Source organism: Bradyrhizobium sp. WSM4874, from assembly GCF_055811835.1.
In genome coordinates, this window is record NZ_JBVVPR010000002.1 from 206,474 (window position 1) to 316,467 (window position 109,994).

The window sequence follows — 109,994 nt, forward strand, 5'->3', positions numbered from 1 at the left end:
TGCGTGCCCACCACACAACAGTTATTTCCCCGCCCTCCCCCCCCCCCCCCCCCCCCCCCCCCCCCCCCCCCCCCGGGCCCCCCCCCCCCCCCCCCCCCCCCCCCCCCCGCCCCCCCCCCCCCGCGACAAGGCGACCGGCGAGCGCAAGGAAAAGACCGAGTGGCACCGCGTCGTGATCTTCAATGAAGGGCTCTGCAAGGTCGCCGAACAATATCTGAAGAAGGGCGCCAAGATTTACGTCGAAGGTGCGCTCCAGACCCGCAAATGGACCGACCAGAGCGGTGTCGAAAAGTACTCGACCGAAGTCGTGCTGCAGGGCTTCAACTCCACCCTGACGATGCTGGACGGCCGTAGCGGCGGTGGCGGAGGCGGCAGCTTCGGCGACGAGCCGGGCGGCGATTTCGGCTCCTCCGGTCCCGTCAGCAGCGCACCGCGGCGCCCTGTTGCGGCCGGCGGCGGTGGCCGCAACAGCGACATGGACGACGATATCCCGTTCTGAGCGATCAGGTTCTGAGAACGCGGCGTCTCGATGCGGATGCGCCGGCCGGATGGGTCGGCGCTTCTCATCTCGTGTCAGAAAATCCCACTAATCGGCAGGACGGGCTCGGGATTTCCGGGCCCGCTTCATGTTTGGGTTGAGCTCGGATTGCGGCTTGGTAAACGCGCTGATGGGGCAAGCTCGGCGCGCGGTTTTCCACGCGTGACCGGCAATTTTGCAAGGTCGATGCGGGGGCTGTCCAAGACACCGCTCGCAAGGGCTTAAGTTATTGGAAAAATAGGCGGAAAAAGCGCTTCCCAGAACGCCGCGAGGGTGGTTATCAGAGGCTCGATGCGCTATATGATTCCCAGATAAAACCTCACCGGATTTCCCCTTGGCTGACGACGACGACAAGCCCGGCGACCAGCCGGCGCAACCCTCGGATATTCGCCCCGTCTCCATCTTCGAGGAGATGAAGAAGTCCTATCTCGACTACGCCATGAGCGTGATCGTGGCGCGGGCGCTGCCTGACGCCCGCGACGGTCTGAAGCCGGTGCACCGCCGCATCCTGTACTCGATGAACGAGCAGGGGCACACGCCGGACAAGAAGTACGTCAAGTCCGCCCGCGTGGTCGGTGACGTCATCGGTAAATATCATCCGCATGGTGACCAGTCGATCTACGACGCCATGGTCCGGATGGCGCAGGACTTCTCCATGCGCGTGCCGCTGATCGACGGCCAGGGCAATTTCGGCTCGGTCGACGGCGATCCCCCGGCTGCCTATCGTTATACCGAAGCCCGATTGACCAAGGCGGCGCTGGCTCTGCTGGCCGACATCGACAAGGACACGGTCGATTTCCAGCCGAACTATGACAACAACGAGACCGAACCGTCGGTCTTGCCGGCCAAGTTCCCGAATCTCCTCGTCAACGGCGCCGGCGGCATCGCGGTCGGCATGGCGACCAACATCCCGCCGCACAATCTCGGCGAGGTTATCGACGCCTGCGTCGCGCTGATCGACAACCCCGCGCTCACCATCGACGAGCTCATCAACATCGTGCCGGGACCGGATTTCCCGACCGGCGGCGTCATCCTCGGACGGCAGGGCATCCGCGCCGCCTATCACCTCGGCCGCGGCTCGGTCATGATGCGCGGCAAGGTCGCGATCGAGACCATCCGCAAGGAGCGCGAGGCGATCATCATCACCGAGATTCCCTACCAGGTGAACAAGGCGACGATGGTCGAGCGCATCGCCGAGCTGGTCAAGGAAAAGAAGATCGAAGGCATCGGCGACCTGCGCGATGAATCGGATCGCGACGGCTACCGCGTCGTCATCGAACTGAAGCGCGACGCCGTGCCGGATGTGGTGCTGAATCAGCTCTATAGGTTCACGCCGCTGCAGACGAGCTTCGGCGTCAACATGGTGGCGCTCGACAGCGGCCGTCCGCGGATCATGCATCTGAAGGACCTGCTGGCGATCTTCGTCGACTTCCGCGAGCGCGTCGTCACGCGGCGCACCAAGTTCCTGCTCGCCAAGGCTCGTGATCGCGCCCATATCCTGGTCGGTCTCGCCATCGCGGTCGCCAATATCGACGAGATGATCCGCGTCATCCGGACCTCGCCCGATCCGACCACCGCGCGCGACACCCTGATGTCGCGCGACTGGCCGGCCCGCGACGTCGAGGACATGCTGACGCTGATCGACGATCCGCGCCACCGCATCAGCGAGAACGGCACGATCCGGCTGTCGATGGAGCAGGCAAGGGCCATTCTCGATTTGCGCCTGCAACGCCTCACCGCACTCGGCCGCGACGAAATCCGCGAGGAGCTCGACAAGCTCGCCGGCGAGATCGCCGACTATCTCGCCATCCTGCGCTCGCGCGACCGCGTGCTTGAAATCATCAAGTTCGAGCTTGCCGAAGTGAAGGCCGAGTTCGCGACCCCGCGCCGCACCGTCATCATCGAGCAGGAAGGCGAGGTCGAGGACGAGGACCTGATCCAGCGCGAGGACATGGTGGTCACCGTCTCCCACGCCGGCTACGTCAAGCGCGTGCCGCTGTCGGCCTACCGGGCCCAGCGCCGTGGCGGCAAGGGCCGCGCCGGCATGCAGACCCGCGACGAGGATTTTGTCAGCCGGCTGTTCGTGGCGTCCACGCATACGCCGATGCTGTTCTTCTCCTCGCGCGGCCAGGTCTACAAGATCAAGGTCTGGCGCCTTCCGATGGCCGCGCCGAATGCGCGCGGCAAGGCGCTGATCAACATCCTGCCGCTGGAGCAGGGCGAGCGCATCACCACCATCATGCCGCTGCCGGAGGACGAGTCCACCTGGGGCAATCTCGACGTGATGTTCGCCACGACAGGCGGCAACGTCCGGCGCAACAAGCTGTCCGACTTCGTCGATGTCCGCCGCTCCGGCATCATCGCGATGAAGCTCGACGACAACGAAGCTATCGTCGACGTGCAGATCTGCACCGAGCACGACGACGTGCTTTTGACCGGCGCCGGCGGCCAGTGCATCCGTTTTCCCGTCACCGACGTGCGCGTGTTCACCGGGCGCACCTCGATGGGCGTGCGCGGCATTGCGCTTGCCGAGGGCGACAAGGTGATCTCGCTGGCGATCCTGCGCCACGTCGAGACGACGTCCGACGAGCGCTCGGCGTACCTGAAGATGCGCCGCGCGGTCGCCGGCGAAGCTGCGGCCGAGGAGCCGGCGGCGGACGCCGAAGCCGAGGAGACCTCCGGCAGTTTCCAGCTCCCCCAGGAGCGCTATATCGAGATGTCGGCGGCCGAGCAGGTCGTGCTGACCGTCTCCGTCAACGGCTACGGCAAGCGGACCTCGTCCTACGAGTACCGCACCACCGGCCGCGGCGGCAAAGGCATCGTCGCCATGAGCGTCAACAACCGCAACGGCAACCTGGTGGCGTCGTTCCCGGTGGAAGACGCCGATCAAATCATGCTGGTCACCGACAAGGGCCAGCTGATCCGCTGCCCGGTCGAAGGCATCCGCGTCGCCGGCCGCTCGACCCAGGGCGTGATCGTGTTCGACACCGCCGAGGACGAACACGTCGTCTCGGTCGAGCACATCACGGAAGAGGCTGAGAGCGGGAACGGGACGAATGGAGACTCAAACGGGGAGTGATGCGTCACCCCCCGTAGCCCGGATGGAGCGCGAGCGAAATCCGGGTTCTTCATTCGAACGGTTGTCTCGGATTGCGCTTCCGCCTTCGCTCTCCGAGCGACGGCGGACAAGTCGCTCCATCCGGGCTAGTGCACTGACCAGCTAAATCTCCAACTCTGTCCCGAACTCCACCACCTGCTTGGTCGGCACGCCGAAGAACGCGGCGGAGCGTTCGGCGTTGCGTTGCAGAAAGGCGAACACGGTTTCGCGCCAGACCCACATGCCCGGCACGTCCTCGCGCGGGATGATGGTCTCGCGGCCGACGTAATAGGTGATGTCGGAGAGGTCGACGCCGGGCAGCTTGCCGTGGCGGCATGCCAGGGTCAGCCCGTCGTAGATCGTCGGGTTCTGCATGAAGCCGTAATGCAGGATGACGCGGGTAATGCCGGGAATGATCTCGATCACCTCGATGCGGTCTTCGTCGGCGATGTGAGGAAGCTCCTCGATCAACACGGTGACCAGGACGATGCGCTCGTGCAGCACATGGTTGTGCTTGACGAACTGGGTCAACGCCAGCGGCACCCCGCGCGCCGCCGACGCCAGGAACACTGCGGTGCCGGGGAGTCTCGCGGTGCACTTGTTGACCGCGGTCTCGATCAGATCCTCCTCGGGCTGGCGCAGCTTCGCGCGTGCCGCTTCGACGAGCTTCACGCCGCTGCGCCAGGTCAGCATCAGGAAGGCGACGAAGCCCGCGAGCATCAGTGGAAACCAGCCGCCCTCGAACAGCTTGATCGAATTGGCCGAGAAGAAGATCACGTCGATCAGGAAGAAGAAGCCGTTCACGGTCACCACGAGCCACGGCGAATAGCCCCACTGGATCGCGACCAGGGCAGCGAGCAGCGTCGTGATCGCCATCAACAGCGACACCGCGATGCCGTAGGCGCCGGCCAACGCCTCCGAACTGCCGAAGCTCAGTACGGCGCCGAGGGTTGCGGCGGCGAGCAGCCAGTTCACCAGCGGCACGTAGATCTGGCCGATCGCGTCGCTCGTGGTGCGACGGATCTGCATGCGCGGCAGGAAGCCGAGCTGAATCGACTGCTGGGTCAGCGAGAACACGCCGGAAATGATCGCCTGCGAGGCGATCACGGTCGCGACCGCAGAGAAGGCGACCAGCGGATAATGCAGGGCGTCAGGGCAGAGCTGGAAGAACGGATTTTCGATCATGGTGGGGTCGGTGATCAGCAGTGCGGCCTGGCCGAAATAGTTTAGCACCAGCGCGGGGAGGCAGATCGCGAACCAGGCCAGCCGGATCGGCAGGCGGCCGAAATGCCCCATGTCGGCATACATGGCCTCCCCGCCGGTCACGGCGAGGAAGGCGGCACCCAGGATCGCGAAGGAGACATGAAAATCCTGGTGGATCAGGAAGTCGAACGCATAGAGCGGGCTCAGCGCCGCCAGCACCGCCGGCGCCTTGACGATGCCGTGGATGCCGAGCGCTGCCAGCACGAAGAACCAGGCGAGCATCACCGGTCCGAAGATGCGGCCGATGAAGCCGGTGCCCTGCTTCTGCATCATGAACAGTCCGATCAGGATGACGATGGTCACGGGCACGACCGCCGGCGCGAGCGAGGGGGCGTCGACCTTCAGACCTTCGATGGCGCTGAGCACGGAAATGGCCGGCGTGATCGCGCCGTCGCCGTACAGTAGCGCGGCGCCGACGAGGCCGACGACCAGCAGATGCGCGCGCCAGGTGCCGGGTTGGGCGTTGCGGGCATGCAGCAAGGCCAGCAGGGCGACGATGCCGCCTTCGCCGCGGTTGTCCGCACGCAGAATCAACAGCGCATATTTCAGCGAGATGATCAGCAGCAATGCCCAGAGGATCAAGGAGGCAACGCCCAGAACGGCATCGTTCGTCAATGTGCCGCCGTGGACGGCGGCCTTGGCGGCTTCCTTCAGGGCGTAGAGGGGGCTGGTGCCGATATCGCCATAGACCACCCCGATGGCGCCCATGGTCATCGCAAGTGGCAGTGGATCAGGTTGATGGCCGGAGGCAACCGCGGGCGTACTGGACAATGGCGACCCCCCGATGGGATCGCGCCCGACGGGTCATTCCGACGGGCGCGAGCATCAGGCAGTCTGCGACGGGACGTCGCAAATATCCATGGGGTTTATTTTGGGGGTTATCGTTGGGACTTACCGGAAAGTTTCCTGACGAGAAACTGACAGATCTCGCTACGGAGTGCGGTTGGCAGTCACGAGGCGAGCCTCGCGGATATTGGCTTTGGTGCCGGCCTGGCGAAGGCAGGACGCCTCGAAGTTCGGCCAGGCCTGCTGCGAGCAGTCCTTGCCGACCGTGCGGATATCGAGCCGGTCGCTCTTGGCGAGCGGCTGCGGCACGCTCGCCTCGACGGTCGGGGCGAAGCCGGGCAGGAGGGTGAGGGCGGCAGCAACACACGCAGAGATGGCGATCGCCGAAAGAGCCTTGATCATGACAGTCCCCTGTGATGCGGCCGCTACGCCCAGTGTGCGGCCCGTCGTTCGTTGGCCGGATTAGTAACCATGGCCAGTTTCCGGACGTCTTCGCGAACGCGGGAAATGGTTTCGTTCGCGCTCCGTTTTGTTTCGTGGCCGCCCTCAGGACGAAACAATTGGGCGCATTCCGACGCGGTTCTTGCGGAAAAACCGCCAGGGAACCGGACCGGCTTGCCGGGCCGGGCAGGGCGCGGTAGGACGTGGCCATGCCCCGCATTGCCTTCTATCCAGGTTCCTTCGACCCCATCACCAACGGCCATCTGGACGTGGTCCGCCACAGCGTGTCGCTGTGCGACAGGCTCGTTGTCGCGATCGGGGTGCACCCCGGCAAGAAGCCTCTGTTCTCGACTGAGGAGCGGCTGAAGATGCTCCATGACGTCTGTGGGCCGGTGGCGGCCCAGGCCGGCTGCGTGCTCGAAGCCGCGACATTTGACGATCTGTCGGTGACATCGGCGCGTAAGCACGGTGCGACGATCATGATTCGGGGCCTGCGCGACGGCACCGACCTCGACTACGAGATGCAGCTCGCCGGCATGAACGAGGCCATGGCGCCCGAGGTGCATACGGTCTTCCTGCCGGCTTCTCCCATGGTCCGCCCGATCACCGCCACTTTGGTGCGCCAGATCGCTGCCATGGGCGGGGACGTCTCGGCCTTCGTCCCGCCGCTGGTTGCGGCGCTGCTCAAGGCAAAATTCGCCTGATAACGGCGCGTTTCCTGTCTCATCTCTGATCCGGAGTTATCATGATCCGAATTCTCGCATTTGTTGCCGCGGTTCTGTTCGCGGTGCCGGCCTTCGCGCAAGCCTTGCCGGCCGGCCTCGACAAGGCCAACGCCATCGTCATCGACTCCACCAAGGGCCGCATCGTCATCAAGCTGAGGCCGGACCTTGCGCCCCAGCACGCCGAGCGCATCAAGCAGCTCGCGCGCGAGGGTTATTACAACAACGTGCCGTTCCACCGCGTCATGGATGGCTTCATGGCGCAGACCGGCGACGGTCAGAACTTCAACGGCACCGGCGGCTCGAAATATCCGAACCTGAAGCAGGAATTCTCCAAGGTGCATTTTGCGCGCGGCATCGTCGGCATGGCCCGGCGCGGCGACAGCGTCGACACCGCCAATTCGCAGTTCTTCATCATGTTCGCCGACGGCGGCAGCCTCGACAACCAGTACACCGTGATCGGCGAGGTCGTGCAGGGCATGGACGTCGTCGACAAGCTGAAGAAGGCACCTCCCGGATCAAGCGGCGGCACCGTCACCGATCCCGACAAGATGGTGAAGGTGCAGGTCGCTTCCGACATCAAGTAGGAGAGGCGATGGCGCGCAGCGGTGGCAAGCTCCTGCTGATTGCCGCGGTGCTGCTGCTCGGCGTCCCCGGCGCGGTCGCCGAGGACGCACAGGTCAACACCATCCAGGACATCTTCCGGCATCTGCGCACCTGCTGGAAGCCGCCGCCCGCGGCCAGGGCCCGCCCGATCGACATCACCGTCGTCGTGAGCTTTAACCGGGCTGGAAACATTCTGGGCCATCCGAGGATTACCTATGAATCCGCGGAGGCCTCCGACGAGGACCGGCTGCAATACCGGGTAGCGGTGATGGAGGCATTGCAACGCTGCACGCCGATGCCATTTACCGATGCGATGGCCGGCGCCGCTGCGGGGCGTCCATTCGCGATCCAGTTTCGCAACCGCAAAACTTCACCTGACAGGACTTCACCCCCAACCCAAGAGAGACGAGCATGAGCGCCACCGAAAACACTTTGATCCTCGAGACCACGCAGGGCCCCGTCACCATCGAGATGCGGCCTGATCTGGCCCCCGGCCACGTCGCGCGCATCAAGGAACTCGTGCGTGAAGGCTTCTACGACGGCATCGTGTTCCATCGCGTGATCGACGGCTTCATGGCGCAGACCGGCTGCCCGCAGGGCACCGGCACCGGCGGCTCCGGCAAGAAGCTGAAGGCCGAGTTCAACAAGGAGCCGCATGTGCGCGGCACCACCTCGATGGCGCGCGCCGCCAGCCCGGATTCCGGCGACAGCCAGTTCTTTATCGTGTTCGACGACGCCCGCTTCCTCGACAACCAGTACACGGTGTGGGGCAAGGTCACCGAGGGCATGGAGAACGTCGACAAGATCAAGCGCGGCGAGCCTGTGCAGAACCCCGACAAAATCGTCAAGGCGCGGATGGCGGCTGACGCGGAGTAGGCGTTCAACCCTCATGGTGAGGAGGCGCGTAGCGCCGTCTCGAACTCATGAAGGCCGAGCTGCAGCAGCGGAGCCTTCATCCTTCGAGACGCGCGTTCTGCGCTCCTCAGGATGAGGAGTGACTGTACGGCCGTGAGCACGCGATGCGCACCGACCTCTTCGATTTCGATCTGCCCGCCGAGCGCATCGCCTTGCGCCCGGCGAGGCCGCGCGACTCCGCGAAGATGCTGGTTGTCGATCACGGCACGCTGCGCGACCAGATCGTCGCCGACCTGCCGCAATGGCTGAAGCCGGGCGACCAGCTCGTCGTCAACGACACCAAGGTGATCGCGGCGCAATTGAGAGGCCGTCGCATCGGCCGCGAGACCGAGCCGAAGATCGAGGCGACCCTGATCAAACGCCTCGACGGCTCGCGCTGGCAGGCGCTGGTGAAGCCCGCCAAGAAACTCATGGCCGGCGACCGCATCCGCTTTGGCAATGAGGGCAAGGTCTGCCTGCTCGGCCATCTGGACGCCGAAGTCGAGGCCAAGGGCGCAGAAGGCGAGGTGACGCTGTCATTTTCGTTCCACGGCCCGACATTGGATCAGGCCATCGCAGATCTCGGCAGCCCGCCGCTGCCGCCCTACATCGCCTCGAAACGCACGCCTGACGATCAGGATCTTGCCGACTACCAGACCATGTTCGCCGCGAATGAAGGCGCCGTTGCCGCGCCGACAGCCGGCCTGCATTTCACCCCGGCGCTGGAGCAGGCGCTGCACGCGCGCGGCGTCGGCATCAATCGCGTCACGCTGCATGTCGGGGCAGGGACCTTTCTGCCGGTGAAGGTGGACGACACCGAAGGCCACAAGATGCACGCCGAGTGGGGCACGCTCTCGGCCGAGACGGCGGAGCGGCTCAACACCGCGCGCAAGAACGGCGGCCGCATCATCGCGGTCGGCACGACGTCGTTGCGCCTGCTCGAAAGCGTAGCCGGCGAAGACGGCACCATTGAGCCGTTCGCCGCCGAGACGTCGATCTTCATCACCCCCGGCTATCGCTTTCGCGCCGTCGATGTCTTGCTGACTAATTTCCATTTGCCGAAGTCGACACTGTTCATGCTGGTGTCGGCGTTCTCTGGGCTCGAGACGATGCAACAGGCCTATGCACACGCGATCGCGCATGGTTATCGGTTCTATTCCTATGGCGATGCGTGTTTGTTGTTTCGGGCACCGTAGGGTGGGTTAGCCGTAAGGCGTAACCCACCGCTTCTGTTTACGCGGTAGAGACAGTGGTGGGTTACGCTGTCGCTAACCCACCCTACGCACCTCCCGTTACGCCATCACCTGCTGCGGCAGGAGCTCCGCGATCTGCACTGCGTTGAGCGCTGCGCCCTTGAGCAGCTGGTCCGCCGCCACGAACATCGAGATCGAATGCCCGGAGGGGTCGCTGAGGTCCTTGCGGATGCGGCCGACCAGGACGTCGTCCTGCCCCGAGGCGTCGATCGGCATCGGGAAGTAGTTCCTGGCGCGGTCGTCGACGATCCTGACGCCGGGCGCTCGTGCCATGATGGCGCGGACCTGATCCTCGTTGATCGGCTTCTCGCATTCGAAAGTGATGGCCTCGCAATGAGCCCGCAGTACCGGCACGCGCACGCAGGTGACGCCGATCGCGATGTTGTTGTCCTCGAAGATCTTGCGGGTTTCGTTGATGACCTTGGTCTCTTCGTCGTTGTAGCCGGTGTCGGGGTCGATCGCCGTGTTGTGGTTGAAGAGATTGAACGCGTAAGGATGCGGCATCACCTTCGGCGTATAAACCTGCCCGTTGAGGTTGGCGCGGGTGGACTCGACCAGCTCCTCCATCGCGGCAGCGCCGGCGCCGGAGGCAGCCTGGTAGGTCGAGATGATCACGCGCTTGATGCGGTTGGTCTGGTGGATCGGCCATAGCGGCACCAGCGCGGTGATGGCGGCGCAGTTCGGGTTGGCGATGATACCCTTGTGGTCGCGGATGCGGTTCGCGTTGATCTCGGGGATCACCAGCGGCACGTTCGGGTCCATGCGGAAGGCGGAGGAGTTGTCGACGACGACGGCGCCGGCCTTGACCGCGATTGGCGCGAACTTCTTGGAGATGCTGCCGCCGGCGGAGAACAGGGCGATGTCGACGCCTTCGAAGGCGCGTTCGGTCAGCTCCTCGATGACGACGTCTTGCCCACGGAACGACACCGTCTTGCCGGCCGAGCGGGCGCTGGCCAGCGCCTTGAGCTTGCCGACGCGAAAGCCGCGCTTGTCCATGGTGGCGATGAATTCGGCGCCCACTGCACCGGTGACGCCGACAATCGCGACGACGGGATCGTTACTCACTTTGTCCTCCATTGATTTGAGAATTCAGACAACAAAAAAGCCCCGGACCAACGAGGGCGGGGCTTCGGTAGAGTGGATTGCGTTCTAGTCGACGACTACACGCGCACGCCTCCCCGGGCCCCGAAGGCCGTGGTGGTTTTGGTCGTGCGTTTGGTGGTCGTGAACATGGCGGGAGCTTATGCGGGAGAGTTTTGCGCCCGTCAATGGCTTTTCGGCGGGATTGGCCGCCGCTATTTTGTCCGGGCGCCCGGCGGTTCGAGGATGACCTCCTTGAGGTTGTCGCCACTGATGACGACGATCGCGAAATTCAGCCGGCCGCGTTCGCGCACCAGCCCGCCGCTGATCGCCTTGCCGGAGGCCGCGCGTTCGGCCACGTGCACGGCATCCGCAAGTCGGTGCTTGATGGCACCGAGCGCTGCGAGGTTGCTGCGGTCGTCGAGGTCGAGCTCGGCGAGAGGGAGGGCGGCTTCGCCGCCGACGAGCTCGCCGGTCGCGGCATTGATGGTGTGGCGCCAGATCCGGTCGTTGTGCAGGGTCTTCACCCGGTAGACCGGCACGCCGGAGGCCCCGTCGAAACTCACATCCGCCGTGGTGGCACCGGCGTGGCGGGCTTCTGCAATCGCCATGGCCTGGTTGATCGAGATCGACGAGCTGCGGAAGCGCTCGATCTCGCGACTGACCGCTTGGCGGTCGATCTCGGCGTCACCATCTGTGTCGCTGTGAAGGGCGGTCGGTGTGCCCGTGCTCACGATCGCTCGCGCCGGCGCTGCGAGGAGGAGTGCGGACAGGGCGATCGCGAGCAATCCCGAGATCCGTCGTTTGGCTGTCGTCATGCTCGAAACCTCGGCCAGCGAGTGTGCCGGATGATCGTAAAGAACTTGCGGCCGACCTTGGGCATCGGTCGGCCGCTGAGCGTCGTGACGGGCTGTACCGCCGCGGCGATCGAGGCGGTGCGGACCTCTTTGGGGCTGGTGAAAAAGCGATCCGCATCGCCCTATAATTAAACCATACCGTATCGTTTTGTTTTGGTCAACGGCGCGGGCGCGCGATCCTCTGGCAAGATCGCAACTTCACGGAATTGTCAGCGGGATGGGCGCCGCCGCCGCGTGGTCTTGGTGGCGTCCTGGAGGCGGTCCGGGGGGCCAAGCGCACCGGCCAGGAACAGCTTGATGGCAATCCGCATGCGCTTTTCGGCGTCTTTCAGCTCGAGCGTCGTTCCGAACGTCGCCATGCGGTGGGTATGCCCCACGACGACGTCGAGAAACACCTCGGCTGCGATCGTGGTGTCTTCCATATCGAGCGCGCGTTGCTCCACCAGATGATCGAAAAAGCGTGCCGTGGTGGCGACGGCCTTGAGCCAGCCTTCTTCCTTGCCGAGCTTGGCGATATCGGGGAAGTTGATGGCCTGTGACGTCATCATGCGGCTGAAGGCGACGGCATCGGGACCGCAGGTGAAGCTCAGCATCTCGCGCCCGATCTCGACGAGCCGCTGTTCGACCGAGATGTCCGAGGCGCTGCCGAGCTGCGTCTCGGCGGCCGCGGATAGCGGTGCAAGCCATCGCGCGATCTCGCGCCGCAGCACGGCGGCGAACAATCCGCGCTTGTCTCCGTAACGGGCATAGACGGTGGGCTTGCTCACGCGCGCGGCTTCCGCGACTGCATCGAGCGACGTGGCGTCGAAGCCGCGATCCAGGAACAGGCGGGTGGCGACCTCGATCAGCCGCTGATCGCGCTCGATAGCGGCGCTTTTCGTCGGGCGGCCGCCGCGCGATTTCGGCACCTCGCGCCGCTGAGCTGCCGGTCTTGTCTTGGTCGCAGTCAATCCCATGCCCAATGATTCCTGCGCGGTCGTGACATCAGTGATTGCTCTATAACGCGCAGTAGCGGGTGCGTCATGGCTAATCTGGCCGGATGGGCCGCATCGTCAACCGTCTCGGCACCGCCCCGTTCCTCAGCGAGCGCTTACGGAAGCGTCGAAGTCCAGGCTTGGCCTGAAGCGGCCTTCTCATATCCGTACTGATACAGCGCCCGCATATAGGCGGTGTCGAACCCTTCCGAGGGGGCGGCCGGATAGTCGCGCGCGATATAGGAGAGATGGAAGCCCAGGCGGTTGCGCCTCGCGAAATCATAGGTCGAGAAGATGATCGAGCGGGTCTGCGACTGGGTGATCGACGACAGGCTGCGTGAGGCGACGTCGATGGTGCTGTTGGAGACGAGCTCGAAATTGCGTTCGATCTTCTTGTTGACGAGGATGTAGATGTCCAGCTTCGCAGGGCCGGGAAGGCGACTGCCCTGGAAAAGCAGGGCTTCCGGCAGTGTCAGCACCGGGGCTGTCACGCCGCCGTCGACATGCATCTCCTGAAACCTGCGGCCCTCGCCTTCGGCGTCGATCATGATCGGCGGAAACACCAGGGGGATGCTGGCGGAGGCCGCCATCACGTCGCGAAACAGCTTGAGCGCCTCAGGCGTGCCGACCGCCGCGATCCTGCCCATGTCCCAGATCGCGGTCCGCTGGGTGTCGAGATCGGTCGTCACCACCAGCAGCCTTCGGCCCTTGGCGTTTTCACTGGCGACCTGCGCCATGATCTCCGGTCCGACATAGCGGGCGACGAGCTCGCGCAGACGCGTGTTGCCGAACAGGCCGGATCCGAACAGCACGCGCATGATGCTGGGATCGCTCAACAGGCTCTCGGCGACGCCGCTGGTGTAAACCTCCTTCAGCGTGTCGTCATATCGCGAGCCGAGAAACGCAAAGGGTGCAATCAGACCGCCGGTGCTCACGCCCGAGACGACTGAGAAAGTGGGACGGGTTCTGGCCGCGGTCCAGCCGTTGAGCACGCCGACGCCGTAGGCGCCATCGGCACCCCCGCCTGACAGCGCCAGATAGGACTTGGTCGCGGTGCTGGTGTCCTTCTCGAAGCTGAATTTCGTGATGGGTTCGTCGGCGTAGCGCCGGAGGCCATCGATATCGAGCACGCGCGACGTGCTGGCTTCGGTGGCCGTATAGGGTGTGCGGGGCAGGGAGGTGCAGGCGCCGAGCGCCAGGCTGCACGTCAGGACCAGCAATCCGAACAGGCGGGCGCCGGTCTGCCTTGTCCAGCCATGCGAACAGGCGGACGTGTCAGTCGAACTTGAAGGAAAGGGCATTGTCGGTGGCTGGCGATCACGCATCTACCGCCGCCGGCAACATCGCCGCGGCATCTCGTCCAACCCCCAAGGTAAAACTACACTGTATCGTTTTGTTTAACAAGCGCCGCCGGTGCACGATGCCGTGTCCCCAGTGGTGTCCGTTGTCCCAGTCTGATGCATAGGCCGGCCGAGGCATCGCCTGAGCGGGTTGATCGGCCTGCTCCGACACGCAATAAGCACCGTCATGAATCGTCCTGACACCGGTCTGCCCAATCATTTCGAACTGCTCGCCACCGATGGCGCCGCGCGCACCGGGCGCCTGACCACGCCGCACGGCGTGGTGCGCACGCCTGCCTTCATGCCGGTCGGTACCGCCGGCGCGATGAAGGGCATGCACTGGCGCGAGGTCCGTGAGGCCGGTGCCGACATCGTGCTCGGCAACACCTATCATCTGATGCTGCGTCCCGGCGCCGAGCGGATCGCAGCACTTGGCGGCTTGCAGACATTCACCGGCTGGAACGGGCCGATGCTGACGGATTCCGGCGGCTTCCAAGTGATGTCGCTGGCGGATTTACGCAAGGTCAGCGAGCAGGCCGTGACGTTTCGTTCGCATATCGACGGCGCCAAGGTCGAGCTGTCGCCGGAGCGATCGATCGAAGTGCAGCGTTTCCTTGGCTCCGATATCGCCATGCAGATGGACGAATGCGTGCGACTGCCCGCCGAGCGCGCCGACATCGATCGCGCGATGCAATTGTCGCTGCGCTGGGCCGAGCGAAGCAAGCGCGCCTTCGAGAGCGCGCCCGAAGGCTACATGCTGTTCGGCATCGTGCAGGGCGGCGACATCCCCCAGCTTCGCCATGCCAGCGCGCAAGGCCTCATCGAGATCGGTTTCCATGGTTATGCCATTGGTGGCCTCGCCGTTGGTGAGCCGCAGGCCGTGATGCTGGCGATGATCGACGAGACAGCGCCGCTGCTGCCGAGAGAGCGGCCGCGCTACCTGATGGGCGTCGGCACGCCCGACGACATCCTCGAGGCAGTCAAGCGCGGCATCGACATGTTCGATTGCGTGATGCCGACGCGCAATGGCCGACATGGCGTTGCCTTCACACGCTTCGGCCAGGTGAATCTGCGCAACGCGCGCCACGCCGACGATCCCCGTCCGCTCGACGAAGAGAGCTCCTGGCCGTCGGCGCGCACCTATGCGCGCGCCTATTTGCATCATCTCGTCAAGGCGGGCGAGACGCTGGGTGCGATGTTGCTGTCCGAGATCAATATCGCTTACTACCAGTTCCTGATGCAGGGCATCAGGGACGCGATCGCACAAGGCACGTTCGAGGAGTTCTATCGGCGTACGCGTGAGGACTGGGCGAGGGGCGACATCGCCCCGCGCTAGGTCAGTTGCATAAGGTCACTTGCAGAGGAAGCGTCAGTTGCAGACGATCTGCTGCTTGACGGCGTGCTTGGTCACGAAGCCGTAGCCGCAATTATCGCAGGTCCAGAGATAGCTGATCACGTGTTCCGATAGATACGCAGAACCTTCGGCGGCGACCATGGAGTCGGCGCAGACGGGGCAGGTGGGTAACTCACTGCAACGCGGAGCGCGGTTCGGTGCGACGGTCGACAACACTTCAGCGACTGCTGACATCGTGGTGACCTTCCTGCTTTGAGACCTAAGTCTAACATAAGCAGAATCAGTTGACGAGGTCGCAACACAAATGCGTTGGTTTTCTGATAATTGCAGCTCACGCGATTTTGCGATGCAGCGTATTTAACATGTACCGCAATGCCGCTTGCGTGTCGCCGCAGGCTGTCTGTAACTGCGCAAGAGCTGCAACAGAAGCGCAAATCGTCGCCACAGGGAGTTGATCATGGACGCATCGTCCACCACGGGTGCAGCGCACCAGCCCGGCCGCGGCCGGATCTATGACTCGATCGTCGATGCTTTTGGCGACACGCCGATCGTGCGCTTGCGCCGGCTGCCGGGCATGCACGGCGTGAACGCGACCATTTTGGCCAAGCTTGAATATTTCAATCCCGCCGCAAGCGTGAAGGATCGCATCGGCGCGGCCATGATCATCGCCATGGAGAAGGCCGGCATCGTCAAGCCCGACACCGTGCTGATCGAACCGACCTCCGGCAATACCGGCATCGCGCTGGCCTTCGTCGCGGCCTCGCGCGGCTATCGGCTCAAGCTGGTCATGCCGGAGTCGATGTCGATCGAACGCCGCAAGATGCTGGCCTTTTTGGGCGCGGAGTTGGTGCTGACACCGGCCGCGCAAGGCATGAAGGGCGCGATCGCGACGGCCGAAGAGCTGTTGAAGACGACGCCAAATTCGGTGATGCCGCAGCAGTTCAAGAATCTGGCCAATCCCGAGGTGCACCGCCGCACCACTGCAGAGGAGATCTGGAACGACACCGGCGGCAACATTGACTTCTTCGTCGCCGGCGTCGGCACCGGCGGCACCATCACCGGCGTCGGCCAGGTGCTGAAGCCGCGCAAGCCCTCGCTGCGCGTGGTCGCGGTCGAGCCCGAGGAAAGTCCGGTGCTGTCGGGCGGCCAGCACACGCCGCACAAGATCCAGGGCATCGGTGCGGGCTTCGTCCCTGAGATCCTCGACCGCTCGGTGATCGACGAGATCGCGAAGATCAGCTCGACGACGGCGATCGAGACCTCGCGGGCCTTGGCGCGGCATGAGGGCATTCCGGGCGGCATCTCCTCGGGTGCCGCGATCGCCGCGGCCCTCGAGATCGGCAAGCGGCCGGAGGCTGCGGGAAAGACCATCCTGGCTATAGTGCCGTCCTTCTCCGAGCGGTATCTTTCGACGGCTCTGTTTGAGGGAATCTAGGACATGGCGGATCAACCACCGAGGCGGCCGCGGACGTTGGGCGACGCCAGGACGGAGGCCGAGGCGGCGTTCAAGAAGGTGACGGCCAAGGTCGCCGCGGCGCCGCCAAAGCAGAACGTCAGGCCGGGGATCAAGGAGCAGGTCACGCTGCGGATCGACCAGGACGTGCTGGAGCATTTCCAGGCCGGCGGCCCCGGTTGGCAGGACCGCATCAACGAGGCGCTGCGCAAGGCCGCGGGGAAGTAGGCGCCGAAGGTTGGGCGACTCGCAACGAAAAAGCCCGGCGCGAGCCGGGCTTTTGTATTTGCGATTGGCCTCGCCTCAGCGGCGGAACATACCGCCCATCATGCCGCCGACGACACCGCCGACGAAGGCTGCTCCGGCAGGATCGCCACCGCTGCTGCGATGGGGAGCCGGTGCGGGCGCGCTGCTGGCCGCGGGAGCGGCGGCGCGGCGGGCTGCCTTCTGGCTGTTGTCGCTCGCGGTCGGCGGGCCGGCCACGACCTCCGAAAGCAGAGCCTTGTGCTGGAGCCTGTTCAGGTAACCTGATGCGGGATAGCCGCGCGCCGCCTGCCAGCGCTTGAGCACCGACCGGGTCTCGTCGCCGAACACGCCCGTTTGTTTGTTGTCGAAGCCGAGCCCGCCGAGGCGACGCTGAACGTCGCGGCGCTGGTTCTTGTCGAGGCCGATCTGGTCCTCGGTAAGCTGGCTGGCCTCATCGGTGAAGGTCGCGGGATCGACGCCAGCGGTGAGGGTACGCGTCGCGGTCGAGGGGCCGCTCTTGATGGCCGCGAGGCGTGCCAGCGCCAGCGCCTTGAACTGGCCGTTCGGATAGGCGGAGAGATAGGCGTTGAGCTCTTCCGACTTGTTGCTCTCCTTGACCGAGCGCCAGTATTCGAGCTCGACACCGTCCGAATTGCCGCCCGTCGCCATTGGCACGCTGCCAGCAGCCGTCGGTGCTGCATTGGCGACCTGGGTCGTCGGAGCCTGGTTGAGATAGACCGCGCCGATCAAATTGGTATGGCCCCAGGGCAGCTGACCCTTGTGGGTCTCCTCATTGACCTGGGCGCGTACCGACGTCATCGCCTGCTGGATCTCGATGCCAGGCTTGGTGATGTTGTCGATGAGCGCACGGGTGAACGGGCTGTTGTTGCCCTCCTGACCGTCGAGCGCGGTCTGGCCCGGGCCGGTGGCGAACGCGATCAGCGTGCCTTCGCCGGATTTCATCTCGGCAAGACCGCTCTGCACGTTGACGCTGCGGGTCGCGGAATTCGACTTGATCTTGGCGGCGAACGGATTGTCGCGGCAGGCGTCAAGGAAGACCAGCTTGACCTTGGCGTCGCCCATGGTCTGCTCGAGCGTCAGATCGATGTTGATGGCGGCACCGAGCTTGACGTCCATCTCCGACTTGATGTCGGCGTCGACAGGCAGAAGATAGTTGGAGCCGCCGACCGCGATGCCGTGACCGGCATAATAGAACACTGCGACATCGGAGCCCTGTGCCTTGCGGCCGAAGTCCAGCAGCTTCTCAGTCATCTGGTCGCGCGAGAGGTTCGAACCTTCGATCACCTCGAAGCCGACATTGCGCAGCGTTGCCGCCATCGCCTTGGCGTCGATCGGCGGGTTCGGCAATTGTGCGACGTTCTTGTAGGTGCCGTTGCCGACGACGAAAGCAACACGGCGGTCGGCCTTCGCGGCACTGATCGACAGTGCCATGCACATCAGCGACGCAAGGAGGGTGAGAGTGCGCATCTGGAATCCCCAACAGAATCGAATTGCAGGCAGCAACAAATTGGCAACGAACTTACACGAAGTGCCCGACTTGGCGCCACCAAAACGGCAGTTCGTCGCGTTCAACCCGCTGCTGTGTGGCAGAATGTGCACGATGGAATGCCGCTCCAACGTGATCCAAATCACACGGCCACTTGGTTTTGTCGCGCGAGGCGGCGCGAGGTTCAGCGTGCGGGAGCAGGAACCGGCGGAGCTGGCTTTAGATTCAGGAGATTGCCGAACAGGATCAGCGCGGCGCCGACCACCGTCCATGTGTCAAGCCGCTCCGAATACAGCAGCCAGCCAGCGGTCGCGGTCAATGGAACCCGCAGGAAGTCCATGGGAACAACGATGGTCGCATCCGCATAGCGCATCGCACTGGCGAGGCAGTAGTGCGAAAACGTGCCGCAGACGCCGATCACGCCGACCCATGCCCAGACATAGGCGGAGGGCCACGTCCAGACGAACAGCGTCGGAATGAAGCCTGAGACCGATTGCACCACCAGCATCCAGAACAGGATCGATAGCGCGCTTTCGGTGCGGGTCAGCGATTTGACGAGCACCATGGACACGCCAAAGCCCATCGCGGCGCCGAGCGCAATGAGTTGACCGGGATTGATTTCGCCGGTGGCGGGTCGGACGATGACGATCACACCGATAAGGCCAAGCGCGATGGCGGCGATCTTCCACGGCGTCATGCGCTCGGAGAGGAGGCTCGCTGCGAGCAGCGCCGTCCAGATTGGCATGGTGAACTCGATTGCCACCACCTGGCCGATCGGGATCAGCGTCAGTGCGAAGAACCAGCCGAGCTGCGCAACATAGTGCACCAAATTGCGCCCGATGTGCTGCGGCAGGCGCGATGTCCTGAGCACCTTGAAGCCGCCGGCCCGATAGATGATCGGCGACAGCAACAGGAAGCCGATCAGTGAACGCACTTCCATGATCTGAAATACATTCAGCTCGCGCGTGGTCTCGCGCCCGGCGACCGCCATGACCAGCATCAGCGACAGCCAGCCCGCCATCCACAGGGCAGCCATCGTTTTGGACGGTGTCGTGTTCATGGGCGGAGGTTTGGGAGGCGAGGGTCCTGAGGGAGGGCCGGTATCGGCGACATCGTCGCCGTTTGCAACGGCCAAATCTGCCGGTGCAGCGATGCATGGCGGCGTGCTAAGGCATCACTGAACAACGAGAAAAATCGGGAGATCTTCGCTCATGCATATCTTGCAGCCGGCCGAGTGGAAAAAACCGCGCGGCTTTTCCCATGGTGTCGTGGTCGAGGGGCCGGGTCGCTGGGTGGTGCTGGCCGGCCAGACCGGCGGCGACGAGACCGGCAATTACGCGCCTGACATGGCCGCGCAGGTCGGAACCACGCTGAAGCGGATCATCACGCTCCTGGGCGAGGCCGGCGCCGGCCCCGAGCATATCGTCCGCTTGATCTGGTACCTGACCAGCCGCAGCGAATATGAAACTGCCGGGGCCGGAATTGGCGCGGCCTGGAAGGAAACGCTGGGGCGTAATTTCCCGCCCTCGACCTTGCTCTACGTCGGCGGTCTCGTGGACGACCGGGCCAAGGTCGAGATCGAGGTCACGGCGTTCGTGCCGGGCACATAAAAAATCGACCCGGCGAGATCGCCGGGTCGATTGCATGTCTACTCGTATCGGCTTAGCGCGACAGCGAGATGTTGGCGCCGCGGAACTGGCTGTCGGCGCGCATCGTGACGTTCTGCTTGTTGCCGGACGTCTTCAGCGAGATGTTGGCGTTGAAGCCGGCGGTGGAGGCGAGCAGCTCATAGTTTCCACCGGCGCCACGGCCCGAAAGGGAGCCGCTGATATTGCGGCTGGCCTCGGACCAGCTCCCCGCGATGGCGCTGCCTTCAGCCTTGACGTTGGCGCCGAGGTTGAACTTGTAGGCGTCGCTGGCGCAGGTCAGAGACAACTCCATGGTCGGTCCGATCGGAGCGTATTTGGCCCGGCAGCGGATCCGCTCGGTCGAACCGTCATCCAGGGTGACCGTGCCTGAGCCGCTCCAGCTGCCCGCCAGCGGGGCGAACGGGCCCGACTGGGCCTTGCTCTCGGAGTTGGCAATTCCGGCCGCGAACATAACGGCGGCCGCGATCAGCAGCCGCCGGCTTAGTCCACTCGTCACGATTTTTCTATTGGCGCGATGCTTCCCACCGCCCGCTGCACGGTATGCCTGCAGATGCTCCATTCCACTTCCCCGATCCGGCGTTGCCGCTGAGTTGACCGTTGGCATATGCACCATTGATCGAAACTTTCACAAGACCCTCCCGGCCGATGGTGCCGGAAACGTTAGCGCCGGGAGCAGTGATCTTGCCGTCGGCAACCGTCAGCAAGGAGCTTGCGGTCGGCTCGCAAGAACCGCTCTTGGTGACGATGGTGACCTGCCAGTTGCCGTCATAAGGAGTCTGGGCGAAAGCGGGAGCGGCGAGGGTGATAACTGAAGCGGCACAGAACGCCGCAATGCGAGCAAAACGCATAAAATCCGTCCTTGAATCTGTCTGATATGCTGACGCTTATTCGGACAAAATGTGACGGAAATTTGGTGCGGCGCCAAATTGAAAATTGTTCCTGTAGGAACAATGGTTTATTTGGGTTTCCGGCTGCAATTTTCGAAGCAGAATCAACGCCCCTTCACGTTAAGGGTAAACGTCAGGAAATCGACTCAGGAAAGGGGCTCAGGAAAGAGGTCTCAGGAAAGACTTGGCGCTGAGGTCGCGAACTGCTCGTCCTGGGTCTTGGACGGTAGCGCCTTGTGGACCTTGGCGTAATCGATCACGTCAGCCAGCAATTTGAGCCCGAGCGGGGCCAGCGCGCGCTCCCACAGCTCCCGGGCCGTCTCGCCCTTCTTGACGAAGCACCACTCCTGGGCGGCGATGGCGCCGGCGTCCATGCGGTCGGCGAGGTGATAGATCGTGCCGCCGGCGATCGGGTCGCCTTCCTTGATGGTCCATTCCACGGCCGCCTTGCCGCGGTGACGCGGCAGCAGCGAAGGATGATAGCCGATCCCGCCCAGCTTCGCCGCCTCGAGCGCGTCCTTGCCGATCCGGGCGTGGCTGTGCGCGGTGACGATCAGATCGGTATCGGGGGCGATCTCGGAGGCCACCACCAGCTTGGGATTGGCCTGAACGACGACCTCGATGCCCGCCGCCTTGGCTGTCGCGGCGAGACGATCCTCGGCGTCGGCCACCACGACCCGCACGATCGAGACACCGTGCTCCCGGAGCATGTTCAGGGTGGTCACGCCGAAATGGCGGGAGCCGACGAGGGTAATGCGCATGAGTGTCCGATCCGTCTCGCAACTGCGTCATCTCCCGATAACACGTCCGGACGTCCTGTCACCACCCGCGCCGGGTTTGCGCCGGTTATCAACAATGCACCGGGCGAGGGGTGCGCGATGAATTCCGCGATTTGCGGCGTCGGCCGGTCCGGTGCTTCCATGCGCGCATGGCATCGGCTCGGAGCGAACGCATGCGGAGCGCCTGGTTTGTCCTTCTCGCGGCCCTGGTCGCAACCCTTCCGGCGCGCGCCGGCGGACCACCTTATCCCGCGGTTCCGCCCGAAGTTGGGGTGGCACCCTTCATCGGCCCGACCTGGGACACCTATCGCTGCGCGGAAGGGCCGGTCATCAATTTCTATCACGGCGCCTATTACGGCGAGGAGCCGCCGGCACTCTATCGCGGCTACGCGTACCGGCCACATTACCGCTACAGCGCCTACCGCAGGCTGCCGCGCAAATATTTCTGCGTTTCTGACTAGCCGGGCCGCGCCACCACGGTCGGGCGGCAAGTGGAGATAGGCCGGTTCCTGTGTTTCGTTCTTAACAGAGAGATCCAGGATTTGCCGTTAGAAGTTGGACCCACCGGGGCTGGCGACATTTCAACCCGCATCCGTTTTCGAGCCCGGATTTGGCCGCTGGCGGGATCGCCAGCGGCTTTTTCATACACGGCCATCACGAAATCATCCGATGGTAACATGATCTCAACCAGCTTGGCGTATCGACGAATCCGTCGCGGATTTGTATTGCGTACCGCGACACCGAGATCGTCCCGCCGGCGTGGGTGCGCCGTGCGGGCTTTTTCGCCGGGACCTATTTCATGCCGAGCGCGATTGAGCAGATCGTCGACGTCTATGTCCGGCTGAAGAACCGGCGCGGCCTCGACGAGCTGATGATGCACAGACAGCGGCTCGCGGTCGATCTGAAGAGCAGGTCCGGCTACGACTTCAGCCTGCCGATCGGCCAGATCGACGAGGAGATCGCGATCATCGAAGCCGGCCTCAGCCGGCTCAAGTCGGGCGATGTCGCCGCGACGGACGACGGCCGGCCAGTTTGAGGCTCAGTCGCGCCGGCCGCCGTCGATGACGGTGAACAACGGCCGTGCCTGGGTCGGCTCGACCAGCAATTCCTCCACCAGCGCGGTCGCCGCATCGACATATTTGCGCGTCGGCTTGTCGAGGGGACGCGTGGCCTCGTCGTCGAGCGCGACCTTTGCGGCCTCGACCAGCTTGCGCATTCGCGCCGCATGGTCATCGCCCGCCGTCAGCGTCGCGCGGGCCAGCGAGCGCAGCACGAACAGCTCGCCCTCGAGGCGGAGCAGACGGTCGTTGAGCCTGGTGAGGACGGCGTTGAGGTCGGCCATGGCGCGCGTTCGTTGCGGAAGATCCATCCTGCTCTAGCGGCGATCGGTGAACGGAGTCCAAACGGCTTCGGCGCAATTGGGGCGATCTCCCCTCAAGTCTCGGTCCGCGCCAGATAGTCGCGTGCGAAGGCGAGGTACCAGTCGAGGCAGGCGGGATTGGCCATCGCCTCCCGGTTGATGACCTTCTCGACCGGCTGGCCGAGCAGCAGCTTCTTGATCGGCAGCTCCTGCTTCTTGCCCGAGAGCGTGCGCGGAATTTCGGCGACCGCAAAAATCTCGTTGGGCAGGAAACGGCGGGAGAGGCCGGCCTCGACCGCCTTGTTGATTTTCGCCTGCATCGCGCCATCGAAAGCGACGCCGTCGCGCAGCACCACGAACAGCGGCATGTAGCTGTCACGGCCGAGATATTCGAGATCGACGACGAGGGAATCCAGCACCTCCGGCAAGGCCTCGATCGCGGAGTAGAGTTCGCTGGTGCCCATGCGCAGGCCGTGGCGGTTGATGGTGGCATCGCTGCGGCCATAGATGATGCAGGAGCCGTCCGGGTCGACTTTGAGCCAGTCGCCGTGCCGCCACACCGGCCCGCGGCCGCTGCCGTCGAAATTGTCCGGATAGGTCTCGAAATAGCTCGCGCGATAGCGCGCATCGCCCTCGTCGTTCCAGAAATAGAGCGGCATCGACGGCATCGGCTCGGTGCAAACGAGCTCGCCGACCTCGCCGATGACGGCGCGGCCCCGTTCGTCGAAGGCTTCCACGGCGGCACCCAGCAGACGGCACTGCATCGCGCCGGGCGTCTGCGGCAGTTCGCGATTGCCGCCAATGAAGGCGCCGGCGAAATCGGTGCCGCCGGAGATGTTGGCCCACCAGATATCGGTCTGCGCCTTGCTGCCGTTGGTCTTCGACAAGCCAGCGAAGCGGTTGTTGAACCAGGCTTGCGTGTCGGCGCTCAGCGGAGAGCCGGTGGAGCCGAGACAACGAAGCTGTGAGAGCTCGCCGGCGGCTGCGAGATTGATCTCGGCCTTGGCGCAGTTGGCGAAGAACGCCGCGCCCGCACCGAAGAAGGTCGCTTTCGATTGCGCGACGAAGCGCCACAGTGTGGTCCAATCCGGCTTGTCCCTGGTGCCGCCGGGGCTGCCATCGAAAATGCAGCAGGTGGTGCCGCTGAGCAGGCCGCCGATCTGGCTGTTCCACATGATCCAGCCGGTCGAAGAGTACCAGTGATAGCGCTCGCCGAACGAATTCTCGTGGTAGGAGCAGCCGAGATCATTGTGCAATCCCAGCAGAGCCAGCACCACCATGACGATGCCGCCATGGCCGTGCACGATCGGCTTTGGCAGGCCGGTGGTGCCGCTGGAATAGACGATCCAGAGCGGATGATCGAACGGCAGCCACGCGGGCTCGAACGCGTCGATCGCGGCGCCCGTTGCTGCGACGATGTCGGAGAGCAGGGCGTCCGCCGCTGCCTCGCCGTGCAGGATGACGTGTTCGACCGTCGGCAGCGATCGCCGCAGCTCGGCGAGGACGTCCTTGCGATCGTGCCGGCGGCCGGCATAGGTGACGGCGTCGCAGGCGATCAGCACTTTCGGTTCGATCTGCTTGAAGCGATCGATCACGGCGGGCGCGGCCATGTCGGGCGCGCACACGCTCCAGATCGCGCCGATGCTCGCGCTCGCCAGGAATGCGATGATGGTCTCGGGGATGTTGGGCAGATAGGCGGCGATGCGGTCGCCGGGCTTGATGCCTTTTTCTTTCAGATGCAGTGCGAGGGCAGCGGCCTTGCGCCGCAGCTCCGGCCAGCTCGTCTCGCAAAGCCTGCCGTCCTCGCCACAGCTGACGATTGCGGGCAGGCCGGCGGCGTCGGCCGCGTCTACATGGCGGAACACCTGCCGGGCATAGTTGACCTGAGCGCCGGGAAACCAGACCGCGCCGGGCATCTTGCGCTCGGTGATCACGGCCGCGAACGGCGTTGGCGATTGCAGATCGTAATAGTCCCAGATGCTACGCCAGAAGCCGTCGAGATCGCGCACCGACCACTGCCGCATGTCCTCGTAGCTGGCGAAGGTAAGGCCGCGCTGTTCGGCGAGCCAGGTGCGGTAAAGGGCAATCTGGGGAACGAAAGCTGCGGTCATTGCGTATCGACTTAAGTTGCGGGGCGGGGAGTGTAACCGGTGCCGCAAAGTAGCAGAAGCCGCAGTTCGGGCAGGCAGCGTTGACGGGAGTAGCGGGTCTGGGTCCGCCGGAAGCAGCCTACCAGCCCGCGCCGGCCCAGCGCCTTCCGAACACGGGTGGCTTGGTCTTCACCGCTTCCCAACCGAAGAAATGGTGCTTGCCGGACCAGGTGTGCACCACACCGCTGCAGATGCTGCACTTGAAGCTGCCGGAATGCGCTTCGGCGTGCTCCTCCCTTGTCGCGGTGTAGTTCATGCCGCAACCCGCGCAGGTGAATTCTTCGATCGTCCAGATGGTATTGGCCATTGCACCGAAAGTGGTTTGGGGGACCTCGATGGAAGCGTAGGTGCACGCCTTTGCAACGGCGTAAACCGGTCGGCCGAAATCCGGTTAATCGTCGTTAGCCAAGCCGGCCTTCGGTTGCGGGCCTTGCCGGCGCTCAACGCGCGGCGCCGCCGCATCGCCGGGCCGGATGCTCCGCATGTCCCGGTCGATGCGCATCTGTACGCGCCTGATGGCGAGCAAGGGCAGCCTGCCTTGCACGCGCCCGGAGCGGGCCCTGTCGCCGACGGCATAGGCGTAGCGCCAATAGCCCGGTGCGGCGTTTGGCTTCAGCGAAAAGTGGATGCCGCGGTGAATTCCCGCATGTGCGCCAGGCTCTCTGGGACGGCGTGCCATCGTCTCGGAATGCAGAATGGCCCGATGCGTTCCTAATCGCCGGGCTCGGGCCGGCCCCGTCGTCTTGACGCCGGGTGCGCAGCTGGCAATAACGCTGGGCCGCGCAAGTGCCGGAACCCGCGTCGATGCCGCAAGGAAAGCCGTGCCCGTGAAAAGTCTGCGTCAGCTCCTGACCGGCGAGGACATCATCCAGCTCGTGATCCGCGTCGGCCTGCTCGGCCTGCTGATCATCTGGACTTTCCTGATCATCCGCCCCTTCGTGCCGATCCTTGCCTGGAGCGGCGTGCTCGCTGTCGCGTTCTACCCGGCCTTCAGCTGGGTCGCCAAGATCCTCGGCGGCCGGCCCAAGACCGCGGCGGCGATCCTGACCCTGATCACGCTCGGCATCGTCATCGGTCCTGCGACCTGGCTCGGCATCAGCGCAGTGGACGGCGTGCGCGAACTGGCGCACCAGCTCGGCACCGGCGACCTCGCGCTTCAGTCGGCGCCGGAGCAGCTCAAGTCGTGGCCGCTCGTTGGCCCATGGCTATTCGACCTCTGGGAGCAGGCCTACAACAACATCCGCGCGGTGCTGCGCGAGGTCGCGCCGTATCTCCAGCCGCTGGCGGGACCGTTGCTTGGGCTCGCGGGAGACGCCGGCGTCGGCACGCTCCAGTTCCTGGTCTCGGTGTTCGTGGCCGGCTTCCTGTTTCCGCACGGGCCGAGGCTGGTCGCGGCCGGCCGCGGCTTCCTGTTTCGCATCGTGCCCGAACAAACCGAGCATTTCCTGGGGCTCGCGGGCGCGACCATCCGCGCCGTGGCGCAAGGCGTGATCGGCGTCGCGATCGTGCAGGCACTGCTCGCCGGCATCGGCTTCAAGCTTGCCGCGGTGCCGAGCGCAGGCCTGCTCGCCTTCATCGTGCTGCTGCTCTCGATCGTGCAGATCGGCGCCTTCCTGGTGCTGCTGCCGGTGATCATCTGGATCTGGACCGCCAAAGACGTCACCACCGCGCTGCTGCTCACCGTGTTTCTCGTCGTCGTCGGCTTCCTCGACACCATGTTGAAGCCGCTGGTGATGGGGCGCGGCCTGACCACGCCCACCATCGTCATCTTCGTCGGCGTGATCGGCGGCACGCTCGCCCACGGCATCGTCGGCTTGTTCATCGGCCCGATCATCCTGTCGGTGGCCTGGGAAATGATGATGGCCTGGATCAGGACGGAGGACCGGGCCGAGGCGGGGTCAAGGGCGGAGACAGCGGCGGGCGAGGGCTGACCGGGCGCCTCGAACTGCGGGATCGGCCTGCCGGGTCCAATCAGACCTGATGGCCTTGCCCGTGAGATCAAGATCCATCCCGAACTTGTCTATCCGACTAGACAAGTTACCATGGGCTCGATTCTTTTTTCGATTACGGCGGACATGGCGAAGTCTTCCAAACTGGTTGCCGCCAAGCGCGGCAAGGTATTGTTGGTCAGACGCCGGTCGGACGGCCTGTGGATGTTCCCGGGCGGCCGCAAGCGTGCGCGCGAGTCCGACAAGGACTGCTTGCGGCGGGAGATCAAGGAGGAGCTGCCCAAGCTGAAGCTTGGCCGGATCAGCCTCTGGAAGGAAGTGACGGCCAGGAACAAGCGCTCCGGCCGCAAGATGAGCGACGCGATCTTCATCGCCAAGGGCGCCAAGGGCAGGCTCGCGATCGGCGACAAGAACGAGATCGATCGCGCCGTCTGGCAGAAGCCGCGCGGCATCCGCCTGACGCCGACCTCGCGCTATATCCGCGACCGCCTGTTTCCGCGGAAGCGCGGGTGAGCTAGGCCTCGTCGTCCTCCGACGAGTGCTGTATCCGTCCGGCGACGGCCCGCGAGAAATTGCTGCGCGCTTGCGGCGCGGATACCCTGGCCATTTCGGTTTCGCGCTGCTCCTTGCGGGCCTTGCGGGCGCGCTTCATGGCCTGCTTGACCTGAGGGTTCGGCGAATCCTCCGCGAAGAACAGCACCACCTCGCAGCTCGGACATTGCCTGGAATAGCCGTCCTGCAACCGTCCCGCGCGGTCGCGGAATACGGTCTTGCAGCGCGTGCACTGAATCTGGACGAAACTCATGCGCGGTCGATCGACAATGACTGATGGAAATGGATCGTCAGGTGACCCCAATTGTCTGAAGAAAGCTTGAACGCGTCGGCGACTTCATGCTGCTCGATCGGCCGCTATTGCTTGGCCGCTATCGTGTCCAGGCAATGGTTGAGAAAGACGGTGCGATCCCTGGGCAGCACCTTCTCGAGATCCGCCTTCAGCGCGCATTCGCGCTGCCGCATCTGCTCGGCCCGCCGCTTCTCGGCTGCCTCGCGATATTCGGGAGCAACCTTGTTGGGATCGACGAGGGCCTGCGAGCGGGCGGGAGCCGTCACGGCGAGTGCAATGGCGGTGATGATAATGAACTGTTTCAAACGAGCCTCCGTAAAAGGCTCATCCTAGCGCTCGGTCGGCGAGGGCTCAAACGGCAAATTCGCCGTGTCGACCGGCAGCGAAGTTGAATTCATCTACCTGAAGTTGGAACTAGGGAGGTCCGTCACTTCGGGACGTGGTCGATCTTGTGGCCGAGATGCCCGGTGTCGTGATCGCGCCGCAACTGGCTCAGCGATGTCTCGTTCAACTGATGCAAGACCTCGCTGAGTTCAGTCGTATCCGGATAACCGGCGGCAAAACCCTTGCCGTAGATCTTGCGCAACGTACCGACCAGCGTGTTGCCGTGCTTCTTGCTGATCGCGCCATCCTTGTCGCGGTGGCGATGATCCAGGCCCGTTTCCTTCATGGCTTTCTCCCTGAGCGGCGTCTGCGCGCCTGGAGAGAGCGTGCTCCCAAACGAGTTGATTGGCAACGGCGCGGCGCGCGGCAGTTGAGCGTCTTCAAAGTGTGGAAAGATCGAAGGCCGTGTGAAGCAGTTCACAAGCGATGGTCGGGATCGCTGCTACGAAGGCGTCATTGCTTTACCGATTGATATTTTGAAAACGCCCCAGCGCTCCACCAGGCGCTGGGGTTTTCACGTTGATCACCTCAACCGCCGGAGCGCGCGATGCGCGATCGGTCGGGTGCTTTCCGAATGATGCCGAAGGCTGATGCAGAAGGCGGGCGACTATGCGGCTTGCTCCTCGAACGAGGTGTAGACCTGGCCCTCTGGACCAATCACCTGAACGCCCCAGCACCCGTCGGCGATAAGCTCCTTGGCCTTCTTGAGGGCGGCGGTGAGTGACAGCCGCTTGAGGCTGACGATTCCTGCCGTGTCGAAACCGCTGATTTCAAACATGCCGCTCCTCCCTGTTTTGTCGAATCCTACACTTTTTGAGCGGGTTGTCTCGCGGCTTTTGGGACAGGGATACCGGGCGGATGACCAGGCGCTGGTCAAAACGCGAAAACAACCCCATGCACAGTAGCTGAGTCCTGCTGGCACAACGCTTTCTTTTTGGCACAAAGCGGTCCTGCATCCGGCGGAGATGCCGGTTGACGCGTCGGGCAAAACAGGGGTAAGTTGCCAACTTCGGAAAATCCGCTTTGGACCGAGACGGCGTCCCGGGATCGGAGGAGCACTTGCACCGGCATGCGAGTCATGTCCGTCGCACGGACCCCGTAGTCGGCCGGGGTGGCGGAGTCTGCGGCAGGCCGCGGCCGCTAACTTGGAATTAAGCTGAAAAGCTCACAATTTTAGACAGTTGTAGATGGGTGCTGCGTAAGGGAGCCGTCGCGAGGACGTTCCGGCGACGGCTTCCTGTTGCTCGCTCATTGGGGTCAATGCCATGACCACGACTTTCGAAAGCCAAGGCCTTGTCGAACAGCTCGACCCTGCAGCACTTGCTGCGGCCATCGCGGCCCACGAACCCGAAATCTTGGACGCTCCAGAACCGATCAAGCGGTCCAGCCGGACGTCGATCATGGCGCTGTCGGTGTGTGCCCTGGCCATCAACGGCGCGGCGGCGATCTACACATGGCCGTCCGGCTTGCCATCGCTGAATCTGAGCAGCCTGGCTGATCTGCTTCCGCGGCAAGAAGCTTCGGCGCCAAAGCCGGATCCGGTTGTCGCTGCCTTGAAGGATATTCAGTCGACCCAGCAGCAACACACGGCTTCGCTGCAGGAGAGCAATCAGGCATTGCAACAAAACGCGGCTGTGCTGCAGGCGGATTCGATGGTGCTGCTTTCGCTGCGACAGAGCATCACGGACGAACGGGTCGATGTGAGGAAGGTATCTTCGCAGCTGTCCACGCTGATTGCGAAGATCGACTCGCTGCAAAATGCCATGATGTCGGACGTCACGTCCTCCGTTCGAAGAGCGCATGCGCGCTATGGACTGTCCGCAGCGATCCGCAAACGGATCGCCCGGCAGCCGAAATATATAGGGCCGGTTTCGGTGGGGGGTGCGCCGCTGAGTGTGCCTGCTCCAGTTTCGGCCCCGGAGAGCTGAAGTCAGATCGAGCAAATCGCCTTCTCGGCCTCGGGGGTGTCCCTGAGGCCGCTTTTTTGCCTGATATCCGGCGGTCCGCGCGCGCGGGTCTTAACCTAGCTTTAAGAAACTGTTGGACGGCGGTGCTATGTTGGATACAACAAAGCCTGTGTCAGCGTCAGTTGCGTCCGAAAGCCATGATTACGTACAAGCAGTACCATATCGAACGGTTTGAGCACGAGCCCAAGCGGTGGGTTGCTCGCATCACGCGGACAGACGGCCAGAACATCCGCACCATTCTGCCAGCAACTGAGCTCCCCTACCTCGAGACGAAGCCGACAGCGTCCGCCGAGGAAGCTGAGGCGCTCGCCAAGGAAGGCATCGACTTCGGCGGCGTGGTGTAATCCGCCGTCGCGGTCTCCTGGCTTCGCTCGCGGCCGCGACTTCATCCGCAGATGCGGCGCGGTGTGTGTGGGGGGGGCTTTGTCCGGTTGCTAACGCGACAAGGTGGTCCGATTGCCAAGGTCAACGTCATCGGCATCGGCATGTCAGTCGGCTGCACCAACACGCTGAACAATTCCGGTGCGGCGACTACTGGCTACATAATCGCCGACACCGTTTTCTGAGTTTCCGGTGCGATTTGTTAGGCGGCGCGCCATACGATTTAGAGGCTTCTCGAAAAACACCCACGAGAGGTTGGCCAATGCCAGCACCACGAGAAACAAGCCCCAGCGCCAAAGTTCACCGGCCGCGGGGTTTGGCTTAACGATGGAAGCGGCCGTCCAATAGGAAATGCAGACCACTGGCCAATGCAATAAATAGAATCCATATGAGATATCTCCCAAGCGCACGGCCCATCTCGGGGCAGACGGCAAAAGAGCCGCGCCAATCACGGCAAGCATGCACGCAGCCGGCCTGATCAACGGGCTGTTGAAAAAATTGTATGCCCATAGAAATACCGCTACACCGGCAGCCGCAAGCGCCGCCGACAACAACCATCTTGCCATGAGAGGCAACACAGGGAGTCGGGTGATAATCATGAACGCCAATACGCCGGCGCCGAAAGCCGCGTGATGTTCAGTGACAAAGCGCAGGATAAACGGGCTTTCCGGCAGCACCAGATAGTATAGCTCGTAAGAGGCGGCGCAGTAGGCAAGAAGGACCGCCGGCCCGCCGCGCGGCAGAAGGATGGCTGCAACAAGGTAGAACGCCACCTCGTATTCCAAAGTCCATCCGACGGACTTGACCGGTGCTTTCTGCGGCAGGATCAGGATGGACCAAATGATATGCGAGAAGCTGGTATCGTCAGATATCCGGATGTTGGCAAAACAGATGGCGGCCACAATCAGCGTGACAAGCGCGTTCAGTGGATAGATGCGGAAGAACCGCTTTAACAGGAAAGAGCCGGTTGTGAAGTCGGGCCGTGCCGCCACATAGCAGACGATGAACCCAGAAATCGCGAAGAACAAATCTACCCCAGATCCGCCCTGCACGGCCAGCCAGTCGAAGGTGTGGAGGCTTGCCTTATCAAAATACGTCAGGCCGATGTAGGAATGAAAATAGAACACTGAGATCGCGGCGATCGCGCGACCAACCTGAATGCCAGGCAACTTGGAATCCATTGGCCTTCCTCAATCTCAGGATGCGCGTGTATCACTGCGAGTAGTTTTGAGCAATACCCGCTCCAGCAGCAAACGCGGCCGCCCCGCCTGCATGCGCGGCTAGGCGTGGCAACGCGGCTCACGCACTGTGTAAGAGTGTACGCCCTTATTGACAGCTCAACCTTTAGGCGCTGTCATCCGTCATTGAACAACCAGAAGTGCGATTTCTTTCAAAGAACAATGCATGCACACCAACGTCAATTTTGCATACGCCGATGCTCGATGTGCGCGTTTGCAACTGGCTGCGTGGACCATTGTCGTTGTTGTAGCGGGCGCGTTCATCCTGAAGCTACTAAGCTTGGCGCTATATTCGATCCCAGAGTCCGACGATTTTTGCTTTTTTTATACGAATAACCAATACGGCATCGTCGGAACGGTCTCGGTATTCTACCACAGCGCGATAGGGCGTATCACGCCGTTGCTGCTGATGCAGCTTCCTGCTGTCCTCCGCACCTTGACAGGCATAGATCTTTTCATCTGCTACGTGCTGATCATGGTTGCTTTCATGGTCACCTTTGTGGTGTCGATGATATTTCTCGCGCGACGGATTCAGCCTGACACAACCATCTTGCAGCAGATTGCGCTCGGGCTGGCCTTCGCGGCTGTGCTCGGGAGCGAGGCTCCGAGCCTGCAGCAAATGTTCTACTGGTTGCCAGGTGTCGCTTGTTACACCGTTGCTGCGGCGATCGTCCTCTTGATGTTTGCTGAACTCATAAATGCCACGGAAAATGGAGTAAATCTCTCGCGCGCATCGACGGCGATGATGGCATTCGGTGGTTTGGTCGCGGCTATGTGCAATGAGTTCACGGCGGCTTGGCTGATAGGCATGATCTCCTGCTCGCTACTGGCTCGCTGGTTATTTACGCAACGCCTCCAGGTCGCTGCACATTTGTGGATGGGTCTCGCGATCCTCACTGGTCTCGCCGTCGTGGTCTCGGCGCCTGGCAATTCCGTGCGCATGAGTCAGTTTCCGATGGCGGGTGATTTTTCGAACTCACTGAAGGAGGCGTTTCTTTTCGGCTTGATCGGCTTAGGTCGCCTGTTTAGAGAGCCCGCGACGGGCACGTGGCTTTTGTTTGTAGTGTTGGTCACCACCGCATTGCCGCAGCCGAAATACGTGGATTCGAGAAACAGAAAGTTCTTGGCCGTAGGAGTTGCGTTCATTGGTATAGGCGGCGCCTATTTCGGATATTTCGTGCACCAATATGCGACCGGGAATCGTCTTGTGGAGAGGGCGCAGAATGAGGTGCTGGCCTTCGTGCTATTTAGTCTGACCATGAGCGCCACACTTTTTGCCCGATCGCATCGAGACCGAATTTCGAAGCTCCTCGCCGCCTCACCTTTGCCTCCATCGGTCATGGGTATTGCTGTGCCTTTGATATTCGGCGCCAGCTTGGCAGTAGCGTTGAACTACAGCAAAGTCGGCACGCAAATTCGGTCGGAGCGAGACAGCTTCGGTGTCTTTTGGCTTGAGAGCATGGAGCGTCATGCGCGTCTGACCCTGTCAGCTGAGCAACGGCTGGTGGTGGCGCAGCACACGGTTCGCCCAACGACGTTGATGAACAGCGATGTGACCGATGATCCCAGCCGACTTCCGAACGACTGCATCGCGAGCTTCTATCAAAAGGAGAGCATCGTAGCGGGGCCCGCCGGTACGCTTAGCGTGCACCGCGCTGAGTAGGCGACAGCGTGACCCACGGCTTCTGGGCTTCACTTAAGGATCTGAGATACAAGCTCGCCAGCCTGCATGACGAGTGGGTGATCACCGATGGCTGGGGTGACGATCTCGGGATGTTCTGGCAGGTGCTCAATTCGTGGGCCTCACCGATTTTGCGCGATCCATAGAGCAACGTGTGAAAGCTGCGGTTGAGGCACGATTAGAGGCACCGAGACGATTAAATCCTGACTTGCTCACGCAGCAATTGGGCCCGCCGGTTCACGCTGGCAGGCCTATCCTGAGTTTGGCAAGGGTGCAGGCGGCGTGTCGGTGTTCGGCCGTGGGTGAACCCGGGAGTCAACCAGGACCTCGATGATCGCATCGCCCGCCACCATGTCTAGCGGAGGAGTCACCACCATTCTACGTTGATCACGGTTGCCGGCTAAAACGTTCAGTTCGTCGGCCTGGCTCGCCAGCCGTTTTCCTGATGAGCAATGGTGGCAGTGATATCGACGTCTTTCACTGCGGATTGGCGCCACGCTGCCACCCCGAAGCACAGGGTCAGAGTCATGGCGGTCGCCAGCAGCAGCACGGACAAAAACTGGCTCACGCGCCCCTCCACAACCAGAACACGCTGAGGCAGCGAGCACGCACGGGCGATTCGAAATGCAGGCGCGCTGACCTGCAGGCAGTTTTCCCCAGGTTGTAAAACGGTGGATTAGCACCCTCGACGTTGGACCGGCCGCGACTCGGGTTCGGTATCCGTCGGGCGCACGCGCTCAGTGGGGCGGAAGCAAACCAGGTGGTGCGGGTGTGTGGGGTCGAGGAACAACGAGCAGTCGTCGAGTAGCTCCGACGCAAGATGGACCAACCTTAATCTGCGCTCCGGTTCACACTGGCGGGCCACGCCATGGCTCAATACCGGTAGTAATAATGCGGCCTGTTCTGAAAGCGCCGGGGCACTGTTCCCGTTGGGTAGCATTGGCCGTCTCGAACGTCGAGATCGACGCCGTCGCCGCCGCAGGGCACCGGGTATCTGCCGGAGCCGTAGCGGGGATAGCCGTATCCTCCATCGCCTCGGTAGTATTGCCGGCGCCCGGCTTGCTCCTCGGGTGGCAGAGCGCCATTCGGATAGCAAAGCCCGTCGCGCGAACTCAGATCCCAGCCGTGACCGCACGGGGGCGGGTGTCTGGGGATACCATATTGGATCTGCTGGATGGAAGGTCGGGGGCCCGTATCGGACGTGGCCGGTCCCATCATCAATGCGGCTGCAAGAACGGTCATAATCATTGGAAGCCTCCAGAGATCGCAGAGTGACTTGGAACGCATGAACCCGATGTGAATAGCTGAGGTTTCACCCCGGCCGAGTGACCGTCGACCTTGTACCGCCGCGGCCCAGGCGCCGCCTTTGCAGCCGGCTTTTCACCCGAAAACTATTGTGGCTCGGCTGGCTTATCACGCTCATGGTTCTCGGCTTCGGCGGCCGCGCACGCATCCATGCCATGACATTTGCTGAGATAGTACCGAGCGCTTGCATAGATCGAGCAAACAAGCACCACGGAAACCAGCAGGAAGATCATCCACCGTCGCTTCAACATTCCCATGACCTTCTGCACCCTCCATCCAACGCGGCCCGTTCGCCTGACCGGCCCAACCAGGCGAGGCGAAAGGTCGATGAGCTCGAATCAGACCTTGCGCTTCGGATTCAGTCTAGCCTCACGCTCCAGCCGCTCGGACTTCAGGCGTTTGAGGTTCTCCTGAAACTCCGGAGTGGCTTGACTGTCCGCTATGGTCTGTCTCGATCCTATCGGATTGAGGGTCTTTCGATTGGCTTCGTCCGCGACTTGTTGCTCGGCCGACCGTTTGGGTTTGATCATTTGCTTATTGCCTTCAGGCCGAGATTGACCAAGCGGTCGCCGGTCAATTTATTTTCGATTTGGCCGGTCGCGTCGAACGTTCTGGAATTCCTCGGGCCCCTTGACGAGCCGCCCCTTGCGGCTGGCCTGGTCATCCGGGCTCGCTTTGTTGTCTTTGAGCTTGTCGATCGCCTTACCCGCCATTTCCCGAGCCCGCTCGGAGGAGGCCTTGGCGGCCGACGTGACCGCGACGGCCGGGGCGGGTTTGCCCAAGCCAATCGTGACCAGCCGACGAATGGATTCAGAGCGAGCCGGAGTGTCTTCCTGCCACGACGCCCATGCGTCGATCTGAGCGACAGTCGATTCCGGCCAGCGCGTGCCGATCTGGACGCCCTGACCAGTAGCGGGGCGGCCGCGATGTTTTTGGGTACGAATCTTTTTTGCTGGTTTCATTTTATTTGGTACCAAAAAATAAAGCCAAGGGGAAGCGCGAACTTCCGACGACTGTGCCTGTCGTGCACCGTCACTGCGTTGCCACGCAACATCACGATCACAGATTTGATGTCAGGCGGCTCCCCGTAGAGGCAGCGCCAGTTGTACAGCAAAAGGTCGGGAAGCATTTGCTTGGACGAAGGCCTGCAAGGCCGGCGTGATCTCGCTACTCGTGACACGCTCGGCAAGCTCATCTGCGATCTCGCTGGTGGCATCGCGAGATCGGCCCTCGATCGCGTTGAAGGCGACAATACGGACCGGATAGGCGTACTGCCCGGAGAGCAGGTCTCGGATGATGGTCTCGACGTCGGTGTCCTGCTCGTCGGTCTCGCGCCAGGAGCAGCCGGCGCGTGCGCCGAAGTCTTCCAGCACCAGGTAAATGTCCCGGTCGAGACGATCCAGCGGCACAATCGACGGCGCATGACGCATGACGCAACTCCTACTCAAAGAGGAAGCAATCGTCCGGCCGGACGATCGTTCCGGCCCAAGGCCGTACCGGCTACGCAATCGCCTGTGAGCAGTTTCACGGGTCCAGCGAGCGGACAGAGCTGTGCTTTGCCGTGTTTCACTTGTCCGAAATGTTGGACAAGCTGGAGCGCAACTACCGAGCCGCTTGGCATGGGGAGCCTCCATGCGCCTGATCCAGCTCCTGCTCATGCGCTACCGGTTGCGGCTGACCCGCTACGCCCTAAGGGCCAGTATGTACCTTGCTCTGCTCAGCAAGCGCTGCATCGCCTTTGATGTTCCAGAAAGATACGCCGCCGGGCTCGAAATGAAGCGTCCCGGCGGCGCCCTGTACCAAACTGGGTCCTCTTAATCCCCAGCCAACTAGATATGAGCAATGCCCGTGCCACAGGGCCGCCGGTTCACGCTGGTGGGCCTACTCGTCAGTTGCCAAAGCGGGGGCTAGGCGTCTTGGCAGGGAATACCGAAGTTGTCACAAGCGAGAGCGAATGACTCTTTTGCCTTTGCATCTTCGAAGCAGAAGCGAGTGCCGATCTCCGCCTGATCGATCCACCAATCGACGTTACTGCCTTTCGCGATGCGGGAGGCTTCGCCGCGCAAAAGATCCAGCTGTCTTCCGGCAGCACGAACGATCAAGCAATTTTTCTCTTTGGACACAATACCTTCTCCATGGCACAGGACGCCGAACTCATTGGTACTAAGCGCCGTGAACACGAAGGCCGCAGCAGGGGGCTGCTGCGGCCTCATTGTCAAAAAAGCCGGGTGAAAAAGATCTTAGTGAAATATGCAGCCAGCCCCGGTGCGATGATCGTATCGCGGCATCTCTGGCTCGCAATATGATCTATTTCACAATCGGCAGGCTCACCCGCTTGCCTAGTTTTCCCGGTCGCCTATGTTCCAGCCACAACAATTGTTATTTTGGAGTCAGAAGTTTTCGCGTTCAGGATCGCCCCTTGTGTATCGTTTGATACGTCGCGCTCGGATACGCTTTGCTACTGTTTCCCGAACAGGGGGCGTGGCATGGACCTACTAAAGAAAGCAATGGAGCAACTTGAACCCCCGGAGTGTCCGAATTGCCGCGTCACCATGGGATGGTTTCGCTCGGAGCTAGTCCGCGGCAAAGAGGAAGAGATCATCGCCCACCTTTTCGTCTGCCCCCACTGCAAGCGCGCTCAGCGGAACGATACAAAGTTCAATCCGGTTCGCGTGCCGCCTGACAAACTGGCGGCCCGTCGTTTTCGTGTCGTGACGGGAGGAAGGTAAGGCCGCCTCAGTGGGCGGCCTCTCGTATGGACGAGATTCACGCCGGCGGGCCTTATGCAAAGCAGGCGGCGATGGCGAGAACCACGTCCGTGCCCAGGTCACCGGAGTACATCGTGAAAAGGACGCCGGCACCAAGAACGACTGCAAAGGTGTTGAATACGATCATTTTGAGATCCCGCTCGTGAGCGAGGGGAGACTGAGCCCCCAATGTTTCGTCAGTGCTTCGCGGAAGCGGCGAATGGTTTCATTCACCGAGGCGTTACCCGTGATTACTCAACTGCTTTAGGAACGAACTGCTTTCCTCCCGGTTGCCGCTTTTTCCCGATCGCGCGGGGGTGGCGTAATGAATGCTTTGGAACAGATCGGCGAGGCAGCGCCGGAAACATCATCAAAGGCCAGATTGACGGACATAGCCATCGCCCTAACTTTCGGGTTCGGTATCCTTTTTTCCATGGCGGCTTGGCTGTACTTTTTAGGGAGCATTCTTGCACGGACGATAACTTGGGCTCTGTCCTAGCAGGTGGCCTTGCGATAGTTCTCGGCAACTTCCAGAAGCGCAGCTCGACTCGGCTCGTGCTGAATCCTCTCAGCCCATTCACGGCAGACTTGCTCCATCTGCTCGCGAGTTCGCACACGACCCCGCACCATCCGACGGATGAGCCCCACGAGCGCTGTCAAAGCTGCTCTCCCGTGTGCATGGTGTGTGCACATGAGATTTTCGGGAGGAGGGTAGGAGGTTTGTTTTCTCGGCTAGGCGCTTGATTTTGCTTGGTGAGCGCGCTGGGGCTCGAACCCAGGACCCCGTGATTAAAAGTCACGAAATGCGGATTTTTCAGTAGTGGAAGAGAGCAGAGATAACGAGAGATAAGTGGATTAAGAGGCTGTTGAACAAGCGGTTTCTGTGATGTAGACCTCAAGACTGTTCGGAGACGAAAGGAGATTAGAAAACCTCCCAGACCCTCCCATAACCCTCCCGCATCAGGGCCGTCATGAGCAAAAAGGCCGCAAGCTGGACGGAGGCGAGTGTCCTCAAGCTCCGGCCACCTGTCGAGAAGGCCGACATCAAGGTGAAGCATCCAGCGCTCGCCGGGCTCGCAATCCGGTTCCGTAATGGCGGCGTCGGCACCTACACGTACTACTATTCTATTGGCGGCAAAGATCAGACCATCAAGGTCGGGAAGGTCGGTGCTATCACCCTCAAGGTTGCCGAGGATGCGGCGAAGGACTTTGCAGCCAAGGTGTCCAAGAACATCAGCCCGGCGGTCGAGAAGGCGCTGGCGCTCGCCGATCTGGCTGGCTCGATGCCAGATCTGATTGAAGGGTTTCTGCAAGCGCAGCGCGATAAGGGGCGCTCGAAAAGTTATGTCGATACGCAGGCCAATCAGCTTAAAGTCTACTTCGCCGCGTTGCATGCCATTCCGATCAAGCTGATCGACCGCGCTACGGTGTCGCGCGAACTCGGTATCATCCGCCATGAGCGCGGCAAGATCGCAATGACGCGGGCTCGCGCCACCTTGTCGAAATTTTTCAGTTGGAGCATCGGCCAAGGTTTTGCCGATCATCATCCGGTCAACGGCACCGAGAAATTTGAAAGCGTGCCGCGTGATCGGGTGTTGCAGCCAAACGAACTTGCGATCATCTGGCACGCCGCCGGCGATGATGAGCATGGCCGGATCGTCAAACTGATCATGCTGACGGCGGCGCGCCGTACCCAAATCGGCGGCCTGCGCAAGCATGAACTCAATAGCGATGACGCAATAATTACGTTCGGTGGTCAGATTGGCATTCGCGAAGCGACGCGTCTCGCCAAGCTGGGCGAGACCGAACACGAAAGCCTCTCAAAGAACCGCAAGACGTTTCTGATCCCGCTGTCAAGGCAGGCCTTGGCGCTGTTGGCGCAGCACACCGCACGGCCTGACAGCGCACATCATGTGTTCGGGAGCGGAAAGGGCGGTTACTCCGGCTGGTCGAAGTCCATGGCCGAATTGAAAGAACGCATCGGTGAGAAGGTGAAGGGCGATTGGGGCTTACATGATTTCCGCCGCTCATTTGAAACCTTGGGACAGGACATCCTCAAACTCCCGCCGCATATCACCGACACTTGCATCAACCACAAGCCTGCGGTCAAAGGTGGTGTGCGGAAGCATTACAACTTTGCGACCTACCTTGATGAACGGATCGCGGCGATGCAAGCGTGGGGCGACTACATTGAGACCATCACCAAGCCGGCGCTCAAAGCCGCGGCCTGAGCAAGGTTCTATTCGACTTCCGTTCTGTTCGGCTTGACAGACGTGGGCGCTTTAAAGCTAGTTATGGCTAGAGCGCCCACCCCCTCGAAGCAACGTCACCTGCCTTTGGCCGTGTACGTTGCCCATCCGGCTCGGTGCTTACTTCAAAAAGCGAGTAGGGGAGGGACGGCGAATGCCGAAACTGTTGACCTTTCATGAGTTGCGCGATCACGGCATAAGCTTCAGCCGCAGGCATGTCGATCATCTTGAGCGCATGGGGAAATTTCCCCGGCGAGTGCCGATTGGTGAACGCCGCGTCGGCTGGTTGACCTCGGAAATCGAGGCCTACGTCAAGTCTGCCATTGCCGCGCGCTCGACCGCTGCGGGTGCCCTGGGTTCGACGGGGAGAGCACAGGGCAAGCGGCAGGCCGCCCTGTGATCAGGCTGTGTCATGCATCAGCTTCGCAAGCCCGACGCGCGCGGGCAAGTCTGCGGTCGCAACCTTTGCCGACCTCCCCAATCGCATAGCCACCTTGGCGCATTGAGGAGCGGAAGGTGATCAGCAAAAGCGATCTCTCCATTCCCGGTCCCTCTTTGTCGCGCCGGAGGAACCCGCAGCCCATTCATTATTCGATACTTTGGCAGATTACGGCCGACCCAACGTTGACGGCTTCGGCGAAGTTGGTCGCGATGGTCCTACTGCTAAAATTTCGCAACGCCACGACCGGCCAGTGTAATCCCAGCTATCAGACAATTGCGAACATGATCGGCATGAGCCGCGATACCGTTATAGACGCTGTGAAGGCGCTGATCGCGGCGGGCTACGTCAGCTTGCGTGGATCGAAGGGCGGTTCGCCTAGAAGCACCAATCAATTTGGGCTTCACCCCAAGCGCACTAGTGGAGCCCACACCACCGGTGGAGCGGACGCCACCGGTGGAAGGGGCGAGAACAAAGATGGCAAGGATGCCACCGCAGGAGTGGAGCAGCCGCCACACGAACTATCTATTGAACCATCTAGAACTACCGGGAGTCCTCTCGAAGTCCAGGGGCCGGATCGCTCGCTACGGCGCTCCCTGACGGGCGCGCTTCGCGATCCGGAACGCAAGGAGCGTAAAGAGGTGGTCCAAAACCGGATTGCAGAGCGCGTTGGAGGCTGGAATATACTGATGGAATTGTCCGAAGCAGAGCTTGAGCGGCTCACCGAACTTGAGAGCGCGGGACGTCTCACTGATGAAATGCTAGAAATGTCAGCGGCAGAGGTAAGGCTGAAAGTGCGCACGGCGATAAGTTAGGAACCGCGCGCGCGAGCGGAGATCGGACAATGCCGACAGTAGAAACAGGTCGGAGAGCAGGCCAATTTGAACCGGGCCGATCCGGCAATCCGAACGGCCGTCCACGCGGCTCACGCAACGCCGTAACTGTCGCCGTCGAAAGCTTGCTTGAAGGCGAGGCCGAAGCGTTGACGCGGAAGGCAGTCCAAATGGCGCTCGGAGGCGACGTGGTCGCGATGCGCCTTTGCCTTGAGCGGATTTGCCCGGCCAAGAAAGGTAGCCCCGTCGCCTTCCCCTTGCGTTCGATCTACACCGCACGCGACGCGGCGGACGCCTTGTCCGACGTGGTCGCCGCCGTTTCGTCCGGCACGATCACCCCCGACGACGCAGATACCGTTTCTGCCGTTTTGGTGAGGGTCGCAAAGGCATTCGAGATCGCCAATGCCGGGGATGGCCCTAAGATGATCGAGCGGCTTTCCGACGAACAACTATATCGGATCGTTTCACATGAAAGGACCCGCCATCCAGCGCCCCCCATCATCCCGGAGCCAGGGCGCTAGTTTCCAATTTGGCGATTGTTACGTAACACGCGACAACGATCCGGACGACGACCAACCACTCGGAAGAACGGAGAGTGCGTTATGACCACTGCGATCAGATACGATATCAACGACGTTGCCGAATACGCTTTCGAGTTCGCAAAGGCAAAGGACGGGATAAGCCAAGGCTGGCAGGACGATCTCGAACCCGCGTTGCGCAACCTGTTTCCGAACATCAGCCAGGATCAGCTTGATGACGCGCTTAAATTGTCCACCGAACAGTACGTGCACCACATCGTTGTGCGCGAGAAATTGTCCCTGTCCTTAGACTAATAACGACCATCACAAACGTCTTCCTCAACGTACCCATGCGGCGCGATAAAGTTGATTTCGTCTGTTGAGAAAATGGATGTCATGAGCACGGGGCGTCCTGGGCCACGATTTTCCACCGCGGAATTTCTACGACAGACTAAACCCTTGAGCATCAGCGACCACAGGCAGCGCAGCGGGCTTCAAGATCGGCCGCATTCTATCCGAGCCACGGAGCTTCGGGATCATCGCCCGTGGAGAAGCGAGCCACACGCGGGGAAACGCCGCGATGCTCACCGAGGGCGATAGCGCGCTTTGCTCCAAGAGCGTACTCACACGTTTGGGTCAGTCGTACTCATCGCGATCCGTTTTTATTACGAGCACGGGAGCTTGACGTACCATAGCGAAGACGCCCTTGTCAGGCAAAGAGCCACCGGGGAACGCTCGTCTTAGTTCGTTCACCAAATTGCTTTTCAGCTTCGCCATCGGTTCGTCCACGAGGTCCTCCATCAGCCATTTTCTTATACTGTCATCGACTACTATCTTGCCTCGTGACGCCACTTCGATACGCTTACTTATCCGGCGAACGTCAGCTTCCACGACCCTGGGCTCACCAATGGAGTACGCAGGGGCGGCCACCCGTCGCCATGACATTCCGCGGTTTTGCGAATAGTACGGCTCCCAATTGGACGAGCAAAGAAAGATTAGCTTAACATTCATCGCCTCCTGTATCTCAATTTCAAACCGCTTTGATATAGGCGGGAAACCGGAGAACACGAGAAGGCTCGGCGCACGAAGGAAAAGTGCCTCTTTCATTGAGCGCGAGGCAAGTTCTCTCCTGAGTTGCTTGATGAAGTCGGCGCGCATCTCCGCATAGGTGCCAGACCGGACGCTATCTCTGATATGTGTGACCGCGGCCTGGTTCGGCCTGAATGGATATATACCAATATCGTCGGACGTCTTGGTCGTCTTCAAAGTTTCAAAAAATGCGTTGTCCAGCATCGCCGGATTGAGCTTAAACGGCGCGTTGTTGGCTTTGGAGTAGAACCAGAGAAGTTTCAGCCCGCTGGCGTGAGAGTTGAAGCCCTCTCGAAGGTGGGAAGCTTCGCCAAAATGCGCGCATACACGCTTTGTGAGAAGGTCTTGTTCCGCTGTTGTGTTGTAGAACGCCAGGACGGGTGCGGATCGTTCCGTGACAGTACGGATAATTTGATCCAGCGACCAATCACCGTTTTGGTATCGCCTGACGGCCAAGATCACCTCGTCAAGAGTAGTCTTGCTCGGGTTGGTTGGCTCATACGAGGGTATTTCAACCCCGATAACTTTCTTGCATTTCAGTCTAGAAAGATCGGCTCCTTGGATGCTCGATCCAGTCAAGTCCAATATGTCTGCCGAGAATTCTCCGAAATCAACATTGGCGAGATCGCAGTTTTGCAGGTCTTTAGCTGGATCGATGCCAAAGCGCTCTACCAAGACAGCGAAATTTTCCTCCTCGGTCTCGATTAGCGCGAAGAGTGCCCTCAGCGCGTCAGTCATCATGTTTGAGGTCGCCTTGAAGAGTTGAGATCCAACCAACTATCGATCCCGAGCCTGCTTTATCGGCTACCTGATTTATTTCCTTGAGATGCTTCGCAAGAAGGACCTTCGCAATTGCAGCTTGGTTGGGAGATTTCTTGAACCGATCCAAAAATGCTGGAGCCGCTTCAACGTCGATCATGAATATGTCTTTTGGCTGGAAAGACAGGCGCCCTTCCACTCTGACCTTAGGTGCGATCACGCGTAGCTTGCAAAGCGCCTCGTCACCTGAATATCGGGATTGCATGTAGTTTTCGGCAACGGCGGAAAAGCGCCAACGATTGGCCGACATTGCGACCACGGGCTCGTCTCGTCGGTCCGCGACTTGGGTTTCTGTTGATGAGACCTTGGTCTCTTTCGAGACTCCCGCTCCAAGATTGATCTCGCTTTCGCCCGCGCCGATGGTTGCGCTCTTCAATTTCGCGCCAATTGAAATGCTTCCCTTCGCGTGAGCCGCGGCACTGTCAACCCGGGAGCGTTGCACGTGCGCCTTCGCGGCGGTCGGCTTTCTGTCTCCGTAGCGGTGAGAGGAAGGATCGATGTCGCAGCCGTTGAGGTCCAATCCAAGCGTGGCCCTCGCCAAACCGATTTCCACTGACTTTGACCAATCGTCCGACGCTATTACCATCGTCCCAAAGCGAACGTCAGCACCTAGGAGGAAGTCCTGATCGTTCGCGCCTTGAGGAGCGAACAGCATGACCTCTAAAAGGTCTCCGCATCCTGCCTGAGCAGTCTGATCAAGATTAATCGGCTTCGGCTTTTTTGCGGCCAAGGGGCACCTTTCCGGGCGTGCAACTGTGAGATTAAACAACACGAAGATGCTCGCGAACAATGGGAGAGGCAAGATGTGGGCTCCGCCGCTCTTGGCTTGTCCACCAGCCGTGCTGATCGAAGCTGCCCAAATTCATGTTGCGTCGGAGGGGAGTTGTATCTATTTCTGAAGAATAACGTACAAACAAGGCATGCAAATGGCTGGCGTATCGACCAAAATCATCAAGGCTTACGCCTATCTGCGCACCTCGTCAGCCGCAAACATTGGTGAGGACAAGGACAGCGGCCTGAGGCAGACGGCAGCCGTCGAGGGGTTCGCCAAGCACGCCGGTGTCGAGCTTGTCGGCTCCTTTCACGATGAGGCGGTCAGAGGCTCCGACCCCATCGAGACCCGCCCTGGCTTCGCAAAGATGCTTGAAGCCCTCGAAGCCAACGGCACCAAGACCATCATCGTTGAAACTGCAAGCCGCTTCGCCCGCGACCTGATGGTGCAGGAAGTAGGCTTCGCGATGCTGAAAGCACGGGGCATCGACCTCATCGCCGCTGACAGCCCAACTTCGTTCCTAGACGACACGCCCACGGCCCGCCTGATCCGGCAAGTCCTGGGTGCTATCTCCGAATTTGAGAAGGCCATGCTCGTGGCGAAGCTGAAGGGCGCTCGTGACCGCAAGCGCCGCACGGGTGTGAAGGTGGAGGGCAGGAAGTCGATTGCCGAGCAGAAGCCTGAGACCGTCGAACTAGCGCGCAGACTGGCACGGGCGAGGCCCAAGGGCGGCAAACGATCTCTCCGCGAAATCTCGGCAGCGCTCGCGGAAGCCGGTCACGTCACAAAGAACGGCAATCAATACGCTGCGACGGCCATCAAGCTCATGCTCGATAGGAAGTGACGCGACAACGCGGAGCGTCAGGACGCGGCGCCACGCATTTTTTCCGCGGACCGATGGGTCGGGCAAATTCCAGACGAAAGCAATCATTGTCCGCAAAGCCCCCCAGGAAGCCGAGCAGCAAAACAATCCGGAGCTATGTGCCTGGGCTATTGACGAGGGCGACAAGCCGCAGCGGGCAGTGACGATGTCTTCTTATGGGGACGGAGCGGAAGTCCTCACTTCATCCCCCAAACCGACGCGATTGGCCCATTCTCCGAGAGCGGGACGGCTATCACGATGACGCGAGCTTTTTGATCGGTCTCGCTGCCCGTGGATTTACTCCGCTGCGGCTGCGGCTGCGTCTACGTCTACGTCTACGCCTACGTCTGTGTCTACGTCTGTGTCTGCATTCGCGTCTACGCATGTATTTGCGTTTGCGTCGTTGCGCGCCGCAGCGTCAGGCGCAGGTCTAAGAGAACCCGGTGGATTTCCGACGAGCTTTGAGCAATGTTTGATCAGTATGCTTGGGGAGACGGCCAATGAAGTTTGCTGAGATCGAAGGGAATAATCGAGAGGCACAGCCGGGCTTTACTGGAAAATGCCGCGATTGCGGTCATGCCATGGTCGCCAAATGTGGACAACACCGCGTGTGGCATTGGGCGCACTTGAAGTCCAAAGCCTGCGATCCTTGGTGGGAGCCGGAAACGGAATGGCATCGGTCGTGGAAAAACCAATTTCCCGTCGAATGGCAAGAGATTGGACATACTGCGCAAAGCGGAGAAAGACATCGGGCCGACGTTAAAACGGAGAGCGGCCTGGTTCTGGAATTTCAATACTCGGCGTTGAGCGAAGCTGAGCGGGTCTCTCGCGAGGAATTTTACCCTAAATTGGTCTGGGTCGTTAACGCCGTCAGGCGTCTCCGCGACCGAACGAAGTTCTTTGATTTGCTTCGTCCGCTACGCGTCGCATCGGGAGTGCCGACTTATGCAATCCACCGATACGACGGCAGCGCCCTTTTGCGCGATTGGGGAAAGAGCCGCGCGCCGGTCTATTTCGACTTCGGCGAGACTGAGCAAGATGACAGCCCTCTTTGGCGACTTTATCCGCTTAGCGGTGACGTGTTGGCCTATCTGTCGCCGATTGTTCGCGCGGAGTTCGTCAAGGCTCATCGCCACGCGGTCAACCTTGAACAGATGTTTGATCATATCTTCGCCCGTGACCGCGAGATTGCGTGTGCCCAACACGTACAGGGGCCGCCACTTCCGGGCTTCCCCCGCTATTCTACGCGGAGCACGCGGCGCCTCTAAGGGACGATCTGCCCGCGGAGTAAGCGGGGGGAAGCATGCTTGGCCAGCCCCACCGGGGGAGGGAAAAATTAGGACGCAAGCATGCTTGTTTCACGAACGGCCTCTCGCAAAGTGACGAAGACTACTCCCCGGCTAACACTTCATCGATCAGTACGGCTTTCGCTTTAGATAGGTTCGTCGGCGTTTGTCGCAGGCTCCGCAATCGGTAGAACCTCCGGCAGGACGTACCCAGCCTTGGCTATTTTTAGCAACGCGCTGATCGGTACCATGTGCTTATTGTCGCGTGCCGAATACCTCGCCGCCCGTTTCACAAGTGCGAAGTCACCGTAGTAGATTTCTGTCCAATCACCATTTAGATCGATCTTGAGACAAAGCAGCATATCGGCGTCGCCTCGAAAGCCAATTTGGGAGGCCGCGTAGTTTGCTTTCACTTGGACCTTTTTGCCTTCCGCCGTAACCGCATCATATCCGTTCGCTCCGCGCGGTGCTTGTTGCAGATTGTAGGCTTCAATAGCGATGAACTCGCCGTAGTCACCCAGGAGGTTACCTAGCCCAGCCCATTTGAAGTTTGGAGCCAGCGACTTCAACGTGCGCTGCGAAGCGAAGAGCGATGCAAGAACGCCCTTCATGGCCTCCAACCGCTGCTCTTTTGTGATCATATAGCCCAACTGCCCCGCGGCGGTATCTTCCCACAAGCTACAATTCATGCAAGTACTCGTGAGCAACCTTGCTGACGTTAGACGGGGCCAAGGCCTGCTCTGCGGCCAATCGAGATGAAGTTTTCCCAAGTAATAGGTTTACGCGGATTGCACGGCGTGACGACAGCGGATCGAATGATCCTGGAAAGTCGGAGCGACGGTCCTTCGCGGTAAACGCCGTTAGGTCGCAAGGCGGCTTTCCCCGCTTTGCGCGCGGTCGCTGTCGGAGGACTGTTGCAATGACATCTGATGTTGACCGAAGCCTTTTGATCGCGGCGCTAGAAAGCGCGTTAAAGGCATATAAAGAGCAGGAGCCGCGACCTAGTTTACTTTCAGAGCCCCATGGGTCAATCGTCGATGCCCTTTGCGACGCGATTGCCAAGTGCACCGCGTTCCAGCGAGTGGCCGGGCACATGCTTTACAGCGGTGGCTCTGGACCTGTGATCGATGCGCATTTATTTGCAATGCATCTTTTTCGTAAGGCCGAGCGGACAGAAGGTAATGAAATTCCCGGAGCGGTCGATTGGTTGCTGCGACTATTGGCTACTCACACTGCAACTGGACTTTTCAAGGTCGCCATCTGGGGCACCTCCACCGACCGCGAATTTGCTTTGCAAGATGGATCATCCCGCATCATGCCATTCGATGCATTGCAGGACACATTCATGAAGCGCCGGATCTTGGAGCGAGCAAGAACGTGTTATGACAATTCTGCTTGGTTGGCGCATAACTACTTCGACGCGCCTCGCTTGGCCTTTGTTAGAGAGGTGCCAAATTTCCCTTACATAGGTACAGACGTCACCCCTTTCCGAAGGATTAATGAACTGCAATCTGAAGCCCGCGATCTTTGGTCGTTTATTGAGGCCGTAGCGGTAGGTCATCCGTTGGCAATCGGTTGCTGGTTCGAGTACGCGGATCAGGATTTGGACATTAATCAGTGGGAGAATTCGTTAGCTTGGATACTTCCTGAAATCCCGCCACGTGTCGCCGGCTTCACACCAATCAACACTGCCGATCTTCAAGACCAATTGCAAAGATACGGCGCATTACCGGAAGAGCTACGTTCTCGCCTTCTTCGCTCAATGGAGCGGTTCACTCTCAGTCAGTGTCGGTCCAAGCCTGTGGACAGAGTTCTTGATTTGGAGCTTGCGTTCGAGATTGCAGTTAGCGGTCCGGGTCCCGATGCCTCGCCAATGGGATGGAAGGTCAGCGTGCGTTCTGCTCAGATGATCGGGGGCGAACTTGGGTTGCGTCAGGCTAATCGAGATTTGATAAATGGACTTTTCAGATTGAGGAGCGCGGCGACGCACGGCAGCGACCTGAGCCGCCGCGCCGAAGGGGAGCTAGAGGAAACAGTGCGGCGGTGTTTGACCGCGTATAGAGAATTGCTTTCGAGCTTTCTCGCCCTCGGGCGGTCACCCGATTGGAGTTCGCTGGAACTAGAACCACGAAGATGATGGTTCTGGCCGAGTGGTTTTCGCGCTGACGCTACCAACCTAGCGTGCGCTCAACCAATCTTTTGACTAGGTCGTCAATAGTAATGCGCGGCATCACCGCACCATCAAATGCCGCGAATAACCGCTTTGTCGCTTCGTCAACGAACTGCGCTAGGGCCGATAGCGGCGTATCGAGTGAGAATTGGACGCATGTTTCAATGCTGTCGTCATGGGCAACACCCCCATCGCGCAGAAGGTAACGGTCGTTTGCCCAAGCGGTGAGGCTGCGCCCTTTGAGATTGTGCCAACGAAAGGCAAAGCCGACCGTCGTTTGGTCCGGGACGTAGCCCAGCGCCTTTGCAAACGAAATTCCGACCGCCATGGCTTCGGCCACGCGAAGCGCCACTAGGGTTGGATCAAGAGCTTGTCCCGGCGTTACATTACGGGGAACTCCATCATCTTGAAGAAGCCGATGAAGGAAAAACTCACCCGTTGGATTGAGCCGCGCGAAATCAACATGATCTGAGAAGTCGGGAGACGGGGAGACGATCAGATATTCAAACGCACCTTTGACGACCCTGGGTCGATTTTCGGGTTTCGACATGAGGCGAGCGTCCAGCCAGATTGGCCATCCGGTGTATCTTGGGTTGCTCGATGCAAGTCGTTCGAGAAATTCCTGGTCTGGTATCGCTTCCGGGTGCGAGGGCGCGATGACCATGCCGATGCTCCAAAACGCCCGCTGAACCAGCGCTGCTTCGTCGGCGGATAGCTTGCGCTGCTTGATAGTTTCATTGAAGCGCGTCTCCCCAGCTTCGATCACAGCATTTGCTTGATCGCAGAGCGTTGGAGCGGGCGATGCCGCGCTGGTTAGGAACGATACGAGCGAGCCGTGATCCACGCTGGATAAATGCCGCCGAAAGAACCTCCCGAAATCAGCCTCACGATTGTCGAAGCATATTTCGACGATCTCACTCCAATCAGTATGTTTGGCCTCGGTTGTGCTGGCGGTGCCGTTAGAACCAAGTGAGCGGAAATAGACTGCCCCTTCGCGGACCAACGCCTTACCGTCATCCATTAAATCGCGCTTTGCGGCGACTGGCACCTTGATGCCGGATGGAATAGCGAGAACCGGGTATTCCCTACCGTCACGGTCAACCCACTCAACAGCGACCTCGAACGGTTGCGACGTGTACTTCGATATAATCGCCTGAATTATGTCGATATGGAAAAGGCCCTTGGCGTTTGGCGGTTCGTTAGCGACATCGGGGGCCATGGTGGCGTCGTCGAAGCCGACGACAAGGAAGCCGCCATTACGGTTGCGAAGGGCGATAGCACCCTTAGCGATCTTAGCGATGCCTAGTGTGTCGGTCGGATCAATCCACCGCTTTACTTCAACTGTGAGGCTCTCCGACGGATTGGCCACAAGAGCTTCGATGAGTTTTCGATCTACCATAGGTCGCCAACGGCTCTGGGGTCTAGAAATGACTCTGACGTCTGCCAGTATACACGTTCAGTGGCGTGGAGCGCGTGCGCTCCTTATGCGCCCGCTCTTGGCGAGCGGCGTAATCCTTACGGCTCCGGTCGAATTTTACGCCAGTCTTATCGTTGGAGGAAGCTATGCTCCCCGGTCGTCAGAGTGTGTGTATACAAGGCCTTGGGCGCGTCTACGGCCAAGTGGAGGAAATGAACGCGAAAAGCGAGTTTCCCAAACAGGCGTATTTGCACTTGAGCATGCGGATCATTCCCCTCGAAGCAAAGCCCGTGGAAGGGGGCATAGGTAGAGCTCAAAAGTCGCTCGACACGATAACTAGACGCGTCGCCACTTCCTTTCAGCGCGTCTCGGATTTGGCCAAGTGCGGGAACGGGTTCGCAAATCGCCGCTCCTAACAATAAAGCTAAGAATTCAAAGGCTGTCTTTACGAGCACTAGCTCATTAACCGGGGCAGCACTCAAATCTGGCGTTGCCTGATCTGTCGGCCAATTTATTACGCTGATGCCGGGCACTAGCTCAACTTTTGTCTGTTCTGGCAAACTGTTTATGCGTGCTGCCGCTACCCGTGCAAATTCGCCAGCGTGACCATGCTTTGCAGCCATTCGCTCAATGTGCGCCGCCGCGTCTTTGGTTGGCACCATCAATGACCCATCGCTGTGTCGAAAGGTCTTAGGCATTAGCTCGCCCGCACGGTACGTCGCGCGCACCGCGACTGGGCCGCTCTGTGCGGTGTAGTTTTGGCCTTCCTCGATCCGCTGAAATACTGATGGGGGCAAAACGTTGGCCAGATTTGCAACGGCTAACCGAATGGCGGGGTCGGTCTTTGCGTCAGCTTCAAAGGTAGATCCAAACGCGTCATTGCAGGGTTTGCATAGAAATTCACAAGTCAGATCGCCGCCAAGTGAACGTGGTATTACGTGTTCCTCGGTCAAGGGCCTTTCTTCCAGGCAACCAATGCACTGAGTTACGAACCAAGGTGCCTTCATCATAGGTCTCCAAGCGCGCGAGATCGGCGAGCATCAAACCGTCGGGCGAGGTCGTGGGTTTTGCGAACGGCCCCCGCTACTGCATCCCTCCCACAACCCTCCCACCACGATTTTCGGGGGAGGGGGAACTTTGAAAATTCTGTTTAAATAGCTGATTTTATTGGTGAGCGCGCTGGGGCTCGAACCCAGGACCCCGTGATTAAAAGTCACGTGCTCTACCGGCTGAGCTACGCGCTCCCATGGCCGCCGATGGCTTTGAAGAGATCGCCATCGTCTTCGGTCATTTGGAAAAGCATGTCTTGCCGCCCAATTTGACGCAAGGGTTGCGGAAAAACCGGCTGTTTCCGGATCATGCTTTCGGCCCGCGCTGTGTAGGGGGATGGGGCGCGGAGGTCAATAGCTCGGGTGGTTGCCGAAGTTGAAGGCAACAGCGGGAGTTCGCTCGCCGTTTCCAATGCTTGAGCCGGGATTTTCAACCGGAATGGCGGGCCGCCATCCACGCCGAAGAACCCGCGACGTTCGCCGATAGGCCGGATGCCGCGTTCGGAGCCCCGTCAGTTCGCCTCCCGCCGGACCTCGCTTGGCACCGGCACTTGCTGCGGCGTGCCGGCGGGGGTCGGCAGCGCGACCGGGCGCAGGCCGATCAGCTCGGCGGTGCGGATCGCGCTGTCGCGCCAGAACTGGAACGAGTTGATGCGGCTGAGCTCGAGGATGGCGATGGCGACCGCGGCCAGGAACGGCAGGCTTTGGAGCACCAGCACGCCGGCGAAGATGTAGATCTCGGTGATCTGACGATAGCTGTTGGAGGCCACCAGCACGCCGGCGCCGATCAGGAGCAGGGCACCGATCACGGCCTCCCAGAACGCCTGGAACTCGATCGACATCCTGGACAGGCCGCCCTTGGACGTGCGTGCAAACGCAATGTGCTCGGTGATCAGTCCCTGCGCCACCGCGCGCGACACCGTCCACTGCACGCTCATCGCCGCGATCATCGCGCCCAGCATCTGGCCGGGCTTGATCGCGACGCGCGCACGGTACATCGACAAGAAGTGCACGAGCGAGACGATGAAGGCGCCGATGATCGGCAGCGTCAGGATCTTGTCGGGAATGGCGATGTCGGCGAAGGCGACGATCGGCACCCAGACGAGGTTGAGCAGCGCCACGACCACGCCGAGGCTTTCGGCACCCAGCCAGTTCAGCCAGCCCAGGCCATATTCGCGCTTCTGGTCGGGCGTCAGCCGGCTCCGTCCGGGCAGGAAGTTCCGCCAGTGCTTCTTGACGATCTGGAGGCCGCCATAGGCCCAGCGGTGACGCTGCTTCTTGAAGGCCTCGTAGGTGTCGGGGAGCAGGCCCTGGCCGTAGCGGTGGTTGGTGTAGTGCGTGGTCCAGCCGAGCTGCTGGATGGAAAGGCCGAGATCGCTGTCCTCGCAGATCGTGTCGGACGACCAACCGCCGGCCATGTCCATCGCGGCGCGGCGGATCAGGCACATCGTGCCGTGCACGATGATGGCGTTGGTCTCGTTGCGCTGGACCATGCCGATGTCGAAGAAGCCGGCATATTCGCCGTTCATGATGTAGTGCATGATCGACAGGTCGCCGTCGCGATGTTCCTGCGGCGCCTGCACCAGGCCGACACTGGGATCGGCAAACGCCGGCACGAGGTCCTTGAGCCAGTCGGGATCGACGACGTAGTCGGCGTCGAGGATGCCGATGATCTCGGCGTCGACGGCGGTGCGGTCCATCGCGATGCGCAGCGCACCGGCCTTGAAGCCCTGCACCTTCTCGGCGTTGATGAACTTGAAGCGTTCACCGAGCGCGCGGCAATGATCCTGGATCGGCTGCCAGAAGGCAGGGTCGGGCGTGTTGTTGATGATGACGACGCATTCGTAGTTCGGATAATTCAGCCGCGACAGCGCATCGAGCGTCTGCTTGAGCATCTCGACCGGCTCGAAATAGGCGGGAATGTGGATCGAGACCTTCGGGTAATAATTCTCGGGCACGTCCTCGACCGGCTTGCCTTTCGTGAGCAGCCGCTGCGGCGGCCGGCCGAACGCGACGGCCGCGATCTCGTCGATGCGCGCCATCGCGATCAGCACGAGGGGAACAAGCAGGATCATGCCGAGCGTGAGCGCGAAGGCGGAGCCGAAGATGAAATAGTGTCCGTTCCAGAACGCGAACACGGTGGCGGCCCAGGCGCCGACGCCATTGGCGGTGGCCGACAGCAGGAACGCCTGCTTCGCCGTCGGCTGCTGCAGCCGCAGGATCGGCAGCGACAGCAGGATTCCGACCAGGAGGGCGACGCCCATCAGCTTCCAATAGTCGGGATTCTCCACCGGCCCGGTCCAGGCGAACTTCGGCTCGCGGCTGGCGTTGAGGATGCCCCAGTACGGACCGACGCCGCCTTCGAAGTATTTCCAGGGCTGATCGATGGCCTCGACGATGTTGTATTCCATGCCGATGGCGTCGGCGCGGCTGACGAAGTTGCGCAAGGTCAGTGCCTGCTGGAACGGACCGGGGTCGGCGTTGCGCAAATTGTAACCCGCGCTCGGCCAGCCGAACTCGGCGATCACGATGCGCTTGCCGGGGAACAGGTTGCGCAACAGATTGTAGCGGTCGACGGCCTGATCGACCGCCTGGTCCGAGCGGAAGTTCTCCCAATAGGGCAGCACGTGGGCGGCGATGAAGTCGACGTTGGAGCCGAGGTCGGGATTGTCGCGCCAGATGTTCCAGATTTCACCGGTCGTGACGGGCACGCGCACCGAGCCCTTGACCTTCTTGATCATCTCGATGAGGTCTTCGACCTTCTGCTCGCCGCGATAGATCACCTCGTTGCCGACGACGACGCCGTTGACGTTGCTGTTCTTGCGGGCGAGCTCGATGGCGGCCTTGATCTCGCGCTCGTTGCGATCCTTGTCCTTGTCGATCCAGGCGCCGACGGTGACCTTGAGGCCGAACTCGGCCGCGATCGGCGGCACCAGTTCCACGCCGCCGGTGGACGAATAGAGACGGATCGCGCGCGTCATCGTCGACAGCGTCTTCAGGTCGGCGCGGATTTTCTCCACCGACGGAATGTTGTCGATGTCGGGGTGAGCCGAGCCCTCGAACGGCGCGTAGGAGACACTGGGCAGCAAGCCCTTGAAGTCGGGCGCGGGTTCCTTGTCGCGCAAGACTCCCCAGAGGCCGGCGTGGAGCGCGGACACAAGCAACAGAACGGCGGCGACAACCCGCATCGCGGCTAAACCAAAAGGGGCTGAGGGGGCAGGGAAGCGGATCCGACCCCGAGATCCGACCAAGTCCGCGGCAAATGGAGCATACCTCTGCCGCGCGGTTTCACAACTGTCATCGCCTCATGACCGTATGAGGGCATGCACATTTCGAAATTCGCAGCAGTGCCAATTGCCTCTATCGCCGATCGTTCCTGAACGGAGGCTGAAACAATCGCGGCTATTTCGGGGGCGCCGGTGATGGGCTTGCCGCCGGCGAGGGGCTCGCGGCCGGCTGCGGCTGCGCATTGCCCGCTGCCGGCGCGGCCGGCTGCGAGGCCGCGGCCGCGGCCGCCGCCTGCTGCGGCTGCGACGCCGGGTTGATCCAGCAAGCGTGCACGCGGCTGTCCAGGGTCTCGGCGACCTTGGGATCGATCTGGCCACCGAAGCGGGTCAAGCAGCGGAAGGCGGCCTGGATGTGGCCGCCGGGGCAGCCGAAGCGATCGTAGAGGTCGAGATGGCGGAATGCGGTATCGAGGTCATCCCGCCACATCAACCGCACCACGCGCCGGCCGAGCCAGACGCATTCGGGGTTGCCGGCCGGACCGTTGATGACCTGGGCTGCTTCGGCGAACTCGTCGGTGCGGCGCTGGTTCTGGGCGGCATCCTTGGCCGCGTCGGCGGGCTGGGCGGCTGCCTTGCTCTGGTCTGGAGCGGGCGTGCCGCTCTGGGCGGAGGCCGCGCCGATACCCATCAGGATGACAAGGGAAGAAACGGCCAAGGTGGCGGCGAACTGCCGCAGGACCGCATTTCGTAACTCGAACACCCGTTGCCGCATGAATTCCCCAATATATCACTGCCCGTCCGCGTCAGGACCTTCGCGGACGCGCCCGGTGATGGCGTCCAAATGGGTCTCCAATGCGGCGGAAAAGTCCTCCCGAGTCCATGGCCTGAATCTGGAATTTTGTCCAGCAAAGTCACGATCCTAGGCCTCGGTCGAACGGCCGCAGGTAAATTCCTCAGGGGAGGGATGGATCCATAACGGAGTCACCCCCTTGGCAGACGCCGTGCTAGCAGGTAATCGACGGCCCTTCGCGGAGGACGGAACCGATTTCTCTTCGTACGCCACTGGCGCTTCTGCTCGTTTCATTGGGTGCGATCGCTGCCGTGTGGTGGTGGCTTGCCACGCCGATCTCGCTCGCGCGCGCCCCGATCGATCCCGCCGACAAGGTCCAATGCGTCTCCTACGCGCCGTTCCGCGGCGAGCAGTCGCCGCTGAACGCATGGACCCATATCGAGGCCGACCAGATCGAGCAGGACCTGCGCCAGCTCAAGGAGATCACCGACTGCGTCCGCACCTATTCGATGGAGAACGGGCTCGACCAGGTACCGGCGATCGCGGCCCGGATCGGCGGGCTGAAAGTGCTCCAGGGCATCTGGCTCTCCAGCAACCGCACCAAGAATTTCGAGCAGGCGGCGCTCGCCATTCGTCTTTCCAAGGATTTCCCCGGAATCATCACCAGCATCATCGTCGGCAACGAAGTGCTGCTGCGCGGCGAGATGACCACCGCGGACCTCGTCTCCATCATCCGCTCGGTGAAGGCGCAGGTCAGCGTGCCCGTCACCTATGCCGATGTCTGGGAGTTCTGGCTCAGGAATCGCGAGATCTATGACGCCGTCGACTTTGTCACGATCCACATCCTGCCCTATTGGGAGGACTTCCCGGTCAAGGCGAAGTTTGCCGCCTCCCATGTCGAACAGATCCGCGAGCGCATGGCGGTCGCATTTCCCGGCAAGGAGATCCTGATCGGCGAAACCGGCTGGCCGAGCGAAGGGCGCATGCGCGAGGGCGCGCTGCCGTCGCGCACCAACCAGGCGCGCGTGGTCTCGGAGATCCTGAGCCTGGCGAAAGCGCAGAAATTCCGCGTCAATCTGATCGAGTCCTACGACCAGCCGTGGAAGCGCAAGCTGGAAGGCACCGTCGGCGGCTATTGGGGCCTCTATGACTCGGTGCGCCGGAGCCTCAAATATCCGCCGGGCCAGCCGATCAGCAATTTTCCGTACTGGAAATGGTACATGGGCGCCGGCATGGGCCTCTGCGTGCTGGTGTTCGCGGTGGCCGGCCTGACGTTGCGGCGCAGACCGTGGACGCCGCGCTTCTCGGCCTGGCTCGGCGTGGCGATCTCGGCGACCTCGGCCGGCATCCTGCTCGGGATCGGCGCCGACAAGATGTACTACGAGAGCTACGGCATCGGCGGCTGGCTGCTGTGGGGCACGCTGCTGGCGGCCGGCATCCTGTCGCCGATCTTCTGCGCGCAGGCGATGGTGATCGGCCGCAGCCTCCCGACCTTTCTCGATCTGCTTGGTCCGCGCGAGGGCCGGAAATGGTCGAAGCTCACCGCTGTGCTCGGCTTGACGCTGGCAGTGACGGCGGTGATTGCGGCGCAGACCGCACTCGGCTTCGTGTTCGATCCGCGCTACAAGGATTTCCCTTACGCTGCGCTGACGATGGCGGTGGTGCCGTTCGCGCTCCTGATGCTGAACCGGCCGCAGATCGGCCAGCGTCCGATCGCGGAGTCCGTCTTCGCCGGCGTGCTGACGCTGTCGGCGGCCTATGTGCTCGTCAACGAGGGCCGCGATAATTGGCAGTCGCTGTGGACCTGCGCGATCTACCTCTTGTTCGCGCTCACGCTGTGGCGGGCGCGGGCCGAGCAAATCCAAGAATGAGCAGGCCGATCGCCAGGCCCGACAGCACGACATTGTAGAGCACGATGCCGAGGCCGGCGGCGATGATGCCGACGGTGAGCAGCACGATCGACGGCCGCATCAGGTTCAACGTCGCCACCACCAGCGCGACGATACCGAACACTGAATTCTTGAACAGCACGGTCGCGACCGATCGCGCCTTGCAGACCAGGGTCTGAAGCCCGGCGTCGCAGGCGAGACCGACCTGCGAGTTTTCGATTCCGAGGTAGCGCAGATAGAGCGCATAGCCGACGCTGGCGAAGCCGACGACGATCAGGAACTGCACCTGGTAGGGCGTGAGGCGGAAGGGCTTTTTTGTCATGGTGGCAATATGGTCGGGAAGGCGCGGGCGGGCAACAGGGAAGGTGACTTTATGTCGATCGCGGGCCCTTGCGGAATGAGCAAGGCGGCCGCGCCCGGCCCGAACTTATCCAGGAACAGGCTGGGGTCGCGCAGGTTTGAAACGGTGTGACCGCGCAACGCATGCTGCATGCAAGGAGCGAGCATGGAAAAGCCAACTCGGGAGCAACTGGACGAACTCAAGAGGCTGAGCAAGGAAGCTCGGGTCGAGGATTGGTCGGAACTGGTCCGGTCGAGGGATGAAGCTGAGAACCGCATTCGCGACCTGAAGGAAAAGGCGCGCATGGAGTAAGTGATTGCGTGCGCCGATGAGCCATCAAGGCCGATTTTGCACCGCCCGGTTCTGATCCCTCAGCCGACGTTCGTATTTTTCAGCCAAGGCCAGCAATCGCTTCTTGATATGGGGGTCGGCCTGTTCGGCCAGCTCGCGGATCAGCGCGAGGTGCTCGCGCAGAAACGTCTCGTCCGCCATCTCCGCTCCGAATCATTATTCGTCGCGGATACTGCCGTCTTGGGTCGGAGGCCTTCGTATCGTTTGATACGTCGGACGCGAGATGGTCTTCGCAGAGCGGATGCCGCGTCTACCGCCTGAAGAACGACGACAGCGTCGATCCCGCCGACGCGGTCTCCGGCTTCGGCTGTGCGGCCGGCTGCGCCGCAGGAGCAGGCGCGGGCTCCTCGCGCTTCGATGAGCGTTTTGAGGAATAGCTGCGGCGATGCTTGTCGGGCTTCGCGGTGGGCGCGGGCGCCGGGACGGTCTCGGCTTGCGGCACCGAGTCCTGGTTCTTATCGGAGTTCTTCTCTTGAACTCGATCCTGAGTCTTTTCTTGTTTTTCCTGCCCGCCGCGCATTGACAGCCGCTGGCCGTCGAACACGGTGGTCTCGCAGTGGCGGTCGTTCTCGGCGAGGCCGGCGCAGAGTTTTGCTGCGGCCGCTGCGTTGATCAGCGGGCCGGCACCGAGGCGGAGCTGCATGCCGAGGCCGGTGTTGCCTTCCTTGATCATGATGATCGGCCGCAGCGCTGCGATCTCAGGATTGGATTTGGTGACCCCGCGCCACAATGCGCGCAGGCCTTCGAGCGAGTTGGCGCCACCGAGATCAATCGCAAAGCGCGTCTGCTGGACCGCGATCGCGGGAGCCTCGCTTTCGGCGGCCTCCGGCGGCTTGGCTGGTGCAGCGGCGACTTCGATGGGCGCGGGCGCCGGATCGGGCTTCTTCTCGGCAGCTTTCTCAGTGGTCTCGGGCTGAACCAGTTTCGGGGCGGCCGGATCGGGCGGCGCCATGATCGATTTGGATGGGACCAGCGGAAGCATCGGCAGTGCCGAATTCGTTGCCGGCAACTGCGCGACCAGCGAGGCCGCGGCCGCGCTTTGTGGCGGCGGGCTCGATGGCTCCTTTGCAGCCTCTGCGCGCGGCTTGTCGTTGGCCAAAGCCGGTGTCGAGGCGACCGGCCCGATGCCGGGCGCCGGCGGCCCGATCAAAGCCGGCGCGTCCTGCGGTTTCGCAACGGATGCCTGCGGCGGCGTTGTCGTCTGCTTGGCGATGGCGCCGGTGACGGAATCCAGCCCTTGCTCTAGCACGGTGACGCGCGAATAGAGCCGGTCGCGATCGGTGTTCAGCGTCTCGATGGCGGAGGCGAGGCGTCGGGCCTCGTTCTGGCTCTCCTTGGTCAGCATCTGGAGCCGGTCGGCCTGGCGCGCGAGATCGGCGGACGCAACCTGGTCGCGCCGCCAGCCGAGCTGGGCCTGGTTGGCGAACACGGCAATCACCACGGCGCCGACGGCCGCCACGCCCCATGAGCCCAGCCGCCACATCATGCCGCGATCGAACGAACTCTCCTCGGCTACAAGTCCGGAGAACAGCCCGCCGGTCTCCTTGTCGCCGAAGGCATCCGCCAGTGGGTCGGAATCCTTTGCCATGAACGTTAAGTGCCCAACCCCTGTCCGGCTTCCCCGAATCAATCAGGGAACATTAACAGGAAAAGCGTGTCGCACTTGAACTCCGGGCGTTTGCGGGGGTAGCAAGGCGATAGCTGATGAGGGCGGCCCGTCGCCCGCTGGCGCCGATCGATTCGGCCGATTGACAGGATTTCGATGACCGCCCGTTCCAGCCTCACGATCGTGCTCGCCGCCGGCGAAGGCACGCGTATGCGCTCACACCTGCCGAAAGTGCTGCATCCGGTCGCGCACCAGAGCCTGCTCGCCCACGTGCTTGCCGCGGCGCCCAGGGGAACCGGCACCTCGCTCGCGGTCGTGATCGGACCCGACCATCAGGCGGTGGCGGACGAAGCAAAGCGCATCCGCCCCGACGCGCTCACCTTCGTGCAACAGGACCGGCTCGGCACCGCGCATGCGGTGCTGGCGGCGCGTGATGCCATTGCGGGGGGCGTGGATGATCTGCTGATTGCGTTCGGCGACACGCCGCTGATCTCGGCCGAGACCTTTGCGCGGCTGCGCGCGCCGCTCGCCAACGGCGCGGCAATTGCGGCGCTCGGCTTCCGCGCCGCCGATCCCACCGGCTATGGCCGCTTCATCGTCGAGGGCGACCGCCTGGTCGCGATCCGCGAGCAGGCGGATGCCAGCGCAGAGGAGCGCAGGATCGAGCTGTGCAATGCCGGGGTCATGGCGATCGACGGCCGCCGCGCGCTCGCGATCCTCGAGAAGATCGGCAATGCGAATTCCAAGGGCGAATATTATCTGACCGACGCGGTCGGCATTGTCAGCGAACAGGGATGGGATGCCGTGGTGATCGAAACCAGCGAGGACGAAGTGCGCGGCATCAACACCAAGGCGCAGCTCGCCGAGGCCGAAAGCGTGATGCAGGCGCGGTTGCGGAAAGCGGCGATGGAGGCCGGCGTCACGCTGATCGCGCCTGACACCGTCTACCTCGCCGCGGATACCGTGTTCGGCAAGGACGTGACGATCGAGCCGTTCGTGGTGATCGGCCCCGGCGTTTCGATCGGCGACGGCACGGTGGTCCATTCCTTCTCGCATATCGTCGAGACCAAGCTCGGCAACAAGGTCTCCATCGGCCCCTATGCGCGGCTGCGGCCCGGCACCTCGCTCGGCGACGGCGCGCGCATCGGCAATTTCGTGGAGACCAAGGCCGCGACGCTGGAGGCCGGCGTCAAGGTCAACCATCTCTCCTACATTGGAGACGCCACAATCGGTGCCAATTCCAACATCGGCGCCGGCACCATCACCTGCAACTACGACGGCTTCAAGAAGCACAAGACGATCATCGGGCAGGGCGCGTTCGTCGGCACCAACTCCTCGCTGGTCGCACCGGTGACGATCGGCAACGGCGCCTATATTGGCTCGGGCTCGGTGATCACGCGCGACGTGCCTGATGACGCCATGGCGCTGGAGCGCAGCCCGCAGACCATCCGCGACGGTGGCGCGGCGCGCTATCGCGAGATGAAGACGGGTGGCAAGAAGCCGGAAAAATGAGCGCCGCTATTCGTCGTCGGCGAATTCCGAGAAGATCGCGCGAGTCAGGCGCCAGCCGCGCGGCTTGGCACGCTTCGCCGGCTCGCCGGCGACGTGCTTGATGAAGACGGGCTTGCTTTCCTTGCCGCGCTGGGGCGGCGGCCAGTGCGCAAGGTGCGTGCCGGTAGTCTCGCTGGCGCGCACAGACATCGATGACAGACTTTTGCGGTCGGATGAGCCTTTCATGGCCTCTCTCCTTGATACGCGAGGGTTGGCCAAATTTGTTGACAACAAGTTAACGCGCGCGGTTTATGGCCCAGCCAGTTCGACGCAGGCGAGGCTCGTTGCCGTCGGTGCTGTCTCAATCAGCAATAATTATTGAGTATCTGGTTCCTTAGGAACTTCGCTAAAAACCGAGCGCGTCGTTTAGGCGATTTTTCGACGATTTGGGGGATAGTGATCCGCATGTGCGGGATTGTCGGCATTCTCGGGCGCGAGCCGGTTGCAGAGCAATTGGTGGATTCGCTCAAACGTCTTGAATATCGCGGCTATGATTCCGCGGGCGTCGCCACGCTCGAAGGCAAGCATCTCGAGCGCCGCCGCGCCGAGGGCAAGCTGAAGAATCTGGAGAAGCGGCTAGAAGCCGAGCCGCTCAAGGGCACGACCGGAATCGGTCACACCCGCTGGGCCACCCACGGCAAGCCGACCGTGAACAATGCGCACCCGCACGCGACCGAGCGTGTCGCCGTGGTTCACAACGGCATCATCGAGAATTTCCGCGAGCTGCGCGAGGAGCTCGAGAAGAAAGGCACGGTGTTCCACACCCAGACCGACACCGAGATCGTGCTGCATCTCGTCGACGATCTGCTCACGCGCGGCAACAAGCCGGTGGAAGCGGTGAAATTGGCGCTGGCGCGGCTGCGCGGCGCGTTCGCGCTCGGCTTCATCTTCGCCGGCGAGGACGATTTGATGATCGGCGCCCGCAACGGTCCGCCGCTCGCGATCGGCTATGGTGACGGCGAGATGTATCTCGGCTCCGACGCCATCGCGCTCGGGCCGTTCACCGACACGATCAGCTATCTCGAGGACGGCGACTGGGTCGTGCTGACCCACAATAGCGCTGCGATCTTCGACAAGGACGGCCACGCCGTCCAGCGCGAGAAGACCAAGCACGCCGCCTCGACCTCGCTGGTCGACAAGGCCAATTACCGCCACTTCATGGCCAAGGAGATCCACGAGCAGCCGGAAGTGGTCGGCCACACGCTGGCACGCTATGTCGACATGGCGACCGAGCGGGTCTCGCTGCCGGTCAAGCTGCCGTTCGACTTCAAGAATATCCAGCGCATCAACATCACGGCATGCGGCACCGCGAGCTACGCCGGGTTCGTCGCAAAATACTGGTTCGAGCGTTTCGCGCGCGTGCCGGTCGAGGTTGATGTCGCCTCCGAATTCCGATACCGCGAGGCGCCCTTGCGCAAGGGCGACCTCGCCATCTTCATCTCGCAGTCGGGCGAGACCGCCGATACCTTGGCCGCGCTGCGCTACGCCAAGGCCGAAGGCGTGCACACCGTGGCCGTCGTCAACGTGCCGACCTCGACGATCGCGCGCGAAAGCGAGACCGTGCTGCAAACGTTGGCCGGCCCGGAGATCGGCGTCGCCTCGACCAAGGCCTTCACCTGCCAGCTCATGGTGCTGGCAAATCTTGCGATCGCGGCCGGCAAGGCCCGCGGCGAACTGTCCGACGAGGACGAGACCAAGCTCGTCCACGGGCTCGTCGAGATCCCGCGTTTGATGTCGGATGCGCTCACCACCGAGGTCCAGATCGAGAAGCTCGCCCGCGAGATCGCCAAATCGCGTGACGTGCTCTATCTCGGCCGCGGCACCAGTTTCCCGCTCGCGCTCGAAGGCGCGTTGAAGCTGAAGGAGATCTCCTACATCCACGCCGAGGGCTATGCCGCCGGCGAGCTCAAGCACGGGCCGATCGCGCTGATCGACGAGACCATGCCGGTCGTCGTTATCGCGCCCTACGACCGTGTGTTCGAGAAGACCGTCTCCAACATGCAGGAGGTCGCCGCTCGCGGCGGCAAGATCATCCTGATGACCGATGCCAAAGGCGTGGCGGAGGCGACCGTCGAGTCCCTCGTCACCATCGTCATGCCTGATATGGCGGCAGCGTTCACGCCGATGGTCTATGCCGTCCCCGTTCAGCTGCTCGCCTATCATACGGCGGTGATCATGGGGACCGATGTCGACCAGCCGCGCAATCTCGCGAAATCCGTGACGGTGGAATAGGCAGAAGGGCCGGGCCGGAACGCTTCGTGGTCTTCCAAAACCTGCTAGAAGACCCTAGCTTGGACGAAGCGACCGACCTGGAACCCGAATGAACCCCCGTGACGACGCGCCTGCGCCTCTTGATCCCCTGCCGGAGCCGCATACCGGCCTGATGGGCCGCTTCCGCAATTATTTTCTCACCGGTCTCGTGGTGACGGGACCGGTCGCGATCACCTTTTATCTGGTCTGGTGGTTCGTCACCTGGGTTGATGGCGTGGTGCGGCCGTTCGTGCCGCTGGCCTACCGACCCGAAACCTACATGCCGTACGTCATCCCCGGATGGGGACTGATCGTCGCATTCTTCACGCTGACTCTGGTCGGCTTCCTCGCGGCCAATCTCATCGGCCGAACGCTGGTCGATGTCGGCGAGACCTTCCTCGGCCGGATCCCGGCGGTGCGCGCCATCTACCGTGGCCTGAAGCAGGTGTTCGAGACGCTGTTCTCGGGCAAGGGCTCGAGCTTCCGCAAAGTCGGCCTGGTCGAGTTTCCCTCGCCGGGCATGTGGTCGATCGTGCTGATCTCGCAATCGCCGAACGAGGATGTCTCCCGCAGCCTGCCGGGTCAGGAGGAGCACGTCTCGGTGTTCCTGCCGTGCTCGCCGAACCCGACGACCGGCTTCTTCTTCTACGTGCCGAAGAGCAAGATCGTCGAGGTCGACATGAGCACCGAGGACGCCGCGACGTTGATCATGTCGGCCGGCGTGGTGCAGCCGGGCTCGGCGCCCGATTCGAAGAAGGCAGCGGCGCTGGCGGGCATGGCGAATGCCGCGCGTATTGCCAACGCCTCGGCGCTCCAGCCTCAGCCTGCGAAGGTGGAGTAGGGCCATTCCTCTGCGGGATGGCCGCCGATCACGCGGGCGTCCCGTCCTCTGCTAGTCTCCGGTTGAACCGAGCGCATTGCTCGGAATTCGATCTGGAGTGCACGATGTCCAAAACCATTGCGATCCTCGCGCCCGGTGCCATGGGCAGTGCGGTGGCCCAACGTCTCGGCGAGCACGGTGCGCGGGTGCTGACGTCGTTGAATGGGCGGAGCGAGGCGACGCGCAAACGCGCGGCGGATGCCGGCATGATCGGCGCCGAGGACGACGCGATCGCGGACGCCGACATCATCCTCTCGATCGTGCCGCCGGGCGAAGCCGTGGCGCTCGCCGAGCGGCTGGCGGGGCTGATCGTCCGGCGCGAGAAGAAGCCGGTCGTGGTCGATTGCAATGCCGTCAACGTCGATACCGTGATGAGGATCGAGGAGATCATCGGCTCGGCACAGGCGCCGTTCGTCGATGCCGGCATCATCGGGTTCCCGCCCGAGCCCGGCGGCAAGAGCCCGGCCTTCTACATGTCCGGCGAGCACGCCAAGGACGTCACCGTGCTGAAGGATCTCGGGCTCGACGTGCGGATCGTCGAAGGGCCGGTCGGTGCCGCGTCCGCGCTGAAAATGTCATATGCCGGGATCGTCAAGGGCCTCGCCGACATCGGCTCGGCGATGGTGGTCGCGGCAACGAAAGCGGGCGCGGCCGATGCGCTGCGCGACGAACTCGCACTCAGCCAGCCCGCGGTTCTGGCCCGGCTCGAAGTCGCGCTGCCGGACATGATCCCGAAAGCCTATCGCTGGGTGGCGGAGATGCGGGAGATTTCCGGCTTCCTCGGCCCCGATCATCCGGCGAGCCAAGTTTACGAAGGCTTCGCGCGCTGGTTCGAGCATCTCGCCGAGGACGCGAAAGGCGAGGCGGCGGATACCGACCTGATGAAGGCATTCGCCGCGCGTATCGCGCAGAAGAAATCCTGATCGTCCGGTCTCACGTCACGGCCGTCGATCATGTGCCGTGCACCGAATCCAGAAAACCCTGGATGTCCCGATCGCGTCTCAAGCGCACGACCGGGACGTCAGCACCGTACTGCACACGCTCGGCCTCGATCACAGGCGCGCGCTCGGTGTCGTAGCGCCACGCCTCGCGCATCAATTTCCAGTCGAACTGTTCGGGACACCCCTCCGGGAGGTCAGGCCGGGTCTTGTCGCGATCGAGGGCGGAGCGCAGGAGAATGCGCCACTGGCAGAGCCAGCGCGGGCGGTCGATGACGACCAGCGTATCGGCACGCGCGAGTGTGAGATCGAATGCGAGTCCCGAGAAGCTGCCGTCGACAACCCATTCGTCGCCCGCGATCGCATCGGTGACACGCGCCCGGAAGCTCGGTTTGTCGGATGGCTTCCATCCCGGCCGCCAGTAGAGCACGTCGAGATGCACCACGGGCAGCCCGAGCATTCGCCCGAGATTCCGGGAGAGGCTCGTCTTTCCGCTACCCTGACAGCCTACGACGATGATCCGGCGCATGATGGGAAGATTTCACAAAGCCAGCCGCGACGAAAGGGGGAGAAGAGCCGGGCTTATCCGCACCGTCATTGCGAGCGAAGCGCAGCAATCCAGAGTCCCTCGGCGGAAAGATTCTGGATTGCTTCCGCCTTCGCTAAAGCTTCGGCGGACAAGTCGCTGCGCTCGCAATGACGAGGAGGAGACGGCGCGTGGCCCATCTGTTATTGTTTCTGCGGAGGCAATTCCTCCGCAACGGGAGTTCGAATGAGAGTACTTGTGATTGGCGCGGGTGCGCTCGGAGGTTATTACGGAGCGCGCCTGGTCCGAGCCGGCGGCGACGTGAACTTTCTGGTGCGGGCTGGGCGTGCGGAGCAATTGCGGCGGAATGGATTGCAGGTCGTGAGCCCGCACGGCGATTTCGCCGTGCAGCCGAAGGTCATCCTGGCCAACGATCTCAAGGAAACGTTCGACGTCGTGCTCGTCGGCGTGAAATCCTACTCGCTCGACGATGCGATGGCCCAGTTTGCCCCAGCGGTTGGCGCCAACACGATGATTTTGCCGATCCTCAACGGGTTGAAACATGTCGACGCACTGACTGTGCGGTTCGGCGCCGCGCAGGTGCTCGGCGGGCTTGCGAACGTCAGTGCCGGGCTCGATGCGGATGGCCGTGTCGTTCAGTTCATGGCCAATCAGACCATCGTGTTCGGCGAGATCGAGGGTTCATTGAGCGAGCGTGTGCTGGCCCTGGAGACGCTGCTGCACGTGCCCGGTATCGACGTGCGCGCCAGCGAAGCGATCATGCAGGACATGTGGGAGAAATTCGTCCAGCTCTCGACGCTCGCCGGCATCACCTGCCTGATGCGTGCAAGCATCGGAGACATTCTGGCCGTGCCGAACGGCGAGCAATCCATCTTCCGACTGTTCGCCGAATGCTGCGCCGTCGCGACCGCCTCGGGTTTTGAGCCGCGAGCGCCTTTCATCGAGTTTGACCGAAAACTGTTCACGACTCCAGACTCTCCGCTCAAGGCCTCGATGCTGCGTGATATCGAGCGTGGCTCGATCACCGAGGCCGAGCATATCCTTGGCGATATGGCCAATCGCGCCCGTATGCTCGGCATCGACACGCCCCTGCTGGATCTCGCCCGGGCGCATGTGGCGGCCTACGAGATCGGGCGGCAGAGAGCGGTCAGCTAACCCGCCCCGATCAGCGGGATCGCTTCGTCCCGCTCATACAGATACAGCAGGCATCGCAGCGCCTCGCCGCGCTCGCCCTTGAGCTTCGGATCGTCCTTCAGGATGCGCAGCGCCTCGTCGCGGGCCTGGGTGATGAGCTGGCCGTGCACCTCCGAGCGGGCGATGCGGTAGCCGGGCAGGCCGCTCTGGCGCACGCCGAGCACATCGCCTTCGCCGCGCAGCTTCAGGTCTTCCTCGGCGATCCGAAAACCGTCGGTGGTCTCGCGGATCACCTTCAGCCGCGCCTTCGACATCTCGCCGAGCGGCTCGGAGTAGAGCAGCAGACAGGTCGAGGCCTCCGAGCCGCGCCCGATGCGGCCGCGCAATTGATGAAGCTGGGCGAGGCCAAAGCGTTCGGCGTTCTCGATCACCATGATGGTCGCCGCCGGCACGTCGACACCGACTTCGACCACGGTGGTCGCGACCAGCAGGCCGATCTCGTGGGCGGCGAACTGGCCCATGACGCGGTCCTTCTCGGTACCCTTCATCTGGCCGTGGACGAGGCCGACGCGGTCGCCGAAGCGCTTCTGCAGGCTTTCGAAGCGCTTGGTCGCATTGGTCAGGTGCTCGGTACCTTCGGCCTCGGATTCCTCGACCAGCGGGCAGATCCAGTAGACCAGCTTGCCAGATTCGACCGCGCGGCCGATGCTGTCGGTGACCTCGCCGAGACGGCTCATCGAGATGGTGCGGGTTTCGATCGGCTGGCGTCCGGCCGGCTTCTCCCTGAGCTCGCTGATGTCCATGTCGCCGAAATAGGTCAGCACCAGCGTGCGCGGGATCGGCGTTGCGCTCAGCACCAGCACGTCGACGGCCTCGCCCTTTGACGTCAGTGCCAGCCGCTCGCGCACGCCAAAACGATGCTGCTCGTCGACGACGGCGAGGGCGAGATCACTGAAGATCACGTCGTCCTGGATCAGCGCATGGGTGCCGACGAGCAGGTCGATCTCGCCGGCTTCGAGGTGTGCCAAGAGTTCCCGCCGCTCCTTGCCCTTTTCGCGGCCGGTGAGGATCGCGACCCGCATGCCCGCGCGCTCTGCGAGCGGCGCGATGGTCTTGATGTGCTGACGGGCCAAGATTTCGGTCGGCGCCATCAGGGCGGCCTGCTTGCCGACCTCGGTGACGGCAGCGGCGGCGAGCAGCGCGACCACGGTCTTGCCGGAGCCCACGTCGCCCTGGAGCAGACGCAACATGCGCACCGGCTGTTGCAGATCATTGGCAATGGCCGCCGCAGCATCGCGCTGGGAGATCGTGAGCGCGTAGGGCAGGGCGTCGATGATCTTGTTGCGGAGGTGCCCGTCGCCGGCGTTGCGCACACCGGCCGGGCGACGCAATTGGGCGCGGATCAAGGCAAGGGCCAGCTGGCCGGCGAGCAACTCGTCGAAGGCGAGCCGGGACCAGAACGGCTGGTCGGGCAGAATGTCGGTGAGCTCGACCGGCTGATGCACGCGGGTGAGCGCCTCGGCGATCGGCGGGAAGCCGCAGCGGCGCAGCACTTCCGGACTGATCCATTCCGGCAGCGCCGGCAGCTTTTGCAGCGCCTGCGCGACCGCGCGGCGCAGCGAGCCGAGTGCAAGGCCTTCGGTCAGGGGATAGACCGGATCGATGCCGGAGAGTTTTGAAATCGCCTCCTCGTCCAGCACCCGGTCGGGATGCACGATCTGTGGGATGCCGTCGTACATCTGGAGCGTGCCGGAGACGAAGCGCTTCTCGCCGATCGGCAGCAGCTTCTCGACATAGCCGGGCTTTGCGCGGAAGAACGTCAGCACGACGTCGCCGGTATCGTCGCTGGCGTAAACCAGATATGGCGCGCGCGCATTGCGTGGCGGGGGCGGGCGGTGGCGGTCGACGGTGACCTCCAGCGTCACCATGGTTCCCTGCACGGCATCGACGATCTGCGGCCGGGCGCGGCGGTCGATGACCTGGCTCGGCAGATGCAGCAACAGATCGACCAGCCGCGGCGTCTCATTGCGGCTGAGCAGATATTGCAGCAGCTTGTCCTGCTTCGGACCGACGCCGGAGAGGCTGGTCACGGGGGCAAACAGCGGATTGAGCAGGCTGGGGCGCATCAGGCGAACCTAGGATCGTTTTCGCTCGTCATGCCCGGCTTTATGCCCAGCATCCACGTGTTTTTTCGTGTCCCCGCGGCGGCAGCGGGCCATGACAAATCGAGGGCTGACAGGGCCCGCCCGAGTGGCTATATCACCCCGGCCCGGCACGTCCGGGCTTTTGGCGTTTGACTGGAATTGAGACATGACGGGAACGACACGATCGAGCAACGGGCTGGACGACCGCCGCAAGCGGCTTCTGTTCCGCTGCTGGCACCGCGGCACGCGCGAGATGGACCTGATCCTCGGCCGCTTCGCGGATGCCGAGATCGGCAATCTGTCCGATGACGAACTGACGCAGCTCGAGACCCTGCTCGAAGAGGCCGATCCCGACCTCTATGCCGCCATCACCGGCGACAAGGTGCTTCCCGCCGAAGTCATCGGCCCGCTGTTTGCGCGCATCAAGGCGTTTCCGATCGCGGACCGCGACGTATGAAGCAGGGGATGAAATCGCCGGCCGAGCTGCTCACGCCCGGCCGCGCGCTGACGCTTGCCAATGTCGCCGAGGGCGCCGAGGGCCTCGTCGTTTCCGATCTCGCGCGCGCCATCGCGGCGCGGCCGAAGAAGCCGGCTGTCAGCCTCGCGGTGATCTGCCGCGACGGGCCGCGGATGCAGCAGCTCGAACGTGCGCTGCAATTCTTCGCGCCCGATTTGCCCGTGCTGACTTTCCCCGCCTGGGACTGCCAGCCCTATGACCGCGTCTCGCCGCATGGTGGCGTTCTCGCCCAGCGCCTGACGACGCTGGCACGCCTGGCGTCACTGACCGGCAGCGACAAGCCCCTGATCGTGCTGACCACGGTGAACGCGGTCGTACAGCGCGTGCCGGCGCGCGAGCTCGTCGCGGCGCAGGCGCTGTCGGTCGCGCCGGGCAACGTCGTGCCGATGGACACCATCGTCGCCTGGCTCGAGCACAACGGCTACAACCGCTCCTCGACCGTGCGCGAGCCCGGCGAATACGCCGTGCGCGGCGGCATTCTGGACCTGTTTCCGGCCGGCCTGGAACAGCCGGTCCGCTTCGACTTCTTCGGCGACAGCCTGGAATCGATCCGCACATTCGATGCCGAGACTCAGCGCACGCTGCTCGATATGCGCGCGCTCGATCTCGTGCCGATCTCCGAATTCCAGCTCGTCACCGACACCATCCGCCGCTTCCGCATGGGCTATGTCGCCGAGTTCGGCGCGCCCGAGCGTGACGATGCGCTCTACGAGGCCGTCAGCGAGGGCCGCCGTCATCCCGGCATGGAACATTGGCTGCCGCTGTTCCAGGACCGGATGGACACGCTGTTCGACTATCTGCAAGGGGCAGCCGTCGCGATCGAGCCGCAGGCCGAGGATGCCATCCGCGAGCGCTTCAAGCAGATCCTCGATTATTATCAGGCGCGCCGCGACGCGATGGAGCATCCGGGCGGCGGCGCCATCTACAAGCCGCTGCCGCCTGACAGGCTCTATTTGACTGAGGAGGAATGGGGCAAGCGCGAGAGCGGGATGCCGCTGGTGCGGCTGACGCAGTTTTCGGTGCCTGCAGATGGTACCAGCGTGGTCGATGCCGGCGCACGCAAAGGCCGCGACTTCGCGCCGGAGCGCAACGATAGCAAGGTCAACGTCTTCGAAGCCGTCGTCGCACATGTGCATGGGCTGCTGACAAGCCGCAAGAAGGTGGTCATCGCGCTCTGGACGGAGGGCTCGCGCGACCGCATGACCTCGATGCTGCGCGATCACAAGCTCACCCCAGTGACCAGCGTCAACAGCTGGCGCACGGTGCAGGCCACCCCGCGCAACGAGACCATGCTGGCCGTGCTCGGCCTGGAAAGCGGTTTCGAGACCGACGAGATCGCTGTTATCAGCGAGCAGGACATCCTTGGCGATCGCCTGGTCCGGCCGCGCAAGGCGAACCGCAAGCTCGACAATTTCATCTCGGAGGTGACGAGCCTCGCCGCCGGCGACATCGTGGTCCACGTCGATCACGGTATCGGCCGCTTCATCGGCCTGCAGACGCTCGACGTCGCCGGCGCGCCCCATGACTGCCTCGAGCTGCATTATGCCGCCGAGACAAAACTGTTCCTGCCGGTCGAGAACATCGAGCTGCTGTCGCGCTATGGCTCCGACCAGACCACGGTCGAACTCGATCGTCTCGGTGGTTCGGGCTGGCAGACGCGCAAGGCCAAGCTCAAGAACCGCATCCGTGAGATCGCGGGCGAGCTGATCAAGATCGCTGCCGAGCGCCACCTGCACGAGGCGCCGAAGCTGCCGGTGCAGCCGGGCCTCTACGACGAGTTCTGCGCGCGCTTTCCTTATGACGAGACCGAGGACCAGCTTGGCGCGATCGAGTCCACGCTGAAGGATCTCGAGCTCGGCCGTCCCATGGACCGGCTGATCTGCGGCGACGTCGGCTTCGGCAAGACCGAGGTGGCCTTGCGCGCCGCCTTCGCCGTGGCGCTGGAAGGCAAGCAGGTCGCGGTCGTGGTGCCGACCACGCTGCTCGCCCGTCAGCATCACAAGACGTTCACCGACCGTTTCAAGGGTTTCCCGGTCCAGGTCGCGCAGGCCTCCCGCCTGGTCCCGGCCAAGCAGCTCAATCTGGTCAAGAAAGGGCTCACCGACGGCTCGGTCGACATCGTCGTCGGCACGCATGCGCTGCTCAGCAAGTCGATCAAGTTCAGGGATCTCGGCCTGCTGATCGTCGACGAGGAGCAGCATTTCGGTGTCACCCACAAGGAGCGGCTGAAGCAGCTCCGCGCCGAGGTGCACGTGCTGACGCTGTCGGCGACGCCGATCCCGCGCACGCTCCAGCTGGCGCTCACTGGCGTGCGCGAGCTCTCGATCATCGCATCGCCGCCGGTCGACCGCCTCGCGGTCCGCACCTTCGTCGCCCCGCACGACCCCTTGATGATCCGCGAGGCGCTGCTGCGCGAGCGCTATCGCGGCGGCCAGGCGTTCTACGTGGTGCCGCGCATCGACGACCTCGCCGAGGTCAAGGACTTCCTCGACAAGAACGTGCCGGAGATGAAGGTCGCGGTCGCGCACGGGCAGATGCCGCCCGCCGTGATCGAGGACATCATGACCGCGTTCTACGACGGCAAGTTCGACATCCTGCTGTCGACCACGATCGTGGAATCCGGCCTCGACATCCCCAACGCCAACACGCTGATCGTGCATCGCGCGGACATGTTCGGCCTCGCCCAGCTCTATCAGCTCCGCGGCCGCGTCGGCCGTTCCAAGCTGCGGGCCTATGCGCTGTTCACGCTGCCGGCGCAGCAGAAGATCACGGCGCAGGCCGAGCGCCGGCTCACCGTTCTGCAATCGCTGGAGACGCTGGGCGCGGGCTTCCAGCTCGCCTCGCACGACCTCGATATCCGCGGCGCCGGCAACATTCTGGGCGAGCAGCAGTCCGGCCATATCAAGGAGGTCGGCTTCGAACTCTACCAGTCGATGCTGGAGGAGGCGATCGTCAACCTCAAGGCCGGCGTGTCGGAGCCCGCCGCCGATCGCTGGTCGCCGACCATCACCATCGGCATGCCCGTGCTGATTCCGGAGGACTATGTCGGCGATCTCTCGGTGCGGCTGTCGCTCTACCGCCGGCTCGCCGACCTCGACAGCGAGGAGGAGATCGAGAATTTTGGCGCCGAGATGCGCGATCGTTTCGGCGTGCTGCCGGACGAGGTGCGCTATTTGTTCAAGGTCGCCGCGATCAAGGCGTTCTGCCGTCAGGCCAATGTCGGCAAGATCGATGCCGGCCCGAAGGGCGCCGTCATCGCCTTCCGCGACAATTCGTTTGCCCATCCCGACCGCCTGGTGAGCTTCATCCGCAGCCACGGCCAGGCCGCGAAGGTGCGGCCCGACATGAAGGTGGTGTTCCTGCAGGATTGGGAAACGCCGGAAGAGCGTCTGGCCGGCACCACCGAGATCATGCGCCAGCTGGCACAGTTGGCACAGAGCAAGAAGGCGGCGTGACGCTTCAGGTCTCACCACGTTATTGCGAGCGCAGCGAAGCAATCCAGAGTCCCTCCGCGGAGACAGTCTGGATTGCTTCGCTACGCTCGCAATGACGGTGTTTGTTGTGGCAGCTCGCGAGGTAACTACGACGCCGCGCGCGACGCGTCGGCCGACAGCCGTCCGAGCAGCGATCTTGCCGTATCCGACGGCGAGAGCGAATCCACCGAGACGACGGGATCGCTGCGCATCTCGTGCTTACCGTTGGAGGTGTGCCGCATCACCGCGGAGAGACGGCGGGCGATCATGTGCGCGGTGCGGAAGTCGGTCTCCGCGAACACGACGATGACCGAACCGTCCTTCTGCGCCGCGCCAAAATCCATCTGCCGCATCAGGCGGCTGAGAATGCGCGCGGCATCGAGCTGGGCGCGGGAATTGCCGGGGTCGAAGGCGAAGCGCGCGACCGAGAGGCCGCCGCCGCGGGCCAGCGTCTGCTCGACCGCCTTGGCAAAATCGCGCGCAAAAGCTTCCACCGTGAGCAGGCCACTGCGCGGGTCGAGCCAGCCGCCGGCATCGATCGAGCGCAGCGTGCGGCTCAGCTGAGCTTCCATCGCGTGCTGGCGGATCAGGGGCAGTGCGTTGGCGGCGACTTTCGCCGGCTCGCCCGGGATCAGTTCGAGATTGGGCAGGTCGTAGGTCTGCGTCAACTGATGCGCGGTGAGGATCACGGGGAGGCTGCGGAAGCGGGTGTCCTCGGCGAGCACCGTGAGGAAGGCATCGGTCACGCGGGCGGTAAAACCTTCGGCGAGCACGACGCCGTCGAGGTCGCGGGTGTTGAGATGCTTGGCCGCGGCCTCGATCGAGAGCGCTCCGACGACGCCGACGCGCTCGCCGAGCGCGACGGAAAGCGCAGGGTAAGCCGAGCCGCGGCCGATCAGAAGCACCGTAGCATCGCGTGCGGGATCGGCCTCCGGTAGCGCGACTTTCACCTCGGGCAGCCGGCGCAGCACCGTGGCGTGGAGCGTGCGAATGCGCAGCGCGGCGCGAAGTCGCGCGATCAGGCGTTCGGAATGGCCGCCGCGCGAGGAGGAGAAAGGCAGGGCGTTGTGCGGGAGCGCGCCCGCCGCATCCAGCGCCACGAAGGGGAGGTAGGGTGATTGCTCCGCGATCTTCCTGGCGAGCAGCGCCAGATGCGGCTCGTGCCCGGCATGCATCGCGGCGAGAACCACGGCCGGCTGCACCTCTTCGACCGCGCGCACCGCGCCGGCCCAGCCGGTGTCGATCACGGGGAAGAATCGCGCCTCGTCCAGCGCCGCAATGAAGGCCGGCCGTTCGCCATTGGACACAAACAGGATCGGGCCAGCCTGGGACATCGAGAGACTCTGATCACGCGACAGGTGCCGCGCAATCTAGTCCGGCCGCCTTAATGCAGCGTCAATGGAACGGTCGAAACTTCGCTTAGACCGGCCCGGATCGATCGCGAAAAGCTTCGACCATCAGGGGGTTAAGCCCGAGTTCGCTGAGCGCTTCGCGGGCGCGGGCATTGTCCTGGGCCCGGCCCGCGAGCCGGTGACCGGAGAGCCGGTCGGGCAGTGCGGTCAGCAGCGCGCCCTGGCCGAGCCGGCGCGCCCATTCCTGGAGGTCATTGGAGAGGAAGCGGTAGCCGCCGACGGCCATGATCCCGGAGGGCGGCGCGGTGATGCAGATCGCGCCGCTGGGACGGTCGAGCCGCGCGGCATAGCCGGTATCGACATAGTCGCGTGGCGGCTGCGCGATCAGGGTGTCGCCGACCGGCGGCGGCGGGGCGTAGGCCGCGATCGGCACCATCGGGCCGCGCAGGCCGAGCGTGCCTTTCGGCGTCAGCAGAATCTCGCCGGCGATCGACGAACCCGACTGCTCGCGCGGCGCGCCGTGCGGTCCCGGCATCACCGGCACCGGCATGCCGTCCTCGCCACGCCGGGCGCCGAACAATCCGGCCTCGCCGAACAGATAGACGTCCGTGAACGGCGCGTGCGGCGCGATCCATGCTTCGCTCGCCGCCACCTGCTCGGGGGCACGCCACAGGCCGATGACGTTGCGCAAGGTCGGCATCCGCGCCGCCAGATCGGAATCGCCGAGCCGCTGGGCGAACTGCGCCGGCGCGATCAGCACGTCGCATTCGTGCGCGTTGATCTGCTGTTCCAGCACGTCGTTCTCGAACGGATGATGCAGCGCCAGCGTGCCGCCGCACAGCAGCCACACCGCGAGCGAGGAGGCGAGCCCTGCGAACGACATCGGCGTGAACGCCGCCATCACGGTCGCGCCTTGCCTGATGTCGGCTTCCAGCGACATCGCGAGCCCACCGGCGATCAGGCTGAAATGCGGCCGCGGCACCGGACGAAAGCCTTCCGCGGTGACGTCGAAGGAGATCATCGCCGCCTTGCGGCCATCCTGAATCACGGCGCGCGCGGTGCCGGGCGGGCGGGCCAGCACGTCGTCGAGCGAGGCCATGCCTTCGGGCAGGTCGGTGCCGAAGCCGCAGACATGGCGGATCGAGAAGGCTTCCGCGGCCGCATGCATTGCGAGGTCGGCATAGTTGACGCCGTCGACCTTGCTCATGGTGACGATGGCGCGCGCCGCGGTGCGGTTCAGAGCGGCGGTCAGTTCGGCGTGGCGCCAGAGCAGCGGCAGCACGGCGACGACGAGTCCCGCGCGATGGGCGGCGAGTACGGTGAGTACGAACTCGACCGTATTCGGCAGCTGGACGGCGATGACGGAATTGGCCGGCAGGCCTGATTCGACGAAATACGCGGACAGCGCCTCGATGGCCGTGTCAGCCTCGGCATAGCTCATCCGCCGCGGCTGGTGCCCGGTCACGCGGAACTTGTTCAGGGGGTCGAGCAGAGCGGTCGCGAGCGGCTGCCGCATCAGCGTGCGCTGAAACAACGTGTCGAGCGTCGGCGATACGGCTGGCTGGTTCACGGCGTCACTTTGCTTGATGAGCTTGCGGCTGCCCCTTCGACCACCAGGTCTCCGGCAAATAGCCGGACAGCGAGGTGGCCTCTGGCCGTTCTATCCGATTCCAGCGCGCGATCCATTGCTCGGATACGTTAAACAGGGGGATTGTGTAGAAACCGGAGATCAAAGCGCGATCGAGCGCCCGCACTGCGGATACGAAATCCGTATGTTCACGGGCTTCCAGCAGTGCGGCGATCATCGCATCGACCGCGGGATCCCGGGCCCCCATGTAATTGCGGGTGCCCGGACTGTCGGCGGCAGCGCTCCCCCAGTAGAAATATTGCTCATTGCCGGGCGACAGCGACTGGTCCCAGCGGTTCTGGATCATGTCGAATTCGTAGGCGAGCCGGCGCTGGTCGAACTGCACGGGATCGACCGATCGCACGCTGGGCTCGATGCCGGCGCGCCTGAGGTCGCGCTGGAAGGCAAGCGCGACGCGTTCCTGGTCGCGGGTCGTGACCAGGATCTCGAAGGTGAAGGGCGCCTTGGTGGCGCGGTTGCGCAGCACGGTGCCGTCGAGATCGTAGCCGGCCTCCGACAACAGCTTCAGAGCCGCGCGTAGAGTGGTGCGGTCGCGCCCAGAACCGTCGGTCACCGGCAGGCGGTAGCTGCCGTCCAGTATGTCAGGCGGGATCTGCGCGGCGAACGGCTTGAGCAGCTCGCGCTCGCGCGCATCGGCGGGATGGCCATACGCTGACAGGTCCGAGCCGGCAAAATAGCCGGCGACGCGCGAGTAGAGGTTGAAGAAGTAGTTGCGGTTGACCAGCTCGAAATCGAACAGCAGCGTCAGCGCCTGGCGCACGCGGATGTCGGCGAAGATGGGACGCCTCGTGTTGAACACCAGAAATTCGGAAGGTTGCGGCACGCCCGGCTTGAAGGTGTCGCGGATCACATCGCCATTCTTCGCCGCGGGAAAGTCGTAGCCGTCGTGCCAGCGCAGCGGCTCGTGCTCGATGCGGAAATCATAGAGGCCGCGCTTGAAAGCTTCGAACTGGCCGTTGGCCTCGCGAAAATAGTCGAGCCTGATCTCGTCGAAATTGTAGAGCCCGCGATTGATGGGGAGGTCACGGCCCCAATAATCGGGATTGCGGGTGAGCGTCACGCTGGCACCGGGCCTCACCGCGGTGACGCGATAGGGGCCGGAGCCGACCGGGCCCGTCAACGTCGTCTCCTCGAATGTCGCGACGTCGACCGCGTGTTTCGGCAGGATCGGAATCAGGCCGAGGATCAGCGGCAGTTCGCGATCATTGGCCCCCGCAAGGTCGAAGCGGACGGTGAGGGGATCCGGCGCCTCGGCACTTGCGACTTTGCCGTAATATTGCCGGTGGTTCGGACGGCCGTGGTCGCGCAGTAACTGCCAGGAGAACAGCACGTCCTCGGCGCGGACCGGCTTGCCGTCGGAGAAGCGGGCGCGGGGATCGATGTGGAACGTGACAAAGCTGCGCTCGTCATCGGTCTCGACCGATCTGGCGAGCAGGCCGTAGAGCGTGAACGGCTCGTCATTGCCGCGCGCGAGCAAACTCTCGACCACGTAATTCCGGACCGGCTGCACGGCCAGTCCCTTGACGATGAAGGGATTGAGGCTGTCGAAGGTGCCGAGAACGCCCCAGGTCAGCCGGCCGCCCTTGGGGGCGTCAGGGTTGACGTAACGCATGTGGGTGAAATCGGCAGGCATCGCCGGCTTGCCGTGCATGGCGATGGCGTGGGCTTCCTCGGCCCCCGCACCGCTTGCCGGAAGCCCCAAGGCGAAAGCCAGGACACAGAGGCGGACGCAAAGACCCACTGGGCGGCCCTCGAGAAGGCGCTGGAACATGAACATCTGCACACGTTGATTCGAGGACCGGGCGGGCCTGAATCCTATCACAGGGATTTTCCCCGGGGCCCACGCCGGCACGCGGCCAAAGACGGTTGTCGGCATTGATCTTTTCGTCGGCCACGTTAAGAAGGCACGCAATCGCGCAAGAGCGCCGAGCCCGTCACTTATCCGCCTCATTTGACGGGGAGAGAGCCGCGCCCAACGCGGCCAGGCTCGGTGCGTCGAAGCGGTTCGGGCACTTCCCGTTCAGAAAGGGTTTTCCGCAATGAATTTCCGTTACTTGGCCGCGTCCGTCCGGCCGCGCGGGCGACTTCTCGCCTTGTTGACGGCGACGGCGTTGGCCGTCCCGTTTGCCGCCGAGGCCCAGGCTCCCGCGCCAGCTCCGGGCGCGCCCGCGCCCAAGGCTGCCCCGAAGGCCGCTCCGAAGGCTGCCCCAAAAGCGCCGGCGCCGGCCGCTCAGGCACCCGCCCAGCCGGCTCCCGCCCAACAAGGAGCGCCGGCCCAGCAGGGTGCGGCCCAGCCGGCCGATCAGCAGATCCAGCTGATCTATGCCCCCTGGACCAAGTTCTGCCTCAAGGGCCAGGACGCCAATGCCAAGCAGGTCTGCTTCACCGGCAAGGACGGTCGTATCGAGTCGGGCCAGCCGGTCATCGCGGCCGTCATCATCGAGCCGGAAGGCGAGCCGAAGAAGATCCTGCGCGTGACGCTGCCGCTCGGCATGCAGTTGGTGCACGGTACCCGCATCATCGTGGACAACAATCCGCCGTTGCAGAGCCCTTATGTGATCTGTTTCCAGAACGGCTGCATGTCCGACTACGAGGCCACGCCCGAGTTCATCAACAACATGAAGAAGGGCCAGAACCTCGTTGTTCAGGCGATCAATGCGAACGGCGCACCGCTGACCTTGCCGCTGCCGCTCGCCGGCGAATTCCAGAAGGCCTATGATGGTCCGCCGACGGATCCGAAGGTGTTCGAGGAAACCCAGAAGAAGCTCCAGGAAGAGCTTCAGAAGAAGGCTGACGAGCAGCGCAAGAAGCTCGAGCAGCAGGGCACGCCGCCCGCCGGCCAGAAGTAATCGGGACCCGATCCCGGACATGAAAAAGGCGCTCGGTTTCGAGCGCCTTTTTGTTGGCCAGTTGATGGCTGCGAAAACTCAGTTCAGCGACGGATTGCGCGGGCGGTAACCGCCGGTCTTGTCCTTGACGAAGATCTCGGCGACCTGGGAATGCCGGACCGGCTCGCCGGAATCATCCGGCACGAGATTCTGTTCGGAAACGTAGGCGACGTATTCCGACTCAGCGTTCTCCGCTAGCAGGTGATAGAACGGCTGGTCCTTGTGGGGCCGCACCTCCTCGGGGATCGACAGCCACCACTCTTCGGTGTTGTTGAATTCCGGATCGATGTCGAAGATCACGCCCCGGAACGAAAAGATCCGGTGGCGCACGACCTGTCCGATCTGGAATTTGGCGGTCCGCGCTTTAATCATTCCCCGTCGATAGACCAGGATTGTGGCCGATGCTAGTGCCCTGATCTGGAATTAACCCGCGGTTGCGGGGCAGATAGCCCCCCAATGTTCAGAAAACACTTCATCAATGGTCGATATCCTCAATCTGGCTCTACCTTATTTTGGCTTGATCTTCGTTGGATTCGCCTGTGGCAAGGTCAAATCCCTGCCGGAATCGGGCCTCGCCTGGATGAACTTCTTCCTGCTCTATGTGTCGCTGCCGGCGCTGCTGTTTGCGATCATGTCGAAGACGCCGTTCTCGGAATTGAACAACCCGCCGTTCCTGGTCGCGACCACGCTGGCGACCGTTGCGGCGTTCACACTCGCGCTGGTCGTCGGCAAGATTCTCGGCGGGCTGACATTGCGCGAGGCAACGCTCGCCGGGCTCTCAGGAGGCTATGGCAATATCGGCTACATGGGACCGGGGCTGGCGCTCGCCGTGCTCGGGACCAAGGCCTCGGCGCCGACCGCGCTGATCTTCTGCTGCGACAGCATCTTCCTGTTTACGATCGTGCCGCTGCTGATCGAGCTCTCCGATCGCGATCATCCCTCGATCGTGCATGCCTTCGGCGTCGTGCTGAAGCAGATCGTGCTCAACCCGTTGATCATGTCGGCCTGTTTCGGCGCGGCCTTCGCATCGCTGCATATCGAGATGCCCGTCGCACTTGATCGCACCATCACATTCCTCCAGAACGCAGCCGCCCCGACCGCACTGTTCGTGCTCGGCGTCACCGTCGCACTCCGCCCGTTCGATCGGGTCCCATGGGAGGTGCCGGGCGTGATCGCGGTCAAGCTCCTGATCCACCCGCTCGCAGCGTTCGGCCTGATGCTGGCGTTCGGCCCGTTCGCGCAGCCCTGGGCGGCGACCGCCGTGCTGATGGCGTCGCTGCCGCCGGCGCTGAACGTGTTCGTCATCGCCCGGCAGAACGATGCCTGGATCGAATCCGCCTCCGTCGCGGTGCTGCTCGGGACGTTTGCGTCCGTGGTCACCCTGACCAGCGTGATGTGGGCGATCCAGACCGGTCGGCTGGCGTTTCCCTGAGCGGCGGCTACTTCCGCCAAGTCGGCGTCAGGCCTTCGCGCATCGCAAAACGCCGGAGCGGGCCGATCGCGCCGAGCAGGTGCATGCCAACCGCGCGGACCGGCTGGAGCGGCAGGAAATCGTTGAGCAGAGAGCGGTTGGCGATGTCGATCGCAAAGGTCCGGCTCAGGATATCCGGACGCCGTGCCCGGTCGTAACGCTTGAGCACGTCTGCTGTGCCAGGATCCTGACCGGACGCGATGGCCTCGCCCGCAAGCCGCGCAATGTCGGCGGCATCGCGGAGGCCGAGATTGAGGCCTTGGGCGCCGATCGGCGGAACCACATGGGCGGCTTCGCCGACCAGCGCGATGCGATCGCGGCCAAAGGATTTGGGACGTTCGATCGCCAGCGGGAACAGATGGCGGCCCGGCTCGACCGTCATGCGTCCGAGGATCGAATGCGACTGCTTCTCGATCGCGGCGGACAATTCCTCGTCGCTCAGGCCACGAAGCCGCTCGGCGTCCGCAGGCGCCGAGACCCAGACGACGCTGGAGCGATCGCCGGGCAGGGGCACGAACACGCAAGGGCCCTGCGGCGTGTGGAACTCGGTCGAGACGTTGCGATGGGGCCGCGCGTGGCCGACGTTGAAGGTCAGCGCAGTCTGGGTCAGTTCGCGCCGCGTCACCGCGATGCCGGAGGCTTCGCGGCACAGCGAATGCCGGCCGTCGGCGCCGACCACGAGGCGGGCCGAGAGAAATTGCGCAGCGGCGGTGCGGATCGCGACGTCATCGGCTTCGATGACGACAGTTTCGGCCTCGTCGTCGAAACGGACGAGACCGGGCAGTTCGGCCGCGCGCGCTTCCAGCGCCAGCATCAGCGAGCGATTGTCGATGTTGTAGCCGAAGGCATCCAGGCCGATTTCGTGGCAGGAGAACCGGACCTCGGGCGCGCGGAAGAGCCGACCGGTGTCGTCGACGAGCCGCATGATTTCGAGCGCGGCCGCCTTGTCCTTGCAGCGCGGCCAGACGTCGAGGCTCTCCAGCAGATCGACGGAGGCACCGAGTAGCGCCGTGGTGCGATTGTCGGCATAGGGCACGCGACGCGCCACCAGCGCGGTCCGTGCGCCCGCCTGCGCCAATGCGATGGCCGCGCCAAGTCCCGCCGGTCCGCCGCCGATCACGGCGGCGTCAAAGAGTGTCGATGCATCTGTCATGGAACGACATTGGACACGCCCCGCGGCAAATTCAAGCCCAGTCATATTTCCCTGATTTTATGACGAATTGTGCGACCGGGCGCCGCAATGGCTTATGTGCAAATCGGTGTCATTCTGATAGCAGAAGCCATGGACAGCCAAGAGGATTCCCTGAAGCCCAGGCCCGCGATCCGCGCCGCTGCCTTCTCGGTGCACATCTTCACCGCGTTCGGTGCGGCGATCGCGCTGCTGGCGATGCTTGAGGCCGTGCGCGAGCACTGGGCGGCGATGTTTCAATGGCTGGGCGTCGCCCTCATCATCGACGCGATCGACGGGCCGATTGCGCGCCGGCTCAACGTCAAGGACGTGCAGCCGAACTGGTCGGGCGACGTGCTCGATCTCGTGGTCGATTTCGTCACCTACGTCTTCGTGCCGGCCTATGCGATCGTGGCCAGCGGCCTGCTGCTGCCGGTCGCTGCTCCCTTGCTCGGCGTCGCCATTATCGTCACCAGCGCATTATATTTCGCCGATCTGCGCATGAAGGCGGACGACAATCATTTCCGCGGCTTTCCGGCGCTGTGGAATGCGGCGGCGTTCTATCTGTTCCTGCTGCACTGGCCGCCGCTGCTGTCGACGCTGCTGGTCGCAAGCCTGGTGGTGCTGACCTTCGTGCCCTTCCATGTGCTGCATCCGGTGCGCGTCGTGCGGCTGCGCTGGCTGACGATGACGCTGATTGCGATCTGGGCTCTGCTCTCCTTCTACACGCTGCAGATGGACTTTCGCGTCGGCACCGGCGTGACTGTCGCGCTCTGCGCGATCGCACTCTGGATCAGCTTCAGCGACGCATTGATACGACTGACAAGATCCTTCGCATGATGCACCTGTTGACCAGCCCCGAAGCCTGGGCCGCGCTCCTCACCTTGACCGCGCTCGAGATCGTGCTCGGCATCGACAACGTCATTTTCCTGTCGGTGATCGTCTCGCGCATTCCCGAGAAGCAGGCGCACCGCGCCCGCCAGGTCGGCCTCGCGCTGGCGCTGATCTTCCGCATCATCCTGCTGAGCCTCCTGGTCTGGCTGATCGGCCTGACCGCGCCGGTGTTTTCGTTTTCGGGTTACGGCTTCTCCTGGCGCGACCTCATCCTGATCGGCGGCGGCATGTTCCTGATCGCGAAGGCGACGCACGAGATTCATGCCGAGGTCGAAGCCGATGACAGCGAAGGCGACGCGAGGTCGCCTCGTAACGCCTTCTTCTGGGTCATCGTCCAGATCGTGATCATCGACATCGTGTTCTCGCTGGACTCGATCATCACAGCGATCGGCATGGCGCAGGACATCGAGATCATGATCGCGGCCGTCGTGATCGCCTGCGTGATCATGTACATTTCGTCCGGACCGGTGTCGCGATTCGTCGCGGAGCATCCGACCACGAAAATGCTGGCGCTGGCCTTCCTGGTGCTGATCGGCGTCGCGCTGGTTGCGGATGGATTCCAATTCCACATCCCGCGCGGCTACATCTATTTCGCGATTGCGTTCTCGGCGGCGGTCGAGTTCTTCAACGTGCTGGCGAAACGCAAACGCAGGAAAACCGGCAAGCCGTCGGTCTAGGCGTTCCACCGGCGTCGAGTTGACAAGGCGGGCGCGATGTCTTTCGCTGGCCCGCCAGAAGAGGAGGTCAGGTGATGACCAAAGCCGTCCGTGTGCACAAGGTCGGAGGCCCCGAAGCCCTGGTCTATGAGAGCGTCGATGTTCCGGCGCCCGGGCCCGGCGAGGTGCGTATCCGCCAGCATGCCGTCGGCCTGAACTTCATCGACGTCTATTACCGCACCGGCCTCTACAAGGCGCCGGGGCTACCCTTCATCGCCGGCAACGAGGCCTCCGGCGAGGTCGTTGCGGTCGGGCCGGGCGTGACGAATTTCCATCCGGGCGACCGCGTCGCCTACTACCACAATCTCGGCGCATATACCGGGGAGCGCAACATCCCCTGGGAGCGGCTGGTCAAGCTGCCCGACCACATCACCTACGAGCAGGGCGCCGTGCTGATGCTGAAGGGGTTAACGGTGTGGTATCTCCTGCACAAGACCTTCAAGGTCGAGCCGCATCATCGCGTGCTGATCCATGCCGCGGCGGGCGGCATCGGCCTGCTCGCCTGCCAATGGGCGAGGGCGATGGGCGCCCACGTCATCGGCACCGTCGGCTCGCGCGAGAAGGCTGCGCTTGCCGAGGCCAATGGCTGCGACCATGTCATCCTCTACAACGAGGAAGACTTCGTTGCGCGCGTCAAACAGATCAGCCGCAACGAGGGTTGCGATGTGGTCTATGACGGCGTCGGCAAGGCGACTTTCCCGGGCTCGCTGTCCTGCCTGAAGCCGCGCGGGATGTTCGTCTCTTTCGGCAATGCCTCAGGCCCGGTGCCGCCGTTCTCGATCGCCGAGCTCAACACTCACGGCTCGCTGTTTGCGACCCGGCCCAAGCTCAACGACTATATCGGTACGCGCAAGGAGCTGCTGGAAGGCGCCGACACGCTGTTTGCCGCCGTCATCAACGGCAAGCTGCACGTGCCGATCAACCATGCCTACGCGCTCAAGGACGCCGCCAAGGCGCATATCGATCTCGAAAGCCGCAAGACCACGGGCGCGTCGATCCTGAAGCCGTAACTCACCGTCATTGCGAGCGAAGCGAAGCAATCCAGAATCTTTCCGTTGAGGCAGTCTGGATTGCTTCGTCGCTGCGCTCCTCGCAATGACGAGCTTACGCCACGCGCCGCGCCGCGCCGGCTCTGGTCAAGATCCCGTCGAGACAATCGATCATCTCCGCGATCTCCGTCCGCGTGACGTTCAGCGCCGGCATGAAGCGCAGCGTGTCGACCTGCGGCGCGTTGAGGAGGACGCCGGCCTCGAACGCCTGCGCGACGATGCCGGGTGCGATCGGCAGCTTGAGGTCGAGCGCGAGCAGGAGCCCCCGGCCACGCACTTCGCCGAGCCCGTGGCGCGCCGAGACCTTCTGCAATTCGCTTTCGAGCAGCAGCCCGGTTTCGGTCGCCGTCTTGAGGAAATCCGGCTTGCTGAGCTCGTCGAGCACCGCGAGTCCCACCGCGCACATGATCGGGTTGCCGTTGAACGTGCCGCCCTGGTCGCCGTGCTCGAAGCAGGCGGCGCGTTCGGTCGCGAGCAACGCTGCGAGCGGCACGCCGCCGCCGATGCCCTTGCCGAGCGTCATGATGTCGGGCGCGATGCCGGTGTGCTCGTAGTGGAAGAGCTTGCCGGTTCGGCCCATCCCGGTCTGGATCTCGTCGAAGATCAGGAGGAGGCCGTGCGCGTGGGTGAGGGCGCGCAACTCCTGCAAGAACTGATCGGTCGCCGGCCATACGCCTGATTCACCCTGGATCGGCTCGAGCATCACGGCGACGGTGTTGTCGTTGATCAGCTTTTCGACTGACGCAATGTCGTTCAGCTTCGCCTTCTTGAAACCGGCGACCTTCGGCTCGAACAGCGGCTCAAAGGCCTTCTTGCCTGAGGCCGACATCGTCGCCAGCGTGCGGCCGTGAAAGCCGCCCTCGAAGGTGATGATCTCGAACGCGCCACCTCGATGGATGCCGCCATATTTGCGCGCGAGCTTGATCGCGCCCTCGTTGGCTTCCGCACCCGAATTGGCAAAGAACACCTGATCGAACGCGCTGTTTGCGACAAGCTGCTCAGCGAGCTTCAAGCTGGGCTCGTTGTAGAAGGCCGGGCTCGGCGTCAGCAGCCGCTTGGCCTGCGCGGCAAGCGCGTCGGCGATCGCGGGCGGGGAGTGGCCGAGGCAGTTGACGGCCCAGCCCTGCACGAAATCGAGATAGCGCTTGCGGCTGTCGTCCCAGAGGTAGGAGCCGGCGCCGCGGACGAACACGGTCTTGGGCCGGGCGGTGATGTCCATTAAAGCGTCATACGGATGGGTGGCGCTGGTCATGTCGAACTCCTCTGGAGGCGGGGGAAAGGGCGCGCGAAAAGCAAAAAGGCCGCACCTTGCGGGTGCGGCCTTTTCGAGAACGGGGCTGAACTTAGTGGTTCAGCGGCGTCGTCGGACATGGCGCACCCTCTCATCGTCGCGGAAGCGACGGCGGAGCATTTCGGTGCGCTGATGGGTCCGAGCGTTGATCATGGGGCGCGGCAATACATGCGAATGGCACGGCTTGTCAAGCGGGCGCTTTACAGGCCACACGCGCAGCGTGCATGGGGTAGATGAAAGATGCGCCCCTGGAAACCATTGCGTCCCTAGCGCGTTTGTGATCACAGCACGCGAATTGGTTCGAACCGAACGCATGACGGTTCGGACCAAGAGGGGCGGGACCAACCAGATTGTTTTTAAAGCCTTGTCCGACACGCCTTATCCGATCGACCTCGACAGCATTCGCGGCGCGTTTCCGCCGGGCATCGAGGCGCCGTCGCTGTTGCTGGACTTCGCCGGATGGCTGAACGGCCGCCCCTGGGGCAGCGTCGGCTGCTTCTCGCTGCAGGGCCAGTTTTCCGATCAGGCGCCGATTGTCGACGGCAGTCCCTTGCGCGACCGGTTTTCGCTGTTCATGCGGCTGCCGGATGGCTCGGCTGTTGGCGGCTGGTATGGCGCGGGTCTCGACCGCGACAATCCGCCGATCGTGGGGCTTGGGTCCGAGGGCGATTGCGAGCTGCTGGCGCCGAGCCTCGATGGCCTGCTCGCAAAACTGACGTCGCAACAATTCGACAATGCTTGGAGCGATCTGAAGCCGCACGACGAGGTCGAATGCCAGACGGTCGAGCTCGCGCAATGGCTCACCGGGCGGCTGAGCGGGGAGATCGCGGCGCCCGATGACGATCCGTCGGAGCTGCCCGACTTTCGCGGCTTCATGGAAAAATGGAGCCGGGATCGCGAAGACTACTGGGCCAATCATCGCTTGATGGCCGAACTCGGCTGGCGCCTCGCCGCGCATCTGCCGAAGGGCAAGAAGCCCTGGGACAGGACGAGCTTCGAGATCGCGATCGTCGGCAGGCAATACCAGGCGCGCGTCCTGACGCGCGGGCCGCAGCCGTTCGAGGAAACCGCCGCGATCGAATCCCTGCTGCGCGATCTGCGTGAGGAGATGCGGAAGGCGCAGCCCGAGCTCGGGCTGTGGTACGCGATGAAATTCGGCCTTTATGCCGACGGCCGCGTCATGCCGAACTTCGAATATGATGTGCGCCCGAGCATCGACGGCGAGCCTGCGAAGCTGTCGGAGGCGCAAGCCGATCTTGCCCGCGCGCCGCGGCCGGAGCGCTGGGTGCCGAAATGGCTGGCGGAATCCTGAAGCTCGGAATCCCGCGATGCTGCCGCCCAGCCGGCGCGTCGAAATCTTCCGCTGTCGTGCCATCTTGACCTCGCCGGAACGGTACCTTCGATCCCCCTTGACTTAGAGCGCGCTCGAAGGGGTATCTGTACGTGCGTCAGTACGAGAACGGGCACACATGAAGATCGGCGACCTCGCAAAACGGACCGGCCTGTCGACGCACACGTTGCGTTACTATGAGCGCATCGGGCTGCTGCCATACGCTGACCGGGATCGCTCCGGCCAGCGTGACTTTGACGCATCGATCCTCAGATGGATCGAATTCCTCGGTCGGCTCAAGACCACGGGAATGCCGATCCGGGACATGTTGCGTTACGCGGCGCTTCGTGACGAAGGCGACGCTACCGGCACAAGCCGGCGGCAGATGCTGGAAGTCCACCGCGAACAGGTGCGCACGCAGATCGCCGAACTCCAGGAATGCCTGCTCGTCCTTGATACCAAGATCGCCGGCTATGCCAGCGATGAACAGAGGACGAAGGAAAATGACGCACGCCCAAACACAAGACGAAAGCCGGTTCGATCGCGGCCAGCGGGCCCTGTCACGCATTGACGGCAGAGCTGGTGAAAAGGTCGTCGCTTCACTCGCCGACATCGCTCCGGATTTCGCACGATACGTGATCGAGTTTCCGTTCGGCGACATTTACTGCCGCCCCGGCCTCGGCCTGCGCGATCGAGAGATCGCCACGATCGCCGCGCTGACGGCGCTCGGAAATGCCGCGCCTCAGCTCAAGGTGCATATCGAGGCGGGTCTGAACGTCGGGCTGTCTCGCGACGAGATCGTGGAGATCATCATGCAGATGGCCGTCTATGCGGGCTTCCCGGCGGCGCTGAACGGGCTGTTCGCAGCTAAGGAAGTGTTCGCCGCGCGTGACGAACAGCAGGCGTCGGGAGAAGCGAACGGCGAGCGTGATGCTGCCGTAGCTTAGCGATGACCCGCTCCCTTTCCCGCTTGCGGGAGAGGGAGCAGCGAGTTCGTGGCTGCAACGGCCGCGTCAGCGGAAGATCAGAATCCCGCGACGCTGCCGTGCAGGTCGTATTGATCGGCGCGTTCGATCTTCGCGGTGACGATCTCGCCAACGCGCAAGGGGCGGCGGCTCGACAGGTAGACGGCGCCGTCGATCTCCGGCGCATCGGCCTTGGATCGGCCCTTTGAGACGGTCGGGCCGACCTCGTCGATGATGATCTGCTGGCGCGTGCCGACTTTGCGCTTCAGCCTGCGCGCGGAAATCTTCTGCTGGCGCGCCATCAGGGCGTTGTAGCGCTCCTGCTTGATCTCTTCCGGTACGGGGTTCTCGATCGCATTCGCCGTGGCGCCGGCGACCGGCTCGTATTTGAAGCAGCCGAGCCGATCGATCTCGGCCTCGTCTAGCCAGTCGAGCAGATAGGCGAAATCGGCATCCGTCTCGCCGGGGAAGCCGACGATGAAGGTCGAGCGGAGAGCGAGATCGGGACATTGCTCGCGCCAACGCTTGATGCGCGCCAGCGTCTTGTCCTGCGCCGCCGGGCGCTTCATCGCCTTCAGCACCTCGGGGCTCGCGTGCTGGAACGGGATGTCGAGATAGGGCAGCACCTTGCCTTCGTTCATCAGCGCGATGACCTCGTCGACATGCGGGTAGGGGTAGACATATTGCAAGCGGACCCAGGCGCCGAGTTCGCCGAGCTCGCGCGCGAGGTCGATGAATCTGGCGCGGACCTGGCGATCCTTCCACGGGCTCTCGGCGTATTTGAGATCGACGCCGTAGGCCGAGGTGTCCTGCGAGATTACCAGCAGTTCCTTGACGCCGGCGTCGACCAGGCGTTCGGCCTCGCGCAGCACATCGTTGGCCGGTCGCGAGACGAGGTCGCCACGCAGCTTCGGAATGATGCAGAAGGTGCAGCGGTTGTTGCAGCCCTCGGAGATTTTCAAATAGGCGTAGTGGCGCGGTGTTAGCTTGATGCCCTGCGGCGGCACCAGATCGAGATGCGGATTGTGGGCGGGCGGCAGCGCGCGATGCACGGCGTCCAGCACGCTCTCATATTGCTGCGGGCCGCTGATGGAGAGCACGCCGGGATAGGCCTGCTCGATCTGCTCGGGTTCCGCGCCCATGCAGCCGGTCACGATCACCTTGCCATTCTCGGCCATGGCCTCGCCGATCGCCGAGAGCGATTCCTGCTTGGCGCTGTCGAGGAAGCCGCAGGTGTTGACGATGACGATGTCGGCGCCGTCATGCTTGCGGGCGAGCTCGTAACCCTCGGCGCGCAGGCGCGTGATGATGCGCTCGGAATCCACCAAAGCCTTGGGGCACCCGAGCGACACGAAGCTGACCTTCGGCGCAGCCGTCTGATCCATATCCAAATCTGCCTGATTGACAGGGTTGAGCTAGTCCCAATTGCCCATAATTACAACCCTTTGCAGGGCCTGAGGGCATGCTATGGATGAATCACTGGTGGTGAGTGAGCAATGAGCGCCGAACAGTCGCCCAAAATCGTGATCGTCGACGAAAGCCCGATCCGGGCTGCGATCCTCGAGGAAGGGTTGCGGGAGGCCGGATTCACGCAGATCGTCCATATCAGCGAGATGCAAAGCCTGCTCGCCCGTATTTATGCGGTCGACCCTGACATCATCCTGATCGATCTTGAAAACCCCAGCCGCGACGTGCTGGAAGCGATGTTCCAGGTCAGCCGCGCCGTGCGGCGCCCGATCGCGATGTTCGTCGATCAGAGCGATTCATCCTCGATCCAGGCCTCGGTCGAGGCGGGGGTTTCCGCCTATATCGTCGACGGGCTGAGGAAGGAGCGCATCAAGCCGATCCTCGACCTCTGCGTGTCGCGCTTCAATGCCTTCGCAAAACTCCAGGAGGAGCTGGAGCGCACCAAGTCGCAGCTCGAGGATCGCAAGGTCATCGAGAAGGCCAAGGGCATCCTGATGAAGGTGAAGGGCCTGACCGAGGACGAGGCCTATGTGCTGCTGCGCTCTACCGCGATGCGCGAGAAGAAGAAAATCGGCGAGATCGCCCAGTCGATCATCACCGCGTCGGAGATGCTGAAATGACCGTTCCCCTCCGCATCGGGTTCATTCCGCTGGTCGATGCCGCAGCGCTGATCGTTGCCGTCGACAAGGGATTTGCCACGGCCGAAGGGCTCGAGGTCGAACTGGTCCGCGAGGTCTCCTGGTCCAACGTCCGCGACAAGCTCAATATCGGCTTGTTCGACGCCGCGCATCTGCTCGCGCCCGTCGCGATTGCGTCCTCGCTCGGGCTCGGTCATGTCAAGGTGCCGATCGCGGCGCCCTTCAATCTCGGCATCAACGGCAATGCGATCACGGTCTCGCCGGCGCTTCATGCCGCGCTGATGGAGGAGATCGATGGCGACCGCTTCGATCCGCTCGCAACGGCAAAAGCGTTGGCGCGCGTGGTCGCCAAGCGGCGCAAAGCGGGGGCCGATCCGTTGACCTTCGGCATGACCTTCCCGTTCTCGACCCACAATTACCAATTGCGGTTCTGGATGGCGGCGGCCGGCGTCGATCCCGACGAGGACGTGCGGCTGGTGGTGCTGCCGCCGCCCTATATGGTCGACAGTCTCGCCAATGGTCATGTCGATGCGTTCTGCGTCGGCGCGCCCTGGAATTCGATCGCGGTCGATCTCGGGATCGGCCACATCCTGCATTTCGTCTCCGACATCCTGGCCCATGCGGCGGAGAAGGTGCTCGCGCTCCGCCAGGTCTGGGCCGACAAGAATCCGGACGTGGTGGCCAGCCTGGTGCGCGCGGCGGTGAAAGCCGCGGAGTTCATCGAGCACCCGGAAAACCGGGCCGAAGCGGCGCGGATCCTGGCGCAGCCGGAGCGGATCGGCGTCGATGCCGAAGTCATCCAGCGCACCCTCACGGGACGCCTCAAGATTTCGCCGGACGGCACCGTTCGCGAGAGCGGCAGCTACCTTCTGGTGGGACGCGAGGAAGCAGGGCGCCCCGATCCGGTCCAGGCCGCCTGGCTCTATGCGCAGATGGTGCGCTGGGGGCAGACGACGCTGACGCCCGACGGCGTCAAGACGGCCATGGCCGTGTTCAGGCCCGATCTCTATGACGGCGTCCTCGGCCGCCAGCCCCCCGCCCAGGCCCCCGCGGCATTCGGCGCATTCGCCGGCCCCGCCTTCGATCCCGCCAATATTCGGGGTCATCTTGAGGCCTTCGAGGTAGGCCGCTGGAAGGTGTGATTCGGGCCTGCATCGTTTTTGAGCGCTGGGGATCCGCGTCTAAATTTTAGGCCGACTGCTCGAATTTCGTAAGAGCTCCAGAGCCCTGAGTTCCCTTTTTTGCTCTTAGCTGCTTGATACCACACACATTTTCATTTCATCAAAGCTGGCACGCAAATTGAATGTTGCAGTGCGGCCAGCCTGTCACAGATGCCTGCTGCGCCAGTCCCCAGCAACGAAGCTGATCGGACCGTTGGGTGCGCAGCCGGCTCTCGAGCCAGCCGAGCTCCTCGCGGGTCGTGCACTTTCCGTCGATACCACCCAGGTGGCCGCAGGAGCTTCGTTACTGACCATGAAAATCGACACCGTCTCAGTCGACTTTACCGACGACCAGAAACGCTACCTCGAAGGCTTCACGACCGGTCTGCAGATCAGTCGCGTCGGTCGCGGTCTTGGCGGCGGCGCCGGCAAGGCGAACGCCGAGCCGACCGGTCCCGATGCCGTGCACATCAAGGCGCAGGACAAGTTCATCGCCGCGGGCAAGAAGCTCGCCGACCAGGAGAAGGTCAAGCGCGACGAGCATCCCTTCGATGCCTATCCGCGTCTCCGCCAGCAGGCGCTCGACAATACGCCGCCGAGTCCGGCGGACAATTTCCGCTGGCGCTATTACGGCATCTTCTACGTCGCGCCGACGCAGGACTCCTACATGTGCCGTCTGCGCATTCCGAACGGCATCATGAAGCACTGGCAGCTGGCCGGCCTTGCCGATCTTGCCGATGAAACGTGCGGGCCCTACAGCCACGTCACGACGCGCGCCAATCTGCAGCTTCGCGAGATCCCGCCGAAGAACGCCGTGAAGCTGATCGAAGGCATTCAGGACTTAGGCCTGTGCTCGCGCGGCTCCGGCGCCGACAACATCCGCAACGTGACGGGAACGCCGACGGCGGGCATCGACCCGCAGGAGCTGATCGACACGCGGCCTTATGCGCGCGAGTGGCACTACCACATCCTGAACGATCGCTCGCTGTATGGCTTGCCGCGCAAGTTCAACGTCGCCTTCGACGGCGCCGGCAGGATCGCCGTGCTCGAGGAGACCAATGATATCGCCTTCACGGCATATGAGGTGCAGGACGGCTTCGGCGTCGAGCCCGGGATCTGGTTCCGCCTCGGCCTCGGTGGCATCACCGGCCACAAGGACTTTGCCAAATATTCCGGCATCGTCGTCAAGCCTGAAGACGCCACCGCCGTTGCCGACGCCATCGTGCGCGTGTTCATCGAGCACGGCGACCGCACCAACCGCAACAAGGCGCGGCTGAAATACGTGCTCGACGCCATGGGCCATGACGGCTTTCTCAAGATCGTCGAGGAACGGCTGAAGACACCATTCACGCGCGTGCCGGAAGAGGCGTTTGCGCCGCGGCCGGCCGCGGACCGCATGGCGCATATCGGCGTGCACAAGCAGAAGCAGGACGGCTTGAACTGGATCGGCGTGTCGCTGACGCTCGGCAAGATCAGCAGCGATCAGATGCGGGGCCTCGCCAAGGTGGCGCGGGACCTCGGCGACGGCGAGATCCGTCTGACCGTCTGGCAGAACCTGCTGATATCAGGGGTGCGCGACGAGAATGTCGAGCTTGCCATCGCGGCGATCAAGCAGATCGGGCTTGCGGTCGAGGCTTCGCACATCCGCGCCGGCCTGATCGCGTGCACCGGCAATGCCGGTTGCCGCTTCGCCGCCTCCAACACCAAGCGCCACGCCGCCGAGATCGGCGACTGGTGCGAGCCGCGCGTCGAGATGGACAAGCCGGTCAACATCCACGTCACCGGCTGCCACCATTCCTGTGCCCAGCATTACATCAGCGACATCGGCCTGATCGGGGCGCGCGTGCCTGTCAACGAGGAGGACACGGTGGAGGGCTATCATCTCTTCACCGGCGGCGGGTTCGGTCCTGACGCCGACGTCGGGCAGGAGGTCTATCACGACCTCAAGGCCGAGGACGCGCCGAAGACAGTCGAAGGACTGCTCAAGGCCTATATCGCCCATCGCTCGTCTTCCGACGAAACCTTCCTGTCCTTTGCGCGCCGCCACGACGGCGAGACGCTGCGCAAGCTTGCCGATGCCGAGGTGTCTTCATGAACCAGATCAGCCCTCCGCCGAAACTCGACATCATTCCCACGAGCGCCCCGTTCTCCGACGCCCAACGCTCCTGGCTGAACGGCTTCTTTGCCGGGCTGCTGTCGCCTGACGCGGCCGCGCCGCTGTCGGCCGAGCAGGGCGCCGCGGTCATGCAAGCCGGTGATGGTGACGACGGTGAAGCGCCTTGGCACGACCAGACCATGCCGATCGCCGATCGGATGAAGCTCGCCGAAGGCCGTCCCGTGCGGCGCAAGATGATGGCGGCGATGGCGCAGCAGGATTGCGGGCAGTGCGGCTACAATTGCCACGACTATTCGGAGGCGATCGCGAGCCGCAGTGAAGCGCGGCTCAACCTCTGCGTCCCCGGCGGCAAGGAAACCGCGCGGATGCTGAAGTCGCTGCACGAAGAGCTGGACAAGGCGCCGGCGGCCAAGGCTGGCGACAAGGCGTCCGACAAGGTCGACGCGGTGGCGGCCCCCGCCGTGACCGTGACGATCGCCGAGCCCGGCCGCTCGCGCGACAATCCTGTTGCGGCGACCTTCCTGTCGCGCCGTCTTCTCAACAAGGGAAAGTCGGAGAAGGAAACCTATCACGTCGAGTTCGATCTTTCCGAGAGCAAGCTCGACTATGTCGTCGGTGACAGTTTTGGCGTGTTCGCCCGCAACGAGCTCGGCCTCGTCGACCAGGTCATCGCGTTGCTCGGTGCCTCCCACACGACGAAGGTCAACGGCAAGACGCTGCGTGAGGTGCTGATCGACGACGTTTCGCTCTCGCCGGCGCCCGACACGCTGTTCGAACTGCTCTCCTTCATCACCGGCGGCGCGCAGCGCGAGAGGGCACGGGCACTGGCGCAGGGCGAGGATCCCGATGGCGACGCCGCCGCGCTCGACGTCATGGCTGCGCTGCAGAAGTTTTCGGGTACGCGGCCGCATCCTGAAGCCTTCGTCGAGGCGCTTGAGCCGCTGCAGCCGCGGCTCTATTCGATCTCGTCCTCGCACAATGCGACGCCTGGGAAGCTTTCGCTGACGGTCGATTCCGTGCGCTACGTGATCGGCAAACGCAAGCGCATCGGCGTCGCCTCGACCTTCCTCGGCGAGCGCATCGCCGAGGGCGAGAAGCTCAAGGTCTATGTGCAGAAGGCGCACAATTTCGGCCTGCCGCAGGATCCGAAGACGCCGATCATCATGATCGGCCCCGGCACCGGCATTGCGCCGTTCCGTGCCTTCCTGTTCGACCGCAAGGCGACCGGTGCGCCCGGCAAGAACTGGCTGTTCTTCGGCCACCAGCGCAGCGATTGCGACTTCTTCTACCAGGAGGAGCTCAACGCGATGAAGACCTCGGGCCTGCTCACGCGCATGTCGCTGGCCTGGTCGCGCGACGGCGAGAAGAAGTTCTACGTGCAGGACCGCATGCGCGAGGTCGGCCGCGAGCTATGGACGTGGCTTGCCGAGGGGGCGCATCTCTACATCTGCGGCGATGCCAAGCGCATGGCCAAGGACGTCGAGCGCGCGCTGGTCGATATCGTCGCCCAGTTCGGGGCGCGTTCGACCGACGAAGCCGTCAGTTTTGTCGCCGAGCTCAAGAAGACGGGCCGCTTCCAGGCTGACGTCTACTAGCTGTCATCCCACCGTCATCCGAGCCGGTTCCAACTGGCTCGGATTTGAACGAATAAGATTCTCGGAACCTGCGGGCGGGTAGAATTTGCTCCTGCGATGCGGGGTTTTCAGAGAACCCGCATCGCTATTTCCGCGGGTCTCTTGCCCGCCACCCCGGTTGATCCCTCATAATCCCGCATATGGGGCGTTGGAGATCGACCATGCGCGAACTATCGGCGGAAGCCCGGCTGCACTTCTACGCGCGTTCGCTCTCGCGGCGGACCGGGGCGAGCGTGCATCATGCCGCGATGTACAGCGCCTTCGCGGTTATCGCCGCGATCGTGTTCGGCACGCTGTCGGTGCACCCGTTCTAACGAGTCTTCGCAGCTCTCGTAGGGTGGGCAAAGGCGCGATTGCGCCGTGCCCACCATCTCTCAGCAAGCAGGATGGATTTTGGTGGGCACGCTTCGCTTTGCCCACCCTACGGCACTGAGCAAACCTCACGCGCCGCGCTTGAACGGCGCGACCTCGATCCCTGCATCCTTCAAGGCCTGCCGCAAACCGCGCGCGATGTCGACGGCGCCCGGCGTATCACCGTGGATGCACACCGTGTCGGTGCGCATCTTGATGACCTTGCCCGTGACCGAGACCACCGCGCCGTCCTGTACCATACGCACCACGCGGTCGGCGATCGCCTTGGCGTCGTGCAGCACCGCACCCGGCTTCTTGCGCGAGACGAGATTGCCATCGTCCTCATAGGCGCGGTCGGCGAACACCTCGTGCACCATCGGCAGATTGGCGGCTTCGCCGGCCTTCACCAGCTTCGAATTGGCGAGCACGACGAAGATCAGGCTGGGGTCGACCGCCTTGATGCCGGCGGCGATCGCCTTCGCCGTCATGTCATCCTCGCAGGCGACGTTGGAGAGCGCGCCATGCGCCTTCACATGCGTGACCTTGTGGCCCGCCGCGGTCGCGATCGCCTGCAGGGCGCCGATCTGGTAGGCGACGAGGTTCTCGATCTCGGAGGCTTTCAGGCCCGCGATCGGATGGCGGCCGAAGCCGTGCAGGTCGCGATAGCCAGGATGCGCGCCGACCGAGACGCCGCGCGCCTTCGCCAGCTCGACAGTCCGGCGCATGATATCGGGATCGCCGGCGTGGAAGCCGCAAGCGACGTTGACCGAGCTCGCCAGGTCGATCATGGCGGCATCGTTGCCCATCTCCCACGCGCCAAAACCTTCGCCGAGATCGCAATTGAGATCGATCGTCTTCATGGGGTGCTCTCCGTCTCTGGTCGTCTTGTCGTTTACGGCTCGGCTGCAACCTGCCAGGTCCCGGCGTCGATGGCACTGACAGCATAGCCCGCGACGTTGGCATCGCTGAGCGCTTCGATGTTGAGCGCGACGGTGTCGGCGGAGCGCAGGCGATCGGGCAGGTTGCGGATCAGCTGCGCGAATTTTCTCGCCTCGTCCTGCGCCTCAGCCATGCTGACCGCCTTGAAGCGGAACGCGGTTCCTGCCGAGGTTTGCGCGAGACGGCCGACATCGGCCGTGATCACGGTCGCGATCTTCGGGTAGCCGCCGGAGGTGCCGCGATCCATCATCAGCGCGATCGGCGCGCCGTTGCCGGGCACCTGGATGCTGCCGTTGACCGTGCCGTCGGAGACGATGTTGTGGCCATGCAGATGCTTGATCGCAGGGCCCTCAAGCCTGTAGCCCATGCGATCGGAGGTCGCCGAGATCTTCCACTCGCTGTCGAGGAACAGCGCCTTGTTGGCGTCGTCGAACTCGTCGTCCTGCGGTCCCAGCAGGACGCGGATCGGACCGCTCGATGGCTTCGGCAGTTCGATGCGCAGGTCCGGTGCACCGCTTGCGGCATCGACGGTGAATTCGTCGCCGGCCTGCAGCGGGCGCGGGTAGGGGCTGCCGAGACCGGCACGGGCGTTGACCGCAAGGCTGCCGAACACCGGCTCGCCCTTGATCCCGCTTTCGATCGCCAGATAAGTGAACGCCCCGCCGCGAGCAAAACCCAGCGTCAGCGTCTCGCCGTCCTTCAGCGTCACCGATGTGTCCATGGCGACCGGGCTGCCGGAGATGTCCGCATTGCGCGGCGCGCCTGAAATCGCGACGCGCACGGCACCGTCGCGCGCGGCGAACGAGGCGCCGAACGGGCCGACCTCGACAACGGCTGCGAACGGTTCGTTGCCGACAAGCGTGTTCGCTGCCGCGAGCGACAGGCGGTCCATCGCGCCGCTGACCGTCAGGCCATAGCGCTGCGCTCCATGGCGTCCGCCGTCCTGGACCGTGCTTGCAGGCCCGATGCTGGCGATCACGAGCCGGCTCATGCGACCACCTGCTCGGCAATGATCTCGCCGGCTTCGGCGGCGCGGTCCTGTTCCTCGAACGTCTTGTGGTCGACGGCGAAAAACGTCACGCGATCGCCGGGTTCGGTGAGGAAGGTCGGATTGCGGTGGAGCTGATAGGTCCGCACCGGCGTGCGGCCGAGCAGGTGCCAGCCGCTCGGCGCTGCCAGGCACTGGATTCCGGCCTGGATGCCGCCGATCGAGATCGTGCCGGCAGGCGTCAACAGCCGCGGATTCTGCCGCCGCGACATCTGCAGGGATTTGTCGAGCCCGCTGAGATAGGACCACCCCGGCGTGAAGCCGATCATGGCGACCTTATAGTCGCCGGCGACATGGCGCGCGACGATGTCGTCGGGCGTGGTGTTCAGCGCCTTCGCGACGTCCTCGAGGTCGATGCCATGCTCGCCGCCATAGGCGACGGGAATGCGCCAGCGGCGCGCTTTGGTCGCCGGCGGCAGCGGCTGGCTGGCGAGCGCGAGCAGCTTTTCGCCGAGCGCGTCGAAGCCGATCTTGCCCGGGTCGTAATGCACCAGCAGCGAGCGATAAGTCGGCACGGACTCGGTGATGGCATCGATCGCGCTTGCTGCGAGCGCCTTGTCGAGCGCCAGCACGCGCTGGTTGGCGTCGTCGTCAATGGTACGGCTGAACTCGACCGTGACGGCGCTGTCGCCACTGGGCAGAAGGCGGGGCGGGGGAAGCGTCGCGGACATGGGGTGTCGAAATCGGGCTTCTGGAGATACGCGGGCTCGGCCTTGAGCTCCGCTTGTTCCTGCTTCGCGTAAATGTGCCCGCAAGTCCAATAAATTAATGCAGGGGGAGACGATAAAGCCTTGTTATCGCGACGCATAACAGCGCTGCGGCCCTGCATGATTGGTAGCTTGTTGGCCCTTGACGCAAGGCCCGCACCCCGCAAGATGCGCGCGTGCTTTCCCGCCCATCCGGAGCTCGTCTGTTTCCATGTCGCTGTCCCCCGAAGCCCGCAAGACCCTCGCCGGCATCACCACTGCCACCATCACAACGGTCCTGCTGAAGAAGGGCCTGCGCAACATCTGGATGCGCGGCGCGCGTCCGCTGCGCCCGGGTCTGCCGCGCCTGGTGGGACCGGCCTTCACGCTGCGCTTCGTGCCGGCGCGCGAGGATCTGGCGACGCCGGAATCCTGGTCGTCGCCGATCTCGACCCGCACCGCGATCGAGGCGATGCCGGAGGGCTGCATCGCCGTGGTCGACGCCATGGGCATTACCGACGCCGGCATCTTCGGCGACATCCTGTGCGCGCGCATGATGAAGCGCGGCGTCACCGCACTCGTCACCGACGGTGTCGTGCGCGACGTCGAGGGCGTGCTCGGCACCAACCTGCCGGTCTGGTGCGACGGCTATGCCGCGCCGCCGTCGGTTGCCGGCCTGACCTTCGTGGGCTGGGGCGAGCCGATCGGCTGCGGCGGCGTTGCGGTGTTCCCGAACGACATCGTGGTCGCCGACCAGGACGGCTGCGTGCTGATCCCGCAGGCGATGCTCGAACACGTGCTCAACGAGGGTGTCGAGCAGGAGCGGATGGAAGCCTGGATCGTCAACGAGGTGAACAATGGCGCGGTGCTCCCGGGCCTCTATCCCATGAACGCCGAGACCAAGGCGCGCTACGCCGCAAGCAAGAAGTAACCGGGAAAGAAGTGAGGTAAATCCAATGGAGATCACTGTTGCAGGCACGCGGCCGACCCGTCGTGCGCCCGGGGAACACTTCACCGGCACGGTCTGGCAGGACCCCGTCATCATGGCGCCCGCGCCCGCGCGGCTGAACTGCTCGCGCGTCTCGTTCGAGCCGGGCGCGCGCACCAACTGGCATCACCATCCGCTCGGGCAGACGCTCTATGTGATTTCGGGGGTCGGCCGGGTCCAGTCCAAGGGCGGGCCTGTCATCGAAATCCGTCCCGGCGACACCGTCTGGATTCCGCCGGGCGAGCTGCACTGGCACGGCGGGTCGCCAACCAACGGCATGACCCACATCGCCATGCAGGAAGCGCTCGACGGCGTGTTCTCAACCTGGTTGGAGCCGGTGACCGACGCGGAATACGGCGCGGCGGTCGGCTAGCGTCTCGTGTTCCGGACCAGACGCGTCGCCGCAAGGCGATGCGGCGCCCATCCGGGGCCCCGAGATTTGAGACCCACGAAGAACGCTGGGTCCCGGCTCTGCGGAGCGGCATTGCACGCTGCACCGCGTCCGGGACAACAGCACTTACATCCGCTCCGCCGTCCACGTGCCCTTGCACATGCTGCCGCGCCACGTGCCGGAGCCGGAGGTGCCGCTGAGCCGGCCGAAGCCGACGGCACGCTTGATGCCGGTGCTCAAGGTGACGTTGATGCTGCCCGCGTCCGCGACGCGGCCTGATGCCGTCACCATTGCGCTGCTCGAGGCGATCTGACCGTTGTTGATACCGATCGCGACGGTCGAGCCGTTACCGCAGGTCTCGCTCGACGACGAAATACGGACATTCCATGCGCCGTCGAAAGTGCTGGCGCTTGCCTGCGCGGCCGGCAACGCGATGACGATGATGGTGGCGAAGAGAGCCTTACGAAATCCGTTCATGACACGCCCCTAGGGTTGATCATGCAGGGATCGTGACATCGACGCGGAGCCGGCGATGTGAGGGCTGTCACGCGCGCGACGGGCTCTGTGATGTCGCGCACGTCGCCGATTTGGCGGGCGAAAGCGAAGGGCCCGCATTGCGGGCCCTTTGTCTCGGTCAGAGTGTCACCACGAAGTCAGTTCACCCGCGTCCAGGTCTGGCCGCCGCAGAACATGCCGCCGAAGGCGCAGCCCTGCACGCGCAGGCGATCGGTGCCCTTCAGCGCGATGGTTGAATCGTAGGTCGAGCCGGAGTTGGGATCGAGGATCCGGCCGGACCACTTCTGGTCCTTGTTCTGGTCCTTGCCGGGCTTCATGTTGATCAGAACCTGCTCGCCATTCTGGTTCGATTTCGAATCGACCGAGTAGCCGCAGAGATTGCTGCCGCATTGCTCGATCCGGACCTTGCCTTCCTTCTCCTCAGTGAGCCAGACGCCGAGCGGTGAATTGAGATCGCGCGTGGGCGCGGTTGCGGGAGCCGGCGGCGCGACGGCAGCCGACTGAACGGGGGCAGGCGCAGGCGCCGGGACGGGGGGCGGAGCCGGAGGCGCGGCTGCGACCGTCGGAGCAGGTGGTGGAGGCGGTGCGGGCGGTACTGCGGCCACCGTCGGGGCAGCAATTGGGGCCGGCTGAGGCGGCGGCACCAGCGCGTCTCCGGCCGGAGCATTGTTAGCCGTGGTGGCCGGAGGCGCCGGCGGGGCAGGAGGCGCGACGGCCACGGGAGCTTGGACAGGGGCCTGCTCGGCCGCCGGCGGCGCCGTGACAGGTGCCGGGGCCGGCGCCGGATTGGCGGGCACCTGCGGGTCAGCCTTGGCTTGTTGCGGTGCCTGCGGGTCCGCTTTTGGAGCCCCCTTGGCATCGTTCTTGGTTTTCTTCGCTTTGCCCTGGCCGGTGTTGTCGTAGACGCCGGGGATTTGCACCGTGCCGCGGTCGGGATCGATGCGGATGGTACGCCCGCCATAGTCGAAGGTGTACTGCGCCTGCGCAGCGGTGCTCGCCAGAAGGAATGCGGCCGTGGCCAACAGCTTCCTCATTTCGCGTCTCCTGAAACAGGTGGTCCCCGGACCGACGCTTACGCCCCGGTTCGATCGCAAAAAGTGATCTAGATCACTGTCACCGTATGAGTCGTGGTCCGGCGATTTCGGGTTCAATAACACCGCAGCCGGTCCAAAGTTTGGCCGGGGCAAGCGACAGGAGGACGCGGTCCCTAATCGAACCAGGCGGCGTAGATCTTCTTGTAGCTGCCGTCCTGCATGGAAATGTGCAGCCATTGGTCGACGAACGCCTTCAGCGCCATGTCGCGCTGGAGCCAATAGGCCTTCTCGGAGAAGTCGAACGGCTTGTCGGGGTGCACCGCGCAGAGCACGCCTTGATGCTGCTTCTGCTGGTAGCGCGTCTCGGAGGCGTCCGTCATCATCAGGTCGGCATTACCCTTGGCGATCTCGTCGAAGATCACGGTGTTGTCCGGGAAGACGGTGATGTCGGCTTCCTTGATGTTGGCACGCGCGAAGCGCTCGTTGGTGCCGCCGGGATTGACGATCACGCGGGTGCCCTTCTTGTCGATGTCGGTGATGCTCTGGTATTTGGCGACGTCGGCACAGCGCGCGATCGGCGTCTTGCCCTCGCGCATGATCGGCGTGGAGAAGAAACCCTTCTTCTGCCGGTCGAGCGTGACCGAGACGCCGCCCATGGCGATGTCGAACTGGTCGGCCTCGAAATCCTTCATCAGCTTCGGCCATGCCGTCGGCACGAATTCGACCTTGACGCCGAGCGCCTTGCCGAGCGCCTCCGCCATGTCGACGTCGAAGCCGTTGAATTGCTGCGTCGTCTTGTCGAGATAGGTGAAGGGCTTGTAGTCGCCGGTCATGCCGACGCGCAAAGTGCCGCGCTTGACGATCTCGTCGAGGCGGGACGGCGTCGCCTGCTGTCCGTGCGCCGAAACGTTTGCCAGCAGGACCACGGCCAAAGTCGCCAAAATTCGACTGGTCATTCGAACGATCATCTCTTTTCCACCCATGCCCGAGCTGTCATTGTGCAGCTCTCGATGCCTGTCTTGAGCCTTGGATTTAGACCAGATGCCCGTCGCTGGCGAGGCGGAATTGAAGGGAATTCTGAAGTGACGATCTCGATGCATGACGCCTCGGTCGGCGTCTTCGTGCCGTATCTGCGCAATCTGTCCGCACTGCTCGACAAGGGCGTTGCCTATGCCGAAGCCCGGAAGTTCAATCCGGCCGTCCTGCTCGGCATGCGCATTGCGCCCGACATGTACGATCTGGCGCAACAGATCGGCGAGGCCTGCCGCCATGCCACGGTCGCCTCGGCCTTGCTGGCCGAGCGCGAGCCGGTGATGCTGCCGATGCTGGAGCACGACATGGCCGGACTCCAGGCCCGCATCGCAACGTCAATCGAGTTCATCGAAGGCCTGCCGCGCGAGGAGATCAATGCTGCGGCGGAACGGAATGTCTTCTTCAGGCTGAAGAACGGGACCGAGTTGGCCTTCACCGGGCGGATGCTGCTGCTGACCTTCAGCGTCCCGCAGTTCTTCTTTCACGTCACGACAGCCTACGACCTGTTGCGGCACGCAGGCGTCGAGCTCGTGAAGGATTATCTCGGACGACGATAGGCCGAACCGGCATCCACTTCGTTCGACAGCGCGCTAGGCTTCGCCCTTGCGCTCGTACTCGGCGAGCGAGCTGCGGCCAGCGATCTCGCTGCGCAGCTCTTCGAAGCGCCGATGTGCCTCGTCCTCGTGCGCGTCGACGAAATGCACTGCGGCTTCGCCGGTCATCGGGCCGCTGACCACGGGCACGGACTGCTCGCCGATGGTCTCGTGGACGTAGAACTGGCCGTCATCGCCGCGATGGACCGTCCATTTCAGACGGATCGCCACCATCGGCCCGGGCCCGACCTTGCTGTAGCCGTCGGCATCAGTGTGCTCCGGCACCAGCGGCTGCTCCTCGACGACCGGATGCTCATCGACCATCGGGTGCTCGTCGACTAACGGGTGCTCGTCGGCGACCCCGTGCTCACCAGCAACCACCATTTCGGTCACGGTCACGGTTTCGGTCTCGCGCACGGTCTCGGTCTCGCGCACGACGAGGACGGGTTCAGGGTGCTCCAGGATGCTGGCGATGGTCGCCAACGCGTGGTCGGTCGGGTCGATCTCTGACAAGGGTCCATCCTCCAGCTCGACGCGGCCGGCAAGTCTGTCCCACTGCCGCCGCGGCCGGACCTATTACGCGGGTTTGATTAAGGCTGAGTGAGGGCTCGATCTGCACCAAAATGGGACTCATTCTGGCGTTCCGAAGGCGGGGGGCGGCCGGGCCGCCCTGGAAATACTCAGCCCAGGACATCCTGATTGATGATGTTCTGCCGGATGGGATCGCCGTCCAGCACACTCAGGATGTTTCGCGCGGTCTGCTCGCTCATCCGGCTCACCGCCTCGACCGTGACGCCGGCGACATGCGGGGCCATGATGACGTTGGGCAGCGCGAACAGCGCGTTGCTGACCGGCGGCGGCTCGACCTCGAACACGTCGATACCGGCGCCGGCGAGCTTGCCCGAGACCAGTGCGTCATACAGCGCCGCTTCCTTCACGATGCCGCCGCGCGCGGTGTTGATGAGATAGGATTTCGGCTTCATCCGGCCGATCCGCGCCGCGTCGAACAGGCCGACGGTCTCCGGCGTCTTCGGGCAGTGGATGGTGACGAAATCGGCGTGTGGCAGCGCGGCATCGAGATCGGCGACCGGCTCGCAGCCTGCCGCCTTGATCTCTGCGACTCCCTTGTAGGGATCATAGACCTGCACATTCATGTCCATCGCCAGGCAGCGCTTGGCGGTGCGGGTGCCGATGCGGCCGAAGCCGATGATGAGGACGGTCTTGCCGTAGAGATCGAACGGCAGCATGCCGAGGCGGTCGGCCCATTTGCCGTCCTTGACGCAGGCGTGCATCTCCTGCGCGCGTTTGGCCAGTGTCAGCATCATGAACAGCGCCTGCTCGGCGACGGAGGGCGAATTCGCACTGCCGGCGACCATCAGCGGCACCTTGCGGCGGGAGAGGGCGGGGACGTCGACGGCGTCGTAGCCGACGCCAATCCGGGTCACCACCTTCATGTCCTTCGAGGCTTCGAGCTCGGTCTCGCCGAAAGCGGTGGCGCCGAGCGCCACGCCATGGACCGGCGCGTGGCTCTTCAGCAAGGCCTCGAAATCCCTAGCGGAGATCAGGTTCGGAAACTCGATGAGCTCGATGTCATCTCGCTGGGTGAGGAGGGCGCGCGCCCCTTGCGACAAAGTTTGCGTGACAAAGATTTTCTTCTTGTTGGTCGACATCGTTCCTACCTGCGCGAGTTTCCCGACCGGCCGTCACAATACGACGCCGGTCGCCTCGCTTAGCAGGTGCATATTGTTGAGGTCCATCGCCAAACGCATGGGGCCGCCGTCCTTGGCGCCCGCATTGGGATCGACACGGCCGCAAATTGGCGTGCCTTCCAGGCCGAAATAGACCAGCGTCTCCATTCCCATCGGCTCGGTGACATCAAGCACGGTGTCGAAGGTCTCGACACCCGGCTCCAGATGCGCATGCGATTCCGTGAGATGTTCGGGACGGATGCCGAGCAACAGGTTTTCGGCTCGGGGCAGCGCGCTGTAACGGGCGGCGCGGGCCGGCGGCAACGGGAACGAGATGCGGTCCGTCAGGCGGATGTTGAGCTTGCCGCCGACGTCCTCAAGCCGGCACGGAATGAAGTTCATCGCCGGCGAGCCGATGAAGCCCGCGACGAAGCGCGTCGCCGGCTTGTGGTAGAGCTCGTTCGGGGTGCCGATCTGCTCGATCCGCCCCTTGTTCATCACCACTACGCGGTCCGCCAGCGTCATCGCCTCGACCTGGTCGTGGGTGACGTAGACCGTCGTGGTACGCACCTTCTGGTGCACCTTCTTGATCTCGATCCGCATCTGCACGCGCAGCTTGGCGTCCAGATTGGATAGCGGCTCGTCGAACAGGAAGACTTTTGGGTTGCGCACGATCGCCCGCCCCATGGCGACGCGCTGGCGCTGACCGCCGGAGAGCTGCTTCGGCTTGCGGTCGATCAGGTCGGTGATGTCGAGGAGGCGGGCGGCCTCGGTCACCCGCGCCTTGATTTCGGCTTTGGGATAGTGCTTGAGCCGCAACCCGAACGACATGTTCTCCGCGACGGTCATGTGCGGATAGAGCGCGTAGTTCTGAAACACCATCGCAATGTCGCGGTCCTTCGGCGGCACGTCGTTGACGACGTCCCCGCCGATCATGATGTCACCGTCGGTGATGTCCTCGAGTCCCGCGATCATCCGCAACGTCGTCGACTTGCCGCAGCCGGAGGGGCCGACGAGCACGATGAACTCATGGTCCGAGATGTCGAGATCGATGCCGCGCACCGCCTCGACCTCATCGTAACGCTTGACGACCTTCCGCAACGCAACTTCAGCCATAAGACATCAACCCTTTGTCGCGCCGGCGGTCAGGCCGGCAATGTAATAGTCCATCAGGAAGGCGTAGATGATCAGCGGCGGGGCCGCGCCCAGCAGCGCGCCGGTCATGATCTGACCCCAATTGAAGACGTCGCCCTTGATCAGCGTGGTGGTGATGCCGACCGGCAGCACGAGCTGGTCGATGGATGTCGTGAACACCAGGGGATAGAGGAACTGCGCCCATGAGACAGTGAAGGCGAAGATGGTCGCCGCGATCAGGCCGGGCAGGGCGACGGGGATGAAAATCCGCGTCAGGGTCTGGAGCCATGAGGCGCCGTCGATGAGAGCCGCCTCGTCCAGCTCCTTCGGGATCGAGGCGAAATAACCGATCATGATCCAGGTGCAGAACGGCACGGTCAGCGTCGGATAGATGAACAGCAGCACGTACCATCGGTTGAGGAGCGTGATGCCGGTGATGTCCTGGACCGCTGCGAGCATTTTGAACAGCGGAATGAACAACAGGCTGTCCGGAACCAGGTAGGTCAGAAAAACACCGGTCGCGAGCGTCGTCGAGCCCCAGAACTTCATCCTTGCCAGCGCGAAGGCCGCAGGAATGCTGATCAGCATGGTGACGCACACAACGACGATGGAGACGACCGCCGAATTCCAGAAGAAGCGCAAAAACTGGTTCGACGTCAACAGCTCGACGTAGTTCGCCAGGGTGGGATGAAATACCCACCAGGGATTGGTCGCCGCCGAAATCTCCGCGCTGCTCTTGAGGGAAGTGATCAGCATGTAGATCGGCGGGACGAGCGAAAAAATCGCGAACAGCACCAGGAAGAAGTAGGACCAGCGCAGCGCCCAGGTCCGATCCCGGCTCATGCTCCGGTACTTGACCTTGCGCGTGGGACCGCCCTTGTCGATTGCAAGCGTGCTCATCAGGCTTCGTTCCCACGTTTGTTGACATCGCGCAGGATGAAGATCGCCGCGACTGCGAGGATCGGTACCATGAACAGCGAGACGCATGCGCCGAGCGGAATATCGCTGCTCTGGATTCCGACTTGGAAGGCCCAGGTGGCGAACAGATGCGTCGAATCCAACGGGCCGCCCGAGGTCAGGATGCGCACGATGTCGAAATTGGCGAAGGTGACGATCAACGAGAACAGCGTCGTGATGGCGATGATGTTGCGCATCATCGGCAGGGTGATGTGCCAGATCTTCTGCCACCAATTGGCGCCGTCAATGGCGGCAGCCTCGTAGAGCTGGTCCGGCACCGATTTAAGCGCGGCCAGATACATGATCATGAAGAACGGTGCGCCGTACCAGACGTTGACGAGAATGACGGAGAAACGGGCCCAGAAGGTGTCGCCAAGCCAGGGAATCGGGCCGACACCGAAGAACGACAGCGTGTAGTTGAAGGCGCTGTAGGAGGGATCGAACAGCCACAGCCAGGCCAGGGTGCTCATCGCCGGCGGGATCACCCAGGGCACCAGCAGCATGCCGCGCCACTTGCGCTGGCCCTTGGCCGGAAGGTTGTGGACGAAATGAGCGACAATGAAGCCCATCAGCGCTTTGAAGAACACCGCGGTGAGGGCGAAGATGCAGGATTGCCTCACCACCATCCAGAAGGTGTCGCGCTTGAACAGGAAGGTGAAATTGCTCAAGCCGACGAACTTCTGCATCGACTTGTTCAGCGTGGCGAGATGCATCGAGTAGAAGGCAGGATAGAGCACGAACAGCGCGATCAGGAGAATCAGCGGCAGCGTCAGGAAGAACGCCATCGTCGACTTCCGCCTGAGTGCATTTTTGAGGCTCGCCCGTTTGCGCGGGCTCGCGGCACGGACGGAGCGAGCTTGCTGAACGACGACATCGGCCATGGTCAGACTTTCTTACGGGACGTTCGAAAGGGAAGCCGCCCGCATCGGTCGGCATCCCTTGGAAGGCGATGGAAAGGGTGAATCCCGGGCGGCTCACGCGCGAACGCGTGAACCGCCATGGCACATACCCGGCGTTAGCTCCGCATGAAGCCTTCGCACTCGCCCTCGGCCCAGGCGAGCGCCTGCTCGATGGTCTCGCCCCGTGCGTAACGCAGCACCAGTTTGGTCAGCGTCGCCTGGGAGTAGATCTGCTGTGCGATCTTCGGCGGCGCCGGCGAGGCCGCGATCGACATCGTCTGGCGGCCATGTGGGTCGGGATAGCTATAGAGCGTGCCCTTCGGCGGCCCTTCCTCGGCCCACGTCTTCAGCTTCGTCATGTTCGCGAAAGCCGGGAGATCGTAGCCGCCGCTCGCCGCGACGAACTTTTCGATCGATGACGGTTGCGACAGATGGGTCAGCAGGCTCTTGGCGGCTTCCTTGTTCTTGCCGAAGGCCCAGACGCCCCAGAAATAGGGCAGGAACGGTGCAAAACGGCCCTTCGGACCGGCCGGCATGCCGTGCGTCCAGCATTGCTCGGCGACTTGTGGTGCGTCGCGTTTGGCAACGGCCCACGAGCTCGGCGGATTCAGGATCAGTGCACCGCGGCCCGAGATCAGCCATTTGTTGTTGGACGCGTCATCCCAGGAGGCCGCATCCGCCGGAAGCACCGCGATCAATTTCTTGTAGAATTCGAGAGCCTGACGCACGGCGTCCGTCTTCACTGTGATGTCGCCCTTGGCGTTGACGAGTTCGGCGCCGAACGACTGGAAGATCGCGCCGGCGGTATCGACGCTGTCGGTGGTCTCGCCGAGTCCGATCCCAAACGGGACGCCGGCCTTGTTGCAGGCTTCGGCGGCCTTGAGAAAGGCGTCCATCGTCCAGTTCTCGTCCTTGGGCACGCCACCGGCCGGATACATCTCCTGAACGTCGATGCCGGCATGCTTCTTCATCAGGTCGATGCGCGAGCAGGGGCCCTTGATCTGGCTGCCGACGGTGGCAGGGACGGCAAGCCATTTGCCGCCGGCCTGGCCGAGATATTTGGTCGTGCCGTTCACCTCGCCATTCTGCTTGATGATCGGCTCCATGATGTCGCTGACCGGCTCGAGCTGGTCCGCGTAGGCGTGCGGCCACCAGGTCGGCATCTGGAGAATGTCGTGACCGGATTTCGCCTGCGCCTCGGCGGCGACGGTCAGTTCGAGCTTCTTGTTGTTGCTGGTGATGTAGTCGATGGAGACCTCGACCTTCTCCTTCGCCGCCCATTCGTTGACGAGATCGGTGGAGGCCTTGTTGGCGCCCGGCACCCAGTGGTCCCAGAAGCCGATCGAGAGCTTGCCGGCGGCGTAGGCGCCCCGGACATAGGGCGCCGTGATCAGCGCCGCGGAGGACATTGCAGTGGCAGCCACAAATTGACGTCGCGTCAGTGTCTTGCGTGACATCTCGTTTCCTCGCTTGGGTGTTTTATTGTTCTGGCGTTTCCTCTGAACTCTTCCGAGTTCTACTTTTGATTTTCTTTTTGAAAGTTTCTTGTTCGACGTTTCTTATTGATGCCGTCGGCTTCGAAGGCAAATTGGTAGCGCGATCAGATCATGATTGATGGCGTCTGTCGAGAAAGCCGAACGGCTTGCGCCTAGAACTAACGTTGTGTCCGGGAACGCGGCAGTGCGCTCGATGGTCGTGCGCGGGCCATGAACCACTGTCGGCCGTTTTGCGACGCACACTTTGCGCCGTCCGCCCGGGCGATACTTGCGCAAATACGCCGCAGTTTCGAATAAGCCTGCATAAGCGCCTCGCGCCAAACACTTTTCGGGCGTGGATAGCATTTGCGGCGGCTAGACCTCGAAGCGGTGAAAACGATAGAGTTGCAACTGGCGAGGGGTTCTCACCCCCAACAGCCCGACAAATCGAGATGGAGACCAGAATGATCAACCCAGCGCCTCCCGCGCGGCTTAACCTGCGACGATGGTTCGCGCTGGGGTCCGTTCTCGTGATGTTGCTCGGCGCAGCCGCGGTGGCGAACGCTCAAGGCCTGGTCAAAGGGGTTCAGGAAGGAGCGGCGGCGGGGAACAAGGCGGCTGGTCCGGTCGGCGGCGTGCTCGGCGGCGCGATCGGCGGTGTGGTCGGTGTCTTCACCGGCGTGCTCGGCGTTGGCAATAATGGCAATCAGGCGCCTGCCGCCAAAGATCCGAGCAAGGACTCGAGCAAGGACGCTGCCAAGGACGCCAAGCAGGGTGCCGGCAAGGACAAGGACGCCAAGAGCGCCAAGTCAGGCAAGGGCGCCAAGGCGAGCAAGGAGGCGAAGAACGCGCCGCAGGACAAGGATGTCACGGTCCTCACCCAGACCGGCGCGCCGCAATTGACCGCCGACCAGATCGTCACCAACAGCGACTCCTACATCGAGCGGATCAAGGCCGAACTGAACCTCACGCCTGACCAGGAGAAGCACTGGTACGGCTTCTCGAGCGCCATGCACTACCTCGGGCATAACGGTGCCGAGCGGCTCAACCTGCGGGTTGCGCGCGCCAAGCGGGATCCGCCCGACGACATCGTCGAGCAGATGCGCAACGAGGCGCAATTCCTGATCGACCGCGCTGCCGACCAGCGCAATGTCGCAGACGCCGCCGAGCCCCTCTATTCGAGCCTCGATGACAAGCAGAAGCAGGTCTTCGTACAGGAGATGGTGCGGCTCAGCCACGAACGAGGACTGGATTGATCAAGTTGAATCGGATCGGGCGCGTTTGAATTAACGGCCCCCGCCACGAATTCGTGAATCCTCTTCGCGATTCGGTTATGATTAGCTTCGGAAGCTGATTGCGGGGTTGATATGGCGGACGGACTCTCCGTTTTCCTGGTCGAAGACGAGACGTTGATCCGGATGATGATGGCGGACATGGTGGAGGAACTCGGCCACCACGTCGCCGCGGAAGCGGACAATGTCCGGGACGCCAGTGCTTTCGCCATGACCGCGCAGTACGATCTTGCGATCCTCGACATTAATCTCAAGGGCGTCTACGTCGATCCGGTCGCCGACCTGATCGAGCGTCGCCGCAAGCCGTTTCTG

114 protein-coding genes, 1 tRNA gene and 1 pseudogene (1 of these 116 cut by a window edge) are annotated in these 109,994 nt (G+C 63.0%); 56 read left to right on the forward strand and 60 right to left on the reverse strand.

Translation table 11 applies throughout. The annotated features are described in order from the left end of the window. Positions 1-121: 121 nt before the first annotated feature. Both ssb and gyrA read left to right on the forward strand, forming a co-directional pair. A pseudogene (ssb, locus tag AC0L3P_RS03285) lies at positions 122-499 on the forward strand (single-stranded DNA-binding protein); the annotation flags it as partial. 373 nt (positions 500-872) lie between these two features. Next, positions 873-3,617 carry a DNA gyrase subunit A gene (gyrA, locus tag AC0L3P_RS03290; RefSeq protein ID WP_275171174.1) on the forward strand — a complete coding sequence of 915 codons (2,745 nt, stop codon included), beginning with the start codon at positions 873-875 and terminating at the stop codon, positions 3,615-3,617. Positions 3,618-3,758: 141 nt separating this feature from the next. Here gyrA and AC0L3P_RS03295 read toward each other — a convergent pair whose 3' ends face one another. Both AC0L3P_RS03295 and AC0L3P_RS03300 read right to left on the reverse strand, forming a co-directional pair. Then, positions 3,759-5,612 (reverse strand): potassium transporter Kup, encoded by a 1,854-nt coding sequence (locus AC0L3P_RS03295; protein ID WP_473301022.1) that lies wholly within the window; start codon positions 5,610-5,612, stop codon positions 3,759-3,761. 216 nt (positions 5,613-5,828) lie between these two features. After that, a complete protein-coding gene (locus tag AC0L3P_RS03300; RefSeq protein ID WP_275171173.1) occupies positions 5,829-6,086 on the reverse strand; it encodes a hypothetical protein in 258 nt (85 codons plus the stop codon). Between the two features lie 248 nt (positions 6,087-6,334). On the opposite strand from AC0L3P_RS03300, the gene coaD reads away from it, so the two are divergent. The 5 genes from coaD to queA all read left to right on the forward strand — a co-directional run bounded on the left by coaD (position 6,335) and on the right by queA (position 9,543). Continuing rightward, positions 6,335-6,829, forward strand: a complete 495-nt coding sequence (coaD, locus tag AC0L3P_RS03305) for a pantetheine-phosphate adenylyltransferase (protein ID WP_275171172.1) — start codon at positions 6,335-6,337, stop codon at positions 6,827-6,829. Between the two features lie 41 nt (positions 6,830-6,870). Then, positions 6,871-7,434: a peptidylprolyl isomerase gene (locus AC0L3P_RS03310; RefSeq protein ID WP_473266509.1), complete on the forward strand. Its 564-nt coding sequence runs from the start codon at positions 6,871-6,873 to the stop codon at positions 7,432-7,434. A gap of 8 nt (positions 7,435-7,442) precedes the next feature. Continuing rightward, a complete protein-coding gene (locus AC0L3P_RS03315) occupies positions 7,443-7,868 on the forward strand; it encodes a hypothetical protein (protein ID WP_473300962.1) in 426 nt (141 codons plus the stop codon). Beyond that, the gene (locus AC0L3P_RS03320; protein ID WP_007590736.1) at positions 7,865-8,329 is read left to right on the forward strand and encodes a peptidylprolyl isomerase; all 465 of its coding nucleotides are present in this window, start codon (positions 7,865-7,867) and stop codon (positions 8,327-8,329) included. Before AC0L3P_RS03315 ends, AC0L3P_RS03320 begins: the two co-directional genes overlap by 4 nt. A gap of 143 nt (positions 8,330-8,472) precedes the next feature. Next, positions 8,473-9,543 (forward strand): tRNA preQ1(34) S-adenosylmethionine ribosyltransferase-isomerase QueA, encoded by a 1,071-nt coding sequence (gene queA / locus AC0L3P_RS03325; protein ID WP_473300963.1) that lies wholly within the window; start codon positions 8,473-8,475, stop codon positions 9,541-9,543. A gap of 96 nt (positions 9,544-9,639) precedes the next feature. Here the strand turns inward: queA and AC0L3P_RS03330 are convergent, their stop codons facing one another. From AC0L3P_RS03330 to AC0L3P_RS03345, 4 genes are all read right to left on the reverse strand, one after another. After that, a complete protein-coding gene (locus AC0L3P_RS03330) occupies positions 9,640-10,677 on the reverse strand; it encodes an aspartate-semialdehyde dehydrogenase (RefSeq protein ID WP_473300964.1) in 1,038 nt (345 codons plus the stop codon). Between the two features lie 218 nt (positions 10,678-10,895). After that, a complete protein-coding gene (locus AC0L3P_RS03335; RefSeq protein WP_354059250.1) occupies positions 10,896-11,498 on the reverse strand; it encodes a PepSY domain-containing protein in 603 nt (200 codons plus the stop codon). 248 nt (positions 11,499-11,746) lie between these two features. Continuing rightward, complete coding sequence (locus AC0L3P_RS03340) at positions 11,747-12,493, reverse strand: TetR/AcrR family transcriptional regulator (protein WP_473300965.1); 747 nt, start codon at positions 12,491-12,493, stop codon at positions 11,747-11,749. A 134-nt stretch (positions 12,494-12,627) separates the two neighbouring features. Then, complete coding sequence (locus AC0L3P_RS03345; protein WP_473300966.1) at positions 12,628-13,836, reverse strand: patatin-like phospholipase family protein; 1,209 nt, start codon at positions 13,834-13,836, stop codon at positions 12,628-12,630. A gap of 202 nt (positions 13,837-14,038) precedes the next feature. Between AC0L3P_RS03345 and tgt the strand changes: the two genes are divergently transcribed. Then, the gene (gene tgt / locus AC0L3P_RS03350; protein WP_473300967.1) at positions 14,039-15,187 is read left to right on the forward strand and encodes a tRNA guanosine(34) transglycosylase Tgt; all 1,149 of its coding nucleotides are present in this window, start codon (positions 14,039-14,041) and stop codon (positions 15,185-15,187) included. Positions 15,188-15,220: 33 nt separating this feature from the next. Here the strand turns inward: tgt and AC0L3P_RS03355 are convergent, their stop codons facing one another. Then, positions 15,221-15,439: a hypothetical protein gene (locus AC0L3P_RS03355; RefSeq protein ID WP_473300968.1), complete on the reverse strand. Its 219-nt coding sequence runs from the start codon at positions 15,437-15,439 to the stop codon at positions 15,221-15,223. Positions 15,440-15,662: 223 nt separating this feature from the next. On the opposite strand from AC0L3P_RS03355, the gene cysK reads away from it, so the two are divergent. Both cysK and AC0L3P_RS03365 read left to right on the forward strand, forming a co-directional pair. Beyond that, positions 15,663-16,640 carry a cysteine synthase A gene (cysK, locus tag AC0L3P_RS03360; protein ID WP_473300969.1) on the forward strand — a complete coding sequence of 326 codons (978 nt, stop codon included), beginning with the start codon at positions 15,663-15,665 and terminating at the stop codon, positions 16,638-16,640. Between the two features lie 3 nt (positions 16,641-16,643). After that, complete coding sequence (locus tag AC0L3P_RS03365) at positions 16,644-16,886, forward strand: BrnA antitoxin family protein (RefSeq protein WP_473300970.1); 243 nt, start codon at positions 16,644-16,646, stop codon at positions 16,884-16,886. Between the two features lie 75 nt (positions 16,887-16,961). Here the strand turns inward: AC0L3P_RS03365 and AC0L3P_RS03370 are convergent, their stop codons facing one another. Both AC0L3P_RS03370 and AC0L3P_RS03375 read right to left on the reverse strand, forming a co-directional pair. Further along, positions 16,962-18,392, reverse strand: a complete 1,431-nt coding sequence (locus AC0L3P_RS03370) for a caspase family protein (RefSeq protein WP_473300971.1) — start codon at positions 18,390-18,392, stop codon at positions 16,962-16,964. A gap of 203 nt (positions 18,393-18,595) precedes the next feature. Then, the gene (locus AC0L3P_RS03375) at positions 18,596-19,471 is read right to left on the reverse strand and encodes a DMT family transporter (protein ID WP_275171159.1); all 876 of its coding nucleotides are present in this window, start codon (positions 19,469-19,471) and stop codon (positions 18,596-18,598) included. A 151-nt stretch (positions 19,472-19,622) separates the two neighbouring features. Between AC0L3P_RS03375 and AC0L3P_RS03380 the strand changes: the two genes are divergently transcribed. Beyond that, a complete protein-coding gene (locus AC0L3P_RS03380; protein ID WP_473300972.1) occupies positions 19,623-20,021 on the forward strand; it encodes a RidA family protein in 399 nt (132 codons plus the stop codon). A 52-nt stretch (positions 20,022-20,073) separates the two neighbouring features. On the opposite strand, the gene AC0L3P_RS03385 is transcribed toward AC0L3P_RS03380, so the two are convergent. From AC0L3P_RS03385 to AC0L3P_RS03395, 3 genes are all read right to left on the reverse strand, one after another. Next, positions 20,074-20,619 (reverse strand): hypothetical protein, encoded by a 546-nt coding sequence (locus AC0L3P_RS03385; protein ID WP_275171158.1) that lies wholly within the window; start codon positions 20,617-20,619, stop codon positions 20,074-20,076. Beyond that, positions 20,564-20,908 (reverse strand): hypothetical protein, encoded by a 345-nt coding sequence (locus tag AC0L3P_RS03390; RefSeq protein ID WP_007610621.1) that lies wholly within the window; start codon positions 20,906-20,908, stop codon positions 20,564-20,566. The genes AC0L3P_RS03385 and AC0L3P_RS03390 overlap by 56 nt, the downstream gene beginning before the upstream one ends. Positions 20,909-21,120: 212 nt before the next feature. After that, positions 21,121-21,708 (reverse strand): formyltransferase family protein, encoded by a 588-nt coding sequence (locus AC0L3P_RS03395; RefSeq protein WP_027567035.1) that lies wholly within the window; start codon positions 21,706-21,708, stop codon positions 21,121-21,123. Positions 21,709-21,899: 191 nt separating this feature from the next. Here AC0L3P_RS03395 and AC0L3P_RS03400 point away from each other — a divergent pair, with 191 nt between their 5' ends. Together AC0L3P_RS03400 and AC0L3P_RS03405 are read left to right on the forward strand one after the other, a co-directional pair. Then, on the forward strand, positions 21,900-22,187 hold the full coding sequence (locus AC0L3P_RS03400) for a hypothetical protein (RefSeq protein ID WP_473300973.1): 288 nt from the start codon (positions 21,900-21,902) through the stop codon (positions 22,185-22,187). A 338-nt stretch (positions 22,188-22,525) separates the two neighbouring features. Continuing rightward, a complete protein-coding gene (locus AC0L3P_RS03405) occupies positions 22,526-22,762 on the forward strand; it encodes a hypothetical protein (protein ID WP_473300974.1) in 237 nt (78 codons plus the stop codon). A gap of 3 nt (positions 22,763-22,765) precedes the next feature. Here AC0L3P_RS03405 and AC0L3P_RS03410 read toward each other — a convergent pair whose 3' ends face one another. From AC0L3P_RS03410 to AC0L3P_RS03425, 4 genes are all read right to left on the reverse strand, one after another. Continuing rightward, on the reverse strand, positions 22,766-23,068 hold the full coding sequence (locus AC0L3P_RS03410) for a hypothetical protein (protein WP_027518070.1): 303 nt from the start codon (positions 23,066-23,068) through the stop codon (positions 22,766-22,768). Between the two features lie 92 nt (positions 23,069-23,160). Then, complete coding sequence (locus AC0L3P_RS03415; protein WP_473300975.1) at positions 23,161-25,197, reverse strand: acetoacetate--CoA ligase; 2,037 nt, start codon at positions 25,195-25,197, stop codon at positions 23,161-23,163. Between the two features lie 118 nt (positions 25,198-25,315). Continuing rightward, positions 25,316-25,543 (reverse strand): hypothetical protein, encoded by a 228-nt coding sequence (locus AC0L3P_RS03420; protein ID WP_275171154.1) that lies wholly within the window; start codon positions 25,541-25,543, stop codon positions 25,316-25,318. Between the two features lie 84 nt (positions 25,544-25,627). Continuing rightward, the gene (locus AC0L3P_RS03425) at positions 25,628-25,915 is read right to left on the reverse strand and encodes a hypothetical protein (protein ID WP_275171153.1); all 288 of its coding nucleotides are present in this window, start codon (positions 25,913-25,915) and stop codon (positions 25,628-25,630) included. Positions 25,916-26,063: 148 nt separating this feature from the next. On the opposite strand from AC0L3P_RS03425, the gene AC0L3P_RS03430 reads away from it, so the two are divergent. Both AC0L3P_RS03430 and AC0L3P_RS03435 read left to right on the forward strand, forming a co-directional pair. Beyond that, positions 26,064-27,167 (forward strand): AI-2E family transporter, encoded by a 1,104-nt coding sequence (locus tag AC0L3P_RS03430; protein ID WP_473300976.1) that lies wholly within the window; start codon positions 26,064-26,066, stop codon positions 27,165-27,167. Positions 27,168-27,311: 144 nt separating this feature from the next. Further along, a complete protein-coding gene (locus tag AC0L3P_RS03435) occupies positions 27,312-27,698 on the forward strand; it encodes an NUDIX hydrolase (protein WP_027518066.1) in 387 nt (128 codons plus the stop codon). A 1-nt stretch (position 27,699) separates the two neighbouring features. Here the strand turns inward: AC0L3P_RS03435 and AC0L3P_RS03440 are convergent, their stop codons facing one another. From AC0L3P_RS03440 to AC0L3P_RS03455, 4 genes are all read right to left on the reverse strand, one after another. Further along, positions 27,700-27,990: a Zn-ribbon containing protein gene (locus tag AC0L3P_RS03440; RefSeq protein ID WP_275171151.1), complete on the reverse strand. Its 291-nt coding sequence runs from the start codon at positions 27,988-27,990 to the stop codon at positions 27,700-27,702. A 104-nt stretch (positions 27,991-28,094) separates the two neighbouring features. Further along, positions 28,095-28,334 carry a hypothetical protein gene (locus tag AC0L3P_RS03445; RefSeq protein ID WP_275171150.1) on the reverse strand — a complete coding sequence of 80 codons (240 nt, stop codon included), beginning with the start codon at positions 28,332-28,334 and terminating at the stop codon, positions 28,095-28,097. A gap of 122 nt (positions 28,335-28,456) precedes the next feature. Next, entirely contained in the window at positions 28,457-28,699 is a 243-nt protein-coding gene (locus AC0L3P_RS03450; protein WP_007610592.1) for a hypothetical protein, read from the reverse strand. A gap of 321 nt (positions 28,700-29,020) precedes the next feature. Then, a complete protein-coding gene (locus tag AC0L3P_RS03455; protein ID WP_473300977.1) occupies positions 29,021-29,191 on the reverse strand; it encodes a hypothetical protein in 171 nt (56 codons plus the stop codon). A 487-nt stretch (positions 29,192-29,678) separates the two neighbouring features. On the opposite strand from AC0L3P_RS03455, the gene AC0L3P_RS03460 reads away from it, so the two are divergent. Both AC0L3P_RS03460 and AC0L3P_RS03465 read left to right on the forward strand, forming a co-directional pair. Continuing rightward, complete coding sequence (locus AC0L3P_RS03460) at positions 29,679-30,341, forward strand: hypothetical protein (RefSeq protein ID WP_275171149.1); 663 nt, start codon at positions 29,679-29,681, stop codon at positions 30,339-30,341. A gap of 176 nt (positions 30,342-30,517) precedes the next feature. Next, entirely contained in the window at positions 30,518-30,724 is a 207-nt protein-coding gene (locus tag AC0L3P_RS03465; protein WP_275171148.1) for a hypothetical protein, read from the forward strand. 144 nt (positions 30,725-30,868) lie between these two features. Here the strand turns inward: AC0L3P_RS03465 and AC0L3P_RS03470 are convergent, their stop codons facing one another. Beyond that, a complete protein-coding gene (locus tag AC0L3P_RS03470) occupies positions 30,869-31,942 on the reverse strand; it encodes an acyltransferase family protein (protein ID WP_473300978.1) in 1,074 nt (357 codons plus the stop codon). Positions 31,943-32,165: 223 nt separating this feature from the next. On the opposite strand from AC0L3P_RS03470, the gene AC0L3P_RS03475 reads away from it, so the two are divergent. Together AC0L3P_RS03475 and AC0L3P_RS03480 are read left to right on the forward strand one after the other, a co-directional pair. Further along, complete coding sequence (locus AC0L3P_RS03475; RefSeq protein ID WP_473300979.1) at positions 32,166-33,662, forward strand: DUF6056 family protein; 1,497 nt, start codon at positions 32,166-32,168, stop codon at positions 33,660-33,662. An 8-nt stretch (positions 33,663-33,670) separates the two neighbouring features. After that, positions 33,671-33,826 carry a hypothetical protein gene (locus tag AC0L3P_RS03480; protein ID WP_473300980.1) on the forward strand — a complete coding sequence of 52 codons (156 nt, stop codon included), beginning with the start codon at positions 33,671-33,673 and terminating at the stop codon, positions 33,824-33,826. A 263-nt stretch (positions 33,827-34,089) separates the two neighbouring features. Here AC0L3P_RS03480 and AC0L3P_RS03485 read toward each other — a convergent pair whose 3' ends face one another. The 5 genes from AC0L3P_RS03485 to AC0L3P_RS03505 all read right to left on the reverse strand — a co-directional run bounded on the left by AC0L3P_RS03485 (position 34,090) and on the right by AC0L3P_RS03505 (position 36,415). Then, positions 34,090-34,248, reverse strand: coding sequence for a hypothetical protein (locus AC0L3P_RS03485; RefSeq protein WP_354101069.1), 159 nt, complete (start codon positions 34,246-34,248; stop codon positions 34,090-34,092). 823 nt (positions 34,249-35,071) lie between these two features. Continuing rightward, on the reverse strand, positions 35,072-35,254 hold the full coding sequence (locus tag AC0L3P_RS03490) for a hypothetical protein (protein ID WP_354059290.1): 183 nt from the start codon (positions 35,252-35,254) through the stop codon (positions 35,072-35,074). A gap of 69 nt (positions 35,255-35,323) precedes the next feature. Then, on the reverse strand, positions 35,324-35,515 hold the full coding sequence (locus AC0L3P_RS03495; RefSeq protein WP_084777559.1) for a hypothetical protein: 192 nt from the start codon (positions 35,513-35,515) through the stop codon (positions 35,324-35,326). 48 nt (positions 35,516-35,563) lie between these two features. After that, a complete protein-coding gene (locus tag AC0L3P_RS03500; protein WP_473300981.1) occupies positions 35,564-35,947 on the reverse strand; it encodes a hypothetical protein in 384 nt (127 codons plus the stop codon). 111 nt (positions 35,948-36,058) lie between these two features. Next, positions 36,059-36,415: a hypothetical protein gene (locus AC0L3P_RS03505; protein ID WP_275171142.1), complete on the reverse strand. Its 357-nt coding sequence runs from the start codon at positions 36,413-36,415 to the stop codon at positions 36,059-36,061. Positions 36,416-36,617: 202 nt separating this feature from the next. Here AC0L3P_RS03505 and AC0L3P_RS03510 point away from each other — a divergent pair, with 202 nt between their 5' ends. Further along, positions 36,618-36,803: a hypothetical protein gene (locus tag AC0L3P_RS03510; RefSeq protein WP_275171141.1), complete on the forward strand. Its 186-nt coding sequence runs from the start codon at positions 36,618-36,620 to the stop codon at positions 36,801-36,803. Positions 36,804-36,892: 89 nt separating this feature from the next. Here AC0L3P_RS03510 and AC0L3P_RS03515 read toward each other — a convergent pair whose 3' ends face one another. Next, positions 36,893-37,108: a hypothetical protein gene (locus AC0L3P_RS03515; protein WP_275171140.1), complete on the reverse strand. Its 216-nt coding sequence runs from the start codon at positions 37,106-37,108 to the stop codon at positions 36,893-36,895. A 1,595-nt stretch (positions 37,109-38,703) separates the two neighbouring features. Between AC0L3P_RS03515 and AC0L3P_RS03520 the strand changes: the two genes are divergently transcribed. The 5 genes from AC0L3P_RS03520 (at position 38,704) to AC0L3P_RS03540 (ending at position 42,086) form a co-directional block, all read left to right on the forward strand. Beyond that, complete coding sequence (locus tag AC0L3P_RS03520) at positions 38,704-39,963, forward strand: tyrosine-type recombinase/integrase (RefSeq protein ID WP_473300982.1); 1,260 nt, start codon at positions 38,704-38,706, stop codon at positions 39,961-39,963. Positions 39,964-40,135: 172 nt separating this feature from the next. After that, positions 40,136-40,381: a helix-turn-helix transcriptional regulator gene (locus AC0L3P_RS03525; RefSeq protein WP_473300983.1), complete on the forward strand. Its 246-nt coding sequence runs from the start codon at positions 40,136-40,138 to the stop codon at positions 40,379-40,381. Between the two features lie 116 nt (positions 40,382-40,497). Next, on the forward strand, positions 40,498-41,235 hold the full coding sequence (locus AC0L3P_RS03530) for a helix-turn-helix domain-containing protein (RefSeq protein WP_473300984.1): 738 nt from the start codon (positions 40,498-40,500) through the stop codon (positions 41,233-41,235). A 29-nt stretch (positions 41,236-41,264) separates the two neighbouring features. Next, positions 41,265-41,774: a DUF5681 domain-containing protein gene (locus AC0L3P_RS03535; protein WP_473300985.1), complete on the forward strand. Its 510-nt coding sequence runs from the start codon at positions 41,265-41,267 to the stop codon at positions 41,772-41,774. An 81-nt stretch (positions 41,775-41,855) separates the two neighbouring features. Then, positions 41,856-42,086: a hypothetical protein gene (locus AC0L3P_RS03540; protein ID WP_473300986.1), complete on the forward strand. Its 231-nt coding sequence runs from the start codon at positions 41,856-41,858 to the stop codon at positions 42,084-42,086. A 321-nt stretch (positions 42,087-42,407) separates the two neighbouring features. On the opposite strand, the gene AC0L3P_RS03545 is transcribed toward AC0L3P_RS03540, so the two are convergent. Beyond that, a complete protein-coding gene (locus AC0L3P_RS03545; protein ID WP_473300987.1) occupies positions 42,408-43,601 on the reverse strand; it encodes a hypothetical protein in 1,194 nt (397 codons plus the stop codon). After that, positions 43,591-44,409: a hypothetical protein gene (locus AC0L3P_RS03550; RefSeq protein ID WP_473300988.1), complete on the reverse strand. Its 819-nt coding sequence runs from the start codon at positions 44,407-44,409 to the stop codon at positions 43,591-43,593. The genes AC0L3P_RS03545 and AC0L3P_RS03550 overlap by 11 nt, the downstream gene beginning before the upstream one ends. Positions 44,410-44,605: 196 nt before the next feature. On the opposite strand from AC0L3P_RS03550, the gene AC0L3P_RS03555 reads away from it, so the two are divergent. Then, a complete protein-coding gene (locus AC0L3P_RS03555) occupies positions 44,606-45,295 on the forward strand; it encodes a recombinase family protein (RefSeq protein WP_473300989.1) in 690 nt (229 codons plus the stop codon). 518 nt (positions 45,296-45,813) lie between these two features. Next, the gene (locus tag AC0L3P_RS03560) at positions 45,814-46,581 is read left to right on the forward strand and encodes a competence protein CoiA (protein WP_473300990.1); all 768 of its coding nucleotides are present in this window, start codon (positions 45,814-45,816) and stop codon (positions 46,579-46,581) included. Positions 46,582-46,745: 164 nt separating this feature from the next. Here AC0L3P_RS03560 and AC0L3P_RS03565 read toward each other — a convergent pair whose 3' ends face one another. Beyond that, complete coding sequence (locus tag AC0L3P_RS03565; protein WP_473300991.1) at positions 46,746-47,276, reverse strand: DUF6998 domain-containing protein; 531 nt, start codon at positions 47,274-47,276, stop codon at positions 46,746-46,748. A 242-nt stretch (positions 47,277-47,518) separates the two neighbouring features. Here AC0L3P_RS03565 and AC0L3P_RS03570 point away from each other — a divergent pair, with 242 nt between their 5' ends. Next, positions 47,519-48,736 (forward strand): hypothetical protein, encoded by a 1,218-nt coding sequence (locus tag AC0L3P_RS03570; RefSeq protein ID WP_473300992.1) that lies wholly within the window; start codon positions 47,519-47,521, stop codon positions 48,734-48,736. 31 nt (positions 48,737-48,767) lie between these two features. Here the strand turns inward: AC0L3P_RS03570 and AC0L3P_RS03575 are convergent, their stop codons facing one another. The 3 genes from AC0L3P_RS03575 to AC0L3P_RS03585 all read right to left on the reverse strand — a co-directional run bounded on the left by AC0L3P_RS03575 (position 48,768) and on the right by AC0L3P_RS03585 (position 51,430). Further along, complete coding sequence (locus AC0L3P_RS03575) at positions 48,768-50,168, reverse strand: AlbA family DNA-binding domain-containing protein (RefSeq protein ID WP_473300993.1); 1,401 nt, start codon at positions 50,166-50,168, stop codon at positions 48,768-48,770. 146 nt (positions 50,169-50,314) lie between these two features. Then, on the reverse strand, positions 50,315-51,196 hold the full coding sequence (locus AC0L3P_RS03580) for an HNH endonuclease (RefSeq protein WP_473300994.1): 882 nt from the start codon (positions 51,194-51,196) through the stop codon (positions 50,315-50,317). Between the two features lie 158 nt (positions 51,197-51,354). Beyond that, positions 51,355-51,430 (reverse strand) — tRNA-Lys (locus tag AC0L3P_RS03585). Between the two features lie 2 nt (positions 51,431-51,432). Between AC0L3P_RS03585 and AC0L3P_RS03590 the strand changes: the two genes are divergently transcribed. Continuing rightward, entirely contained in the window at positions 51,433-51,615 is a 183-nt protein-coding gene (locus tag AC0L3P_RS03590) for a hypothetical protein (protein ID WP_473300995.1), read from the forward strand. Between the two features lie 132 nt (positions 51,616-51,747). On the opposite strand, the gene AC0L3P_RS03595 is transcribed toward AC0L3P_RS03590, so the two are convergent. Both AC0L3P_RS03595 and AC0L3P_RS03600 read right to left on the reverse strand, forming a co-directional pair. Next, a complete protein-coding gene (locus AC0L3P_RS03595) occupies positions 51,748-54,423 on the reverse strand; it encodes a glycosyltransferase (protein WP_354210043.1) in 2,676 nt (891 codons plus the stop codon). Between the two features lie 214 nt (positions 54,424-54,637). Further along, positions 54,638-55,234, reverse strand: a complete 597-nt coding sequence (locus tag AC0L3P_RS03600; RefSeq protein ID WP_354258212.1) for a beta-1-3, beta-1-6-glucan biosynthesis protein — start codon at positions 55,232-55,234, stop codon at positions 54,638-54,640. Positions 55,235-55,563: 329 nt separating this feature from the next. Between AC0L3P_RS03600 and AC0L3P_RS03605 the strand changes: the two genes are divergently transcribed. Beyond that, complete coding sequence (locus tag AC0L3P_RS03605; RefSeq protein ID WP_275171136.1) at positions 55,564-57,123, forward strand: glycoside hydrolase family 17 protein; 1,560 nt, start codon at positions 55,564-55,566, stop codon at positions 57,121-57,123. Here the strand turns inward: AC0L3P_RS03605 and AC0L3P_RS03610 are convergent. Continuing rightward, positions 57,083-57,463, reverse strand: a complete 381-nt coding sequence (locus AC0L3P_RS03610; RefSeq protein ID WP_275171135.1) for a hypothetical protein — start codon at positions 57,461-57,463, stop codon at positions 57,083-57,085. The two genes, AC0L3P_RS03605 and AC0L3P_RS03610, sit on opposite strands and share 41 nt — an antisense overlap. 183 nt (positions 57,464-57,646) lie before the next feature. Here AC0L3P_RS03610 and AC0L3P_RS03615 point away from each other — a divergent pair, with 183 nt between their 5' ends. Next, positions 57,647-57,793, forward strand: coding sequence for a hypothetical protein (locus AC0L3P_RS03615; RefSeq protein ID WP_473300996.1), 147 nt, complete (start codon positions 57,647-57,649; stop codon positions 57,791-57,793). A 24-nt stretch (positions 57,794-57,817) separates the two neighbouring features. On the opposite strand, the gene AC0L3P_RS03620 is transcribed toward AC0L3P_RS03615, so the two are convergent. Both AC0L3P_RS03620 and AC0L3P_RS03625 read right to left on the reverse strand, forming a co-directional pair. Next, complete coding sequence (locus AC0L3P_RS03620; RefSeq protein ID WP_354059341.1) at positions 57,818-57,973, reverse strand: hypothetical protein; 156 nt, start codon at positions 57,971-57,973, stop codon at positions 57,818-57,820. A gap of 109 nt (positions 57,974-58,082) precedes the next feature. Further along, on the reverse strand, positions 58,083-59,420 hold the full coding sequence (locus AC0L3P_RS03625; protein WP_275171132.1) for a hypothetical protein: 1,338 nt from the start codon (positions 59,418-59,420) through the stop codon (positions 58,083-58,085). A gap of 174 nt (positions 59,421-59,594) precedes the next feature. Between AC0L3P_RS03625 and glmU the strand changes: the two genes are divergently transcribed. Then, entirely contained in the window at positions 59,595-60,950 is a 1,356-nt protein-coding gene (glmU, locus tag AC0L3P_RS03630; protein WP_275171131.1) for a bifunctional UDP-N-acetylglucosamine diphosphorylase/glucosamine-1-phosphate N-acetyltransferase GlmU, read from the forward strand. 6 nt (positions 60,951-60,956) lie between these two features. Here glmU and AC0L3P_RS03635 read toward each other — a convergent pair whose 3' ends face one another. Further along, on the reverse strand, positions 60,957-61,175 hold the full coding sequence (locus AC0L3P_RS03635; RefSeq protein WP_106944786.1) for a hypothetical protein: 219 nt from the start codon (positions 61,173-61,175) through the stop codon (positions 60,957-60,959). A 219-nt stretch (positions 61,176-61,394) separates the two neighbouring features. On the opposite strand from AC0L3P_RS03635, the gene glmS reads away from it, so the two are divergent. From glmS to AC0L3P_RS03650, 3 genes are all read left to right on the forward strand, one after another. Beyond that, on the forward strand, positions 61,395-63,221 hold the full coding sequence (glmS, locus tag AC0L3P_RS03640) for a glutamine--fructose-6-phosphate transaminase (isomerizing) (RefSeq protein WP_473300998.1): 1,827 nt from the start codon (positions 61,395-61,397) through the stop codon (positions 63,219-63,221). Positions 63,222-63,309: 88 nt separating this feature from the next. Next, positions 63,310-64,080, forward strand: a complete 771-nt coding sequence (locus tag AC0L3P_RS03645) for a DUF502 domain-containing protein (protein WP_354210040.1) — start codon at positions 63,310-63,312, stop codon at positions 64,078-64,080. A 104-nt stretch (positions 64,081-64,184) separates the two neighbouring features. After that, a complete protein-coding gene (locus AC0L3P_RS03650; protein WP_473300999.1) occupies positions 64,185-65,042 on the forward strand; it encodes an NAD(P)-dependent oxidoreductase in 858 nt (285 codons plus the stop codon). 28 nt (positions 65,043-65,070) lie between these two features. On the opposite strand, the gene AC0L3P_RS03655 is transcribed toward AC0L3P_RS03650, so the two are convergent. After that, on the reverse strand, positions 65,071-65,517 hold the full coding sequence (locus tag AC0L3P_RS03655) for a P-loop NTPase family protein (RefSeq protein WP_354101044.1): 447 nt from the start codon (positions 65,515-65,517) through the stop codon (positions 65,071-65,073). Positions 65,518-65,829: 312 nt separating this feature from the next. Here AC0L3P_RS03655 and panE point away from each other — a divergent pair, with 312 nt between their 5' ends. Further along, positions 65,830-66,759 carry a 2-dehydropantoate 2-reductase gene (gene panE / locus AC0L3P_RS03660; protein ID WP_473301000.1) on the forward strand — a complete coding sequence of 310 codons (930 nt, stop codon included), beginning with the start codon at positions 65,830-65,832 and terminating at the stop codon, positions 66,757-66,759. Here the strand turns inward: panE and recG are convergent. Then, complete coding sequence (recG, locus tag AC0L3P_RS03665; protein WP_275171125.1) at positions 66,756-68,864, reverse strand: ATP-dependent DNA helicase RecG; 2,109 nt, start codon at positions 68,862-68,864, stop codon at positions 66,756-66,758. The genes panE and recG overlap by 4 nt on opposite strands. 184 nt (positions 68,865-69,048) lie before the next feature. Here recG and AC0L3P_RS03670 point away from each other — a divergent pair, with 184 nt between their 5' ends. Continuing rightward, positions 69,049-69,339, forward strand: a complete 291-nt coding sequence (locus AC0L3P_RS03670) for an FAD assembly factor SdhE (protein ID WP_275171124.1) — start codon at positions 69,049-69,051, stop codon at positions 69,337-69,339. Further along, the gene (gene mfd / locus AC0L3P_RS03675) at positions 69,336-72,854 is read left to right on the forward strand and encodes a transcription-repair coupling factor (protein WP_275171123.1); all 3,519 of its coding nucleotides are present in this window, start codon (positions 69,336-69,338) and stop codon (positions 72,852-72,854) included. The genes AC0L3P_RS03670 and mfd overlap by 4 nt, the downstream gene beginning before the upstream one ends. 125 nt (positions 72,855-72,979) lie before the next feature. Here mfd and AC0L3P_RS03680 read toward each other — a convergent pair whose 3' ends face one another. The 3 genes from AC0L3P_RS03680 to AC0L3P_RS03690 all read right to left on the reverse strand — a co-directional run bounded on the left by AC0L3P_RS03680 (position 72,980) and on the right by AC0L3P_RS03690 (position 77,649). Then, complete coding sequence (locus AC0L3P_RS03680; RefSeq protein WP_354210033.1) at positions 72,980-74,206, reverse strand: GGDEF domain-containing protein; 1,227 nt, start codon at positions 74,204-74,206, stop codon at positions 72,980-72,982. Positions 74,207-74,291: 85 nt separating this feature from the next. Next, a complete protein-coding gene (locus tag AC0L3P_RS03685; RefSeq protein WP_473301001.1) occupies positions 74,292-75,794 on the reverse strand; it encodes an AMP-binding protein in 1,503 nt (500 codons plus the stop codon). 4 nt (positions 75,795-75,798) lie between these two features. Next, positions 75,799-77,649, reverse strand: coding sequence for an extracellular solute-binding protein (locus AC0L3P_RS03690; RefSeq protein ID WP_473301023.1), 1,851 nt, complete (start codon positions 77,647-77,649; stop codon positions 75,799-75,801). A gap of 262 nt (positions 77,650-77,911) precedes the next feature. Here AC0L3P_RS03690 and AC0L3P_RS03695 point away from each other — a divergent pair, with 262 nt between their 5' ends. Further along, complete coding sequence (locus AC0L3P_RS03695; RefSeq protein WP_275171120.1) at positions 77,912-78,721, forward strand: invasion associated locus B family protein; 810 nt, start codon at positions 77,912-77,914, stop codon at positions 78,719-78,721. A gap of 78 nt (positions 78,722-78,799) precedes the next feature. On the opposite strand, the gene hspQ is transcribed toward AC0L3P_RS03695, so the two are convergent. Next, complete coding sequence (gene hspQ / locus AC0L3P_RS03700; protein WP_027518019.1) at positions 78,800-79,132, reverse strand: heat shock protein HspQ; 333 nt, start codon at positions 79,130-79,132, stop codon at positions 78,800-78,802. Between the two features lie 106 nt (positions 79,133-79,238). Between hspQ and AC0L3P_RS03705 the strand changes: the two genes are divergently transcribed. Then, a complete protein-coding gene (locus tag AC0L3P_RS03705) occupies positions 79,239-80,192 on the forward strand; it encodes an AEC family transporter (protein WP_473301002.1) in 954 nt (317 codons plus the stop codon). A gap of 7 nt (positions 80,193-80,199) precedes the next feature. On the opposite strand, the gene AC0L3P_RS03710 is transcribed toward AC0L3P_RS03705, so the two are convergent. Beyond that, entirely contained in the window at positions 80,200-81,384 is a 1,185-nt protein-coding gene (locus AC0L3P_RS03710) for a UbiH/UbiF family hydroxylase (protein WP_473301003.1), read from the reverse strand. 87 nt (positions 81,385-81,471) lie between these two features. On the opposite strand from AC0L3P_RS03710, the gene pcsA reads away from it, so the two are divergent. From pcsA to AC0L3P_RS03725, 3 genes are all read left to right on the forward strand, one after another. After that, positions 81,472-82,239, forward strand: coding sequence for a phosphatidylcholine synthase (gene pcsA / locus AC0L3P_RS03715; protein WP_354059368.1), 768 nt, complete (start codon positions 81,472-81,474; stop codon positions 82,237-82,239). Then, positions 82,236-82,970 (forward strand): TerC family protein, encoded by a 735-nt coding sequence (locus AC0L3P_RS03720; RefSeq protein WP_473301004.1) that lies wholly within the window; start codon positions 82,236-82,238, stop codon positions 82,968-82,970. The genes pcsA and AC0L3P_RS03720 overlap by 4 nt, the downstream gene beginning before the upstream one ends. A 74-nt stretch (positions 82,971-83,044) precedes the next feature. Further along, positions 83,045-84,019, forward strand: a complete 975-nt coding sequence (locus AC0L3P_RS03725; protein WP_247499072.1) for a quinone oxidoreductase family protein — start codon at positions 83,045-83,047, stop codon at positions 84,017-84,019. 94 nt (positions 84,020-84,113) lie between these two features. On the opposite strand, the gene AC0L3P_RS03730 is transcribed toward AC0L3P_RS03725, so the two are convergent. Continuing rightward, positions 84,114-85,310: an acetylornithine transaminase gene (locus tag AC0L3P_RS03730; RefSeq protein ID WP_473301005.1), complete on the reverse strand. Its 1,197-nt coding sequence runs from the start codon at positions 85,308-85,310 to the stop codon at positions 84,114-84,116. Between the two features lie 403 nt (positions 85,311-85,713). Here AC0L3P_RS03730 and AC0L3P_RS03735 point away from each other — a divergent pair, with 403 nt between their 5' ends. From AC0L3P_RS03735 to AC0L3P_RS03745, 3 genes are all read left to right on the forward strand, one after another. Further along, positions 85,714-86,661: a hypothetical protein gene (locus AC0L3P_RS03735; protein WP_473301024.1), complete on the forward strand. Its 948-nt coding sequence runs from the start codon at positions 85,714-85,716 to the stop codon at positions 86,659-86,661. 157 nt (positions 86,662-86,818) lie between these two features. Continuing rightward, positions 86,819-87,250 carry a MerR family transcriptional regulator gene (locus AC0L3P_RS03740; protein ID WP_473301006.1) on the forward strand — a complete coding sequence of 144 codons (432 nt, stop codon included), beginning with the start codon at positions 86,819-86,821 and terminating at the stop codon, positions 87,248-87,250. Then, on the forward strand, positions 87,183-87,626 hold the full coding sequence (locus tag AC0L3P_RS03745; protein ID WP_473301007.1) for a carboxymuconolactone decarboxylase family protein: 444 nt from the start codon (positions 87,183-87,185) through the stop codon (positions 87,624-87,626). The genes AC0L3P_RS03740 and AC0L3P_RS03745 overlap by 68 nt, the downstream gene beginning before the upstream one ends. 77 nt (positions 87,627-87,703) lie before the next feature. On the opposite strand, the gene rimO is transcribed toward AC0L3P_RS03745, so the two are convergent. Further along, complete coding sequence (gene rimO, locus AC0L3P_RS03750; RefSeq protein WP_473301008.1) at positions 87,704-89,029, reverse strand: 30S ribosomal protein S12 methylthiotransferase RimO; 1,326 nt, start codon at positions 89,027-89,029, stop codon at positions 87,704-87,706. A 111-nt stretch (positions 89,030-89,140) separates the two neighbouring features. Here rimO and AC0L3P_RS03755 point away from each other — a divergent pair, with 111 nt between their 5' ends. The 5 genes from AC0L3P_RS03755 to AC0L3P_RS03775 all read left to right on the forward strand — a co-directional run bounded on the left by AC0L3P_RS03755 (position 89,141) and on the right by AC0L3P_RS03775 (position 94,973). Next, the gene (locus AC0L3P_RS03755; RefSeq protein ID WP_106944809.1) at positions 89,141-89,731 is read left to right on the forward strand and encodes an ANTAR domain-containing response regulator; all 591 of its coding nucleotides are present in this window, start codon (positions 89,141-89,143) and stop codon (positions 89,729-89,731) included. Next, on the forward strand, positions 89,728-90,891 hold the full coding sequence (locus tag AC0L3P_RS03760; protein WP_275171111.1) for a CmpA/NrtA family ABC transporter substrate-binding protein: 1,164 nt from the start codon (positions 89,728-89,730) through the stop codon (positions 90,889-90,891). Before AC0L3P_RS03755 ends, AC0L3P_RS03760 begins: the two co-directional genes overlap by 4 nt. 331 nt (positions 90,892-91,222) lie before the next feature. Beyond that, positions 91,223-93,004: a NirA family protein gene (locus tag AC0L3P_RS03765; protein ID WP_275171110.1), complete on the forward strand. Its 1,782-nt coding sequence runs from the start codon at positions 91,223-91,225 to the stop codon at positions 93,002-93,004. After that, the gene (locus tag AC0L3P_RS03770) at positions 93,001-94,620 is read left to right on the forward strand and encodes a sulfite reductase subunit alpha (protein ID WP_275171109.1); all 1,620 of its coding nucleotides are present in this window, start codon (positions 93,001-93,003) and stop codon (positions 94,618-94,620) included. The genes AC0L3P_RS03765 and AC0L3P_RS03770 overlap by 4 nt, the downstream gene beginning before the upstream one ends. Before the next feature lie 200 nt (positions 94,621-94,820). Further along, positions 94,821-94,973: a hypothetical protein gene (locus AC0L3P_RS03775; protein WP_007590908.1), complete on the forward strand. Its 153-nt coding sequence runs from the start codon at positions 94,821-94,823 to the stop codon at positions 94,971-94,973. A 126-nt stretch (positions 94,974-95,099) separates the two neighbouring features. On the opposite strand, the gene AC0L3P_RS03780 is transcribed toward AC0L3P_RS03775, so the two are convergent. The 3 genes from AC0L3P_RS03780 to pxpB are packed head-to-tail and all read right to left on the reverse strand — an operon-like array spanning position 95,100 to position 97,668. Next, positions 95,100-95,870: a LamB/YcsF family protein gene (locus AC0L3P_RS03780; protein WP_275171108.1), complete on the reverse strand. Its 771-nt coding sequence runs from the start codon at positions 95,868-95,870 to the stop codon at positions 95,100-95,102. Between the two features lie 32 nt (positions 95,871-95,902). Continuing rightward, on the reverse strand, positions 95,903-96,940 hold the full coding sequence (locus AC0L3P_RS03785) for a 5-oxoprolinase subunit C family protein (protein ID WP_275171107.1): 1,038 nt from the start codon (positions 96,938-96,940) through the stop codon (positions 95,903-95,905). Then, positions 96,937-97,668, reverse strand: coding sequence for a 5-oxoprolinase subunit PxpB (gene pxpB / locus AC0L3P_RS03790; RefSeq protein ID WP_473301009.1), 732 nt, complete (start codon positions 97,666-97,668; stop codon positions 96,937-96,939). The genes AC0L3P_RS03785 and pxpB overlap by 4 nt, the downstream gene beginning before the upstream one ends. A 247-nt stretch (positions 97,669-97,915) precedes the next feature. On the opposite strand from pxpB, the gene AC0L3P_RS03795 reads away from it, so the two are divergent. Together AC0L3P_RS03795 and AC0L3P_RS03800 are read left to right on the forward strand one after the other, a co-directional pair. Then, positions 97,916-98,614, forward strand: a complete 699-nt coding sequence (locus AC0L3P_RS03795) for a ribonuclease activity regulator RraA (protein WP_007590912.1) — start codon at positions 97,916-97,918, stop codon at positions 98,612-98,614. A 25-nt stretch (positions 98,615-98,639) separates the two neighbouring features. After that, positions 98,640-99,044: a (R)-mandelonitrile lyase gene (locus AC0L3P_RS03800; RefSeq protein ID WP_007610479.1), complete on the forward strand. Its 405-nt coding sequence runs from the start codon at positions 98,640-98,642 to the stop codon at positions 99,042-99,044. A 144-nt stretch (positions 99,045-99,188) separates the two neighbouring features. Here AC0L3P_RS03800 and AC0L3P_RS03805 read toward each other — a convergent pair whose 3' ends face one another. The 3 genes from AC0L3P_RS03805 to AC0L3P_RS03815 all read right to left on the reverse strand — a co-directional run bounded on the left by AC0L3P_RS03805 (position 99,189) and on the right by AC0L3P_RS03815 (position 101,568). Further along, positions 99,189-99,539 (reverse strand): hypothetical protein, encoded by a 351-nt coding sequence (locus tag AC0L3P_RS03805; protein ID WP_275171105.1) that lies wholly within the window; start codon positions 99,537-99,539, stop codon positions 99,189-99,191. Between the two features lie 176 nt (positions 99,540-99,715). Further along, positions 99,716-100,612, reverse strand: a complete 897-nt coding sequence (locus AC0L3P_RS03810) for a DUF2147 domain-containing protein (protein WP_275171104.1) — start codon at positions 100,610-100,612, stop codon at positions 99,716-99,718. Positions 100,613-100,785: 173 nt separating this feature from the next. Next, a complete protein-coding gene (locus tag AC0L3P_RS03815; RefSeq protein ID WP_473301010.1) occupies positions 100,786-101,568 on the reverse strand; it encodes a transporter substrate-binding domain-containing protein in 783 nt (260 codons plus the stop codon). A 138-nt stretch (positions 101,569-101,706) separates the two neighbouring features. On the opposite strand from AC0L3P_RS03815, the gene AC0L3P_RS03820 reads away from it, so the two are divergent. Beyond that, on the forward strand, positions 101,707-102,201 hold the full coding sequence (locus AC0L3P_RS03820; RefSeq protein ID WP_473301025.1) for a DUF1993 domain-containing protein: 495 nt from the start codon (positions 101,707-101,709) through the stop codon (positions 102,199-102,201). A gap of 33 nt (positions 102,202-102,234) precedes the next feature. Here the strand turns inward: AC0L3P_RS03820 and AC0L3P_RS03825 are convergent, their stop codons facing one another. The 6 genes from AC0L3P_RS03825 to AC0L3P_RS03850 all read right to left on the reverse strand — a co-directional run bounded on the left by AC0L3P_RS03825 (position 102,235) and on the right by AC0L3P_RS03850 (position 108,372). Then, on the reverse strand, positions 102,235-102,750 hold the full coding sequence (locus AC0L3P_RS03825) for a hypothetical protein (RefSeq protein WP_473301011.1): 516 nt from the start codon (positions 102,748-102,750) through the stop codon (positions 102,235-102,237). 167 nt (positions 102,751-102,917) lie between these two features. After that, a complete protein-coding gene (locus AC0L3P_RS03830) occupies positions 102,918-103,907 on the reverse strand; it encodes a hydroxyacid dehydrogenase (protein ID WP_275171101.1) in 990 nt (329 codons plus the stop codon). Positions 103,908-103,940: 33 nt separating this feature from the next. After that, positions 103,941-105,041 carry an ABC transporter ATP-binding protein gene (locus AC0L3P_RS03835; RefSeq protein ID WP_473301012.1) on the reverse strand — a complete coding sequence of 367 codons (1,101 nt, stop codon included), beginning with the start codon at positions 105,039-105,041 and terminating at the stop codon, positions 103,941-103,943. Positions 105,042-105,047: 6 nt separating this feature from the next. Then, entirely contained in the window at positions 105,048-105,959 is a 912-nt protein-coding gene (locus AC0L3P_RS03840; RefSeq protein WP_027517994.1) for a carbohydrate ABC transporter permease, read from the reverse strand. Beyond that, positions 105,959-106,897 (reverse strand): carbohydrate ABC transporter permease, encoded by a 939-nt coding sequence (locus AC0L3P_RS03845; RefSeq protein WP_275171099.1) that lies wholly within the window; start codon positions 106,895-106,897, stop codon positions 105,959-105,961. The genes AC0L3P_RS03840 and AC0L3P_RS03845 overlap by 1 nt, the downstream gene beginning before the upstream one ends. A gap of 134 nt (positions 106,898-107,031) precedes the next feature. Then, entirely contained in the window at positions 107,032-108,372 is a 1,341-nt protein-coding gene (locus AC0L3P_RS03850; protein WP_473301013.1) for an ABC transporter substrate-binding protein, read from the reverse strand. A gap of 482 nt (positions 108,373-108,854) precedes the next feature. Here AC0L3P_RS03850 and AC0L3P_RS03855 point away from each other — a divergent pair, with 482 nt between their 5' ends. Together AC0L3P_RS03855 and AC0L3P_RS03860 are read left to right on the forward strand one after the other, a co-directional pair. Further along, positions 108,855-109,646, forward strand: coding sequence for a Spy/CpxP family protein refolding chaperone (locus tag AC0L3P_RS03855; RefSeq protein WP_354210013.1), 792 nt, complete (start codon positions 108,855-108,857; stop codon positions 109,644-109,646). Between the two features lie 111 nt (positions 109,647-109,757). Further along, on the forward strand, positions 109,758-109,994 hold the 5' portion of the coding sequence (locus tag AC0L3P_RS03860; RefSeq protein ID WP_473301014.1) for a response regulator. Its footprint extends 141 nt past the window's final position; the window shows 237 of its 378 coding nt (coding positions 1-237); it begins with the start codon at positions 109,758-109,760; the stop codon falls past the right edge of the window.

Excerpts from the sequence above, each read along its gene's own strand:
- AC0L3P_RS03295 (WP_473301022.1), bottom strand. The coding sequence starts at position 5,612 with ATGACCATGGGCGCCATCGGGGTGGTCTATGGCGATATCGGCACCAGC.
- AC0L3P_RS03300 (WP_275171173.1), bottom strand. The coding sequence starts at position 6,086 with ATGATCAAGGCTCTTTCGGCGATCGCCATCTCTGCGTGTGTTGCTGCC.
- coaD (WP_275171172.1), top strand. The coding sequence starts at position 6,335 with ATGCCCCGCATTGCCTTCTATCCAGGTTCCTTCGACCCCATCACCAAC.
- AC0L3P_RS03310 (WP_473266509.1), top strand. The coding sequence starts at position 6,871 with ATGATCCGAATTCTCGCATTTGTTGCCGCGGTTCTGTTCGCGGTGCCG.
- AC0L3P_RS03315 (WP_473300962.1), top strand. The coding sequence starts at position 7,443 with ATGGCGCGCAGCGGTGGCAAGCTCCTGCTGATTGCCGCGGTGCTGCTG.
- AC0L3P_RS03320 (WP_007590736.1), top strand. The coding sequence starts at position 7,865 with ATGAGCGCCACCGAAAACACTTTGATCCTCGAGACCACGCAGGGCCCC.
- queA (WP_473300963.1), top strand. The coding sequence starts at position 8,473 with ATGCGCACCGACCTCTTCGATTTCGATCTGCCCGCCGAGCGCATCGCC.
- AC0L3P_RS03330 (WP_473300964.1), bottom strand. The coding sequence starts at position 10,677 with ATGGAGGACAAAGTGAGTAACGATCCCGTCGTCGCGATTGTCGGCGTC.
- AC0L3P_RS03335 (WP_354059250.1), bottom strand. The coding sequence starts at position 11,498 with ATGACGACAGCCAAACGACGGATCTCGGGATTGCTCGCGATCGCCCTG.
- AC0L3P_RS03340 (WP_473300965.1), bottom strand. The coding sequence starts at position 12,493 with ATGGGATTGACTGCGACCAAGACAAGACCGGCAGCTCAGCGGCGCGAG.
- AC0L3P_RS03345 (WP_473300966.1), bottom strand. The coding sequence starts at position 13,836 with ATGCGTGATCGCCAGCCACCGACAATGCCCTTTCCTTCAAGTTCGACT.
- tgt (WP_473300967.1), top strand. The coding sequence starts at position 14,039 with ATGAATCGTCCTGACACCGGTCTGCCCAATCATTTCGAACTGCTCGCC.
- AC0L3P_RS03355 (WP_473300968.1), bottom strand. The coding sequence starts at position 15,439 with ATGTCAGCAGTCGCTGAAGTGTTGTCGACCGTCGCACCGAACCGCGCT.
- cysK (WP_473300969.1), top strand. The coding sequence starts at position 15,663 with ATGGACGCATCGTCCACCACGGGTGCAGCGCACCAGCCCGGCCGCGGC.
- AC0L3P_RS03365 (WP_473300970.1), top strand. The coding sequence starts at position 16,644 with ATGGCGGATCAACCACCGAGGCGGCCGCGGACGTTGGGCGACGCCAGG.
- AC0L3P_RS03370 (WP_473300971.1), bottom strand. The coding sequence starts at position 18,392 with ATGCGCACTCTCACCCTCCTTGCGTCGCTGATGTGCATGGCACTGTCG.
- AC0L3P_RS03375 (WP_275171159.1), bottom strand. The coding sequence starts at position 19,471 with ATGAACACGACACCGTCCAAAACGATGGCTGCCCTGTGGATGGCGGGC.
- AC0L3P_RS03380 (WP_473300972.1), top strand. The coding sequence starts at position 19,623 with ATGCATATCTTGCAGCCGGCCGAGTGGAAAAAACCGCGCGGCTTTTCC.
- AC0L3P_RS03385 (WP_275171158.1), bottom strand. The coding sequence starts at position 20,619 with ATGGAGCATCTGCAGGCATACCGTGCAGCGGGCGGTGGGAAGCATCGC.
- AC0L3P_RS03390 (WP_007610621.1), bottom strand. The coding sequence starts at position 20,908 with ATGCGTTTTGCTCGCATTGCGGCGTTCTGTGCCGCTTCAGTTATCACC.
- AC0L3P_RS03395 (WP_027567035.1), bottom strand. The coding sequence starts at position 21,708 with ATGCGCATTACCCTCGTCGGCTCCCGCCATTTCGGCGTGACCACCCTG.
- AC0L3P_RS03400 (WP_473300973.1), top strand. The coding sequence starts at position 21,900 with ATGCGGAGCGCCTGGTTTGTCCTTCTCGCGGCCCTGGTCGCAACCCTT.
- AC0L3P_RS03405 (WP_473300974.1), top strand. The coding sequence starts at position 22,526 with ATGCCGAGCGCGATTGAGCAGATCGTCGACGTCTATGTCCGGCTGAAG.
- AC0L3P_RS03410 (WP_027518070.1), bottom strand. The coding sequence starts at position 23,068 with ATGGCCGACCTCAACGCCGTCCTCACCAGGCTCAACGACCGTCTGCTC.
- AC0L3P_RS03415 (WP_473300975.1), bottom strand. The coding sequence starts at position 25,197 with ATGACCGCAGCTTTCGTTCCCCAGATTGCCCTTTACCGCACCTGGCTC.
- AC0L3P_RS03420 (WP_275171154.1), bottom strand. The coding sequence starts at position 25,543 with ATGGCCAATACCATCTGGACGATCGAAGAATTCACCTGCGCGGGTTGC.
- AC0L3P_RS03425 (WP_275171153.1), bottom strand. The coding sequence starts at position 25,915 with ATGGCACGCCGTCCCAGAGAGCCTGGCGCACATGCGGGAATTCACCGC.
- AC0L3P_RS03435 (WP_027518066.1), top strand. The coding sequence starts at position 27,312 with ATGGCGAAGTCTTCCAAACTGGTTGCCGCCAAGCGCGGCAAGGTATTG.
- AC0L3P_RS03440 (WP_275171151.1), bottom strand. The coding sequence starts at position 27,990 with ATGAGTTTCGTCCAGATTCAGTGCACGCGCTGCAAGACCGTATTCCGC.
- AC0L3P_RS03450 (WP_007610592.1), bottom strand. The coding sequence starts at position 28,699 with ATGAAGGAAACGGGCCTGGATCATCGCCACCGCGACAAGGATGGCGCG.
- AC0L3P_RS03455 (WP_473300977.1), bottom strand. The coding sequence starts at position 29,191 with ATGTTTGAAATCAGCGGTTTCGACACGGCAGGAATCGTCAGCCTCAAG.
- AC0L3P_RS03460 (WP_275171149.1), top strand. The coding sequence starts at position 29,679 with ATGACCACGACTTTCGAAAGCCAAGGCCTTGTCGAACAGCTCGACCCT.
- AC0L3P_RS03465 (WP_275171148.1), top strand. The coding sequence starts at position 30,518 with ATGATTACGTACAAGCAGTACCATATCGAACGGTTTGAGCACGAGCCC.
- AC0L3P_RS03470 (WP_473300978.1), bottom strand. The coding sequence starts at position 31,942 with ATGGATTCCAAGTTGCCTGGCATTCAGGTTGGTCGCGCGATCGCCGCG.
- AC0L3P_RS03475 (WP_473300979.1), top strand. The coding sequence starts at position 32,166 with ATGCACACCAACGTCAATTTTGCATACGCCGATGCTCGATGTGCGCGT.
- AC0L3P_RS03495 (WP_084777559.1), bottom strand. The coding sequence starts at position 35,515 with ATGATCAAACCCAAACGGTCGGCCGAGCAACAAGTCGCGGACGAAGCC.
- AC0L3P_RS03500 (WP_473300981.1), bottom strand. The coding sequence starts at position 35,947 with ATGAAACCAGCAAAAAAGATTCGTACCCAAAAACATCGCGGCCGCCCC.
- AC0L3P_RS03505 (WP_275171142.1), bottom strand. The coding sequence starts at position 36,415 with ATGCGTCATGCGCCGTCGATTGTGCCGCTGGATCGTCTCGACCGGGAC.
- AC0L3P_RS03510 (WP_275171141.1), top strand. The coding sequence starts at position 36,618 with ATGCGCCTGATCCAGCTCCTGCTCATGCGCTACCGGTTGCGGCTGACC.
- AC0L3P_RS03520 (WP_473300982.1), top strand. The coding sequence starts at position 38,704 with ATGAGCAAAAAGGCCGCAAGCTGGACGGAGGCGAGTGTCCTCAAGCTC.
- AC0L3P_RS03525 (WP_473300983.1), top strand. The coding sequence starts at position 40,136 with ATGCCGAAACTGTTGACCTTTCATGAGTTGCGCGATCACGGCATAAGC.
- AC0L3P_RS03535 (WP_473300985.1), top strand. The coding sequence starts at position 41,265 with ATGCCGACAGTAGAAACAGGTCGGAGAGCAGGCCAATTTGAACCGGGC.
- AC0L3P_RS03540 (WP_473300986.1), top strand. The coding sequence starts at position 41,856 with ATGACCACTGCGATCAGATACGATATCAACGACGTTGCCGAATACGCT.
- AC0L3P_RS03545 (WP_473300987.1), bottom strand. The coding sequence starts at position 43,601 with ATGATGACTGACGCGCTGAGGGCACTCTTCGCGCTAATCGAGACCGAG.
- AC0L3P_RS03555 (WP_473300989.1), top strand. The coding sequence starts at position 44,606 with ATGGCTGGCGTATCGACCAAAATCATCAAGGCTTACGCCTATCTGCGC.
- AC0L3P_RS03560 (WP_473300990.1), top strand. The coding sequence starts at position 45,814 with ATGAAGTTTGCTGAGATCGAAGGGAATAATCGAGAGGCACAGCCGGGC.
- AC0L3P_RS03570 (WP_473300992.1), top strand. The coding sequence starts at position 47,519 with ATGACATCTGATGTTGACCGAAGCCTTTTGATCGCGGCGCTAGAAAGC.
- AC0L3P_RS03575 (WP_473300993.1), bottom strand. The coding sequence starts at position 50,168 with ATGGTAGATCGAAAACTCATCGAAGCTCTTGTGGCCAATCCGTCGGAG.
- AC0L3P_RS03580 (WP_473300994.1), bottom strand. The coding sequence starts at position 51,196 with ATGATGAAGGCACCTTGGTTCGTAACTCAGTGCATTGGTTGCCTGGAA.
- AC0L3P_RS03590 (WP_473300995.1), top strand. The coding sequence starts at position 51,433 with ATGGCCGCCGATGGCTTTGAAGAGATCGCCATCGTCTTCGGTCATTTG.
- AC0L3P_RS03595 (WP_354210043.1), bottom strand. The coding sequence starts at position 54,423 with ATGCGGGTTGTCGCCGCCGTTCTGTTGCTTGTGTCCGCGCTCCACGCC.
- AC0L3P_RS03600 (WP_354258212.1), bottom strand. The coding sequence starts at position 55,234 with ATGCGGCAACGGGTGTTCGAGTTACGAAATGCGGTCCTGCGGCAGTTC.
- AC0L3P_RS03610 (WP_275171135.1), bottom strand. The coding sequence starts at position 57,463 with ATGACAAAAAAGCCCTTCCGCCTCACGCCCTACCAGGTGCAGTTCCTG.
- AC0L3P_RS03615 (WP_473300996.1), top strand. The coding sequence starts at position 57,647 with ATGGAAAAGCCAACTCGGGAGCAACTGGACGAACTCAAGAGGCTGAGC.
- AC0L3P_RS03620 (WP_354059341.1), bottom strand. The coding sequence starts at position 57,973 with ATGGCGGACGAGACGTTTCTGCGCGAGCACCTCGCGCTGATCCGCGAG.
- AC0L3P_RS03625 (WP_275171132.1), bottom strand. The coding sequence starts at position 59,420 with ATGGCAAAGGATTCCGACCCACTGGCGGATGCCTTCGGCGACAAGGAG.
- glmU (WP_275171131.1), top strand. The coding sequence starts at position 59,595 with ATGACCGCCCGTTCCAGCCTCACGATCGTGCTCGCCGCCGGCGAAGGC.
- AC0L3P_RS03635 (WP_106944786.1), bottom strand. The coding sequence starts at position 61,175 with ATGAAAGGCTCATCCGACCGCAAAAGTCTGTCATCGATGTCTGTGCGC.
- glmS (WP_473300998.1), top strand. The coding sequence starts at position 61,395 with ATGTGCGGGATTGTCGGCATTCTCGGGCGCGAGCCGGTTGCAGAGCAA.
- AC0L3P_RS03645 (WP_354210040.1), top strand. The coding sequence starts at position 63,310 with ATGAACCCCCGTGACGACGCGCCTGCGCCTCTTGATCCCCTGCCGGAG.
- AC0L3P_RS03650 (WP_473300999.1), top strand. The coding sequence starts at position 64,185 with ATGTCCAAAACCATTGCGATCCTCGCGCCCGGTGCCATGGGCAGTGCG.
- AC0L3P_RS03655 (WP_354101044.1), bottom strand. The coding sequence starts at position 65,517 with ATGCTCGGGCTGCCCGTGGTGCATCTCGACGTGCTCTACTGGCGGCCG.
- panE (WP_473301000.1), top strand. The coding sequence starts at position 65,830 with ATGAGAGTACTTGTGATTGGCGCGGGTGCGCTCGGAGGTTATTACGGA.
- recG (WP_275171125.1), bottom strand. The coding sequence starts at position 68,864 with ATGCGCCCCAGCCTGCTCAATCCGCTGTTTGCCCCCGTGACCAGCCTC.
- AC0L3P_RS03670 (WP_275171124.1), top strand. The coding sequence starts at position 69,049 with ATGACGGGAACGACACGATCGAGCAACGGGCTGGACGACCGCCGCAAG.
- mfd (WP_275171123.1), top strand. The coding sequence starts at position 69,336 with ATGAAGCAGGGGATGAAATCGCCGGCCGAGCTGCTCACGCCCGGCCGC.
- AC0L3P_RS03680 (WP_354210033.1), bottom strand. The coding sequence starts at position 74,206 with ATGTCCCAGGCTGGCCCGATCCTGTTTGTGTCCAATGGCGAACGGCCG.
- AC0L3P_RS03690 (WP_473301023.1), bottom strand. The coding sequence starts at position 77,649 with ATGTTCATGTTCCAGCGCCTTCTCGAGGGCCGCCCAGTGGGTCTTTGC.
- AC0L3P_RS03695 (WP_275171120.1), top strand. The coding sequence starts at position 77,912 with ATGAATTTCCGTTACTTGGCCGCGTCCGTCCGGCCGCGCGGGCGACTT.
- hspQ (WP_027518019.1), bottom strand. The coding sequence starts at position 79,132 with ATGATTAAAGCGCGGACCGCCAAATTCCAGATCGGACAGGTCGTGCGC.
- AC0L3P_RS03705 (WP_473301002.1), top strand. The coding sequence starts at position 79,239 with ATGGTCGATATCCTCAATCTGGCTCTACCTTATTTTGGCTTGATCTTC.
- AC0L3P_RS03710 (WP_473301003.1), bottom strand. The coding sequence starts at position 81,384 with ATGACAGATGCATCGACACTCTTTGACGCCGCCGTGATCGGCGGCGGA.
- pcsA (WP_354059368.1), top strand. The coding sequence starts at position 81,472 with ATGGCTTATGTGCAAATCGGTGTCATTCTGATAGCAGAAGCCATGGAC.
- AC0L3P_RS03720 (WP_473301004.1), top strand. The coding sequence starts at position 82,236 with ATGATGCACCTGTTGACCAGCCCCGAAGCCTGGGCCGCGCTCCTCACC.
- AC0L3P_RS03725 (WP_247499072.1), top strand. The coding sequence starts at position 83,045 with ATGACCAAAGCCGTCCGTGTGCACAAGGTCGGAGGCCCCGAAGCCCTG.
- AC0L3P_RS03730 (WP_473301005.1), bottom strand. The coding sequence starts at position 85,310 with ATGACCAGCGCCACCCATCCGTATGACGCTTTAATGGACATCACCGCC.
- AC0L3P_RS03740 (WP_473301006.1), top strand. The coding sequence starts at position 86,819 with ATGAAGATCGGCGACCTCGCAAAACGGACCGGCCTGTCGACGCACACG.
- AC0L3P_RS03745 (WP_473301007.1), top strand. The coding sequence starts at position 87,183 with ATGACGCACGCCCAAACACAAGACGAAAGCCGGTTCGATCGCGGCCAG.
- rimO (WP_473301008.1), bottom strand. The coding sequence starts at position 89,029 with ATGGATCAGACGGCTGCGCCGAAGGTCAGCTTCGTGTCGCTCGGGTGC.
- AC0L3P_RS03755 (WP_106944809.1), top strand. The coding sequence starts at position 89,141 with ATGAGCGCCGAACAGTCGCCCAAAATCGTGATCGTCGACGAAAGCCCG.
- AC0L3P_RS03760 (WP_275171111.1), top strand. The coding sequence starts at position 89,728 with ATGACCGTTCCCCTCCGCATCGGGTTCATTCCGCTGGTCGATGCCGCA.
- AC0L3P_RS03765 (WP_275171110.1), top strand. The coding sequence starts at position 91,223 with ATGAAAATCGACACCGTCTCAGTCGACTTTACCGACGACCAGAAACGC.
- AC0L3P_RS03770 (WP_275171109.1), top strand. The coding sequence starts at position 93,001 with ATGAACCAGATCAGCCCTCCGCCGAAACTCGACATCATTCCCACGAGC.
- AC0L3P_RS03775 (WP_007590908.1), top strand. The coding sequence starts at position 94,821 with ATGCGCGAACTATCGGCGGAAGCCCGGCTGCACTTCTACGCGCGTTCG.
- AC0L3P_RS03780 (WP_275171108.1), bottom strand. The coding sequence starts at position 95,870 with ATGAAGACGATCGATCTCAATTGCGATCTCGGCGAAGGTTTTGGCGCG.
- AC0L3P_RS03785 (WP_275171107.1), bottom strand. The coding sequence starts at position 96,940 with ATGAGCCGGCTCGTGATCGCCAGCATCGGGCCTGCAAGCACGGTCCAG.
- pxpB (WP_473301009.1), bottom strand. The coding sequence starts at position 97,668 with ATGTCCGCGACGCTTCCCCCGCCCCGCCTTCTGCCCAGTGGCGACAGC.
- AC0L3P_RS03795 (WP_007590912.1), top strand. The coding sequence starts at position 97,916 with ATGTCGCTGTCCCCCGAAGCCCGCAAGACCCTCGCCGGCATCACCACT.
- AC0L3P_RS03800 (WP_007610479.1), top strand. The coding sequence starts at position 98,640 with ATGGAGATCACTGTTGCAGGCACGCGGCCGACCCGTCGTGCGCCCGGG.
- AC0L3P_RS03805 (WP_275171105.1), bottom strand. The coding sequence starts at position 99,539 with ATGAACGGATTTCGTAAGGCTCTCTTCGCCACCATCATCGTCATCGCG.
- AC0L3P_RS03810 (WP_275171104.1), bottom strand. The coding sequence starts at position 100,612 with ATGAGGAAGCTGTTGGCCACGGCCGCATTCCTTCTGGCGAGCACCGCT.
- AC0L3P_RS03815 (WP_473301010.1), bottom strand. The coding sequence starts at position 101,568 with ATGACCAGTCGAATTTTGGCGACTTTGGCCGTGGTCCTGCTGGCAAAC.
- AC0L3P_RS03820 (WP_473301025.1), top strand. The coding sequence starts at position 101,707 with ATGCATGACGCCTCGGTCGGCGTCTTCGTGCCGTATCTGCGCAATCTG.
- AC0L3P_RS03830 (WP_275171101.1), bottom strand. The coding sequence starts at position 103,907 with ATGTCGACCAACAAGAAGAAAATCTTTGTCACGCAAACTTTGTCGCAA.
- AC0L3P_RS03835 (WP_473301012.1), bottom strand. The coding sequence starts at position 105,041 with ATGGCTGAAGTTGCGTTGCGGAAGGTCGTCAAGCGTTACGATGAGGTC.
- AC0L3P_RS03840 (WP_027517994.1), bottom strand. The coding sequence starts at position 105,959 with ATGAGCACGCTTGCAATCGACAAGGGCGGTCCCACGCGCAAGGTCAAG.
- AC0L3P_RS03845 (WP_275171099.1), bottom strand. The coding sequence starts at position 106,897 with ATGGCCGATGTCGTCGTTCAGCAAGCTCGCTCCGTCCGTGCCGCGAGC.
- AC0L3P_RS03850 (WP_473301013.1), bottom strand. The coding sequence starts at position 108,372 with ATGTCACGCAAGACACTGACGCGACGTCAATTTGTGGCTGCCACTGCA.
- AC0L3P_RS03855 (WP_354210013.1), top strand. The coding sequence starts at position 108,855 with ATGATCAACCCAGCGCCTCCCGCGCGGCTTAACCTGCGACGATGGTTC.